This window comes from Halomonas sp. AOP5-B2-8 (assembly GCF_052376475.1).
Taxonomy (GTDB): Bacteria; Pseudomonadota; Gammaproteobacteria; order Pseudomonadales; family Halomonadaceae; genus Vreelandella; species Vreelandella casei.
In genome coordinates this window covers 168,617-283,959 of record NZ_JBQSVS010000005.1, presented here as the reverse complement: position 1 = coordinate 283,959, position 115,343 = coordinate 168,617, and the positions used below count along the sequence as shown (strand labels likewise).

At 52.5% G+C, this 115,343-nt stretch carries 106 protein-coding genes and 1 pseudogene (2 of these 107 running past the window's edge); 44 read left to right on the top strand and 63 right to left on the bottom strand.

Going from position 1 to position 115,343, the window contains the following annotated elements:
• Together ACT3RP_RS13940 and ACT3RP_RS13935 are read left to right on the top strand one after the other, a co-directional pair.
• On the top strand, positions 1-512 hold the 3' portion of the coding sequence (locus tag ACT3RP_RS13940; RefSeq protein WP_096279695.1) for an amino acid aminotransferase. The gene continues 679 nt to the left of window position 1, outside the view; 512 of the gene's 1,191 nt are visible here — the last part of the coding sequence; the start codon falls outside the window, past its left edge; it ends in the stop codon at positions 510-512.
• A 214-nt stretch (positions 513-726) separates the two neighbouring features.
• The gene (locus tag ACT3RP_RS13935; RefSeq protein WP_483394010.1) at positions 727-2,211 is read left to right on the top strand and encodes an NCS2 family permease; all 1,485 of its coding nucleotides are present in this window, start codon (positions 727-729) and stop codon (positions 2,209-2,211) included.
• Here ACT3RP_RS13935 and ACT3RP_RS13930 read toward each other — a convergent pair.
• From ACT3RP_RS13930 to ACT3RP_RS13920, 3 genes are all read right to left on the bottom strand, one after another.
• Positions 2,208-3,542 carry an MATE family efflux transporter gene (locus tag ACT3RP_RS13930; protein WP_096282349.1) on the bottom strand — a complete coding sequence of 445 codons (1,335 nt, stop codon included), beginning with the start codon at positions 3,540-3,542 and terminating at the stop codon, positions 2,208-2,210. The two genes, ACT3RP_RS13935 and ACT3RP_RS13930, sit on opposite strands and share 4 nt — an antisense overlap.
• A gap of 148 nt (positions 3,543-3,690) precedes the next feature.
• Positions 3,691-4,275, bottom strand: a complete 585-nt coding sequence (locus tag ACT3RP_RS13925; protein WP_483394036.1) for a YceI family protein — start codon at positions 4,273-4,275, stop codon at positions 3,691-3,693.
• A gap of 159 nt (positions 4,276-4,434) precedes the next feature.
• Positions 4,435-5,004, bottom strand: a complete 570-nt coding sequence (locus ACT3RP_RS13920) for a cytochrome b (RefSeq protein WP_096279691.1) — start codon at positions 5,002-5,004, stop codon at positions 4,435-4,437.
• A 378-nt stretch (positions 5,005-5,382) separates the two neighbouring features.
• On the opposite strand from ACT3RP_RS13920, the gene ACT3RP_RS13915 reads away from it, so the two are divergent.
• The gene (locus tag ACT3RP_RS13915; protein ID WP_096279689.1) at positions 5,383-5,661 is read left to right on the top strand and encodes a hypothetical protein; all 279 of its coding nucleotides are present in this window, start codon (positions 5,383-5,385) and stop codon (positions 5,659-5,661) included.
• Between the two features lie 138 nt (positions 5,662-5,799).
• Here the strand turns inward: ACT3RP_RS13915 and ACT3RP_RS13910 are convergent, their stop codons facing one another.
• The 16 genes from ACT3RP_RS13910 to leuC all read right to left on the bottom strand — a co-directional run bounded on the left by ACT3RP_RS13910 (position 5,800) and on the right by leuC (position 24,155).
• On the bottom strand, positions 5,800-7,005 hold the full coding sequence (locus ACT3RP_RS13910; RefSeq protein WP_096279687.1) for an O-succinylhomoserine sulfhydrylase: 1,206 nt from the start codon (positions 7,003-7,005) through the stop codon (positions 5,800-5,802).
• A 28-nt stretch (positions 7,006-7,033) separates the two neighbouring features.
• Entirely contained in the window at positions 7,034-8,554 is a 1,521-nt protein-coding gene (gene purF / locus ACT3RP_RS13905; RefSeq protein WP_096279685.1) for an amidophosphoribosyltransferase, read from the bottom strand.
• Positions 8,555-8,697: 143 nt separating this feature from the next.
• Positions 8,698-9,246 (bottom strand): CvpA family protein, encoded by a 549-nt coding sequence (locus ACT3RP_RS13900; protein WP_096279683.1) that lies wholly within the window; start codon positions 9,244-9,246, stop codon positions 8,698-8,700.
• A gap of 2 nt (positions 9,247-9,248) precedes the next feature.
• On the bottom strand, positions 9,249-9,923 hold the full coding sequence (locus ACT3RP_RS13895) for an SPOR domain-containing protein (protein ID WP_444672456.1): 675 nt from the start codon (positions 9,921-9,923) through the stop codon (positions 9,249-9,251).
• Positions 9,910-11,289 (bottom strand): bifunctional tetrahydrofolate synthase/dihydrofolate synthase, encoded by a 1,380-nt coding sequence (gene folC, locus ACT3RP_RS13890; RefSeq protein ID WP_483394009.1) that lies wholly within the window; start codon positions 11,287-11,289, stop codon positions 9,910-9,912. The genes ACT3RP_RS13895 and folC overlap by 14 nt, the downstream gene beginning before the upstream one ends.
• Positions 11,282-12,280, bottom strand: coding sequence for an acetyl-CoA carboxylase, carboxyltransferase subunit beta (accD, locus tag ACT3RP_RS13885; protein ID WP_096279677.1), 999 nt, complete (start codon positions 12,278-12,280; stop codon positions 11,282-11,284). Before accD ends, folC begins: the two co-directional genes overlap by 8 nt.
• A 94-nt stretch (positions 12,281-12,374) precedes the next feature.
• Positions 12,375-13,178, bottom strand: coding sequence for a tryptophan synthase subunit alpha (trpA, locus tag ACT3RP_RS13880; protein WP_096279675.1), 804 nt, complete (start codon positions 13,176-13,178; stop codon positions 12,375-12,377).
• 39 nt (positions 13,179-13,217) lie between these two features.
• The gene (trpB, locus tag ACT3RP_RS13875; RefSeq protein ID WP_483394008.1) at positions 13,218-14,471 is read right to left on the bottom strand and encodes a tryptophan synthase subunit beta; all 1,254 of its coding nucleotides are present in this window, start codon (positions 14,469-14,471) and stop codon (positions 13,218-13,220) included.
• 76 nt (positions 14,472-14,547) lie between these two features.
• Positions 14,548-15,186: a phosphoribosylanthranilate isomerase gene (locus tag ACT3RP_RS13870; RefSeq protein WP_441684306.1), complete on the bottom strand. Its 639-nt coding sequence runs from the start codon at positions 15,184-15,186 to the stop codon at positions 14,548-14,550.
• Positions 15,183-16,118 (bottom strand): tRNA pseudouridine(38-40) synthase TruA, encoded by a 936-nt coding sequence (gene truA, locus ACT3RP_RS13865; RefSeq protein ID WP_483394007.1) that lies wholly within the window; start codon positions 16,116-16,118, stop codon positions 15,183-15,185. Before truA ends, ACT3RP_RS13870 begins: the two co-directional genes overlap by 4 nt.
• A gap of 157 nt (positions 16,119-16,275) precedes the next feature.
• The gene (locus ACT3RP_RS13860) at positions 16,276-17,928 is read right to left on the bottom strand and encodes a glucan biosynthesis protein D (RefSeq protein WP_441684307.1); all 1,653 of its coding nucleotides are present in this window, start codon (positions 17,926-17,928) and stop codon (positions 16,276-16,278) included.
• A 135-nt stretch (positions 17,929-18,063) separates the two neighbouring features.
• Positions 18,064-19,440, bottom strand: coding sequence for a type IV pilus assembly protein FimV (locus ACT3RP_RS13855; RefSeq protein ID WP_483394006.1), 1,377 nt, complete (start codon positions 19,438-19,440; stop codon positions 18,064-18,066).
• 177 nt (positions 19,441-19,617) lie between these two features.
• Entirely contained in the window at positions 19,618-20,730 is a 1,113-nt protein-coding gene (asd, locus tag ACT3RP_RS13850; RefSeq protein WP_096279665.1) for an aspartate-semialdehyde dehydrogenase, read from the bottom strand.
• Positions 20,731-20,935: 205 nt separating this feature from the next.
• Positions 20,936-22,015, bottom strand: coding sequence for a 3-isopropylmalate dehydrogenase (gene leuB, locus ACT3RP_RS13845; protein WP_096279662.1), 1,080 nt, complete (start codon positions 22,013-22,015; stop codon positions 20,936-20,938).
• A 37-nt stretch (positions 22,016-22,052) separates the two neighbouring features.
• Positions 22,053-22,700, bottom strand: coding sequence for a 3-isopropylmalate dehydratase small subunit (leuD, locus tag ACT3RP_RS13840; RefSeq protein WP_483394005.1), 648 nt, complete (start codon positions 22,698-22,700; stop codon positions 22,053-22,055).
• 3 nt (positions 22,701-22,703) lie between these two features.
• The gene (gene leuC / locus ACT3RP_RS13835) at positions 22,704-24,155 is read right to left on the bottom strand and encodes a 3-isopropylmalate dehydratase large subunit (RefSeq protein WP_483394004.1); all 1,452 of its coding nucleotides are present in this window, start codon (positions 24,153-24,155) and stop codon (positions 22,704-22,706) included.
• Positions 24,156-24,310: 155 nt separating this feature from the next.
• Between leuC and ACT3RP_RS13830 the strand changes: the two genes are divergently transcribed.
• The 3 genes from ACT3RP_RS13830 (at position 24,311) to ACT3RP_RS13820 (ending at position 26,570) form a co-directional block, all read left to right on the top strand.
• Positions 24,311-25,225 (top strand): LysR family transcriptional regulator, encoded by a 915-nt coding sequence (locus ACT3RP_RS13830; RefSeq protein WP_483394003.1) that lies wholly within the window; start codon positions 24,311-24,313, stop codon positions 25,223-25,225.
• A 228-nt stretch (positions 25,226-25,453) separates the two neighbouring features.
• Positions 25,454-26,107 carry a glycosyltransferase family 2 protein gene (locus ACT3RP_RS13825; RefSeq protein ID WP_441684312.1) on the top strand — a complete coding sequence of 218 codons (654 nt, stop codon included), beginning with the start codon at positions 25,454-25,456 and terminating at the stop codon, positions 26,105-26,107.
• The gene (locus ACT3RP_RS13820; RefSeq protein WP_483394002.1) at positions 26,097-26,570 is read left to right on the top strand and encodes a hypothetical protein; all 474 of its coding nucleotides are present in this window, start codon (positions 26,097-26,099) and stop codon (positions 26,568-26,570) included. The genes ACT3RP_RS13825 and ACT3RP_RS13820 overlap by 11 nt, the downstream gene beginning before the upstream one ends.
• A 307-nt stretch (positions 26,571-26,877) precedes the next feature.
• Here ACT3RP_RS13820 and pdxR read toward each other — a convergent pair whose 3' ends face one another.
• Complete coding sequence (gene pdxR / locus ACT3RP_RS13815; protein WP_441684314.1) at positions 26,878-28,281, bottom strand: MocR-like pyridoxine biosynthesis transcription factor PdxR; 1,404 nt, start codon at positions 28,279-28,281, stop codon at positions 26,878-26,880.
• A gap of 197 nt (positions 28,282-28,478) precedes the next feature.
• Here pdxR and ACT3RP_RS13810 point away from each other — a divergent pair, with 197 nt between their 5' ends.
• The 4 genes from ACT3RP_RS13810 (at position 28,479) to rlmF (ending at position 31,572) form a co-directional block, all read left to right on the top strand.
• Positions 28,479-29,126, top strand: a complete 648-nt coding sequence (locus ACT3RP_RS13810) for an FMN-dependent NADH-azoreductase (RefSeq protein WP_441684315.1) — start codon at positions 28,479-28,481, stop codon at positions 29,124-29,126.
• Positions 29,101-29,580, top strand: a complete 480-nt coding sequence (locus ACT3RP_RS13805; RefSeq protein WP_441684316.1) for a carboxymuconolactone decarboxylase family protein — start codon at positions 29,101-29,103, stop codon at positions 29,578-29,580. Before ACT3RP_RS13810 ends, ACT3RP_RS13805 begins: the two co-directional genes overlap by 26 nt.
• A 620-nt stretch (positions 29,581-30,200) precedes the next feature.
• Complete coding sequence (locus ACT3RP_RS13800; RefSeq protein ID WP_483394001.1) at positions 30,201-30,539, top strand: hypothetical protein; 339 nt, start codon at positions 30,201-30,203, stop codon at positions 30,537-30,539.
• 88 nt (positions 30,540-30,627) lie between these two features.
• Positions 30,628-31,572, top strand: coding sequence for a 23S rRNA (adenine(1618)-N(6))-methyltransferase RlmF (rlmF, locus tag ACT3RP_RS13795; protein WP_483394000.1), 945 nt, complete (start codon positions 30,628-30,630; stop codon positions 31,570-31,572).
• Here the strand turns inward: rlmF and ACT3RP_RS13790 are convergent.
• The 5 genes from ACT3RP_RS13790 to ACT3RP_RS13770 all read right to left on the bottom strand — a co-directional run bounded on the left by ACT3RP_RS13790 (position 31,565) and on the right by ACT3RP_RS13770 (position 34,137).
• A complete protein-coding gene (locus tag ACT3RP_RS13790; RefSeq protein WP_483393999.1) occupies positions 31,565-31,789 on the bottom strand; it encodes a hypothetical protein in 225 nt (74 codons plus the stop codon). The two genes, rlmF and ACT3RP_RS13790, sit on opposite strands and share 8 nt — an antisense overlap.
• A 120-nt stretch (positions 31,790-31,909) precedes the next feature.
• Positions 31,910-32,314, bottom strand: a complete 405-nt coding sequence (locus tag ACT3RP_RS13785) for a GFA family protein (protein ID WP_483393998.1) — start codon at positions 32,312-32,314, stop codon at positions 31,910-31,912.
• Between the two features lie 348 nt (positions 32,315-32,662).
• The gene (locus ACT3RP_RS13780; protein ID WP_483393997.1) at positions 32,663-32,818 is read right to left on the bottom strand and encodes a tautomerase family protein; all 156 of its coding nucleotides are present in this window, start codon (positions 32,816-32,818) and stop codon (positions 32,663-32,665) included.
• Between the two features lie 123 nt (positions 32,819-32,941).
• The gene (locus ACT3RP_RS13775) at positions 32,942-33,418 is read right to left on the bottom strand and encodes a transposase (protein ID WP_483393996.1); all 477 of its coding nucleotides are present in this window, start codon (positions 33,416-33,418) and stop codon (positions 32,942-32,944) included.
• 161 nt (positions 33,419-33,579) lie between these two features.
• Positions 33,580-34,137 carry a TetR/AcrR family transcriptional regulator gene (locus tag ACT3RP_RS13770; protein WP_444672448.1) on the bottom strand — a complete coding sequence of 186 codons (558 nt, stop codon included), beginning with the start codon at positions 34,135-34,137 and terminating at the stop codon, positions 33,580-33,582.
• Between the two features lie 86 nt (positions 34,138-34,223).
• Here ACT3RP_RS13770 and ACT3RP_RS13765 point away from each other — a divergent pair, with 86 nt between their 5' ends.
• Complete coding sequence (locus ACT3RP_RS13765) at positions 34,224-34,967, top strand: SDR family NAD(P)-dependent oxidoreductase (protein WP_483393995.1); 744 nt, start codon at positions 34,224-34,226, stop codon at positions 34,965-34,967.
• Positions 34,968-35,144: 177 nt separating this feature from the next.
• Positions 35,145-35,909 carry an alpha/beta fold hydrolase gene (locus ACT3RP_RS13760; RefSeq protein ID WP_444672446.1) on the top strand — a complete coding sequence of 255 codons (765 nt, stop codon included), beginning with the start codon at positions 35,145-35,147 and terminating at the stop codon, positions 35,907-35,909.
• Positions 35,910-36,081: 172 nt separating this feature from the next.
• Here the strand turns inward: ACT3RP_RS13760 and ACT3RP_RS13755 are convergent, their stop codons facing one another.
• On the bottom strand, positions 36,082-36,231 hold the full coding sequence (locus tag ACT3RP_RS13755) for an RHS repeat-associated core domain-containing protein (protein WP_483393994.1): 150 nt from the start codon (positions 36,229-36,231) through the stop codon (positions 36,082-36,084).
• 36 nt (positions 36,232-36,267) lie between these two features.
• On the opposite strand from ACT3RP_RS13755, the pseudogene ACT3RP_RS13750 reads away from it, so the two are divergent.
• A pseudogene (locus ACT3RP_RS13750) lies at positions 36,268-37,344 on the top strand (IS3 family transposase).
• A gap of 281 nt (positions 37,345-37,625) precedes the next feature.
• On the opposite strand, the gene ACT3RP_RS13745 reads toward ACT3RP_RS13750, so the two are convergent.
• Entirely contained in the window at positions 37,626-38,342 is a 717-nt protein-coding gene (locus tag ACT3RP_RS13745; protein WP_442347393.1) for a DUF6882 domain-containing protein, read from the bottom strand.
• Between the two features lie 544 nt (positions 38,343-38,886).
• Positions 38,887-39,465 carry a DUF416 family protein gene (locus ACT3RP_RS13740; RefSeq protein WP_444625608.1) on the bottom strand — a complete coding sequence of 193 codons (579 nt, stop codon included), beginning with the start codon at positions 39,463-39,465 and terminating at the stop codon, positions 38,887-38,889.
• A gap of 218 nt (positions 39,466-39,683) precedes the next feature.
• On the opposite strand from ACT3RP_RS13740, the gene ACT3RP_RS13735 reads away from it, so the two are divergent.
• Positions 39,684-39,911: a phage integrase N-terminal SAM-like domain-containing protein gene (locus ACT3RP_RS13735; RefSeq protein ID WP_141393036.1), complete on the top strand. Its 228-nt coding sequence runs from the start codon at positions 39,684-39,686 to the stop codon at positions 39,909-39,911.
• A 534-nt stretch (positions 39,912-40,445) separates the two neighbouring features.
• Positions 40,446-41,762: a hypothetical protein gene (locus tag ACT3RP_RS13730; RefSeq protein WP_483393993.1), complete on the top strand. Its 1,317-nt coding sequence runs from the start codon at positions 40,446-40,448 to the stop codon at positions 41,760-41,762.
• An 86-nt stretch (positions 41,763-41,848) separates the two neighbouring features.
• Here ACT3RP_RS13730 and ACT3RP_RS13725 read toward each other — a convergent pair whose 3' ends face one another.
• The gene (locus ACT3RP_RS13725) at positions 41,849-42,370 is read right to left on the bottom strand and encodes a zinc ribbon-containing protein (RefSeq protein WP_235039528.1); all 522 of its coding nucleotides are present in this window, start codon (positions 42,368-42,370) and stop codon (positions 41,849-41,851) included.
• 161 nt (positions 42,371-42,531) lie between these two features.
• Between ACT3RP_RS13725 and leuS the strand changes: the two genes are divergently transcribed.
• From leuS to ACT3RP_RS13700, 5 genes are all read left to right on the top strand, one after another.
• Complete coding sequence (gene leuS, locus ACT3RP_RS13720; RefSeq protein WP_483393992.1) at positions 42,532-45,117, top strand: leucine--tRNA ligase; 2,586 nt, start codon at positions 42,532-42,534, stop codon at positions 45,115-45,117.
• Positions 45,114-45,608: an LPS-assembly lipoprotein LptE gene (locus tag ACT3RP_RS13715; RefSeq protein WP_096279634.1), complete on the top strand. Its 495-nt coding sequence runs from the start codon at positions 45,114-45,116 to the stop codon at positions 45,606-45,608. The genes leuS and ACT3RP_RS13715 overlap by 4 nt, the downstream gene beginning before the upstream one ends.
• A complete protein-coding gene (gene holA / locus ACT3RP_RS13710) occupies positions 45,605-46,672 on the top strand; it encodes a DNA polymerase III subunit delta (RefSeq protein WP_483393991.1) in 1,068 nt (355 codons plus the stop codon). The genes ACT3RP_RS13715 and holA overlap by 4 nt, the downstream gene beginning before the upstream one ends.
• Before the next feature lie 157 nt (positions 46,673-46,829).
• Positions 46,830-47,234: a PA2779 family protein gene (locus tag ACT3RP_RS13705; protein ID WP_441686036.1), complete on the top strand. Its 405-nt coding sequence runs from the start codon at positions 46,830-46,832 to the stop codon at positions 47,232-47,234.
• 10 nt (positions 47,235-47,244) lie between these two features.
• Positions 47,245-48,174 carry a PA2778 family cysteine peptidase gene (locus ACT3RP_RS13700; protein ID WP_483393990.1) on the top strand — a complete coding sequence of 310 codons (930 nt, stop codon included), beginning with the start codon at positions 47,245-47,247 and terminating at the stop codon, positions 48,172-48,174.
• A 179-nt stretch (positions 48,175-48,353) separates the two neighbouring features.
• On the opposite strand, the gene sthA is transcribed toward ACT3RP_RS13700, so the two are convergent.
• The 9 genes from sthA to ACT3RP_RS13655 all read right to left on the bottom strand — a co-directional run bounded on the left by sthA (position 48,354) and on the right by ACT3RP_RS13655 (position 58,186).
• Complete coding sequence (sthA, locus tag ACT3RP_RS13695; RefSeq protein WP_096279626.1) at positions 48,354-49,745, bottom strand: Si-specific NAD(P)(+) transhydrogenase; 1,392 nt, start codon at positions 49,743-49,745, stop codon at positions 48,354-48,356.
• Positions 49,746-49,837: 92 nt separating this feature from the next.
• A complete protein-coding gene (nqrM, locus tag ACT3RP_RS13690) occupies positions 49,838-50,092 on the bottom strand; it encodes a (Na+)-NQR maturation NqrM (protein ID WP_441673294.1) in 255 nt (84 codons plus the stop codon).
• Positions 50,093-50,398: 306 nt separating this feature from the next.
• A complete protein-coding gene (gene nqrF, locus ACT3RP_RS13685; protein ID WP_096279622.1) occupies positions 50,399-51,631 on the bottom strand; it encodes an NADH:ubiquinone reductase (Na(+)-transporting) subunit F in 1,233 nt (410 codons plus the stop codon).
• Between the two features lie 71 nt (positions 51,632-51,702).
• Positions 51,703-52,320 (bottom strand): NADH:ubiquinone reductase (Na(+)-transporting) subunit E, encoded by a 618-nt coding sequence (gene nqrE, locus ACT3RP_RS13680; protein WP_096279620.1) that lies wholly within the window; start codon positions 52,318-52,320, stop codon positions 51,703-51,705.
• Between the two features lies 1 nt (position 52,321).
• Positions 52,322-52,990, bottom strand: coding sequence for an NADH:ubiquinone reductase (Na(+)-transporting) subunit D (locus ACT3RP_RS13675; protein WP_483393989.1), 669 nt, complete (start codon positions 52,988-52,990; stop codon positions 52,322-52,324).
• 2 nt (positions 52,991-52,992) lie between these two features.
• Positions 52,993-53,814 carry a Na(+)-translocating NADH-quinone reductase subunit C gene (locus ACT3RP_RS13670; protein WP_096279616.1) on the bottom strand — a complete coding sequence of 274 codons (822 nt, stop codon included), beginning with the start codon at positions 53,812-53,814 and terminating at the stop codon, positions 52,993-52,995.
• The gene (locus ACT3RP_RS13665; protein ID WP_096279614.1) at positions 53,814-55,040 is read right to left on the bottom strand and encodes an NADH:ubiquinone reductase (Na(+)-transporting) subunit B; all 1,227 of its coding nucleotides are present in this window, start codon (positions 55,038-55,040) and stop codon (positions 53,814-53,816) included. The genes ACT3RP_RS13670 and ACT3RP_RS13665 overlap by 1 nt, the downstream gene beginning before the upstream one ends.
• Positions 55,040-56,419 (bottom strand): Na(+)-translocating NADH-quinone reductase subunit A, encoded by a 1,380-nt coding sequence (locus ACT3RP_RS13660; protein WP_441686030.1) that lies wholly within the window; start codon positions 56,417-56,419, stop codon positions 55,040-55,042. Before ACT3RP_RS13660 ends, ACT3RP_RS13665 begins: the two co-directional genes overlap by 1 nt.
• Before the next feature lie 312 nt (positions 56,420-56,731).
• Positions 56,732-58,186: a glyceraldehyde-3-phosphate dehydrogenase gene (locus ACT3RP_RS13655; RefSeq protein WP_096279610.1), complete on the bottom strand. Its 1,455-nt coding sequence runs from the start codon at positions 58,184-58,186 to the stop codon at positions 56,732-56,734.
• Between the two features lie 256 nt (positions 58,187-58,442).
• Between ACT3RP_RS13655 and mfd the strand changes: the two genes are divergently transcribed.
• Both mfd and ACT3RP_RS13645 read left to right on the top strand, forming a co-directional pair.
• Positions 58,443-61,892 (top strand): transcription-repair coupling factor, encoded by a 3,450-nt coding sequence (mfd, locus tag ACT3RP_RS13650; RefSeq protein WP_176483390.1) that lies wholly within the window; start codon positions 58,443-58,445, stop codon positions 61,890-61,892.
• A gap of 84 nt (positions 61,893-61,976) precedes the next feature.
• A complete protein-coding gene (locus ACT3RP_RS13645) occupies positions 61,977-63,092 on the top strand; it encodes a L,D-transpeptidase family protein (protein ID WP_096279606.1) in 1,116 nt (371 codons plus the stop codon).
• A 140-nt stretch (positions 63,093-63,232) separates the two neighbouring features.
• Here the strand turns inward: ACT3RP_RS13645 and ACT3RP_RS13640 are convergent, their stop codons facing one another.
• The 5 genes from ACT3RP_RS13640 to ACT3RP_RS13620 form a co-directional block, all read right to left on the bottom strand.
• Positions 63,233-63,496, bottom strand: a complete 264-nt coding sequence (locus ACT3RP_RS13640; RefSeq protein ID WP_096279604.1) for an Lpp/OprI family alanine-zipper lipoprotein — start codon at positions 63,494-63,496, stop codon at positions 63,233-63,235.
• Between the two features lie 214 nt (positions 63,497-63,710).
• Positions 63,711-64,340 carry a L,D-transpeptidase family protein gene (locus ACT3RP_RS13635; RefSeq protein WP_096279601.1) on the bottom strand — a complete coding sequence of 210 codons (630 nt, stop codon included), beginning with the start codon at positions 64,338-64,340 and terminating at the stop codon, positions 63,711-63,713.
• A 182-nt stretch (positions 64,341-64,522) separates the two neighbouring features.
• Positions 64,523-64,984 (bottom strand): DUF6586 family protein, encoded by a 462-nt coding sequence (locus tag ACT3RP_RS13630; protein WP_096279598.1) that lies wholly within the window; start codon positions 64,982-64,984, stop codon positions 64,523-64,525.
• Positions 64,981-67,608 (bottom strand): type I DNA topoisomerase, encoded by a 2,628-nt coding sequence (topA, locus tag ACT3RP_RS13625; RefSeq protein ID WP_444625619.1) that lies wholly within the window; start codon positions 67,606-67,608, stop codon positions 64,981-64,983. Before topA ends, ACT3RP_RS13630 begins: the two co-directional genes overlap by 4 nt.
• Before the next feature lie 291 nt (positions 67,609-67,899).
• On the bottom strand, positions 67,900-70,326 hold the full coding sequence (locus tag ACT3RP_RS13620) for a DUF3141 domain-containing protein (RefSeq protein ID WP_483393988.1): 2,427 nt from the start codon (positions 70,324-70,326) through the stop codon (positions 67,900-67,902).
• A 404-nt stretch (positions 70,327-70,730) separates the two neighbouring features.
• Here ACT3RP_RS13620 and lipA point away from each other — a divergent pair, with 404 nt between their 5' ends.
• Positions 70,731-71,789: a lipoyl synthase gene (lipA, locus tag ACT3RP_RS13615; RefSeq protein ID WP_483393987.1), complete on the top strand. Its 1,059-nt coding sequence runs from the start codon at positions 70,731-70,733 to the stop codon at positions 71,787-71,789.
• A gap of 118 nt (positions 71,790-71,907) precedes the next feature.
• On the opposite strand, the gene lipB is transcribed toward lipA, so the two are convergent.
• The 11 genes from lipB to ACT3RP_RS13560 form a co-directional block, all read right to left on the bottom strand.
• On the bottom strand, positions 71,908-72,573 hold the full coding sequence (gene lipB / locus ACT3RP_RS13610) for a lipoyl(octanoyl) transferase LipB (protein WP_096279589.1): 666 nt from the start codon (positions 72,571-72,573) through the stop codon (positions 71,908-71,910).
• A gap of 2 nt (positions 72,574-72,575) precedes the next feature.
• The gene (locus ACT3RP_RS13605; RefSeq protein WP_096279587.1) at positions 72,576-72,887 is read right to left on the bottom strand and encodes an HP0495 family protein; all 312 of its coding nucleotides are present in this window, start codon (positions 72,885-72,887) and stop codon (positions 72,576-72,578) included.
• 59 nt (positions 72,888-72,946) lie between these two features.
• Entirely contained in the window at positions 72,947-74,146 is a 1,200-nt protein-coding gene (locus tag ACT3RP_RS13600; protein ID WP_096279585.1) for a D-alanyl-D-alanine carboxypeptidase family protein, read from the bottom strand.
• Between the two features lie 85 nt (positions 74,147-74,231).
• Positions 74,232-75,254 carry a septal ring lytic transglycosylase RlpA family protein gene (locus ACT3RP_RS13595; protein WP_483393986.1) on the bottom strand — a complete coding sequence of 341 codons (1,023 nt, stop codon included), beginning with the start codon at positions 75,252-75,254 and terminating at the stop codon, positions 74,232-74,234.
• A gap of 32 nt (positions 75,255-75,286) precedes the next feature.
• Positions 75,287-76,336, bottom strand: a complete 1,050-nt coding sequence (gene mltB, locus ACT3RP_RS13590; protein ID WP_096279583.1) for a lytic murein transglycosylase B — start codon at positions 76,334-76,336, stop codon at positions 75,287-75,289.
• Positions 76,337-76,423: 87 nt separating this feature from the next.
• Positions 76,424-77,584 (bottom strand): rod shape-determining protein RodA, encoded by a 1,161-nt coding sequence (gene rodA, locus ACT3RP_RS13585; RefSeq protein ID WP_096279581.1) that lies wholly within the window; start codon positions 77,582-77,584, stop codon positions 76,424-76,426.
• 3 nt (positions 77,585-77,587) lie between these two features.
• Complete coding sequence (gene mrdA, locus ACT3RP_RS13580; protein ID WP_096279579.1) at positions 77,588-79,495, bottom strand: penicillin-binding protein 2; 1,908 nt, start codon at positions 79,493-79,495, stop codon at positions 77,588-77,590.
• A 71-nt stretch (positions 79,496-79,566) separates the two neighbouring features.
• Positions 79,567-80,034, bottom strand: a complete 468-nt coding sequence (rlmH, locus tag ACT3RP_RS13575) for a 23S rRNA (pseudouridine(1915)-N(3))-methyltransferase RlmH (RefSeq protein WP_096279577.1) — start codon at positions 80,032-80,034, stop codon at positions 79,567-79,569.
• Positions 80,031-80,417 carry a ribosome silencing factor gene (gene rsfS, locus ACT3RP_RS13570; protein ID WP_096279575.1) on the bottom strand — a complete coding sequence of 129 codons (387 nt, stop codon included), beginning with the start codon at positions 80,415-80,417 and terminating at the stop codon, positions 80,031-80,033. Before rsfS ends, rlmH begins: the two co-directional genes overlap by 4 nt.
• 85 nt (positions 80,418-80,502) lie before the next feature.
• Positions 80,503-81,156: a nicotinate-nucleotide adenylyltransferase gene (gene nadD / locus ACT3RP_RS13565; protein WP_444625621.1), complete on the bottom strand. Its 654-nt coding sequence runs from the start codon at positions 81,154-81,156 to the stop codon at positions 80,503-80,505.
• A gap of 25 nt (positions 81,157-81,181) precedes the next feature.
• Complete coding sequence (locus ACT3RP_RS13560) at positions 81,182-82,489, bottom strand: glutamate-5-semialdehyde dehydrogenase (protein ID WP_483393985.1); 1,308 nt, start codon at positions 82,487-82,489, stop codon at positions 81,182-81,184.
• A 273-nt stretch (positions 82,490-82,762) separates the two neighbouring features.
• Here ACT3RP_RS13560 and ACT3RP_RS13555 point away from each other — a divergent pair, with 273 nt between their 5' ends.
• The 3 genes from ACT3RP_RS13555 to ACT3RP_RS13545 are packed head-to-tail and all read left to right on the top strand — an operon-like array spanning position 82,763 to position 85,974.
• Positions 82,763-83,605: a hypothetical protein gene (locus ACT3RP_RS13555; RefSeq protein ID WP_483393984.1), complete on the top strand. Its 843-nt coding sequence runs from the start codon at positions 82,763-82,765 to the stop codon at positions 83,603-83,605.
• Positions 83,602-84,534 carry a diguanylate cyclase domain-containing protein gene (locus ACT3RP_RS13550; RefSeq protein WP_483393983.1) on the top strand — a complete coding sequence of 311 codons (933 nt, stop codon included), beginning with the start codon at positions 83,602-83,604 and terminating at the stop codon, positions 84,532-84,534. The genes ACT3RP_RS13555 and ACT3RP_RS13550 overlap by 4 nt, the downstream gene beginning before the upstream one ends.
• A gap of 42 nt (positions 84,535-84,576) precedes the next feature.
• Positions 84,577-85,974 (top strand): bifunctional DedA family/phosphatase PAP2 family protein, encoded by a 1,398-nt coding sequence (locus ACT3RP_RS13545; RefSeq protein ID WP_483393982.1) that lies wholly within the window; start codon positions 84,577-84,579, stop codon positions 85,972-85,974.
• A 14-nt stretch (positions 85,975-85,988) separates the two neighbouring features.
• Here the strand turns inward: ACT3RP_RS13545 and ACT3RP_RS13540 are convergent, their stop codons facing one another.
• Genes ACT3RP_RS13540 through mpl form a run of 3 tightly spaced genes read right to left on the bottom strand, consistent with a single transcriptional unit; the run spans position 85,989 to position 88,672 of the window.
• Complete coding sequence (locus ACT3RP_RS13540; RefSeq protein ID WP_176483389.1) at positions 85,989-86,612, bottom strand: LysE family translocator; 624 nt, start codon at positions 86,610-86,612, stop codon at positions 85,989-85,991.
• Positions 86,613-87,281: a flavin prenyltransferase UbiX gene (locus tag ACT3RP_RS13535; protein WP_096279563.1), complete on the bottom strand. Its 669-nt coding sequence runs from the start codon at positions 87,279-87,281 to the stop codon at positions 86,613-86,615.
• Positions 87,278-88,672, bottom strand: a complete 1,395-nt coding sequence (gene mpl / locus ACT3RP_RS13530) for a UDP-N-acetylmuramate:L-alanyl-gamma-D-glutamyl-meso-diaminopimelate ligase (RefSeq protein ID WP_441684788.1) — start codon at positions 88,670-88,672, stop codon at positions 87,278-87,280. Before mpl ends, ACT3RP_RS13535 begins: the two co-directional genes overlap by 4 nt.
• 269 nt (positions 88,673-88,941) lie before the next feature.
• On the opposite strand from mpl, the gene ACT3RP_RS13525 reads away from it, so the two are divergent.
• A complete protein-coding gene (locus tag ACT3RP_RS13525; RefSeq protein ID WP_096279559.1) occupies positions 88,942-89,328 on the top strand; it encodes a glutaredoxin family protein in 387 nt (128 codons plus the stop codon).
• 37 nt (positions 89,329-89,365) lie between these two features.
• On the opposite strand, the gene ACT3RP_RS13520 is transcribed toward ACT3RP_RS13525, so the two are convergent.
• Positions 89,366-89,884 carry a hypothetical protein gene (locus ACT3RP_RS13520; RefSeq protein WP_096279558.1) on the bottom strand — a complete coding sequence of 173 codons (519 nt, stop codon included), beginning with the start codon at positions 89,882-89,884 and terminating at the stop codon, positions 89,366-89,368.
• Between the two features lie 274 nt (positions 89,885-90,158).
• Between ACT3RP_RS13520 and ACT3RP_RS13515 the strand changes: the two genes are divergently transcribed.
• From ACT3RP_RS13515 to pepQ, 7 genes are all read left to right on the top strand, one after another.
• A complete protein-coding gene (locus ACT3RP_RS13515; RefSeq protein WP_096279557.1) occupies positions 90,159-91,739 on the top strand; it encodes an ABC transporter substrate-binding protein in 1,581 nt (526 codons plus the stop codon).
• A 189-nt stretch (positions 91,740-91,928) separates the two neighbouring features.
• On the top strand, positions 91,929-92,978 hold the full coding sequence (locus ACT3RP_RS13510) for an ABC transporter permease (protein WP_441684791.1): 1,050 nt from the start codon (positions 91,929-91,931) through the stop codon (positions 92,976-92,978).
• A complete protein-coding gene (locus ACT3RP_RS13505; protein ID WP_096279554.1) occupies positions 92,975-93,964 on the top strand; it encodes an ABC transporter permease in 990 nt (329 codons plus the stop codon). Before ACT3RP_RS13510 ends, ACT3RP_RS13505 begins: the two co-directional genes overlap by 4 nt.
• 7 nt (positions 93,965-93,971) lie before the next feature.
• The gene (locus ACT3RP_RS13500; protein ID WP_483393981.1) at positions 93,972-94,988 is read left to right on the top strand and encodes an ABC transporter ATP-binding protein; all 1,017 of its coding nucleotides are present in this window, start codon (positions 93,972-93,974) and stop codon (positions 94,986-94,988) included.
• 38 nt (positions 94,989-95,026) lie between these two features.
• Positions 95,027-96,064: an ABC transporter ATP-binding protein gene (locus ACT3RP_RS13495; protein ID WP_483394035.1), complete on the top strand. Its 1,038-nt coding sequence runs from the start codon at positions 95,027-95,029 to the stop codon at positions 96,062-96,064.
• A gap of 46 nt (positions 96,065-96,110) precedes the next feature.
• A complete protein-coding gene (locus ACT3RP_RS13490; RefSeq protein WP_441684793.1) occupies positions 96,111-97,022 on the top strand; it encodes a LysR family transcriptional regulator in 912 nt (303 codons plus the stop codon).
• Positions 97,023-97,068: 46 nt separating this feature from the next.
• Positions 97,069-98,367 carry a Xaa-Pro dipeptidase gene (gene pepQ, locus ACT3RP_RS13485; RefSeq protein WP_441684795.1) on the top strand — a complete coding sequence of 433 codons (1,299 nt, stop codon included), beginning with the start codon at positions 97,069-97,071 and terminating at the stop codon, positions 98,365-98,367.
• A gap of 183 nt (positions 98,368-98,550) precedes the next feature.
• Here the strand turns inward: pepQ and ACT3RP_RS13480 are convergent, their stop codons facing one another.
• From ACT3RP_RS13480 to ACT3RP_RS13470, 3 genes are all read right to left on the bottom strand, one after another.
• The gene (locus tag ACT3RP_RS13480; protein WP_176483388.1) at positions 98,551-99,162 is read right to left on the bottom strand and encodes an OmpW/AlkL family protein; all 612 of its coding nucleotides are present in this window, start codon (positions 99,160-99,162) and stop codon (positions 98,551-98,553) included.
• A gap of 448 nt (positions 99,163-99,610) precedes the next feature.
• The gene (locus ACT3RP_RS13475; RefSeq protein WP_483393980.1) at positions 99,611-100,675 is read right to left on the bottom strand and encodes a 2,3-butanediol dehydrogenase; all 1,065 of its coding nucleotides are present in this window, start codon (positions 100,673-100,675) and stop codon (positions 99,611-99,613) included.
• 13 nt (positions 100,676-100,688) lie between these two features.
• Positions 100,689-102,497: an NAD(P)-binding domain-containing protein gene (locus ACT3RP_RS13470; protein ID WP_444625630.1), complete on the bottom strand. Its 1,809-nt coding sequence runs from the start codon at positions 102,495-102,497 to the stop codon at positions 100,689-100,691.
• Positions 102,498-102,798: 301 nt separating this feature from the next.
• Here ACT3RP_RS13470 and ACT3RP_RS13465 point away from each other — a divergent pair, with 301 nt between their 5' ends.
• The 3 genes from ACT3RP_RS13465 to ACT3RP_RS13455 all read left to right on the top strand — a co-directional run bounded on the left by ACT3RP_RS13465 (position 102,799) and on the right by ACT3RP_RS13455 (position 106,947).
• Positions 102,799-104,781: a sigma-54-dependent Fis family transcriptional regulator gene (locus ACT3RP_RS13465; RefSeq protein ID WP_483393979.1), complete on the top strand. Its 1,983-nt coding sequence runs from the start codon at positions 102,799-102,801 to the stop codon at positions 104,779-104,781.
• 114 nt (positions 104,782-104,895) lie between these two features.
• Positions 104,896-105,750, top strand: coding sequence for an AAA family ATPase (locus tag ACT3RP_RS13460; RefSeq protein WP_483393978.1), 855 nt, complete (start codon positions 104,896-104,898; stop codon positions 105,748-105,750).
• Positions 105,751-105,753: 3 nt separating this feature from the next.
• Positions 105,754-106,947, top strand: a complete 1,194-nt coding sequence (locus ACT3RP_RS13455; RefSeq protein WP_444672433.1) for a vWA domain-containing protein — start codon at positions 105,754-105,756, stop codon at positions 106,945-106,947.
• Between the two features lie 25 nt (positions 106,948-106,972).
• Here the strand turns inward: ACT3RP_RS13455 and ACT3RP_RS13450 are convergent, their stop codons facing one another.
• On the bottom strand, positions 106,973-107,536 hold the full coding sequence (locus tag ACT3RP_RS13450) for a hypothetical protein (RefSeq protein WP_483393977.1): 564 nt from the start codon (positions 107,534-107,536) through the stop codon (positions 106,973-106,975).
• A 168-nt stretch (positions 107,537-107,704) separates the two neighbouring features.
• Between ACT3RP_RS13450 and ACT3RP_RS13445 the strand changes: the two genes are divergently transcribed.
• On the top strand, positions 107,705-108,103 hold the full coding sequence (locus ACT3RP_RS13445; RefSeq protein ID WP_483393976.1) for a RidA family protein: 399 nt from the start codon (positions 107,705-107,707) through the stop codon (positions 108,101-108,103).
• Here ACT3RP_RS13445 and ACT3RP_RS13440 read toward each other — a convergent pair.
• A complete protein-coding gene (locus tag ACT3RP_RS13440) occupies positions 108,063-109,529 on the bottom strand; it encodes a cobyric acid synthase (RefSeq protein ID WP_096279534.1) in 1,467 nt (488 codons plus the stop codon). The two genes, ACT3RP_RS13445 and ACT3RP_RS13440, sit on opposite strands and share 41 nt — an antisense overlap.
• Before the next feature lie 224 nt (positions 109,530-109,753).
• On the opposite strand from ACT3RP_RS13440, the gene ACT3RP_RS13435 reads away from it, so the two are divergent.
• The 6 genes from ACT3RP_RS13435 to ACT3RP_RS13410 all read left to right on the top strand — a co-directional run.
• Positions 109,754-110,791, top strand: coding sequence for a LacI family DNA-binding transcriptional regulator (locus ACT3RP_RS13435; protein WP_441684813.1), 1,038 nt, complete (start codon positions 109,754-109,756; stop codon positions 110,789-110,791).
• Entirely contained in the window at positions 110,788-111,819 is a 1,032-nt protein-coding gene (locus ACT3RP_RS13430; protein ID WP_441684815.1) for an ABC transporter substrate-binding protein, read from the top strand. Before ACT3RP_RS13435 ends, ACT3RP_RS13430 begins: the two co-directional genes overlap by 4 nt.
• 2 nt (positions 111,820-111,821) lie before the next feature.
• On the top strand, positions 111,822-112,718 hold the full coding sequence (locus ACT3RP_RS13425; protein WP_483393975.1) for an ABC transporter permease: 897 nt from the start codon (positions 111,822-111,824) through the stop codon (positions 112,716-112,718).
• Positions 112,715-113,503, top strand: a complete 789-nt coding sequence (locus ACT3RP_RS13420; protein WP_483393974.1) for an ABC transporter permease — start codon at positions 112,715-112,717, stop codon at positions 113,501-113,503. Before ACT3RP_RS13425 ends, ACT3RP_RS13420 begins: the two co-directional genes overlap by 4 nt.
• A 90-nt stretch (positions 113,504-113,593) precedes the next feature.
• A complete protein-coding gene (locus tag ACT3RP_RS13415; RefSeq protein ID WP_441684818.1) occupies positions 113,594-114,676 on the top strand; it encodes an ABC transporter ATP-binding protein in 1,083 nt (360 codons plus the stop codon).
• Positions 114,669-115,343, top strand: partial view of a phosphodiesterase gene (locus ACT3RP_RS13410; RefSeq protein WP_483393973.1) — the 5' portion only. 192 nt of this gene lie beyond the right edge of the window; only the first 675 of its 867 coding nucleotides appear in the window; the start codon lies at positions 114,669-114,671; its stop codon lies off the right edge, out of view. Before ACT3RP_RS13415 ends, ACT3RP_RS13410 begins: the two co-directional genes overlap by 8 nt.

The window sequence follows — 115,343 nt, the reverse complement described above, 5'->3', positions numbered from 1 at the left end:
TTCGCTTGCTGGCTGAAAATCTTGATGAAGTCATTATTACCAGTTCTTGCTCGAAAAACTTCGGCATTTACTGTGAGCGCACCGGCTGCTTGATCATGGTGGCTAAAGATAGCGAGCAGATGGGCAACATCCGCTCACAGGCGGCAATCGTTGCTCGGGAAAACTATTCCAACCCACCGGCTCACGGCGGCTCTATTGTCAGCGAAATTCTACATGACGCAGAGCTTACCGCGATGTGGCGTGAAGAGCTGACCGAAATGCGCGACCGCATCAATACCCTGCGCCGCGATTTTGTTGAAGCACTGAAGCCTTACGGGCTGGACCAGAAATATGCGTGCGTTGCTGAACAGCGCGGCATGTTCTCCTACACTGGCCTAACGCCGGAACAGGTCGATCGCCTACGCGATGAATTTGGCATTTACATGGTGCGTTCAGGCCGTGCCAACGTAGCGGGGTTTTCTAATGAGAACCTGCCCTACCTTGCCAAAGCTATTGCTGCCGTCAACGACTAGCATTACGTTTTGTAATGCGCTAAATGCTCAGGCAATGCCTGGGCATTTTTGTATCTTGGGATGCCATATCGACTTGTGTACAATTACGCGCTTGCCGCCAGAGCCTGGGGCGCCCGTGCGGCGCTCATTGCAACGCAACGCCTGACCGATTAGTCAATTCCTCGGCACACTCAGCGAAGCCTTGTAAACAATCATCACACTTTAGAGGCCTATCATGGCGGCTGCTAGCACCCACTATCCTTGGTATAAAAAAGAAGATACCGACGCGTTCTTCGCGCTGTTTCAAAACAATATTGCCAATTTCGTTATCATCGCCATTACGATGCTAGGCATGGGATTCCCCTCCTCCATTGTTTATGGACAGGTATTGCCTGGCGCCGCAGTCGCCGTGATGGTGGGAAATTTTTACTATGCCTGGAGTGCGACAAGGCTGGCGCATAAAGAAAACCGCGCTGATGTGACGGCGCTGTCTTACGGCATATCAACCCCCGTTATGTTCGTGTTTTTATTCGGTGTTTTACTGCCCGCTAAGCAGCTTACCGGCGATGCGGAAATGGCCTGGAAAGTCGCCGTGGCCGCCTGTTTTATCAGTGGTGGCATCGAAGCTGCCATTAGCATTATCGGCCGTTGGGTGCAGCATCACCTGCCTCGTGCCGCCATGCTTGGAGCCGTTGCGGGTGTCGCACTCACATTCATCGCCGGTGAAATGCTATTTAAGACGCTTGAAATGCCGATCATAGGCCTGCTGGTGTTAGCGATCATCATCGTCGGCCTAGTCGCGCGGGTCAGCATGCCTTTCAAGCTGCCCGCATCCCTGTTTGCGATTATCGTCGGCACGACCATGGCCTATTTAATTGGCGATGCGGACACAGAGCGTTTTAGCGATGCTTTCACTCACCTAGGGTTCTACCCATTATTGCCTAACTTGGCATGGTTTGAAGGGTTGGGGCTGTTGCTAACGAGCATGCTCGCCATACTAACGGTAGTGCTGCCCATCACGCTCTATAACGCTATTGAAACAATGAATAACGTAGAGGCAATGGAAGCGGCCGGCGACAAATATGATGTACGCGAGTGCCAGGCAGTGGACGGTGTAGGCACCATGATTGGAGCACTATTTGGCGGCGTGTTCCCGACCACGGTATACATTGCAACGGTGGGCGCCAAGTGGATGGGCGCAGGGCGAGGCTATAGCCTGCTCAATGGAGCCGTCTATGCGCTTGCAACTATGTTCGGATTAATCGCCGCTCTAGCAGCGATTATTCCCGTTTCTGTGGTCGCGCCTATTTTAGTCTTTGTGGGCATGTCGATGATTGCGACGGCGTTTCAGGCCAACGATACACGCTACTATCCTGCCGTTGCGTTAGCCATGCTGCCCTACTTCGCAAACTATGTGATGACACGCTTCAACCGTGGCGCTGGCGAAGTGGTTAGCGACATTTCCAGCGCCATTGTGGTCATGGGTCAAGGCGCTATGTTTATGGCAATCTTGCTGGGCGCCATGACGGTGTCAGTCATCGATCATCAGTTCAAACGCGCGGCAGCCTTTGCAGCTATTGCAGCAGGCTTTTCGTTTATCGGCTTAATGCATGCGCCTAAGCTCACCTTTAACGCCGCGCCCGAATTTGTAATGGGCTACTTAGCGATGGCGTTACTATTTTTATATTTCTCGTTTCAAGAGTCAGTTCGAAAACGCTAATTGACGAATCCCGCCTGCCGGTGTGGGCGGGATAAAATACGCGTTAGCACTCGCCAAGCCATTAAACCTGCCAGCAGATTTCCCACTGCCCCACCGGCCGCTAGCCCCCACCAGCCGAAGAGCTGAGACCCCACCCATAGGCAAGGTAGGTAGCAAACAAATAGTCGCGCACTGGACAAAAGCATCGCGCGCAACGGCCAACCCAGGGCATTACCGGCAGATACCACTAACATGCAGACGCCAAGAGCGGCATAGCTAGGCAGTAGGAAGCGGATCAACAGCGTCAGCTCACTTTGTACATCTGGATTGCCTGCTAACGCCATGGCCAGCCAAGGAGCGCCAAGCGCCAGCACCACGCCAAGGCCTAGCTGCCAAAACAGCGCCACTTTGATAGCTAATTTCATCAGTTGGTGTATTTGCCCCCAGTCGTTCGCTCCATAGCAGCGCCCTAGCCACGGTGGCAGTGACATTGTCATTGCCAAAATCACCATTAGCGAAAGCGTTTCCAAACGGCTCGCCAGCCCCCAGGCGGCTACTTCGCTTTCACCCAGGCCTGCAACCACAGAGATAGCCAACATGGCCGCTAAGGGTGGCATCAGTTGGCTGACCATGGCCGGAGCGGCGATCCCAGTAAACGGCCGCCATGACTGTTTTGTCTCTAGCCACAATCCTTCTGAGGATGCCCACTGGCGGCGGGCCAGTTTCAAACCTGTGATCGCCAGCCCTACCGAGAAAGCAATCGCGGTAGCCCAAGCAGCGCCTGGCAACCCCCAGCCCTGCCAATCACCTACACCAAAAATAAACAAAGGATCAAGAACCAGGTTGATAAGACTGCTGAGCACCATCATTTTACCCGGTAACCGAGTGTCTCCATGGGCGCGAAATACGCTATAGCTAAAATACAGCAGCGCACCTAACCATGTAGATAGCAGCTGAGGCCCCCAGTAGACACGGATATAGGATAGCGTCGTTTCATCCGCTCCCAGCAGTTGAAAAATAGGCACATGAAATAGCCACAAAATGATTGCCAATAAGCCAATTACTCCACCGCCGGCCATCAACACTAGGCTGCTTAGGCGCCTGGCACGCTCTTCTTCTCCAGAGCCCAGCGCCCGGGATATAAGCGCGGCAATAGCGATACCCATTCCTACCTGAATACCAATAATCAAAAATGACAGCGGAAAGGTAAACGACTGAGCTGCCAATGGCGCGGTTCCCAAACGAGCAATGAACGCGCTATCAACCAGTTGAAAACCCAATAGCGCCAGCACGCCAATGGCCATAGGCCACGTTTGGCGCCATAGGGTTGTGGCCAACTCTTTTTGATGCATAACGGCTACCAAGCAGTCTCTCCTTACTCTTACTACAGGGGTTAATATATACGAGGGTTAATACATACAGGCGTTAATACATCATTGACTTAACGTAAAACGCCACCGCCCTTTTAAGGGGCGATGGCGCAAGTACTACAGTACTTAATTACTGACGAATGCCTTCGAAAGTCACATAGAGCTCAACTTCATGCATCGCTTCAGGGAAATCGCTCATGTCGATGCCGTAATCGCTCAGCAACAACGTGGTGGTGCCTTCAAAGCCGGCGCGAGAATTGCCCCACGGGTCATCGCCTTCACCCAGTAGCGTCACCGGCATTTCGATTTCTTGAGTTTCACCATGCAGCGTTAGGTCACCCGTTAGCACGCCTTCGTCTTCACCCGTTGACTCAAACCCTGTCGAGGTGAAAGTAGCCGTCGGAAACTCGCTTGCGTTCAGAAAGTCGCCGCTCAAGATATGACGATCACGCTCAGCGTGATTGCTGTTCAAGCTATCAACCTGAACTTCGATTTCAGCAGAGGATGCATCAAGGTCTTCAGAATCGTAAGAAAACTGACCGTCAAATTTTTCAAAACTACCTAAAAGATAAGAAAAACCCAGGTGGCTAATTTTAAACTGCACAAACGCATGCTGACCTTCTGTATCAAGCTGGTAATCAGTAGCCTGCGCTTGGCTCAATGGCACCAGTGCGAGCGCGGCAATAGCAGATGCAAATGCGGTCTTTTTAAACATCATTGATAATTCCTCTCTTTATTGAAAAGTCACTACTTATTGGAAAGTCACTGCGTTGGCTCAAGGCCGTCGCGTGTTTACAAAAAACGTATATTATTTAGAGAACATAGCAACCGGCAGCGCTTTTTTCTGAGTGCCAGCAGCCCAAAATGTATCAAATCAGTTTACGCCGCGAGCGCTGCGCTGGGCGTGAACAGGATTCATCATACGCACCAGAGTCTTATTACGGTCAAACCAGTGGTGTTTTAGCGCGGCAAGCGTATGGCCCGCTGCTAAAAGCATCAGCGTTAGGGCGCTATACCAGTGCACGTCGCCTGCAAGGCTTGCCTGATTGGGAAAATTTTGCAGTAACGCAGGCACTTCAAACCAACCAAAGACGCTGACGCCGCGACCATTGGCGGTAGAAATTAAGTAGCCACTGACCATGACCAATAGCACAGCCGCATATAGCCCGATATGCCCTAAGTGGGCAGCAATCACTTCTAAGCGACGACCTTCTAGCCGGGGTGTGGGCTGGAATAAACGCCACACTAAGCGCCCTAAAGTGGCGAACAAGAGCAAAATACCAATTGAGCGGTGTATCCATGGGCCTTGATTATACCAAGAATCATAATAGCCCAACCCCGTCATCCACCAGCCTAGTGCAAATAAACCAATAATGGCCAAAGCACTTAACCAGTGAAGCAAAATACTTACAATACCCCAGCCGCGCTGCGTGTTACGCCACATTGGTTATTCCTCACTTTATTGACAACTGTCTACTGTGACGACTGGTGCCTACTGAAGGCTAATCATTTATCAGCAGTTAGCATACCCATTAGCGCTAGTGGAATCTGCTGAAAAAACCAGCAAAAACCATTCGTAAAAATCATTGATTAGCTCGCTAGCAATAGCTATCAGCAACACAGTGGCCACATTGACCTGGGTGGACATAAAGCTTAATCGTAAGAACCATGACTCAATTCATTCTAAAATATAGAATGATAAATGCAATTTAAATCAATTTTTATATTTTATTAGCAGGCTTACAATGGTAACATGTTCGAAAACGAACATGGCGAAATCGCCACCATTACATATTAAAGCACGCCAATGAGGTTAACTATCATGAACAAATTTACCGCAGCCGCCGCCATCGCTCTAACGCTTTTCTCTGGTGCCGCACTGGCAGAAAGAGGCTCGGATGAATTCAATGAAGTCGCTCACGCTACTTCCCAGGTTCAGCACCAAACAATTACCGAGCGCAACATGACGCCAAGCGATTTAACTGCCGTGAATGGCGGTGGTGCAAAAAATGCGGTTAGCCACCCAAAATCAACGGCTCAATATCAAGGTAATGGCGGAAAAGACATCGCCCTTACTGAATTGACGTCTAGAAATTCGTAATAGAGATCGCTGTCGGTTCTTATCCAAGCCGATATCCAGTGGCGCTTCGTAAATCATGCCAGTGCCGCTGGAAAACAAACAACCCCACTTCTGGTGGGGTTGAGTCGTTTCAAAACACTTAGGTAGGTCATCGGTCTTTTAGACTGTTTTGGCCATTAGTGCATCTAAACCGCGAGCTAAATCGCGCTGAATGTCCGCTTGGCTCTCAAGCCCAACCGCAACGCGAATGAGTCCCGGCGTAATTCCCGCTGAGGCTTTTTGAGCATCAGAAAGACGCCCATGTGTGGTCGTAGCTGGATGCGTAATAGTGGTTTTAACATCCCCTAAATTACCCGTAATAGAAAGCATTCGAGTCGCATCAATAACCTGCCAAGCGCCCTCTTGACCACCCTGCACTTCAAAACCTAGCACTGCGCCAAAGCCTTTTTGCTGCTGCTTGGCCAACGCATGCTGTGGATGTTCTTCCAAACCGCTGTAATACACCTTAGTCACCGCCGGGTGGGCGTGTAACCAGCGTGCAAGTATCAAGGCGTTTTCACAATGTGCCTTCATACGCAGTGACAAGGTTTCTAAACCTTTGGTAAAAATCCACGCATTGAAAGGACTCAAGCATGGGCCGCACGTACGCACTACGCCAAACACTTCTTCAAGCAACGTATGGCTACCTACCACGGCGCCGCCAATTGCGCGGCCTTGACCATCCAAGTACTTGGTTGCTGAGTGAATGACTAAATCCGCGCCAAGCGCCAGCGGCTGCTGAAGTGCCGGAGTAAGAAAGCAGTTATCAATCGCTAACAGCGCATCATGCTGCTTAGCTAACGCGGCTAGGGCCGAGATATCGGCGATCTCAGAAAGCGGATTAGACGGCGTTTCAGCAAACAATAACCGCGTCTTTGGCGTAATTGCAGCTTCCCAGGCAGAGAGATTGGAAAGCTCTACATAGCGTGTCTTGATACCTAGTTTTCCTAGGTATTTATCGAACAGACTCACCGTGGAACCAAACAGCGACCGAGAAGCAACAATTTCATCACCGGCAGAGAGTAGCGCCAGCGCGGTAGATAGAATCGCTGACATACCGGAGCTTGTCGCCACACAGCGCTCGCCACCTTCAAGTGCCGCTAGACGCCGTTCAAACGTATGCACCGTGGGGTTGGTGAAGCGCGAATAAACGTTACCAGGCTCTTGTCCACCGAATTTACGCGCGGCTTCCGCAGCACTTTCGTAGACAAAGCTGGACGTTGGAAAAATAGGCTCAGAGTGCTCCTGCTCAAAGGTGCGCTGATGACCTGCCCGGATCGCCAGCGTCTCCAATGACCACTCGTCCTGGTGATTATCGTCATGCATAGGGCTTACCTCTTAATCGTCCAGGTCATTAATCGTCCAGGTCATCGTCCTGATTGTGCATGCCGACCAGAGCATGATCACCCGCGCTCTGGTCTTTCGCGGAATCGTTGCGACTGGCTTCCAACGCCGCCAAATAGGCGTCGTCAATATCACCGGTTACGTAGTTACCGTCAAACACCGAGCAGTCGAAGGCCTCCATTTCAGGATTCACTTCGCGACAGGCCGCTTTTAGATCGTCTAGATTTTGATAGAAAATGCGATCAGCGCCAATCAGCTCACCGACTTCTTCTTCGGTCCGCCCGTGGGCAATGAGCTCAGAAGCGGCAGGCATATCAATCCCGTAAACATTAGGAAAACGTACCGGCGGTGCCGCCGAGGCAAAATAGACCTTACGTGCTCCCGCGTCGCGGGCCATTTGAATAATTTGCTTACAGGTAGTGCCGCGTACGATCGAATCATCGACAAGCAGTACATTCTTGCCGTTAAACTCAACGTCAATGGCATTGAGCTTTTGGCGAACCGACTTTTTACGCTGAACCTGCCCCGGCATAATGAAAGTGCGCCCAATATAGCGGTTTTTCATAAACCCTTCGCGGTAGGTCACTCCTAGGTGCTGCGCCATTTCAAGCGCGGAGGTTCGCGACGTGTCAGGGATAGGAATCACCACGTCGATATCGTGATCCGGCCACTCATTTAAAATACGGTCACCCAGTTTACGCCCCATCTGCATGCGGGTTCCGTAGACATAGGCACCGTCAAGCAGCGAATCTGGGCGCGCTAAATAGACATGTTCAAAGATACACGAGCGAAGCTGCGGGCGATCGGCACATACCTGAGTATGAATATTGCCTTCGATATCGACAAAAATGGCCTCACCAGGCGATAGATCACGTTCAAGTTCAAAACCACCTACATCTAGCGCTACGGATTCAGAGGCGATCATGACCGCTTGGCCGTTCTCTTCTTCACGTGTGCCAAACACAACCGGACGAATCCCGAAGGGATCGCGGAAAGCCACCATCCCAAAGCCGTTAATAATTGCCACCGCCGCGTAGCCACCTTTGCAACGACGATGAACTCTACGCACGGCATCAAAGATGTCTTCCGCTTCCAGATGCAGGCCCTGCTTACCCAGCTCATGGGCAAACACGTTGAGCAGTACTTCGGAATCAGAACTGGTGTTAATGTGGCGAAGATCCGTGGAAAATAGCTCTTGCTTCAACTGCTCTGAGTTGGTCAAGTTACCGTTATGCGCTAGGGCGATACCGTAGGGTGAGTTAACATAAAACGGCTGAGACTCCGCTTCACTCGAGGAGCCAGCAGTTGGGTAACGTACGTGTCCAATGCCCAGGTTACCTTTTAAACGAGCCATATGGCGGGTATGAAATACATCACGTACCAAACCATTACTCTTGCGCAGCAAGAAGCGTCCTTCGTTCCACGTCATCATGCCGGCAGCGTCTTGGCCACGATGCTGAAGTACGGTCAGGGCATCGTAGATTCCCTGATTTACCGCCTGCTTGCCCAGAAGGCCCACTATACCGCACATTCACGTTACCTCGCTTAATGCCATGGCTTCACCTAAGTCACTTACCTAGGCAAGCCCGTACGTTCGAAGAATCGACTTCAGTAACAGGTCAATCACCTGTCGGAATAACTTAACTACTTAGCGCTCGCGACGAGCTTAGACCTTCAAACGCCTTCGCGGGGGCGTAGGTCGGGTAAAGAAATATCGCGTAACGACGCTGGCGCTTCAGGCAATTCGCGGTCCCACTGATCTAATTGGCTAACCGCCCAGTCGCGCAGCTGGATAAAGGTCGGGCGCAGCTCAGCCTGTTGCCAGGCCTGCAACTCTGCAAGCGGAGTTAGCGTGATCAGTACCGTCGCGACCAGCAGGATAACCGCCCCGCGAGCCACGCCAAAAGCGGCGCCCGCGACGCGGTTTAACAAGCCCATGCCAACCCACTCAACCGCAGCATGCACCAAGCGAATAACAATGCCGCAAAGCAAAATAACCGCGAAGATCACTAACGCAAAGGCCAGAACCAAGCGCGCGTCAAAGCTTTCAATAAATCCGCTCATTAGCTCGGCAACCGGCTCGGCCAGCACTCTTGCCACCATCAGGGCCACAACCCAAGCGGCCAAGCCTAGCGCTTCACGAACAAATCCTCTTACAAAACCGGCCAGCATCGAAAGCGCTAGCACGGCCAGGAAAACGGCATCAATCCATGTTAATGCCATCGTTAATCTCTTACTCGCACAAGCAGCCCTTGGACATTAGCGCGCTCTTTAATCGATGTCATGGCAGCATCACCATCTTCCGATGTCGCATAAGGCCCCACAAACACGGTCGTCATGTTGTTATCCCGCTCACGCTGATAGACGGTAAAACCTTCGCCGGAAAGCTGCTCACCCAAGCGCCGGGCATTTGCCGCTTCTCCAAAGCTGCCAACTTGCACCGCCCACTGCCCTTGAGGGCTAGCGGATGGGCTGGATGAGCTCTGTGAAGCGGTATTGCTAGTACTATTACTACCACTGCCGGAATTACTGCCGCTGTTATTAGTAGCCATTAAATCAGCGATAGGGTCGTTATCGGACGTAGCCGCATCAGAGCCGCTGGCCGCAGGCCGCTGGGCTTGATCGGTCTGTGGCGTGCGAGGACTGACATCAATGGGTATATAGCCGTCACTATTCGCACTGCTAGGCGTTGACGATAATGAAGGCTCGTTAACGGTTGAAGGTCGCTCAGGCGCAGGCACATCGCGACGCTCTACTTCAGTCGGCTTTTCAATCACAAAGCTCGGCTGCGGGCGTTCTTCCCTGGGCGCGGGGTCACTCATTAGCCATGGCACAAAAATCGCCAGCAGCGCGAGTAAAATCACAATTCCGCTGATACGTTCCGTTTTACCGTATTTCATTTTCGTCTCCATCAAGCGACACTGCGCCTGTTGGCAGTGGCCTAGCTAACAAAGCCGCTACAGTAAAGAACGACCCGGTGGCCAAGACACGATCATTGAGCGTTAACACCTTCGCCAACCAATCAGCGCCTGCTTGCGGCGTGTCAGCGCAAAAGTGTACCCGCCCTCCCTGTGCAATTATTCGTTGAGACAACGCTTGGGCTTGGCAGCCACGCTCTCCCGTTAGGGTCACACACACCCAGTCAGTTATACGGGCCGACAATGCCTGTATGACACCGTCGATATCTTTATCATTCAACATGCCAATAAGGCCCCACTGCCGGCCATTGCCCGGCGGAAGCGGCAAGTAGTTAGCGATATATTCCGCAGCGTGAGGGTTATGCCCGACATCCAAGCACCACTGACCCACCCACTGCATGCGCCCTGCTAGAATGACGCTACTCAGCGCCTTTTGCACGCGACCTTGTTCAAGCGTGAGTCCAGTGAGTGCAAGTGCCTGCAGAGCCGTGGCGGCATTATCAATCGGCAGCCCGGAATCAGGCAATCGATCCAGCACGATGCCCGTCTCATCTGCTTGCTGGCCCTGCCAGCGCCACGTTTTAAGCCCACTGGCAAAGGCGTCATGCTGAAAATGTTGGCCTAATCGAAATACGGGAGCTCCCAGCGTGTGCGCGTATTCAGCAACGCTTTCGGGCAATGTTAAGCTACCAAGCACTGCAGGATGCCCGGCACGAAAGATACCGGCCTTTTCACGTCCAATCTGAGCTATGTCTGTACCTAGAAAATTAGCATGATCCTGGGCGATTGTGGTCACAACTGCCACATCCGCATCAATAATATTGATCGCATCAAGCCGGCCACCCAGCCCCACTTCCAGCACGGCGAGATCAAGCTCTGCACGGGCCAAACACCACAACCCACATAGCGTGCCCGCTTCAAAATACGTCAGGCTTATTTCAGGCTCTTGTAAGCGCGCACGTTCAACGTGCTCAAAACCCTCTATCAGCAGCTGATCATCGGACTCCTGGCCGGCGATTTTGACGCGTTCGTTATAGCGCAGTAAGTGGGGCGAGGTATAAGTACCCACCCGCTGACCGTGAGCACGGGCTACGCTATCGATCATGGCCAGGGTTGACCCCTTGCCATTCGTGCCTGCGACGGTAATAACGCAGGAGGCAATGGGACGAGAAAGCAGCCCCATACGATTAGCTACCTGCGACACCCGCTTCAGGCCCATATCAATGCCGACCGGATGCAGCGTTTCCAGATGCTGAAGCCACTGGTCTAAAGACCACCGTTTTAAAGACAGCTGCTCTAAAGACGGTCGCTCTGAAGCCAATGGCGACACAGCGTCAGAATCAGGCATTGCGCGAATGGTCGTCACTCTTAGCCGTATCGAGCTTAGTCAACGTTGCTTCTGCATCGTCCGCCAAAACAGCTTCCTCAACGATTGGCTCAGAAACATCCGCCTCATCGTCTACATCGAAAGTTACTGGCGCTGCATCGTGATGCGTTAGCTTACGCAAAACGCTGCCCACGCGTGCGCGCATCTCATGACGATGGACAATCATATCTACCGTACCGTGGTCGAGTAAAAACTCGCTGCGCTGGAAACCTTCCGGCAGCGTTTCGCGCACCGTCTGTTCGATAACGCGAGGCCCCGCAAAGCCAATCAGGGCATTGGGTTCAGCAATATTCAAATCACCCAGCATCGCGAGAGACGCCGAAACACCACCAAACACGGGGTCTGTCAGTACCGAGATATACGGCACGCCCGCCTGTTTAAGCCTTTCAAGCGCCGCCGATGTTTTTGCCATCTGCATCAGTGAAAAGAGCGCTTCCTGCATGCGCGCACCACCGGAGGCCGCAAAACATACCAGCGGAATATTCTCGTTAAGCGCTAACGTAGCAGCACGCACAAACTTCTCGCCGACTACCGCCCCCATCGAGCCACCCATAAAGGTAAACTCGAACGCGACGGCAATCACCGGCAGGCCGTCTAACTCACCGCGCATCGCCACCAGGGCATCTTTCTCACCGGTGTCTTTTTGCGCTGCGGTCAGGCGATCCTTGTACTTTTTAGAATCGCGAAACTTCAGCCGATCATTTGGCTCAAGATCGGCGGCAACCTCTTCGCGCCCGTCTTTATCCAAGAACCAGTCCAAGCGCTTGCGTGCCGTTAAGCGCAAATGGTGATCGCACTTGGGACAAACGCTATTGTGTTTCTCTAACTCAGGGAGATAGAGAACTGCTTCGCACTTGGGACATTTACGCCAGAGGCCGTCGGGCACGCTAGCGCGACGGTCTTTACGCTGGATACGACCCATTGAGGGAACGATCTTGTCTAACCAGCTCATATCAAAAAGGCTTCCGTTTTACGTCAACGCTTGGCAAAACCAAGCTTGATGAGTGTCATTAATTTATTAAGTATAGGCGATAAAGCGTTTTTCTTTAGGCATCCATCGCCGTGCGCATTTCTGCTAATACACTTTTCAACTGGCCCGCGATAGTTTCCGGGGCATCCAGGCTTTCAGCAATACGGTTAACCAAGGCGCTACCAACAATCACACCATCAGCCACTTTAGCCACTTCGGATGCGGTCGCGCCATCACGAATACCAAAGCCAACGCATAGTGGCAAATCGGTCATCCCCCGCAGCGGCGCCAAATGCTCAGCTACATCGTCTGCGTTCAGGGTGGCCGCGCCTGTCACGCCTTTCAGCGAAACATAGTACAAGTAGCCATTACCATGGGCGCATATTGTAGCGGCACGCTCGTTAGAAGTGGTAGGCGCAACGAGAAAAATCGCGGCTAAATCACGAGCCTTTAGCAACGGCCCAATTTCATCCGCTTCTTCAGGCGGCATATCGACAATCAGAACGCCGTCTACGCCAACATCAGCGGCTTGATCGGCAAAACTCTCATAGCCAATGCGCTCGATAGGATTTAAATAGCCCATCAGCACCACCGGCGTGGTGGTATCCGCTTGGCGAAACTCTTTGACCATCTGCATTAGATCAACCAGCCGCGTACCTTGCTTCAATGCACGTTCACAGGCTTTTTGAATCACAGGGCCGTCGGCCATAGGATCAGAAAATGGTACGCCAAGTTCAATAATATCGGCGCCCGCATCCACCAGTGCATGCATAAAGCCCACGGTATACTGCGGCGCTGGATCCCCGGCGGTAATGTAAGGGATTAGAGCCTTACGGCCCTGCTGTTTAAGTTCACTGAAACGCTGATCAATACGGTTCATGCTTACCCTTAAAAAAGCTGCGCTTAAAATGACTGATTCTTAAAACTCTATGCCATCAATCTTGGCCACCGTCATGATGTCTTTGTCGCCGCGACCGGAAAGATTAACGATAATATGCTGGTCAGGAAGCATGGTCGGTGCCAAAACTTTTGCATGGGCCAGCGCATGTGCCGACTCAAGGGCGGGCATAATACCTTCCATATGCGTTAGCTCGCGAAATGCTTCCAGCACCTCTTTATCATTGGCCGCCACGTAGCTAACGCGCCCGACGTCTTTCCATAGCGCGTGTTCAGGGCCTACTCCGGGATAATCAAGGCCCGCCGAAATAGAGTGGGTGTCGGACACCTGGCCTGCTTCATCGGACATTAAATAAGTACGGTTGCCGTGCAGGACGCCCCGTGGCGCGTTCGTCGTGAGGGGCGCCGCATGGCGACCAGTTTCAACGCCATCCCCACCGGCTTCAACGCCATACATAGCCACCGCGTCGTCTTCCACAAACGGGTAGAAAAGCCCCATAGCGTTAGAACCACCGCCAACACAGGCAATCAAGGCATCAGGTAGGCGGCCAATCTGCTCAAGGGACTGGCGGCGCGCCTCGCGCCCTACTACCGAATTGAAATCACGCACCAGCAGTGGATAAGGGTGCGGGCCGGCCACGGTACCGATGATATAGAAGGTGTTATCGACGTTAGTTACCCAGTCGCGCAGCGCTTCGTTCATAGCATCTTTAAGCGTGCGGGTGCCGGACTCTACCGGAATCACGCGGGCACCCAGCAGGCGCATGCGGTAAACGTTCAACTTCTGGCGCTCTACGTCTTCAGCGCCCATATAAACATCGCACTCAAGCCCTAAGCGAGCAGCCACGGTAGCAGAAGCAACACCATGCTGGCCGGCTCCCGTTTCGGCGATAATACGCGGCTTGCCAGTTTTCTTAGCCAGCAGCGCCTGGCCAATCGTATTATTGACCTTGTGAGCACCGGTGTGATTCAGGTCTTCCCGCTTCAACCAAATTTGCGCACCGCCCAGACTCTCCGACCAGCGCTTGGCATGATAAAGCGGTGAAGGACGGCCAACGTAATGAGCAAGGTCATAGTCAAATTCAGCTTGGAAGTCGGGGTCGTCACGTAAGCTTAAGTACGTTTTCTCCAACTCTTCCAACGCGAAGCTGAGGGTTTCAGACACAAACCGACCGCCGTAGGGGCCAAAATGACCACGGGCATCCGGCATTTGGGTTAGCTCGCTGAACTTCGTTTCAAGTACAGCTTTAGAAACACCAGTCGCAGAAACGGTCACAGAGATACCTCACAAGATCGCCAGAACAGGCAAACAATAAATGGATCAACGTAAAACGCAGCTCGATAAACATAGGCTAGCGTGTGTCGGCTAACGCCACGTGGCGAACAAAAGCAGCCATTTTGGCAGCATCCTTACAGCCGTAGGCGGCTTCAATACCCCCTGACACATCAACTGCATAGGGCATAACTTGACGCACAGCCTCGGCAATATTATCTGGCGTCAGCCCACCGGCGAGGATAACAGGTTTTGCAAGATTTGCGGGGATTCTCGACCAATCGAAGGTCTCTCCAGTACCGCCCGGCGCCCCTGGACGATAGGCATCTAAAAGCAGCGCCTGTGCCTGGTGGTAGCGTTCAGCCTGTTGCGCCAAGTCTATTTCATCACGCATACGTAATGCTTTTATCCACGCCACCCCATACTGCTGGCACGCTTCAGGCGTTTCGTCACCATGGAACTGAAGCAAATCAAGATGCGGCAAACACTGCTCAATCAACTCAGTAGACTGATCCACAAACAGCCCAACGCGGGTTACAAAAGCAGGAACGCGGGCAGACAGTTCGGCCAGTTGCTCAACACTCACACCGCGCTTACTTTTTGGCCACATGACGAAGCCTACTGCATCTACGCCGACCGCGACGGCGCTATCGATATCATCTGAACGGGTAAAACCGCAAAACTTGATGCGCGTGCGCGTTAATGGATCAGCACTCAAAACGACGTCTCCTGCTCAGAGCCAGCCGCACCGTTTAGCGAGCGGCTGCGGCGATAGGCAACACGTGGCGTATCCGGCAACTCCCGCTCGCCGGTCCACTCGCCGGTAAACGAAAGAAGATGCGGCCCCAACGGTTCTTTAGGCAAGTCAAACCGCTCATCATAAACGGAATCGACAAAATGCAGCCCGCAGGCTGGCGCGGTAACGTCGCCCTGACGGCGATTCTGCAGCGCTAACAGTTCGCCAATATAGGCCTCGCTCTTCGCACCACGCCCAACGCTAACCAGCGCGCCGGCAATGTTACGAATCATATGATGCAAAAATGCGTTGCCTTGAATATCGATCATCACAAGCTGGCCATAGCGATTTACATCAACAAAATGCATATGCCGCCAGGGCGTTTTAGACTGGCAGCCAGCGGCACGAAAGCTGGAAAAATCATGTTCGCCCACCAGCGACTGGGCGGCACGATGCATGGCGTCTGCATCTAGCGCGTCACGGCACCAGGTCACATTCGCCCGCTCTAGCACCGGACGGCTGACTTGATTTAGCAACACGTAGCGGTAACGACGGCCAAGCGCGCATAGCCGCGAGTGAAAGTCATCCCCCACAGGTTTTACCCAGCGCACGGCAATATCTCGAGGCAAATGGGTATTGACACCAAATATCCAGGCTTTTTCTGAACGCCCGACCGGCGGGTCAAAATGCACGACTTGACGCGTGGCATGCACCCCGGAGTCGGTGCGCCCGCTGGCGTGAATCTGGATCGGCTCATTGGCCACCTTGCTCAGCGCGACTTCTAACGACGCCTGAACGGAAGCTGCATGCTTTAGGCGCTGAAAACCGCAGTAATGGGTACCGTCGTATTCAATACCCATTGCCAAACGGCCAGTAAGCGGAATTTTCTCATCGAAGTGATAGGACAGCGTCATCAAGCCACGTCATTTTAAAGATTTTGAAGGTTCGCTATTATCCCGGCCTCGCGGCTTGAATGCCACCTCTTCAATTGTTCACTCTTCCTCAACCTGCCTGCGCAGCTTTTTAGCAGGGACTATTGTTGCCGTTCTGACGCTCGGGTGGAATTCAACCTCAGCGTGCTGGGACTCTCTCCGGGAACTGGCGGTCTTCCGGCATCGGCGGGAAGTACTGATAGACCCAGGTCTCACTGATGGTTACGCCCTCGGCGCTTAGCGTCAGGCGCATGTCGAGTGGGTCTAAAGCGTCGCTGGTGGGATACCAATCGAACTGAATACGGAAGCCCTCGAAGTCATCTACCCAAAAAATCTGAACATTCTTGACCTCGCCTTCGGGCACGTCGAGGTGGGTCTGAAGCCCGATCTCATTGTCGTGGAAGTGCTTAACATCACCACCGACAAAATCGATAGCGATGCGCTGAGCCCAGACGTCCGGAAAGTGCTCACCCGGCGCCCAGCCCTCGGGGAAACCACCGATACCGGTAAACGTCTTGCGGACTCGCGCTAGGTCGCTCTGCACTGGCGGAAGAGCACTCCAGTGAAGCTTGTAGGCGTAGTGCAGTGCCTGCCCCGCCTCTACCGCCGCTTCCGGCTTCCAGAAGGCCACGATGTTGTCCATGGTCTCACCAGAGGTGGGGATCTCAAGCAACTGAATTTCACCTCGCCCCCAGTCGCCCAGAGGCTCAACCCAGAGACTAGGACGGTTGTGATAGTTGCCCACGATATCTTCGTAGCTGTCGAACTCGTGGTCAGTTTGCAGCAAGCCAAAGCCCTTGGGGCTGTTGTCGCTGAACGAGTTGAACTGCAAACGTGGCGGGTTATTAAGGGGCCGGCAGATCCACTCGCCGTTGCCGCGCCAGATCGAGAGACGATCGGAGTCGTGGATCTGTGGGTGGAAGGTCAGGCACATGTCGCGCTGCTGGGTACCGCAGCTGAACATGCTGGTCATCGGCGACAGCCCGAGCTGGGCAATCGATTCTCGCGGAAAGAGATGCTTGTCGATCTCCATCACCACTCGGTTATCTTCACAATGGATGACGAAGCGGTAGGCGCCAGCTAGGCTCGGAGAGTCAAGCAGCGCATGGGCCACGAAGGTCGTGGCGCCGGCTTCCGGTGTTTCGAACCAGAAGCGAGTAAACGCCGGAAACTGCTCGTTGGCTTCATCGGTGTAGGTATTGACGGCAATACCGCGGGCGGAGATGCCGTACTGATAGGTGTCATCGACCGCGCGGAAGTAACTGGCGCCGAGGAAAGACACGATATCGCGCTCGGTCAGTGAAGGCTCCTTAAACACCCGAAAACCGGCAAAGCCAAGTTCGCCCTGCCCTTCGAGCTGCGAGACATCGACGTGAGCGCCCGAATAGTTGAACAGGTCGGGACGAAAGTGAATCTCTCTCGCCTGGCTGGTCTCAGGGTCCACCGAATACATCCGCACCGGCTGGTCGAATGCCATCCCCACGTGGAAGAACTGTACGTCAAGCGGACCATTCAACTGATCCCAGAGAGAGTGGTTGGGATCGTAGCCGATTTCGTTGTAGCGCTGTGGCGTGAGATTGCTCAGCGTCGGCGGCAACTGCTGGACAGTGCTCTGATAGGGTTTGACGGCGAGGTCGCGGGCATAATCCTGAAGCCAGTCGAAACTGAAGGCTTGAGAATCGCCATCCGCGATACGACTAGAGGCGCTGGCCGCGGCGAACAGAGGTGCCGAAGGCAAGCCATACCAGGCCGCTAGCGCCAACGCGCTCTTGAGCACACTTCTACGATCCATGAACACCTATCCTTTGTATGTAGACAGTCAATTCGCAGCATTTACGATCCGAGACCTCTTAGCTGCAAGCGAGATGCGAATTTCAGACGCCGTATTTCGACGGCAGTTCCCTACATCAAGCCTTGAGCGCCCTCGTCACCGGTTATCAACCGGCTTGAATGCCACCTCCTCAATTTCCCACGACGCCTCGACTGAGCCAGGGGCGCGATTAGCGCCAGTTGCACGATGCGTAGCAAGCTGTTCGTTAGGCGGATGATAATCAACCAGCCAGTGGTCGGGGTTTTCATCCCTTTCACCCTCTCCCAGTGGGCGTCTCTTGTGATCATCATCGACCTTCTTATCCGGCCCGGGCGTTAACGTGGGTGAAGCAGAGGGGTTTATCACGGCCTTCGCCATCGCTGCGTCGTCCCAGGTCTCATCTTGATGCTTACGCCGCCAGATCAATAACACAACCAGTAGAACGATGGCCGTTAGCCCAAGCGGCCACTGATAATCCGCGATGAAAGTGTTCGCACTCTGCCCCTCGCTCGTACTGGCAGCGGGTCGCGCAGGAGATTGCTCCGCAGCAACCGCTTGGCTAGAGAGCGCATCGCTGAGCGCCTCCGCCAGTGAGGCAATATCGCTGCGCAGCTCACTTAACTCGGTACGCATTAGTTCGCGCTCGTCACGCACCTGTTGAAGCGCCGCCTGGTTTGAGCGCAGCTGCTCGGCCAGCCCGCCGGGAAGTAAGGCCTCAGGCGGCTCAATGTCCTCTTCAATCGCCGCGGGCCGGTCTACTGTCAAAAAAGCATCAGCATTAGCAGCACCGCTGGAAAGATCAATCTCGCTTGTCTGCAGAGCTTGGGTAGAGTCTGCTGGGGCATTCGGCATGTCCACACTTGAGCGTGCCATTACGCGCTCTTCATTCGGCACGCGCAGCGTTTGGCCTGCTCGGATCTCGTTAGCATTCCCTGACGGAAAAACATTAGGATTAGCGTCAACAAGCGCTGCCATCATCTGCTGAACGCTAGCCTTTGCAGGCTTAGTTCGCTCGGCAACGCTCCATAGCGTGTCGCCACGATTGATATAAGCGCGCTGTTGGTCATCGTTAGGAAAATTATTTAAGGCCATGCGCTGGGCGTAATCATGCGGATCAAAGAGTAGCGTGACATCGCGGGTCTGCGACCCGCCTGGGTACTCCAGAGTGAGCAGCAGCTCAAGCCAAGGCTCCTGCATGGTCTGCTGTGAACTTAAATATACCTGGCGGCGGCCCTGTCGTTCCTTAACTTGGGCAGTCACGCTAGCGGCTGACGGCGTCCACTCAAGCCCTGCAGCAGCGAAATCGGTCTGATTGGCAACCCTAACGCTAATATCTTCCAACGGGTAATCACTGTTTCCAAGCAGCGATAGAGAAGCCTTCAACGGCTCATTTAAATAAGAACTGACGTTCGCGTACCCCAGCTCAACGGCAATGGCGAGAGGACTCACCAAGCTCAGTGAGACACACACAGCCCATGCGCGTATTGGTTTCATAAAGCTCCCTAGCGTATTACTTTATTTCTCCCACCGGCTAAACTTGGCGGCGTTACTTCCCTCCCCATAACTTAACTAAATATTGGCTTATTTCCCATTCGTGAGCGTTGTTGCCACGAAAAAAAACGGGAAGCTGCGAACAGCTTCCCGTTTAGACTGATGTACAACCGCCGTCAATTACTGCTCGCGTAAAATCTTAAGCATGCGCTTAAGCGGCTCTGCGGCGCCCCAAAGCAGTTGATCGCCAACGCTGAACGCAGACAGATACTCACCGCCCATTTGTAGCTTACGAAGGCGCCCTACCGGCACTTGCAGCGTGCCGGTAGCGGCAGCAGGCGTTAGCCCAGCGATGGTGGCGTCTTTATCATTAGGAATCAATTTGACCCATTCATTGTGCTTAGCAATGCGGTCTTCAATCTCATCTAGCGGCACATCATGCTTAAGCTTGATCGTGAACGCCTGACTATGGGAGCGCATCGCGCCAATACGCACACACAGGCCGTCAATGGGAATCGGGTTGTTGTCGAGGCCCAAAATCTTGTTGGTCTCAACGCTGCCCTTCCACTCCTCACGACTCTGGCCGTTATCCAACTTAGTGTCGATCCACGGCAACAGGCTGCCCGCTAGCGGTGCGCCAAAGTTATCGGTCGGAAAATCGCCGCTGCGCATAGCAGCCGTTACTTTACGGTCGATATCTAGAATCGCACTTGAGGTATTCTTCAGCTCATCGCCAACGCTTGAATGAAGCTGTCCCATTTGATTGAGCAACTCGCGCATGTGCTTAGCACCGGAGCCTGAAGCGGCCTGGTACGTCATGGACGTCATCCACTCGACCATATCGGCTTCAAACAAACCACCCAACCCCATAAGCATGAGGCTGACGGTGCAGTTACCGCCAACAAAGGTTTTAGCACCTTTGGCGAGCTGGTCATCGATCACCTTGCGGTTAACCGGATCCAGTACGATTGTTGCTTCGTCTTCCATGCGTAGCGTGCTAGCGGCATCAATCCAGTAGCCTTTCCAGCCAGCGCTACGTAGATCTTTATAGACAGGCTTGGTGTAATCACCACCCTGGCACGTCACAATGACATCCAGCGCTTTAAGCGCCTCGATATCAAAGGCATCTTTCAGCGAAGGTACCTCTACACCGATGTCGGGGCCGGGCTGGCCAACCTGGGAAGTGGTAAAGAAAACCGGCTCTATGCCGTTAAAATCACCATCTTCTTGCATGCGTTGCATCAGCACCGAGCCAACCATGCCGCGCCATCCCACGAAACCGACTTTCAACATATAAAGTCCTCCTGCAAAGAATGAGTCCTTGTATTATACACAAATCGTTAGGGTAATTTTGGAACCAGCAGGGAGGTTAAGGGGTGTCCCTGCGACAAGCCTTCGAGGGGGCGCTGTAAACCCGTCCCTGGGCGCTACATTTGCCATCCATGGCAAATGACCCCCTCTACGGCTTGTCCCAGGCGCCCTTAAGGCAGTCGCTACTTTACTGCTTGGCAAACGCGGCGAGTACCGCATCACCCATTGCCTCGGTGCCAATGGTTTGCATGCCGTCAGAAGCAATATCCGCAGTGCGCCAGCCATCATCCAGCACGCTGCCTACGGCGGCTTCTATGCGCTCTGCCATCGCGGTCTCATCGAGCGAATAGCGCAGCATCATGGCAACCGACAGCATCATCGCCAGCGGGTTAGCAATATTCTGCCCAGCGATATCTGGCGCGCTGCCGTGGCAAGGCTCAAACATGCCCTGCCCGCTCTCATTTAACGACGCCGAAGGGAGCATGCCGATAGAGCCAGTCAGCATCGCGGCGGCGTCAGAAAGAATATCGCCAAACATATTGCCGGTAACAACAACGTCAAACTGCTTAGGCGCGCGGACCAGTTGCATGGCTGCGTTGTCGACGTACATGTGCGAAAGCTCAACATCCGGATACTCCGGTGCCAGGCGCTCCATCACTTCGCGCCATAAAATCGTCACTTCCAGCACATTGGCTTTATCGACCGAGCACAGCTTCTTGCCACGCTTTTGGGCCATTTTAAATGCCACGCGACCGATACGCTCAATTTCGCTTTCAGAATAAATATAGGTATTAAAGCCCACGCGTTCGCCGTTGCGCACTTCAATGCCACGAGGCTGGCCAAAGTAAATACCGCCGGTGAGCTCGCGCACAATCATAATATCAAGCCCAGCTACCAGCTCAGGCTTCAGGCTAGAGGCGCTGGCTAGCTGCGGATAAAGCATGGCTGGGCGCAGGTTGCCGAACAAACCAAGGTTTTTACGCAGCCCCAGTAAGCCTTTTTCAGGACGCTTAGAGAGATCTTCAATTTTATCCCACTTAGGGCCGCCCACTGCGGCTAGCAGGATAGCGCTGGCCGCTTTGGCTTTAGCCAGCGTTTCCGCGGGGAGCGGGTCGCCGTGAACGTCGTAGGCAGAACCGCCCACTAAACCCTCTTCTACTTCAATATCCAAACCTGCTTCTTGGCACGCTTTTAATAGGCGCGCCGCCTGGGCAGCAATCTCGGGTCCAATACCATCTCCCGGTAACAACAAGACCTTATGTGTCATGCAGATTCCTTAACAATAAAATCGATAAACGTCAGGCTTAGGCGGTATCACGGAATAACCAGGGCCGCGCAGCCCTATGTTTTTGCTCAAAGGCGCGAATAGCATCTTCGTCTTTTAGCGTCAGGCCAATATCGTCCAATCCTTCCAACAGGCAGTGTTTGCGGAAATCATCCACTTCAAACGCTAGAACCTCGCCGCTGGGCGTAACGACACGCTGGTTTTCTAAATCTACATCCAACTGATAGCCTTCATTGGCTTCCAGCTCGGCAAACAGACGGTCTACCACATCTTCTTGGAAGGTGATCAGCAAAATGCCATTCTTGAACGAGTTGTTATAAAAGATATCGGCAAAGCTGGGCGCAATCACCACTTTAAAACCAAAATCTTCCAGCGCCCAAGGCGCATGCTCGCGAGAACTGCCGCAGCCGAAATTGCGCCGTGCCAGCAGCACTTCAGCGCCTTTAAAGCGTGGTTGATTCAGCACAAAATCAGGGTTCAGCGGGCGCTGCGAACAGTCCTGCCCTGGCTGCCCCTCATCGAGATAACGCAATTCATCAAACAGGTTAACGCCAAAGCCGGTGCGTTTAATCGATTTCAAAAATTGCTTTGGAATAATCAAATCGGTGTCGACGTTAGCGCGATCAAGCGGCGCGACCACACCTTCAAAACGGGTAAATTTTTTCATGGCTTAGGCCTCCTGAGCGTGAGTGGCGTCATTGGCTGGCAAGGTGCGCACGTCAACAAAATGACCCGCTATGGCCGCTGCAGCGGCCATAGCGGGGCTGACCAAGTGAGTGCGGCCACCGTAGCCCTGGCGGCCTTCAAAGTTGCGGTTAGACGTTGATGCACAGTGTTCCCCAGCACCCAACTTATCCGCATTCATGGCCAAACACATAGAGCAACCCGGTTCGCGCCACTCAAAACCGGCTTCAATAAAGATTTTATCCAAGCCTTCGGCTTCTGCCTGACGCTTTACCAAACCAGAGCCCGGCACGACCATAGCAAGCTTAATCGAGCTAGCCACTTTCTTGCCCTGGGCAACCTTGGCGGCCTCACGCAGATCTTCAATACGCGAGTTAGTGCAGGAACCAATAAAGATTTTATCCAGCTTGATATCGGTGATTTTCTGGTTGGCGTGCAGCCCCATGTACTCCAGCGCGCGAGTGTGGCTACGTCGAACGGTTTCATCTTGCGCGGCGAACGGGTCAGGCACCTGGCCAGAAATACCGGTGACCATCTCAGGGCTGGTGCCCCAGCTCACCTGGGGTTCAATCTCTTCAGCTTTCAGAGTAACGACTTTATCAAATGCGGCATCTTTATCGGACACCAACTGGCGCCAGTCAGACACGGCCGCTTCCCACTGCTCCGCGGTAGGGGCAAAGGGGCGCTGGCCAAGGTAATCAATCGTGGTATCGTCTACGGCAATCAAACCCACCCGGGCACCCGCTTCAATGGCCATATTACAAACGGTCATGCGGCCTTCCATAGAGAGCGAGGCAATGGCGCTGCCCGCAAACTCAATCGCATAGCCAGTACCGCCAGCGGTGCCGATTTGGCCGATAATCGCTAGCACAACGTCTTTAGCAGTAACGCCTAGACCTAGCTCGCCTTCGACGCGCACCTGCATATTCTTCATTTTTTGCGCCAGCAAGCACTGAGTTGCCATCACGTGCTCAACTTCCGACGTGCCGATACCGTGAGCCAATGCGCCAAAGGCACCATGAGTGGCAGTATGAGAGTCGCCGCACACCACGGTCATGCCCGGCAGTGTTGCACCCTGCTCAGGGCCCACTACGTGAACAATGCCTTGGCGTGGATCGTTAATCTTGAACTCTTCAATGCCATACTCAAGGCAGTTGTCGTCCAGGGTTTGCACCTGAATAAGCGACACAGGGTCTTTAATCCCACTATTACCCTCGGCACGTTCTTTCACCGTGGTTGGCACGTTGTGATCGGGCGTGGCTAGGTTGGCATCTAAACGCCATGGCTTGCGATTAGCTAAGCGCAGGCCTTCAAACGCTTGAGGCGAAGTCACTTCGTGAAGCAGCTGGCGATCGATATAAATCAACGCGGTGCCGTCATCGCGTTGTTTGACCAAGTGCTGGTTCCAGAGTTTGTCGTAAAGCGTTTGACCTGACATGTGGTTCTCCCGGGCTGCGCCCTTTTCTTGCTAGTTGGTCGTGCTAATGGGTCTTGCTGGCATCTCTGTGCCAGTGATGGTTAGAGTGTTACGCGGGCTGCGCATAAAAGCAATTCATGTTATTCATAGTTTAGATTCCAATCAGGAATACCAAAATGGATACTCAAAGCCTACAGGCTTTTCTGGCCGTGGCCGATACGCAAAGTTTCTCGCGCGCGGCCGAACAGCTCCACTTAACCCAACCGGCGGTGAGCAAGCGCATTGCGACGCTGGAATCCCAGGTGGGCACGCGTTTATTCGATCGCATAGGGCGGCGCATTGCATTGACCGAGGCCGGAAGCGTGCTGCTACCCCAAGCCCGAAGCATTCTATTTACCGTAGAAGATAGTCGCCGTGCGCTAGCCAATCTTTCAGGCCAGGTAGGTGGGCGTCTAACGCTTGCGACCAGCCATCACATCGGTTTGCACCGTTTACCGCCGCTACTCAAGCAGTACACTCAGCGCCATCCAGAGGTAGAGCTAGACCTGCACTTTCTTGACTCTGAACAGGCGTATCAAGGTGTTTTAGACGGCACCCTGGAAATGGCAGTGGTGACGCTGGCACCTCACCCCTATGTACAGCTGCACGTTGTCGAGCTATGGCGTGACCGGCTGTGTTTTGTTTGCGCGACGGACCACCCTCTTGCCAATCAGCCCCAGTCTCATCATAAATCGACAGGTCATAAAGGCCTTTCACTCGCGGCGCTGTGTGACTATAGCTGCGTGATGCCCGGGGCCAAGACATTTACCGGCTCGCTCATTGCTCAGCGGTTCCATGAAGCCGGCCTACAGCTACCGGTCAGTATGGCAACCAACTATTTAGAAACGCTTAAAATGATGTGCAGCGTTGGCTTAGGCTGGAGCCTGCTACCAGAGAAGATGATCGACAGTGAGCTCGTAGAACTCAATGTCGACACGGCGCCCATCTATCGCTCATTAGGCTATTTAGTACATACCAACCGCACGCCTTCTAACGCCGCTCGTCGCATGGTTGAACAGCTAGAGAAAATGAGTCAACAAAACAGGCATTAGATTTATCACCCTTTTTGCTGACAACAACCCTTCTCAAGTTCACGTTTTAGTCGTGCAATGACTTGAATGATACTCCTATACACTAAGCAGATACATTTGATTACAAAATGCTGCCACTGCCCTCCCGTGTAGGAATCTCATCATGCACAGTCGCCCTAACGCACTACCGATTTTCCTGCTCGCCTGTTTCACCGCTGAAGCGGCACAGGGGCAAGACACGACAATGTAATGGTATTCACTATTTCTGGCGTTATCTGTGCATTTCGGCGCAAAGCATTAGAAGAGATCGGCGGCTGGAATACGGACATGGTGACCGAAGATATCGATGTAAGCTGGCGGTTACAGCTGGCCGGTGGGCAGGTACGTTACGAGCCCAGAGCGATGTGCTGGGTGCTAATGCCGGAAACACTACGCGGCCTTTTCAAGCAGCGGCTGCGGTGGGCACAGGGTGGCGGCGAGGTCTTTCTACGCTACTTCCCACAGACAGTACGCTGGAAAAACCGTCGTTTCTGGCTGCTGATGCTGGAATATATTATCAGCGTGGTTTGGTGTTACTCGGTCATCACTCTGATGCTTGCTTGGCTGGTATCTCATCTCTTAATGCCGATGGAGTGGCCAGTTACGGCAAGAGTGCTTTCCTATTTTGGCAGCATCTTAATCGCCGTCAGCTTCATTCAATTTACCGTTAGCTTCTATATCGACAGCCGCTACGACAAACAGATATTCCGCTGCGTTTACTGGAGTATCTGGTACCCCTTCGCCTACTGGCTTATCAATATGGCGACCGTGGTCATTGCCTTCCCCAAAGCCATGATGCGGCAAAAAGGCAGGCTTGCCACTTGGAACAGCCCTGACCGCGGGGAGCAATTCAATGAGCAATAAACTAGTGCCCGTCATTATCGATAACCCCTGCCAGAAAGGCTGGGGCTATCGCGTTCGCGATACCATTATCACCCTTGCCACGCTGGCGTTATGGGTGCTCGTGGTCGTAAAAATGTACATGTTCTTCTTTGTGGAAGAGGAGATCCTGGGTAAGCTTTATGACTCGGTTATGATCAAGATGGTGCTCATCGGCTTTGTCGTCACCTTCCTCACCTTTCACTGTTGGGCGGTGTATAACCAGTTCCTGTATACCCGCCTATTAAAACGCCAGCTACGCCACATGCAGCCGACAATGCTTGAAACCGATAACAAATGGCAAAGCGAGATGGAAGGTCAAATTCAAAGAGGTCAAATTCAAAGAGGTCAAATTCAAAGAGGTCAAATTCAAAGAGGTCAAATTCAAAGAGGTCAAATTCAAAGAGGTCAAATTCACGAGCAGGTTAAAGCCGTCAAAACTAATTAAACTGCGAACTAGCAATCCTTCCAAGGGGTCCCATTAGGTCGCCAATAGATTTGAAATAGAAGCAATAATTAGCAAATGGTATAGAACCTGTGAAGAACAAACAGCGAGGCGCTAGCGCAACAGTAGCAAAATTTGGTCACAAAGCGTAAACCAAGCTACTCCGTCTTTACGCTGATCCATTTTCGCATTCGGCAACACATAAATAGGTTGTGAGACTCAGCATTAAACGCCGTAGTGGCAAATTTATGACTGGCACATTAACCCCCTATCTAACGCAGTCTAACCAGGGCTAATCGACTACGACAGGTTAATGGTGCGGGGGTTTGCCCAACAACGCCATCGTATCCACATACGGTAACTTTAGTGCATTGATAGCCTCATCTTCCGAGCGAATATTGGTGTAGCCGACGACCAGACCATAACGTTTTTTGTTTTGGGCATACCAAGCCGATAAGGGAAAAACTTGCAGGTTGTGTGCTTGCCAAATATCCGACAATTTCACATCCTCAGTGCCTTTTGTGAGATAAGCCACAACATGCATGCCACCATCAGTCAGCTCAACATTGAATATGCCAGGGTAAACTTTATGCAAAGCATTAACTACAATTAGTCGTCGTTGCTGGTATAACGCCCGCATTTTTTTCAAATGCTTGAAAAAATGCCCTTCTGCAATAAACATCGCCAGAATTTTCTGCGGAAGTAAAGGCAAACCAGTTGCAACAATTTCGCCTATTTCCAAGAAACTCAAAATCATGGACTTTGGAATAACGATGTAACTGATGCGTATAGAAGGCATCAGTGTCTTACTAAAGGTGCCGACATAGATAACACGATCCTGGCTATCTAAGCTTTTCAGCGCTGGCACCACTTTTCGTGTGTAGTGGAACTCACCATCGTAGTCATCTTCGATGACCCAAGCGCTATTGTGCTGCGCCCATTCTAGCAACTGATGCCTTCTTGCCAGTGATAACGTCACCGCCGTTGGACTATGATGTGAGGGCGTCGTGATGACAAACTTCGCATCACCATGAACTCGCACCAGATAATCAATATCCAGTCCATTATCATCAACAGGTACGTAATGCAGATTCAATACAATGCGTTTAAGCAACTTCTGACCAAAAAAATAACCGGGATCTTCAAAGACCACTTTGTCATTGTTTGTTGAAAGCGCCTGCAGAATAAGCGCAAGACTGCTTTTGTAGCCACTGGTGATAAAAACTTGTTCCGGAGCGCAATTCAGTCCGCGGGAAATCCTCACATAATTGACGATAGCCTCACGTAGCGGTCTGTGACCCATAACCGGAGGCACAGCCATATCTCTTAAGCTCATGCCGCGAACGACCTTGCCCGACAGCAAGAGCCATTTTTTATAAGGAAATTCGTCAAGCGATGGTATGCCCAACCGGAAATGCCCCTGATTATCTCGCAGATCTACAATCTTCTTAAGATCTTCATCCTGAAGCTGATTTACAACTTTTTGGGGATTTCCTGTATCAATCGATAAATCAGGGTTAACCACTGTTCCCCGTGACCCCTGGCTAACGAGATAGCCCTCACCCACAAGAATATCGTACGCCGCTTCCACCGTTTTCTTTGCCACACCTAGATCTTCGGCTAGCACACGAATAGAGGGCACCTTTTCGCCCGGCTTCAGGTTGCCAGAAAGAATCCCTTTTTTATAACGCTCATAGATGTCCTTGTATCCCACCCGGTGTCCTACCTTTTTATAGCAGTCCTGTACCTTCTTAATATGTCATTACTATCTAAAATAATCACACTCTTAGCAAGCAGTCATCATCTGGTGATGAATAGCAGGCTCCCTAGGCTTCACAAATACACTTATGCAATCAATTGACCAAACAGTATAAATCACAATTTCACATTGGGTAGCACAAGGAAAAAATCATGAAGCTGCTGCATATTAAAGTCAGTCAAAATATAAATGGCTCAACTTCGAGGAAGGCTTCCGATCATCTGTTATCTAAGTTGAAAGTAACGTATCCGCAGTTAGTTGAAACCGTGTTAGATCTGTCTATGGATCCCTTGCCTCACCTTGACGCTGTGACCATCAGCGCCTTTTCAACCGATCAAGAAGAACGATCAGAAGAGCAAAAGCAGGCAGTCCTCTTGTCAGATCGCCTTGTTGATATGCTGCTCGATACTGACGTGATTGTGATTTCCTCCCCTATGTGGAACCTGGGACTACCATCGGTATTGAAGGCCTGGTTTGACCATATAACTCGGGCAGGCCGCACGTTCGGCTTCACTGAGAAAGGCTCAAAAATAGGTTTAGTCATTGGCAAAAAAGTCTACACAGTCGTATCCAGTGGCTCGATTTTTTCCAGCGGACTTTATGTGAATGACGATTTGTTTACACCCTATATCAAAACCGCTCTGGCTTATGTCGGCATCACTGATGTGATTTTTTTCAGGGTGGATGGTACGCACGACCCGCTCAGCAGAGCGACAGCTTTACCCATTGCATTAAGCACTATCGATCAACTAAATCTGCAAAAGAGAGAGCATTATGAGCAACCGTGTAAATCACTTTAAATCTGTACCGGCACTTATAGAAGCACTAAGCAATGCCAATACGGCATCACATAAAACCAGCATTGATGTTAACATTAAAAGCCTGATTGACATCCGCGCCTCCCAGCTGAATGGCTGCGCTTTTTGTCTGGACATGCACATCAAGCAGGCCAAGATAAAAGGTGAAAGAGAGCTAAGGCTCTACCACATCGCGATCTGGAGAGAGTCTCCCCTGTTCACTGCCAAAGAAAAAGCAGCTCTGGAACTGACTGAAGCCCTAACCAAACTATCTGACCAAGGCATCAGTGATGAACTTTATCACTCAACACGGGAATACTTCTCCGAAGTAGAGATTTCTGAGCTGACCTTCGCCATCGGGCTTATCAATATCTGGAATAGAATGCAGATACTGTCGTTAATGGAGCCCGGTTCGCAAGACTCTGCCTTTGGTCTAACCAAATCAGGCTTAAAGTAATTCACTTTATCCTATCGCAGTTTTATTAACGGGCATGGCGCGCTGAGCATTACCGAATAGCATTATAAAAAAAGCCAGTCGAGCAGGCTGGCTTTATTTGATAAAAACAGAGCTTAAAAATTGACTGAGTTTTCTGATCGGCACCGTCGCTATTTCGGCAGCCTAGAAAAACTTACTTAACGCGGTTATTTTCTCAGCTCTTTCAGCGGCACTCTAAAACCCCATAAGCTGCTTTACCAGTGTTAGTGGCTATCCATAGATAATCTTTACGAACTGGCTGTAGCTGCGGCTATACGCACTTTTTATTTGAGCTAATAATTGCTGTTATTTTTTATGCTGGAATATATTACCGGTGTGGCTTGGACCTCCTCGCTCATCATCCTACTTCTTGCTCCCTTGCCTTCCGTAAAACCATCATTTGGCAAAAAGGTAGGCTTGTCCTGTATACCCGCCTATTAAAACGCCAGCTACGCCGCGAGCAGTCGCCAACGCTTGCGCTTGATAACGAGGCACAAGACTCACTAGAATGCAGTAAGCTGCATGAGCACGGAAAAATCTGAATTCCCAATCAACAAATGCTGATGACCCAATAATTTGATGGAAACGGGGGATGAAACGACATGAAGCGTACTCTTCTTAGTATCACCACTGCATGGGTGCTTTTTCCATTGGGCACCGCTTTCGCTCAATATGCCCCTGTCGATCCTATGCCGCTGGGGCAGTCCTCTACAAGCGTAATGGCCAATAAGCTTTCAGGAGATATTGCCAGCGGAACCACGGGATCTAATTCCGTGTCAAGCCGCTGCTTCGCGAACTCCGGCCCAGGACCCGAGCGCCGCGCCATGGAAGCAGAATATGAGCAACGGCTAGCAACAGAGGGTAAAGCCCAAGCGGACGCTTGGTTGGATCAACATGGCCGAGAGTATCGCGCAGGGCTGGTGGCGGAAAGAAAGTGTTAGTAGCGATGCGCCTAGCATAAGCAAGCGTTATCAAGTGCATTTACATATAATGTAAATCCATCGAACGCCAAGCCCCAGGCCTATTACTGTGACCACCCTGCATAGAAGTGAAAAAAGCCGAGCCAAGTCTGTTCGCAAAGGCCTGCACCCGAAGAATCTACATAACCAAGGCTATGACTTCCCAGCGCTCGTAGAAAGCCACCCTGCACTAGCCCCCCATGTGAAACCGAACGCTCATGGCGAGCTTTCTATCGATTTCGCAGACCCGTTGGCAGTTAAAACGCTCAACGCCGCGTTATTAAATCGCTACTACAACATTACCGATTGGGATATTCCAGAGGGCGCGCTTTGCCCTCCCATCCCAGGCAGGGCTGACTATATCCATTACATGGCCGACTTAATTGAGCTCGGGCTTGGACGTGAAAATCCCAGCATCAAGCTACTCGATATAGGAACGGGGGCGAATGGAATCTACCCGCTACTAGCCTGCCAAATTTACGGCTGGCAGTGTGTCGGTAGCGAGATTAGCGCTCAGTCACTTGAGAACGTCGCCACGATTATCGCCAACAACCCCACGCTCAAAGATCGCTTCACGCTGCGCACGCAGCACGATAAAAACCACATGTTTGAAGGGATCATTCAAGCTGGGGAGTTCTTTGACGTCAGCGTATGCAACCCACCCTTCCACGCCTCGCTTGATGAAGCACTGAAAGGCAGCCAGCTTAAACTCAACAACCTTGCGCGTAGTCGCGGTGAAAAAAAAGCAAAGACCAAATCTCCTACGCTGAATTTTGGCGGGATGGGGGCAGAGCTTTGGTGCAAGGGAGGCGAACAGCTGTTTCTTAAAAAGCTAATAAAAGAAAGCCAGGTGTATTCCACTCAATGCCAGTGGTTTAGCAGCCTGATTTCAAAAGCCGACAATGTGAAACCTGCCACGAAGTTGATGCGTAAGCTCGGTGCCGTTGATATACGGGAAATAGAGATGACGCAGGGAAATAAGATGACGAGGATATTGGCCTGGACATTCATCTGAAGCGTTTCTGAAGTGGCGTATGAGCATGCTGTGATTTTGCTGCTGAGGCTTCGCTGAAACTGACCTCGATCTCTTCGTTTGAATCAATTTTAGACAGCTTTTTGACCAACTCTCGAGTCGCGATCTTAACTGCTGAACGTGGATTAGTGATGCCTTCTTCCTGCATCCCCAATCGAACTTTCATCGTCTCGTAAAGCTCGCCAGCACTCGCCGCCATTTCAATCCTCTCGTGAACTCATAACCCTGTCATAAACGGCGCGGGCTTTTGAGCGTCCGGCGACCGAAGGGAGCGAATTTAATCGCCTTGTTAGGCAAGCACTCATAGACACATATGATTTTAATAATCTTTATATGGCGGAGCTTCTGGATACTGCGGGAGTTCATCGGCTATCTCTAGCCAAGACTGCTTAGATGATATCCAAAAGTGCATATCAGGATTAAAAAGTGACGAATCGTCAAGGCTGCCAGCCGTCAATCCAATAACTCCGGCGGAGGTACGCCGAGAAAATATGCTTGAACCACAACGCGAACAAGATCCTCGCTCTAGAGTTTCTGAGGAGTAAAATGTGCTAATTAGGCCTGTGATAGACACATCTTCAATCCGCATTAATACACGGGCGTTAAAAGCAGCCCCGATAGCTTTTTGACATTCCTTACAGTGGCACACTCTCTGATTTAATGGATCAGCAGTCGTTTCGTAACGAACAGCTTTACATATGCACCCGCCGCAAAATCTGGTCATTTAGTAAACCTTCTCCTCAAGTGGCCAACGCTAAATTAACAGGCCGGCTTTAGCCGGTCCCAACGAGCGCAGCGAGTGGCTTGAATGCCTGATTAGTCTTTCTCACAGCGGCTTGCCACGTATATAGCGATACTCTTGCGTATGCCCCTCGTAATCCCAGGCGTCCGCGTGGACCTCATGGATTACAATGTAACTCACAGGTGCCAACGGCCCAAATATGTTGGCAACCGCATCAAACACCTGTCGGATGTATCCAGACTTTTCGTTTTTAGCATTTGTGCCCTCAGTAACCTTGATGTCCAAGTAAAAAGTCACTAGCGACTGGCTGGCAAGACTCTTGCCCCCGATTTACCAGCTTTTAGCCGATGTGGCATTGACCTCGACAGAAGCAAGCTCGTGCTTCTTGCCAAGAGCGGTTGCAGTAATTTCAGTAAGGGCAGTTGCGACTTGATCTGACTGATCTTGCGATACATCGGCAGAGATATGGAAGCTTAGGTATGGCATAAGGAACCTCTCCAAGACTGACTAACGAGGCTGTAGAAAACCCCGAATTTGTCATTGGTGAAGCCAGTACCGGCGGTAACGACAGTGCCCTTTTGATAGCTATTTTCCGAAATACCTAGCTTCTTAAAGCGAGCATCGACCGTTTCCAGTACGGGTTGCAAGGCGTGGTATTCGCCAAAGGCCTGGGCTGTGCGTCTTTAGGAAACGATCCACTTTGTTCATAGCGGCATCTAGCGAGAGAATCGTCGTGGCGCGGCGGATATCCCGATCCAGATTGGCTTCCGTTTCGGCTTCATAATGCGCGTAGTGTTCCACTAAGTGATGCCGAATCAGACCTCTCCGTTTCTCACGTTTCTCGCCTAGCTCTTTGAACGTGCCAGACAACTCTTTAGAGGCATCAGATGACATCTTGCAGCCGTCAATGGCAAAGAGTTCGTTGCCCAACAAGCCTTGTTCATGGCACACCAACAGCACTTGCTCGAAAAGCGCTTCAATCTCGTCAGCATGGCGGCTGACAAAACTTGCCAGTGTGGTGAAGTGGGGAACGGTATCGCAGGAGAGCGCTTTGAAAATGATATTGGTCTCGCAGCACCATTGCAACCGTGTTTTTTGTGTTGAGTAATTTCAGAAAAATCAACTTGATCGATAAGAATTAAAAGCGTGCCGCTCTCTTCTAGTAGGTACTCCACTCCTCTTGAATGAAAGCTTTCCAAAACGTCTACTTTGCTGGAGCTTTAAAGAGTCGTCATCTAAATCTGCGCTCAATCTTTTACGCTTATGCCATTCAGGAACAAGCCTACAAGATGCCCAATACGCGATTTCGATGAACGGTCATTCTCGATTGCGATGGAAATCGCCGTTACCACGTAAATTAAATCCTCGTAAGTGACATCGCGGCGGATGGCACCTGCTTCTTGTCCACGCAGAAGCAGCCGATGCCCTTCTGCGGTGATCGCATTACATCCGGGCGTACCGCATTGGATAATGGTCCCAATCGAAGCAGCAAGGCTCTGGTAAATGCTCATGTTCATAGCAAGTTCTTCAAGATAAGCTCGTATCGCGTCACCTGGTGTGACATGAGGGTCGCGCGCATGGCTGGTCTGTGCAAGCGACAAGAAACGCTCATTGCTAGTCGCGGCCAAGAGTGCCTCACGCGTGGGAAAGCGACGATAAAGCGTACCTATACCAACGCCTGCGCGCTTGGCAACTTCCTCCAGCGGAACCCCCGCTCCTCTTTCTAAGAAAAGCTCCTCGGCGGCAAAAAGGATAAGTTCGCGGTTCTTCTGTGCGTCAGCCCGGAGGGCAGGTTTATTACTCAATTTTTTTCCTCTTTCGCTTGTTAAGTGGAGTCTACCTCCATATTATAAGTGGAGCAATTCTCCACTTATAGCAGAGGTACTAGAAAATGACGAAGCGCTTCGAAAACAAAGTTGTGGTGATAACGGGAGGCAGCGACGGCATCGGTCTCGCAACGGCGAAACTTTTTGCCATCGAAGGTGCACACGTTTACATCACAGGGCGTAGGCGAGAACTACTCGACGAAGCTGTGAAAGAGATCGGCCAAGGGGCGGTCGGCGTACAAGGTGACGTCACTAACTCTGCCGACGTCACTCGGCTTTACGAACGGATCCAACGCGATCACCAAAAGGTCGATGTCGTGTTCGCCAATGCGGGCATTTACGAGGTCATTCCACTCGATGCGATAGAGGATACGCATTTCGACTCGACCTTCAACGCCAATGTGAAAGGCATGGTGTTCACTGTGCAAAAAGCACTACCGCTGATGACAGCGGGAAGTGCTGTCGTGCTCAACGGCTCCATCGCTGGCAGCAAAGGCCTGCCAGGCCAGTCTCTTTACAACGCCAGCAAGGCAGCAGTGCGCTCTTTCGCTCGAAGCTGGACGAATGACCTTAAGGAGCGAGGCATCCGCGTGAACGTGGTTTCGCCTGGTGGAACAGAAACGCGCCTGATAAGGAGCTACCTTGATTCGCAACCGGAGGTCGAAAAGGCACTAAATAAAAGCGTTCCGCTTGGGCGGCTGGGGGAACCGAACGAGATAGCACGAGCAGTCCTCTTCCTGTCATCAAGCGAGAGCAGCTTTGTCGCTGGACATGAACTTTTTGTCGATGGCGGTGCAGCCGCAGTTTAGGCCCCGGGCAGGTCTCGTTCAGTTCTAAAGATATTGGAGTCAGATGAAGATTAGCTCTCAGAGTAATTGCAGTAATTTTCATTTGGCCCCCCACCCCCTCCTCTCCAATGTGGAGGAACCCTCCATATTGCAATGTCATACTCACACCGATTTCAACTCTCAACAGAGGTAGTCAACATGATCAATCTCCGCACTCTAACCTTGTCCGTAAGCGTCACGCTAGGCGCCATAATTGCGCTGCCGGGCATGGCTATCGCTGACGTACAGAACATCATTCTGGTTCACGGCGGAAACGTCGATGGCAGTACTTGGAGAGGGGTTTACGACCGGCTGACTGCCGAAGGCCTAAAGGTCACAGTTACTCAACTGCCAATGACATCCGTCGAGGATGACGTCGCGGCGGTCCAGAGAAGCCTGGACGTGCAGGACGGCCCGGTTCTGCTCGTGGGGCATTCTTATGGCGGCGTGGTTGTAACCGAAGCCGGCATCGACCCAGACGTCAAAGGTCTCGTCTATGTCACAGCGTTCCAGCCTGATATCGGGGAAAGCGGCGGCGACCTGCTAGCCTCAGTGGCCAGCGATTTCACGGCCGACAAGCTGACGGTCACCGACGATGGCTTTCTTTTGGTCAATGACGACGCGTTCCTCTCCTTGGCAGGTAACGGTCTTTCAGAAGAAGACGCACTCTTTTTGGCAAGGTCCCAAGCATGGGCCAACGCGGGGAATCTTGCTCACAAAGTTACTTCTGCGGCATGGCAGGATAAACCGAGCTGGATGACGGTCGCTACCGAGGACCTTCTCATCTCACCGGAGTTGCAGCGCCGTATGGCAGAGCGCGCCGGTTCGACAATAATTGAGATCAAGAACGGCCATATGCTGCCGATGACGAGCCCCGATGAGGTGGCCGAGGTGATCGCGCAGGCCGCCAAGGCGGTGAACTAGAACAGCCCTCCCGTGCGGACCGCGACAGCGGCCCGCACACTTCTCCCTTTACACAAGGTCATCGTTTTAGTAGGTATTTTTATCTGACCAAGCTTCAAACGCAGTAAATAAATCAGCTCCGCATCCCGTTACTGCCGTAACCGCGATGGCTGCTATTGTACGCCAATTATTCTTAGCAAGCTTTCCAAGCTTTTTGAAAAAAACATCTACTCGGATCGGTATAACTCATCGGGTTATTTAGCACATAACTGTACCGATTATAATTCTGGCTATTATGTGGATCAGCCTGAAGAAATTGAATCGCCCCAGGTTTCGTAGACACCTTCCGGCCTTATACTGACGGCATCTAGGAGGATCCATGAACCTTCCCCGTTACACTGAAGAATTAAAAATCGAAGCCATCAAACAGTGGTAGAACGCGACCATCGCGTTGCCGAGGTCTCTGAGCGGTTAGGCGTGCCAGGCCACACCTTGTACCAGTGGATCAAGCGCTACGATAAGCCGGTAGAACAACGGCATGAAGATGATGATCTCCAAGCTGAAAACCGTCGTTTGAAGGCTGCACTAAAACGCGTGTCAGAAGAGCGAGATATATTAACAAAGGCCACCGCGTACTTCGCCAGGGAGTCCGACTGAGGTACGCGTTTATTCAAAAGCATGCGAGCCAATATCCGATACGGCGTTTGTGCCGCATGATGGCTGTGCACCCTAGCGGCTACTACGCATGGTGCAAAAAAGCACTGTCTAATCGAGATCGGTGTGATCAGCATCTCTTGGGATTGATCAAGCATGCGTGACTTGAAAGCGGCGGTTTATATGTCTATCGCAAGGTATATCAGGACTTGCATGAGGCTGGTGAAGCCTGCAGTAAGCACCGAGTAGCCCGCCTGATGCGCAGGGAAGGTTTACGCTCTCAGACGGGCTATCGACGACGCCCTGGCTGCTATGGCGGTGGAAAACTGGCTGTTGTATCACTCAACTATTTAGACCGTCAGTTTGAAGTAGCAGCGCCAAATATTGCTTGGGTGACGGATATCACGTACATCTGAACGTACGAAGGCTGGCTTTACTTAGCGGTGGTTATCGACCTGTTTTCTCGTCAAGTGGTTGGCTGGTCGATGAAGTCTCCTATGACCACAGAATGAGTGCTGGATGCTTTGTTATCGGCAGTCTGGCGACGAACAGTGAGGGTGTGTTCGGATCTAGGAAGCCAGTTCAGCAGTGGAGACTGGCAAAGCTTTCTGAAAGCTTCTTTCAACTCCTCAAGCGAGAGCGAATCAAGCGACAGATTTATTCGACACACGAAGCGGCTAGACGTGACGTGTTCAATTACATTGAAATGTTCTACAACCCAAAGCGCCGACACGGGACAAGTGATAACTTATCACCGGTTGAGTATGAAAGGCGTTACTTTAAGAGCCTAACGGGTGTCTAAAATATCCGGGGCGATTCATTTTGAGCACCCTGGTTTTGCGGGGGGATTACCAAGCGCCGCCAAAGCTTTATGGAAGAATCGTGACCATCCACTGCCATCACTTTCAAGCAGCTCGATCATGGCCAACAAGTCATTGCGTGTCTTCTCGTACATGGCTTCCTTCGACAGCTAAGGCTCAGCTCAGCCGCAGGCTGGGCGAAGCTTGTTTTGTGTTAATTTGAGAGCGACAGCGAGCAACACAAAAGCAAGTGGAGCCCAGGCTGTCGCACTGCAGCTTTTTGTTATGCTTTGACCCAAAACTTCCAACCCTTTTTCTCTTTTGGCTGTTTATTTGATGAACTTAGTGTGCCTTTAATATTAGACAGTCGACCTTCAGAATCAAACTCAACACTTATATTACCCCTCTCGCAGTCAGCTGATATTAATGATTCACCCTCCATCACATTGTAACCTTGCGAAGAAAGAAATGACTTCGTCATTTGGCGATGATCAACATCAAATGTAGAAATAACTTGAGATATTGTGGTTATTGCTTTTTCCGGAGAAACTGGTGATATTACTTCTTGCGGGAGGCCTCTAACTAGAAAATATAAAGCTCCACCTTCATAAGGTCCGCGATAATAACAACTAGTTGAGTCAAGCCCTGATGCAACCATTGCTATGGAGTGGCCATCAGCAATACTCGTCGAATAGCTACGTTCTGTCAGCTCTGAAACTTCTAATTTATTACCTAATTCTTTTAATTCACGACAGCTTTTAAGCAACGCAGAAGGAAGATTACTTGCTTCGTTTGCCCAGGCCCAAAGCCATGACTCATCACCTTCTGATTCTGAGCCTAGCAATTGAATTGGAAACATTAAGTCATCACCGAAAGTAACCTGACCCTCTATAAGGTCTACTTCCCACCCTCTTTCTCCTAGTAAATCAGCGAAAGCAAGTTGTTTGGCAAATCCAACACCTACATGTTGAGAAAACAACATTCTAAATTCAGGGCTCAATTTATTATCCTCCTTGATGCATAAAAGGTATTACGTTGATGGCTTGAGGTGAGGCGCATTTTTCTTGGCTACGCTCGCCAGCCCTTTAATTTTCTTTGAAGTCCCCGTTGAAGATTCAACTTCAACGGAAGCCAGTGATTTCAAATCAATAGCTCCAAAATCGAAATTCGTACTATCAAGAAAAACTCGAAAAACTGACTTTCACTCAAGTACGGATTACTTAGACCTCAACTCTCCAACGGATAGCCAGCCCGCTCACCAATGGATTTAGTAATTCTAAATTTGTGATCCTTCCCATCACTGTTGACGAACCTCAAAGCATAGAGTGCTATTGGCCTACAGCCAGAATTTACGATCTTTACGTAAATTCCATCAACAATATTCGCGAAGCTTTCTTTATACGATCCTGATACATCAAATCTCGTTCGATCACGGAACATGAGGTAAAAAGCTATACAAAAACTAGCTACAGAAATGTAGATACTGATGATGGGAAAAGCCTCTTTCATAGTCATGACGGTCGATCAGTTGCTTCAACGTAACGCTATGCGACCTGGTTAAGTATTGGTTCGATATCTTGTCCATGGATGAGTTGCACGAGGTCCTTCGTTCCTTTGACAATATTGAATATACCTAATTGCCAATTAATTTCACTAACCATAGCTGGGTGATTTTCGATTTCAGACTCCGATGTACCGCCCTTACAATCCAGCTCGAGACACTCCTGAACATATAAATCGACTGTATCGTAACAGCTGCGCAGAACATAAATTAAAAAAGAAGGATCGTTATCTTTAATTTGGTCGAGCAAATATTCATGAGCAACACCTGCGTTTAGGGCGTATGAACCTAAAACCGTACCGAAGTCCTCAGTGTCAGGAATTACCTCACCGACTTGCTTTGATAACTTATTTGAATTGACTCTTTTACTACTGAACCAATCTATTGCTAACTCTCGACATTGTGTCAATAGCGATTCATTCCCCCAATCCTCAAATTCACTAAACTTTGAATAGAGCGGTGATAACCGAATACAGCAAATTAATATGATAGCCACCTTCTCCTTTTGGTTGAGTGCAGCGGCTTCAATTTCAATCTTTTTAATATAATTTTCGTAATTCATTGTTTCATTCTATTCGCATAACAGGTATTAGACGGCGCATCCCATGATTGGATGAACGCGCTAGCATGATTCCTTAGCAAAGGTAGCCTACTTGTTCCCATATAACCATATGATTTTAAATTAAATTAATAATAATTAGGCTGTATTTGCAGAGTTTGCGCGCTTTGCCAAACTCAATAATTTTGTATATCCATACAACATCATGGAGCAATGACCATATGGATATGCAAAACAAGCCACCGAAGCTGATGGATCGTGTCAAGGTAGTGATGCGGGTAAAGCGCTACAGTCCACGTACTGAAAAAAAACCTACTGTTATTGGATGCGCTACCTCATTCGCTATCATGGGGTGCGTCACCCCTGCCACTATGGGCCCTGCCGAAGTGCAGGCTTTTCTTGAACACCTTGCCGTTGAGCGATACGTAGCAGCATCAACAGAGAACTAAGCGCTTACCGCGCTTGTATTCATCTATCGCCATGTACTCGATAAGCCACTGGGCGATATTGGCATTTTTTTCCAAGCAAAACGCCCACATCGACTCCCCATTTGCTATTAAACCACTTATCTGGCTCGATGAATTTAATGGCTACTTTGATGTATGGCTGAGGACTGCGGCTCATCGAAACATGTCGTTTGCGCATCAGAGATATTGATACCGAATGCCATATCATCACCGTCAGGGCAGGAAACTTGTTTATCGGCTAGCAGTGGGTCGCATACCAGTCACTTTCGCCCGTGCGCTGGATCGCAGTATCTAAACGCGGGTATTTCCTCGGGTTGGCAATGGCTGTTTTCTGCAAGCCGCCCATGCTGTGATAATGCCGTTTTATAAAAGCGTTGCCTTTGAGGACAACAGCTTGCTGGTTGCATTGATCTGGCACCGCTGTGCGGTACTTTCGCAGGTGCCTCGCTCTTAGCTTACTGCTGGCCTTCTTCCGCAAATCCGATTAGCCTGCTAATTCATTACTAAGGGCTTGGCATGCAAGAGACCACTTCTCAGCAGCGTTTAGCGGGCGTGCTGATTTTGTTTGGATTAATCGCTCAGATTATCGGTTTTACGGGCTTATTACATACGGCGCACGCGGTGAGCTATTTGCTGTGGCTGGCAGTGGCGCTGCTTTGGCGAGATATTCCTAAACGCTCGCGCATTCAAGCCGGAGTATTGATGGGCTTGGGCCTATTAATGCTGTTAGTGGCGCGCGTTGTGTATGACGCCGAGGTGGACTGGCCTGCCATGCTACAAGGGAATGCCTTTGTGGCGGCCATGCTGGTAGGCGTTAGCTTTATTACTTTAGTGGGCAAACAGCAGGGGCGAAAAAAAGCGCCGGGTAAAAAGTTAACGGGCTACGGCGGCATTTTACGTACATGGCTGGGCGTGCATTTTCTGGGCACGATTTTGAACATGTCGACGATTATTATGGTGGGCGACCGGCTGGCACGTTCAGGCCCGCTTTCCATGCCCCAGTTTTTAGCCCTTAATCGCGGGCTTTCAAGTGCCGCCACGTGGTCACCCTTCTTTGCTTCTATGGGCATCGTGATCGCCCTAGCCCCAGAGATGCAGTACTCCTATGTGGCAATGTTTGGCTTGCCGCTAGCTTTGTTATCGGGGTTATTAACCACGCTTGAACTTGGCCGTCGGTTTGACCTGCGTGAGGTGTATGGCTTTTCCCTCGCGCCGAGCAGCCTGCTAATGCCGGGGATAATGGCGCTTCTGGTGATGGTGTTTCACTTTTGGCTCACACCTAGGCTATCCATTGTAGGCATTATTACCTTTTTAATCCCAATGGTGGCCTTGCTCTATAACTTGCGTGATGGGCCACGCTACACATTTCGCCGCATTCGCCAGCATACCACTACTCGCTTACCGGCAATGCGCGGAGAGATTTCGCTATTTTTAGCAGCCGGGCTTTTAACGCTAGGCCTGTCGACATTAGTCGCTTCAATAGCAGGCAACGATTGGACACTGTTTGCATCGTTTGGGGCTGCACAAGGCATGATCAGTTTTCTCGCGATTGTGCTAAGTGCGCTGGCGGGCCTTCACCCGATCATCGGGATTTCGGTACTGGCTTCTATGGTGAGTTTGCAAGGCAGCGAACATACCCTTTTTGCGTTTGCGGGGCTGTGCTCATGGGCAATAGGCACTAGCGTGGGGCCACTATCGGGTATCAATCTATCCTTGCAAGGTCGCTATGGCGTTAGTGGTTATCGCATGATGAAAAATAATTTATTTTATGCAGGCGTGATGAGCCTGCTTTCACTGGCTTCGATTGTCGGATTGAGCTACTTGGTGAATTAATCTTTGCCCTTGAGCCATACCAAGCTCAGCCTGGCAGCCCTATTAAGAGCTGCCAGGCCAAAGCCTTTACGTCAGATAGCGCCCGCTTAAGTTTCGATAATTTTATTAGGGAAGCGATAGAAATAACGATGGCCACACTCGTGGCAGGGCTCTAAACGCGCCACGGTGGGCAGCGTGACCTGGGCATCGCAATGTACGCAGGCCATTAAACCGGGCGCTGCCATTTCGCCTTCGCAGTAATCGGCACGGGCTGCTTCTAAATCATCCTCGAAGCGCTCACGGTCCACCACGCTGCGGTCGGCAACCGACAGCAGTGATTCAGCCACGCGGCGGGAAAGGCCGTCCAGGTCGATACCTAACCAGCTGGCCACCTGCTTACCGGTATCCGCCATGTAGTAGCGCATATCTTTCAAATCGCGCTCTACCCAGGCTCGCAGCAGGGCTAGCTCGTCTTTGGTGTACTCTTCAAGGTCTGATTCGAATTCAACTGCATCGTCCAAATCCTTCTGTAAATTTTGCCAAGTTAGCTCGTTTGCGCCTCCCTGCATCCGCTCTAACAGTCGTTCGTAGCCTTCGCGTAGGCGATTGTCATTCTGATGTTCACTCATGGTGCCTCTCCTTTTGTCGACGCATGCGGTTTCCTATCATCGGCTTACCGTTCAAGGATACACCTGCATAGGATACAATCAGCCTTACTTATCTGACAGATGTCATCTCACATTCACTTTGCGCCCCTTTTGGGCGAATACGCCAAGGCATGAATAAACCGATGGACGCACATTATAGCCCTCGTGAAATTGAACGCGACGCCCAGCAGTACTGGGACAAACATCAGTGCTTCAAAGCAGTAGAGGACGCGAATCGCGAGAAGTTTTACTGCCTTTCCATGTTCCCCTACCCCAGCGGTAAGCTGCACATGGGGCACGTGCGTAATTACACTATCGGCGACGTTGTATCGCGTTTCCACCGCATGCAGGGCAAAAATGTCATGCAGCCCATGGGCTGGGATGCGTTCGGTATGCCGGCGGAAAACGCCGCCATCCAAAACCAGGTCCCGCCGGCCGAGTGGACTTATCAAAACATCGACTACATGCGTAATCAGTTGAAGGCACTGGGCTTTGCCTACGATTGGAGCCGCGAATTCGCCACCTGCGATACCAGCTACTACCGCTGGGAGCAGTGGTTCTTCACCAAGTTAGTCGACAAAGGCTTAGTGTATAAAAAGATGTCAACGGTCAACTGGGACCCGGTTGACCAAACCGTGCTCGCTAATGAACAGGTCATTGACGGCCGTGGCTGGCGTTCCGGTGCGCTGGTAGAGCGTAAAGAGATCCCGCTGTGGTTCTTGAAGATTACTGATTACGCTGAAGAGTTGCTCACGGACCTCGATAAAGTCGAGTGGCCGGAGCAGGTTAAAACCATGCAGCGCAACTGGATTGGTAAATCTCGCGGCGTCGAGCTGACCTTTGATGTTAAAGACGCTGATGGCAACGCCAACGAGCCGCTAGCGGTCTACACCACTCGCCCAGATACGCTGTTAGGTGTGACTTACGTAGCGGTAGCCGCCGGCCACCCGCTGGCCAAACAGGCGGCTGAGCAGAACGCGGCGCTTGCGGCCTTCTGTGACGAGTGCGCCAAAGGCGGCACCTCAGAAGCCGAAATGGCCACGAAAGAGAAGCTGGGCATGGCGACCGGCCATTTGGCAATTCATCCGCTGACGGGCGATGAAGTGCCGGTGTTTGTCGCAAACTTCGTGTTAATGGAATTCGGTACCGGCGCGGTGATGGCGGTACCCGCCCACGACCAGCGCGACTGGGAGTTTGCGACTAAGTACGGCATTGAGATCAAAGCGGTGATTGCCGATGAAAATGGCCAAGCGCCTGATCTTTCCGAAAGCGCCTATACCGAACATGGCGCCCTGATCCATTCAGGCGAGTTTGATGGCCTTGAGTTTCAAGCAGCCTTCGACGCCATTGCCGCAAAACTTGCCGAGCTTGGCCGCGGCGAAGTAAAAACCAACTTCCGTCTACGTGATTGGGGCGTTGCCCGCCAGCGTTACTGGGGCGCCCCCATCCCGGTCAAATATGGTCCTGAAGGCCAAACGGTTCCGCTTACCGATGCTGAGCTGCCGGTCGCGCTGCCCATGGAAGTCACCGTTGACGCTTCTGGTTCGCCGCTGAAAAAAATGCCGGCGTTCTCTGATCTAGGCGACGGATGGACACGTGAAACCGACACCTTTGACACCTTTATGGAGTCATCCTGGTATTACGCGCGCTTCTGCTGTGCTGATAACACTGAGGCGATGCTGGATGACCGCGCCAATTACTGGCTGCCCGTTGATCTTTATATCGGCGGCATCGAACACGCCATTTTGCACCTGCTGTATGCCCGTTTCTTCCACAAGCTAATGCGTGATTTTGGCCTGGTGGATTCTGACGAGCCTTTCCAACAGCTGCTGACCCAAGGCATGGTCATTGCGGAAACGTTCTTCCGCATAAAAGATAACGGCGGTAAAGAGTGGTTTAACCCAGCGGATGTTGACGTTAAGCGCGATGAGAAAGGCCGCCCATTAAGCGCCATTCTCATGAGCGATGGACAGCCGGTAGAGATGGGTGGCATCGAGAAGATGTCCAAGTCGAAAAACAACGGCGTTGACCCGCAGTCGATGATCGACAAATTCGGTGCGGATACCGTGCGGCTATTCATGATGTTCGCCGCCCCGCCTGAGCAGTCGTTGGAGTGGTCTGATTCCGGCGTTGAAGGCGCCCATCGCTTCTTGAAGCGCCTATGGCGCCAGGTCAATGAGCATATAGCCGCCGGTACGCCGGGCTCGCTGAATATTGACGCGCTCAATGACGATCAGAAAACGCTGCGGCGCAAAACCCACGAGACCATCAAGAAAGCCAGCGATGACATTGGCCGACGCACCACGTTCAATACCGCGATTGCCGCCGTTATGGAGCTTTCCAACGCCATCAGCAAATTCGACGATACGTCTGAGCTGGGGTTAGCGGTAAGCCGCGAAGCCTTGGAAGCGGGCGTCTTGCTGCTAGCACCGATTACGCCACACTTGTGCCATAGCCTGTGGGAGACGCTGGGACATAGCGGCCCTGCTATTGAAGCAACGTGGCCGGTGGTTGATGAAGCGGCGCTTACCCGCGATAGTATTGAGCTCGTCGTGCAAGTCAACGGTAAGCTGCGCGCTCGCCTTGAAGTGCCCGCCAGTGCCGATAAGGCGTCTATCGAAACACTCGCCATGGAACACGAAAACGTCCAGCGTTATCTTGAAGGTAACACCGTGCGTAAAGTGATCGTGGTGCCCGGAAAATTGGTCAACATTGTGGTGAGCGGATGAACCGACGTACGTTTTTAACCACAAGCATCGCCGCCTCAGCGGCGGTGCTCTTAAGCGGCTGTGGCTTTCGGTTACGTGGTCGTGATTCATTGCCCACCCTGCCCACGCTAGCACTGGAAGGCGATAACAACAGCGCGGTTGCCCAGCAGCTAACAACTCGCCTGCGGCAACTAGGTACCCAGGTAGAACCTGGCGCCCCTTGGCGTGTAACGCTTGGCACGCCGTCGCTCGTTGACCGTCGTTTGGGTGGTGATGGCCGCGCAAGTCGCGAGCATGAACTCACCCTAAGCATATCGCTGTCCGTGCAAGAACGAGCCTCTAACGCTTACCACATTAATAACGCGACGCTATCCTCCAGCAGTCGTATTCGCGTTAATGATGATGACCTGCTCAATCGCGAATCGCTGTTTGCAGAGGCTGAGCAAACGCTGGCTCGCGAGCTGTCGCAGCGGATAATAGAACGCCTTGCCAACATTGAGGCCATGCAGTGAAAGTATTTGCCGACCAGCTACCCGCTGCTTTGGCAAAAAAACTGCCGCGCGTGGTCATTGTAGCCGGCGACGAGCCGCTACAGCACCGCGATGCCTGCGATGCGGTAAGAATGATAGCGCGGCAATCTGGTATCGAAGAGCGCGAAGTGCTGGACGTTGAAGCGAACTTTGCCTGGGGGCGCTTGATTGAAGTGGCCAGCAACCTATCGCTCTTTGCGACCAATAAGCTGCTGGAATTACGGGTAGGCAATCACAAGCTTGGGCAAGATGGTAGCAAAGCGCTGGCACAGTACGCCGAAACCTTGGATAACAGTGACGACGTACTGCTCATCAGCATGGGGAAGCTAGACGCCAAGCAGCAAAAAAGCGCCTGGTTTAAAGCATTAGGTAAGCAGGGCTTGTTTGTACCGGTATGGCCCGTCGATGCCTCGCGGTTGGGTTATTGGCTGCGCGATCGCGCCTCAAGGCACGGCTTGCAAATAGAGCTGGATGCGGCCCGCCTATTGGGCGAACGTACTGAGGGCAATTTGCTCGCCGCTGATCAAGAGCTGCAAAAACTGGCCTTGATTCATCCTCAGGGCACGCGCTTAAATGTAGAGAGCATTGCCCAAGGCGTCGAAGACAGCACTCGGTTCGATGTATTTAATTTAGCCGACGCCTGTTTGAAAGGTGAGCCCAGTCGCGCATCTCGCATTGTTAATGGATTAAAGAGTGAAGGCGTCGAAGCCCCGATTGTACTTTGGGCACTGAGTCGCGAGCTGCGAACGCTGCTTTCGCTGCATCAACATTTGGATCAAGGGCAAAGCTTTGAGCACGCCTGCAAAACCCAAAAGCCGATGATCTTTGACAAGCGACGCCCTGCTTACCAGAAAGCTATTGCCCGCCTGCCCATGAAGCGTCTTCACAAACTGCTGCTAATGGCCCAGCGGCTAGATCTGGCCGTAAAAGGCGCTGCGGCAGTCCCCCTATGGCCCGGGCTGCATGATTTGGCCATGACCATTGCCGGTGGGCGTGGGCTGCTTGCAGAAACAGCCTGGACCTATCGCGTTAATGCGCACGGTTAATCGGCAGCGTAAATACGATGATGAACACTAGCCACGTTAGTGCAAATAATGAGTACTTTTGCTCTTGGGCTTAAAAATTTGGCAAATTATTTCTATACTGTTGATTCAAGCGACAAAAAAGCTTGTACTCCCCCTGACTAGTCTAAGGAACAAGACGATGAAAACATTGCGTGCTTACCTCTCTACCCTGCTGATTGCAGCGCTCGTTATTACCAGCTTGCCCGTTGCTGCAGCACCTGTTACGCCTCACTCAATGGATCTAGTCTCTACCCAATCTGTTTTAGCAGGTGATCGTGCTGGCGCTGATCGCGAGCGTATCAATGAAGTGTTAGCCCGCGCAGACGTGCAGGATCAGCTACTAAAGCAGGGTGTTGACCTAGACGAAGTAGATGCGCGTGTTGCGGCGCTTAGCGATTCTGAAGCACAGCAGATGGCTGATCAGCTAGAACTAATGCCTGCGGGTGCCGGTGGCGGTGTTATCGGTGTACTGTTTGCGGTATTTATCATTCTGCTGATTACCGACATTCTCGGCCTGACAGACGTTTATCCGTTTACTCGTTGATAGGCAGCACATGACCAACACGTTTTTTTACGCCCGCTTTGCGGGCGTTTTTATGATCTTTCTGCTACTCAGCGCCTGTGCCCGTAATCCGGTATTGCTACAAAGCAGTTACAGCAACCTGCCGGCGCACGCCGAAATTGAAAGCGTGCCTTTTTACGCTCAAACGGAATTCCAATGTGGGCCTGCCACGCTGGCCATGGCGCTCAATTACCAAGACGTGGATGCAGAGGTTGATAAGCTCATTCCTCAGGTATTCTTACCCGGGCGGGATGGCAGCGTACAGCCCGAAATGCTGGCAACCGTTAGACGCTATGAGCAGTTGGCATATCCTATTCGTGGCACAATGGATGCGTTACTCGGCCACTTAGCGGCAGGCGATCCAGTAGTCGTAATGCAAAATTTATCTCTGCCGATTTACCCTATGTGGCACTACGCTATCGCGATTGGCTATGACCTCCCTAGCGAAACGCTTATTCTGCGCAGCGGCGAAATTGAACGTCATACCCTGTCCTTTAGCCGCTTTGACGCGACCTGGGCACGCACCCAGCGCTGGGGATTTGTGGTCGCAGAGCCAGGCTCCCTGCCTGCCGGCATTACCGCACGCAATGCGTTAGAAGCCATTAGTGCCTATGAAGAGACCCACGGGCCTCGGGCAGCACTTTCAAGCTGGCAAACGTTCGTAGAGCACCACCCTGCTAACGCAATAGGTCAGTTTGCGCTAGGCAACGCTCTTTACGCAAACCAGCAGCCCGACCAAGCGCTTCAGGCATTTGAGAAGGCAACCGACATTGACCCTGAGATGGGCGCGGCTTGGCTAAATAGCGGCCTATTACTTGTTCAACAAGGATCGACTGAATTAGCTAGAGACGCATTAACTCAGGCGGCTTCATTACCAGGTAGCTGGCAAAAAAAGGCCCAGCAGTTATTGGATAGTTACTGAGATTGGATAGTTACTGAGATTGGATAGTTACTGAGATTGGATAGTTACTGAGATTGGATAGTTACTGAGATTGGATAGTTACTGAGATTGGAGCGTTGCTAGAGTTGAGTAGTTGCTAAGGCATATCCATCAGGCTGCCTTCTCAAAGGAAAAGGCAGCCTGACTGGCTAGACAAAAACTTAGAAAACGCGATTTAAGCCATTCTGAGCCGCCACTCGATAAGCTTCAGCCATCGTCGGATAGTTGAAGGTCGTGTTAACGAAGTACTTCAGGGTATTGGCTTCGCCCTTCTGCTGCATAATCGCCTGGCCGATATGCAAAATTTCAGAAGCCTGATCGCCAAAGCAGTGGATACCGAGTATTTCCAGGGTGTCTTGGTGGAAAAGGATTTTAAGCATGCCCACGATATCGCCCGTAATCTGTGCCCTGGCGGTATCTTTAAAGAAAGCCTTGCCGACTTCATAGGGCACTTTAGCTTCCGTCAATTCGCGCTCATTGGCCCCGAATGAGCTGATTTCAGGAATAGTATAAATGCCTGTCGGCACATCGCTGACAAACCGATATTCTTTATCGAGCAGCTCATTACACGAGTTCAAGCCTTGATCGTAAGCGGCGCTGGCAAGACTTGGCCAACCTATTACATCGCCCGCCGCATAGACATGCGAAACCTCGGTACGATAATGTTCATCAACACTTAGCTGCCCCCGGCCATTCGCACTCAGGCCAATGTTCTCCAGGCCCAAGCTGTCCGTATTACCGGTACGACCGTTCGCCCATAGGAAAGCATCAGCGCGCAGTTTTTTACCTGACTTTAAATGCACTACTACACCAGACTCATCACCTTCCACGCTGGCGTATTCTTCGTTATGGCGAATCAAGACACCGTGCTTACGCAGATGATAAGACAGGGCATCGCTTATCTCATCGTCCAAGAACGACAGCAGGCTGTCCCGGTTATTAATGAGATCAACTTTGACGCCTAAGCCTGAAAATATCGACGCGTATTCACAGCCAATGACACCAGCCCCGAAAATCACTAGCGTACGCGGCGTGTGCGAGAGGCTTAAGATAGTATCAGAGCAATAAATGCGCGGATGACGGAAGTTAATATCCGCCGGACGATAGGGGCGTGAACCAGTGGCAATAACTATTTTCTTAGCGACTAGTTCTTCCATGCCTTCTTGGCGATCACGTACCACTAAGGTGTGTTCGTCTTTAAAACGCGCAACGCCATGGAACAGGTCAATACGGTTACGCGCGTAAAACGTGGTGCGCATCTCTACCTGTTTGTCGATGGTTCCGCGTGAGCGCTCCATCACTTTAGGAAAAGAGAACCAGCGCGGCTCACCAATATCGCGAAACATTCGGTTTGTGTTGAACGCCATGATCTGTTTGACCTGATGGCGCAATGCTTTAGAAGGGATCGTCCCCCAGTGAGTACAATTCCCCCCCACCTGGGCTTGTTTCTCAACAATCGCTACGCGCTTGCCATGCTTTGCAGCGTTGATGGCTGCGCTTTCCCCTGCAGGCCCCGTACCGATTACTACGACATCGTAATTATGAACCGCCATACTCTCTGCGTCTCCCTCTTCCCGTTATACTCGTCTCACGAAATAAGCGCTGCACGTTTTAAAAATACGCTTTTCGCCTAGTACATACCTGGCTATCGACGGGTCACATCGTAACCTAGATCAGCGCCGCGACTTTCGTCGCTGCGGCGGCGAATACTGCTTTGCTTGCGGTTCTCTTCTTCACAGACTTCGTCTTTACCGCCACAAATATCGCAGCCTTCTTTTAATCCAAGCTGATTCAAGCCGCCGCATGTGCCCGCTATGGGTTTACGGCCCATAAGCACACCCACTGCCATGGCGCACATGATCAGTGCCATAAAACCAAATGCCAGTAGCCAAATAGTCATATCAATCTCCCAACACTGCTTATTTTGATAGTGATGCCTTGCTTGCACCTAAACTGTCGCTTGCCAGTAGTCCTCTCTACAAGTAGCTCTCTCTACAGGTAACTGTCGACAGCTTACCTGCCAAGAAGTGCCTTACAAGCTTATTTTGTACACTCATTATACATCAGCGGATCAGAGGTTATAAGCGCCCGCCTATTGAGGGTAATCCATAAACAAACGGGGCCAGCCCAAAAGGCCAGCCCCGCTTATCACGTCTATATCTACTACGGCCTATCGAGGCTGTCGACTTACAATCTTGATGATTGATTAGCCGCCAAAGTCATCCAGTAAGATGTTTTCTGGCTCGACACCCATATCCAGCAGCAGCTTGATAACAGAGGCATTCATCATCGGCGGTCCACACATGTAGTACTCGCAATCTTCAGGCGCGGGATGATCCTTTAGATAGTTTTCGTACAGCACGTTATGGATGAAGCCTGTAGGGCCTTCCCAGTTATCTTCGTCTTGTGGATCAGAAAGCGCCAAGTGCCACTCAAAGTTAGGGAACTCTTCGGCTAACTGATCGTACTCTTCGTTATAGAACGTTTCACGCCAAGAGCGCGCACCGTACCAGAAGGTGATCTTGCGATCCGACTTCAAACGCTTTAGCTGGTCAAAGATATGGCTGCGCATTGGCGCCATACCTGCGCCACCACCGATAAAGATCATTTCAGCATCAGTATCGCGGGCGAAGAACTCACCAAATGGCCCCATGACAGTCACTTTGTCGCCTTCTTTTAAGTTGAAGACGAACGTAGACATCAAACCAGGCGCATGGCTAGTACCGGGAGGCGGCGTTGCAATACGAATATTGAACTTAAGGATACCCTTTTCATCAGGGTAGTTCGCCATCGAGTAAGCGCGAATAACTTCCTCGTTGCTCTTGTGGGAAACTTTGAACATGTCAAATTTTTCCCAGTCACCGCGGTATTCTTCCTCAATATCAAAATTAGAAAACTTGATGTCGTAAGGCGGTGCGACTAGCTGCACATAGCCACCTGCACGGAAGGCAACTTCCTCACCTTCAGGCAGTTTCAAGTTCAGTTCTTTGATAAAGGTGGCAACGTTGGGGTTAGCAACAACCTCACATTCCCATTTTTTAACGCCAAAGACTTCTTCAGGCACTTCTACTTTCATGTCCTGCTTCACAGGTACCTGACAAGATAGACGCCAGCCGTCTTTCTTCTCACGCATAGTGAAGTGCGATTCTTCGGTTGGCAGGATGGAGCCACCGCCCTCTTCTACACGGCACTTGCACTGCGCACAGGAACCGCCGCCACCGCAAGCTGAAGAGAGGAAAATACCGTTAGCAGCAAGCGTGTTTAGCAGCTTACCACCGGCTTGCGTACTCAACGTATGCTCAGGGTCGCCATTGACTTCAATGGTCACGTCCCCGCTACTAACTAGCTTACTGCGCGCTGCCAGAATGATCGCCGTTAAGCTAATAACGATGACCGTGAACATGACAACACCGAGCAAGATGACTGTTGTATCAACCATGTCGGTTTCCTATTGCTGAAGGTTTTGTATAACCCGGCGACGCGAGCATCGCCGAGAAAAACCGGCTCCGATTAAAGCTGAATGCCAGAGAAAGACATAAAGCCTAACGACATCAGACCCACGGTGATGAAAGTGATGCCCAGTCCTTGCAGCCCACCCGGCACATCGCTGTACTTCAACTTTTCACGAATACCCGCCAGAGCGGCAATCGCCAGCGCCCAGCCCGTGCCTGCGCCAAAACCATAGACCACTGATTCGCCAAAGTTGTAGTTGCGCTCAACCATGAACAGTACGCCACCTAAAATGGCGCAGTTAACGGTGATTAGCGGCAGGAATACACCTAACGCGTTGTAGAGCGAAGGCACGTACTTATCAAGGAACATCTCCATGATCTGTACTAGTGCAGCAATAACACCGATATAGGAAAGCAGCCCAAGGAACGAAAGATCAATATTTTCAGCACCGCTGATACCCGTCCACGTTAGTGCGCCTTCTTGCAGCAAGTAGGTGAACACCAAGTTGTTGATGGGTACCGTAACGGTCAATACAACGATAACGGCAATACCGAGACCAATCGCAGAAGAAACCTTTTTGGAAACAGCCAAGAAGGTACACATGCCCAAGAAGAAGGCCAGCGCCATGTTCTCAACAAACACCGAGGCAACAAAAAGACTCAGATAATGTTCCATATTACACGGCCTCCTTGGGCTGGGTGTTTTCCTTCATTTTGAACTCATTACTTTCTACTTGCTCTGGATTAACCGAACGCATAACCCAAATCAGCAGACCAATAATGAAGAACGCCGAAGGCGGTAACAGCAGCAAGCCGTTAGGAACGTACCAGCCGCCGTCTTGAACCGTCTGGAGGATGGTGAAGCCAAAGATGCTTCCAGCGCCCAGCAGCTCACGTACAAAACCGACAATCAGTAGTACAAAGCCGTAGCCTAAGCCGTTACCGATACCGTCTAAGAACGACAGACCTGGCGAGTTAGACATCGCAAAGCCTTCTGCACGGCCCATAACGATACAGTTGGTAATGATCAGGCCTACAAACACAGAAAGCTGTTTGGACATCTCATAAGCGTAGGCTTTGAGAATCTGATCTACCACGATAACCAATGATGCAATAATGGTCATCTGCACAATGATACGAATCGATGACGGAATGTGATTCCTGATCAACGAAACGAACAAGTTTGAGAACGCAGTCACAAAGATAACCGCCAGCGCCATTACCAGCGACACGCTCATGCTTGTCGTTACTGCCAGTGCTGAACAAATCCCCAAAATCTGCAGTGCGATGGGGTTGTCTCTAAAAATCGGCGCCGTTAAAACGCCTTTTGCATTTACGTCCGCCATGATTAAGCCCCCTCAACGTCTTCGAAGTCAGTATCGGTGCCTTCGGCATCTTCCGGCTCAGTACCGCTGCGGAATTTCGCCAAATACGGCCCGAATGCTTCCTCGCTTAACCAGAACCGCAGCATGTTTGTCACGCCATTACTGGTTAGCGTAGCGCCAGATAACGCGTCCACTTCATAGTCGTCGCTCGCGCCGCCCTTAGTAAGGTGAATTGCCGGTGAGAGGTCGCCCTCTTCATCGTAAATTTTCTTACCTTCCCACTGGGCCTGCCAACGTGGGTTGTTTACTTCCCCACCTAGGCCTGGCGTTTCGCTGTGCTCGTAGTAGGTGATACTAACGATCGTGTTGCCATCACCCTCTACCGCTAAGAAGCCCCGCATCAGTCCCCAAAGCCCTTGGCCACGAATAGGTAGCACAATTTGCTCTGGATCGTTTTCGTCACCAATCAGGTATACCGTCGCGTAGTTTTCTACCCGCGAAAGGCCTGCAATATCCTGATCGCCTGACAGCGTGCGGCCGGTAGCGGGATCCCGCGCAGCCTCAAAGCTATCAAACGTATCAGGATCAAACTCATCAGTGTATTCGCCGCTATCCAAATCGATAACGCGGGCGGTGATTTGCTCGCTAAAGGCCTCCTCAACGTCCATACCGGGCTCATAGAGCTTGGCAACGTTGAGGATATTGGTTTTACGGTCAAGTTCCTGATTGAGCTGCTGAGCGGGGCGCAATGCAACCGCCGCCGTCGAGACGATGACCGAGCACACAATACACAGTGCAAAGGCCACAATCAGGACTTTCTTGATGGAGTTATTACCTTGTGCCATTAGGCAGTCTCCTCGGCCGGTACACCGGTACGCTTAACGCGGCGCTTGATATTGGCCTGGACGAAGAAATGGTCAATCAGCGGTGCAAACAGGTTCGCGAACAGAATCGCAAGCATGATGCCTTCTGGGAAGGCCGGGTTCACAACACGAATCAAGACAGTCATCACACCAATCAGCGCACCAAATATAAGGCGGCCCTGGTTAGTCATCGAGGCTGACACCGGGTCAGTCGCCATGAACACCATACCGAAGGCAAACCCACCAATAACCAGATGCCAGTACCAAGGCATGGCGAACATGGCGTTGGTATCGGAGCCTATCAGGTTAAAGAGTGTACTGGTGGCCACCATGCCCAGGAATACACCCAGCATGATTCGCCAGGAGGCAATACGTGTCCACAGCAGAACCGCCGCCCCCATAAAGATGGCCAGCGTGGAAACCTCACCCACAGAGCCTGGGATAAAGCCAAGGAAGGCATCCCACCAGCTAAAGGTATTGGTCAACGCCGTCATGCCGTCCTGGAATGCTAAGGAAAGCGCAGTGGCTCCCGTATAGCCATCGGCTGCGACCCATACAGAGTCACCCGAGATTTGCGCCGGATAAGCGAAGTATAGGAATGCACGCGCCGTTAGTGCGGGGTTCAAGAAGTTCTTGCCCGTACCACCGAAGATTTCCTTGCCAATGACCACACCAAAGGTGATGCCTAAAGCAACTTGCCAAAGCGGGATAGTGGCGGGAAGAATCAGCGCAAACAGCACCGACGTCACGAAGAAACCTTCGTTCACCTCGTGGCCACGCTTAATCGCGAACAACACTTCCCAGAAACCGCCCACTGCAAACGTTACCAAATAGATAGGTAAGAAGTAGGTAGCACCAAGAACAAAGTTAGCCCATAAGCTGCTGGAATCATGACCCGACGCCAAGGTCATCATGATCGCTTCGCGCCAGCCACCCATTGACGCGTAACCCGCATCAATGGCGACGTTAGCTTGCCAGCCGGCATTCCACATACCAAATAGCATGGCAGGGAAAGTGCACAGCCAAACGGTGATCATCATACGCTTAAGATCAATACCATCGCGCACGTGGGCCGTCGTTTTAGCAACGCTAGGCGGTGAGTAGAAAATAGTATCTACCGCTTCAAATAACGGATAGAACTTTTCGTATTTTCCGCCCTTGTGGAAATGCGGCTCGATATTTTGGAGTGTCTGTTGAATACCCATCATCACGCCTCTTTCTCGATCATGGAGAGATTGTCACGCAGGATAGGGCCGTATTCGTATTTGCCAGGGCAAACGTACGTGCACAGCGCCAGATCCTCTTCGTCCAGCTCAAGACACCCAAGCTGCATGGCAGCTTCAATGTCACCCACGATCAGCGAACGCAAAAGTTGAGTAGGCATAATGTCTAGTGGCATCACTTTCTCGTAGACACCGATGGGCACCATCGCACGCTCAGAACCATTCGTTGACGTCGTCGGTGCATAGTTGCTCAGCCCTTTAATTTTGGAGATATAAATTCCCAAAACCGAGTGGCGATTAACACCGGGAGACATCCAACCCATGAATGTGCGCTTATTGCCTTCTTCTAGCAAGCTCACTTGGTTGCCAAAGCGGCCTAGATAGGTCAACTTGCCTTCTGCAGCAAAACCAGAAAAAACAGAGCCAGAAATGACGCGAGTGTCATCAGGCTTGATAACGTCGCCGTCCAGCAGCTCATCCGTATTAGCACCTAGGCGTGTACGAATAAGACGTGGATTCTCGGCACGCGGACCACCGATGGCAATAACACGGCTCACATCCAGCTTACCTTCTACAAACAGCTTGCCGAACGCAATCACGTCCTGATAGCCGATGTGCCACACTTTTTTATGCAGTGCGACCGGGGAAAGGTAATGAATGTGGGTCCCGACCAAGCCGGCAGGATGAGGTCCCCCAAAGCTTTCAATCTTCACACCGTCAATATCGCCGCCCGGAATAGAGGCATTTTCGCCTGTACCCTTTTCACCTGTACCCTTTTCACCTGTACATAGGAAAACGTTGCCCTCGGTAAGGCGCGCTAACACCTTGAGGCCGTCTTCAAATGCCTGCGGCTGCTCATTTATGATCAGCGCAGGGTCAGGGCTCAGCGGATGGGTATCCACGGCAGTCACAAAAATATCGACCGGCGTGCTGTCGATAGCTGGCGTACGCGAGAATGGACGCGTGCGTAGCGCTGTCCACAGCCCAGATTCCACCAGCTGATCAACTACGATCTGACGATCAAGCTGTGCGATGGCATTACGATCATGAGCTGCGAACTCAATCGCCTCCTCAGTCTCGTCAACTTTAATCACAACAGATAGCAAACGACGTTTTTCGCCACGGTTTATTGCAAGCACTTCACCGGCAGCAGGCGCTGTATAGCGCACGCCATCAATCTTCTTATCGGTGAAGAGCAATTGGCCTAGTTTGACCTTATCCCCTTCCTGAACTTCCATTGTTGGCTTCATGCCAACGTAGTCAGTACCCAGGATTGCCACGTGGCGCACAGGCCGCGCATCTTCAATACGCTGCTCGGGCGCTCCCGTGATGGGGAGATCCAGGCCTTTTTTGACTTCGATCATAGTCTCGCCCAGTTGTTGGATCGGATATACGAAGGTATGGGGTTCGAATGCTTCTTTTCTGCTCAGTGAATTCTTGTTTTCTGCTCAGATTGTTACCAGTCAGGCCCAAGCAGCACTTGAACCACCCCGAAAAATCCCTCTTATTATAAAGACAAGCGCGTCCAATGACCACATCCCTTATGACCTTCAAAAGTGCTATATACATACACAAGAAGGTGAATTGGGAGCAAAAAAAGGCGCCACCCAAAGGTAGCGCCCGCTAGTCCTGCTCGCATGAACGTCCAACGCACGGACTTTCCTACGACTAATTACTTAGCGTGGTAACTTTAAGAACTGCACATTAGACATCTGCTGCAAAATACGCACTACCTGACAGCTGTAGCCAAACTCATTGTCGTACCACACATAAACGACAGCATGATGACCGCTAGCAATCGTCGCCTTAGCATCAACAATGCCCGCATGGCGGTTGCCAACGAAATCAGATGACACCACTTCGGCGGAATCAACGAAGTCAATCTGCTTCTGATAAGCGGACTCAATTGACATCCGACGCAAGTAATCATTTAGCTCAACGGCATTGACTTCTTTATCCAGCGTCAGGTTTAGAATAGCCATGGAAACATTGGGGATGGGCACGCGAATGGCGTTGCCTGTCAGCCGGCCTTCTAACTCAGGCAATGCCTTCGCGGCAGCTTTAGCGGCTCCCGTTTCAGTCAATACCATGTTGAGCGCCGCGCTACGGCCACGACGATCGCCTTTATGGTAGTTATCGATCAGGTTCTGATCGTTAGTGTAGGCATGGACGGTTTCAACATGGCCATTCACAACGCCGTATTCGTCGTTGAGCACCTTCAATACCGGCACAATCGCATTGGTCGTGCATGACGCAGCAGAGACAATAAGATCGCTGTCACCAATCGACGCATGGTTAATACCATAAACAATATTCTTAATGTCGCCTTTGCCCGGTGCGGTTAGCAGAGCTTTAGCGGCACCTTTACATTTCAAATGCTGACCCAGGCCGTCTTCATCGCGCCAGATACCGGTATTATCAACAATCACAGCGTTGTCGATGTCGTACTCGGTGTAATCAATCTCACTAGGAGAATCGGCGTAAATAACTTGGATAACATTGCCATTAACCGTCAACGTGCGCGCCTGCGCATCGACGATAATCGTACCATCGAAAGGGCCATGAACAGAATCACGGCGCAGCAGGCTGGCGCGTTTTTCAAGATCTTTCGCCACGTCGCCACGGCCGCGCACCACGATGGCACGTAGGCGCAGAAGGTTACCGCCTCCGGCTTTCTCAACCATCACTCGCGCTAGCAAGCGGCCAATACGACCAAACCCGTAAAGCACTACATCTTGAGGCTCGCCCGTGCTTGCGCCCGACTGATAACCATCAATTATTTCGTGAAGCTCTTTACGTAGGAAAGCCTCAACGTCACCGCCACCTTGGCGCTTAAACATCACCGCCAGCTTACCGACATCTACATGCGCAGGCCCAAGGTTAAGCGCAATCATGCCTTTTAGGATTGGGTACGTATCGTCGACAAACAGCTCTGTCCCTTCCAGCTTGCGCACGAAGCGATGGTCTTTAAGAATGCGAATGACCGACCGCTTAATCAACGAACGTCCGAACATGGTGGCAACAACGTTATTTTGACGATAGAGCTGACCCACCATAGGGATCATCTGTTCCGCCAAAGCCTCGTTACCCTGCCATTCTTGAAAAACGTTTTCGAGAGCTTGCTGACTCACGTGCGGCCTCATTAATGTAGTGAAAAAGTGTAAAAACAATAAGTAAAAAACAATTTCCGTGCTGCATTATCCTAGCCAAGCGCCGCCGTCGCAATCAAAGGATGGTCGCACAACGTGTAGGCGTATTACAGAATCGTCGATTTGACTACAAGCTTGGCCAATGATTAGTAACTATCGATAAGCGACAGCGCTCTAACTGAAACGGGTGATCGTGTATGATCTGCTTTCCGTTTCAGCGCAAAACGATATCTTGATTATGCCGACTTTTTCTCTGCTCGAACCGCCCCAGCCCGAAGGGACTCGCGATACGCTCTACTGGACATCGCCGCCGGGCAGTGCGACTGCACTGGCACTCTCCCGCGTTGCAACCCACGCGCCTCTATTGGTCATCACGCCCAATACGGCCAGCGCGCAGCGCCTTGAGCAAGACCTGTATTTCTACAGCGACGTACCGGTGCTGCCCTTCCCCGACTGGGAAACGCTGCCCTACGACAGCTTTTCACCCCATCAAGACATTGTCTCGGCACGACTACGCACGCTTCGTCAGCTGCAAGATGGCGTGCGCGGCATTGTGCTGGTGCCAATCAATACGCTGATGCAGCGTCTGCCCCCGGTTGAATATATTGCCGGGCGAGTGATGACCTTAAAAACCGGCGAGCGGCTGGATCGTGAGACCTTTCGCGAATCATTATCGCGAGCGGGCTACCGTGCCGTAGAAACGGTTTACGAACCCGGCGAATATGCCATGCGCGGCGCGCTGATTGATCTGTTTGCCATGGGTATGGATGAACCAATCCGTATCGACTTGTTTGATGATGAAATCGATACGCTGCGCCACTTTGACCCAGGCAGCCAGCGCTCTACGGATAAACTTGAGTCACTCGAGCTATTACCCGCTCATGAGTACTCACTCAGCCGTAGTGCCATTGCCTGTTTCCGCGAAAAATTTGAAACACTGTTTGACGTCGACCCGCGCCAGTGCCCGCTGTATAACGATGCATTAAAAGGCATTCCATCACCGGGCCTTGAGCACTACCTACCGCTATTTTTTGAGCATACCGCCTCTTTATTCGATCACCTGACGAATGACACGCGAGTAGCTTTACTGCCCGGCGTTTTCCAAGCAGCCGAGCAGCATTGGCAGGCAATAGACGCCCGCTTTGTCAACTTAGGCGTGGACAATACGCGCCCGCTTCTGCCTCCGCACCGGGCATTTTTTCCCGTCAGTGACGTATTTTCGGCCATCAAATCGTATCCGCGCATTGAGCTGACCGAAGACAGCCAGCAACGCCATGCGCAGCTGCCTGACGCCACATCGCTTCCTACGCTGTCGATCAACTCGCGAGCGAAAAAGCCGTTAAGCGATCTGTCCGCGTTTTTAACCTCACACTCTAAAACACGCACGCTTTTTGTGGCGGAATCCCGCGGCCGGCGCGAGGCATTAGAAGAGATACTGGCACCGCTGAAGCTATCGCTGCCCCACACTGAGAGTTTCCATGCGTTTCTGGCTGGCAGCCAACAGTATGCGATTACCGAAGGGCTAGTCGACAGTGGCCTGTGGCTTAACAATCCCAGTTTGGCGGTGATCAGCGAAACCGAGTTATTTGGCGAAGTCGTACGTCAAAGTCGCCGTCGTGAAAAAGCCACCGATGACAATGAGCTAGCGGTACGTCATCTATCAGAGCTGCGTGAGGGCGCGCCGGTTGTTCACCAAGCCCATGGCGTGGGCCGCTACTTAGGCCTTGAGACATTAGAGGCAGGCGGGCAGGCAAATGAGTTTCTTGCGCTCTCCTATGCAGATGGCGCCAAGCTGTATGTGCCCGTCGATAGCCTACATATGATCTCCCGCTATAGCGGCGCCGACGACGAACTAGCGCCTCTGCATAAGCTGGGCTCAGATCAATGGGAAAAAGCGCGTCGCAAAGCCGCCGAGAAAATTCGTGATACCGCAGCCGAACTGCTGGACGTTTACGCACGCAGGGAAGCTCAGCAGGGCGTGGTCTACGAAGCCCCCGGGGAGGATTACCTACGTTTCTCAGCCAACTTCCCGTTTGAGGAGACGCCCGATCAGCATGCGGCCATTGAGGCGGTGATCAGCGACATGACGTCGCCACAGCCGATGGACCGCGTGGTGTGCGGCGACGTAGGCTTCGGCAAAACAGAAGTCGCCATGCGCGCGGCGTTTCTAGCCGTGCAGTCCGGCCGGCAAGTGGTCGTCCTGGTGCCGACCACTCTGCTCGCACGCCAACATTTTGAGAACTTCCGCGATCGCTTTGCCGATACTGCCGTCAATATTGGCCTGATTTCCCGCTTCACCAGTGCCAAAGAAGTCTCTCAGACGCTGGAAAGCATTAAAAACGGTCAAACCGATATTGTGATCGGCACTCACAAGCTGCTCTCGAAAAGTGTTGAGCTACCTAAAATGGGCCTGCTCATTATCGACGAGGAGCATCGCTTTGGGGTTGCCCAAAAAGAGAAGCTAAAAACGTTACGCGCTGAGATCGACATATTAACCCTGACCGCCACGCCTATTCCGCGTACGCTGAACATGGCCATGAGCGGCATCCGCGACCTATCGATCATCGCCACGCCGCCGGCCCGCCGTCTTTCGGTCAAAACCTTCGTGCAGCAGCATGACGACAGCGTGATAAAAGAAGCCCTGCTGCGTGAAATATTGCGTGGTGGCCAGGTCTATGTGCTGCATAACGAAGTTAAAACGATCGAAAACACCGCCGAAAAGATCCGCGAACTGATACCCGAAGCACGCGTTGGCGTTGCCCACGGCCAGCTACCTGAGCGCAGCCTGGAGCGCATCATGTCGGACTTCTACCATCGCCGATTTAACGTATTGGTCTGCTCCACCATTATTGAGACAGGCATTGATGTGCCTAGCGCAAACACCATCATCATTGAGCGTGCTGACAAATTTGGCCTGGCCCAACTACACCAACTGCGGGGACGAGTTGGCCGCAGCCACCATCAAGCCTATGCCTATCTTTTGACCCCTACACCAAAAGCCATGACGCGCGATGCGATAAAACGTCTTGAGGCCATCAGCGCTTCGGATGATTTAGGGGCGGGTTTTACGCTGGCTAGCCACGACATGGAAATTCGCGGAGCAGGTGAACTGCTAGGCGATGAGCAGAGCGGCCAAATGGAAACCATTGGCTACACGCTTTATATGGAAATGCTTGATCGAGCCGTGAAGGCGATTCGTGCCGGCAAAACCCCCAATATCGATGTTCCCTTCAATACCGGTGTCGAAATTAGCCTTAATCTGCCTGCCCTCATTCCCAGCGACTACATTCACGATGTGCAGCAGCGGCTAGTGATGTATAAGCGGATTGCCAATACGCAGAGCGATGGCGAGCTTAAAGAACTGCAGGTTGAGCTTATTGACCGCTTTGGCTTGCTGCCCGCGCCATTGAAAAACCTCATTCGGCAAACCAAGCTGCGCCATCGCGCTGAGCAGCTAGGCATCAGCCGAATAGAAGCCGGCGAAAGCCGTGGTCGAGTGCTATTTGAGAGCAGCACTCAGGTCGACCCCATGACGCTGGTGACACTTATTCAACGCTCACCAAAACACTACCGCCTGGATGGCGCAGACACCTTAAGATTTGAATTACCTATGGAAAGTGTTGATAAGCGTTTTCAGCAGCTAGAAAACTTACTCAGCACGCTTAATCAAAAAGTAGCGGCGGCGTGAACCTTGGGGCAAACTTGTCAGTAGCTATGCCCTACTGGTCACCAAAACGCGCATCAGCAGTAAATTAACATATTAGGAACGACTATGAACATTCGACATACTTTCAATCTCTGGGGCCCCACCAGCTTGGCTGTGCTGTTTGCAGCTAGCCTGGCTACCCCTGCTTTTGCGCAATCCGCTGACGAGCAGGTAGACAGCCAACAAGCGCAAGAAATCAACCTCGATGCCGTTGACAGCGCATCACAAGTTGCTAGCCGAGACGAGCTGCCCCGCGGCCACTTCCGCCTACCTGAAACCGGCGACATCGTCGGGGAACGCTATACGGTCGTCGTCGAAGACTCTAGCCAGACACTCCTTGATATTGCTCGACGTCACAATATTGGCTATGAAGAAATTCGTATGGCCAATCCTGGCGTAAGCCTATGGGTTCCTGGCGCAGGTACCGAGGTCGTTATTCCGGCTCAGTATATTTTGCCCCCAGCACCTCGTGAAGGCGTCGTAGTCAACCTATCTGAGTTGCGTCTTTACTATTACCCGGCCAACAATCCGGGCATCGTTGAAACCTACCCGATTAGCGTAGGTCGGGAAGAGTTTGCAACCCCGGTTGGTATCACTCGCACAACCGTTAAGGTAAAAGATCCTGCATGGGCACCGCCAGCTTCGATGCGCCGCGAAGCGGCTGAACGTGGCGATCCTGCGCCTTCAATTGTGCCCTCAGGCCCTGACAACCCGCTTGGCGAGCACGCCATCCTTCTGGCGATGCCTAGCTACTTAATTCATGGCACCAATAAGCCAGACGGCGTAGGCATGCGTGCTAGCCGTGGCTGTATTCGCATGTACCCTGAAGATATCGCCTCGCTGTATGAGCGCCTGCCTAGCGGCACTCAGGTCAACCTGATGGATGCACCCTTTAAAGCAGGCTGGGGAGCCGACGGCACACTGTTCGTGCAGTCCTTCCCTCAACTTGAAGAAAACGTGGGTGATTTCGAACCGATACGCAACGCAATTGATCGCGTTACGGCGCTAACTGAAGATCAAGTAGAGATCGACCCAGAGCAGATAGAGCGTGCCGTTGACGCACCAGACGGCCAATTTATTGCCCTCTTTGGCCCCGGAGCACCTGAAATAAAACCCGAGCCTGTCGAACTTATCGACGAAATTGAGCTCACAGCAGCACCTAGCAGCGAAGAAAAAGCTTGATGCGCTGATAGCGCAGCAACAAAAAACCCCGCCGAGGCGGGGTTTTTTTGTGTAGCTGTGTGCAAAGCTTCTTGCATTACAATCTACACATACAGCAACCGCTGAAAGAGTCTATTGACTCCCCAACAGTCCAGGCAGAATTACTTCTGCATGGAACGCTGGAACATACGGTTCATTTCTTCACGGTTCTGCTCAGACATCTGCAGAGCAGCCTGCGCATCGCGCTGGGCTTGGTTTGCAGTGTTCATAGCCTGTGAAGCCATGCTGCGTGCTTCTGCAGCGTCAGCTTGTGCAGACTCAGCAGTCATGCGAACTTCTTCCAGAGCGCTGGTAGAAGCACAACCAGCTAGGATTGCCAGAGAAGCGGCAGCAGCAGTCATTTTCAGAGTATTTTTCAGAGTCATAATGTTCTCCTTGAGTCGTCCTTGGGTACTACGTTAAGGGTATGACAAAGGTAAGGCTAAGCTCTTAGCTTAAATTTGTCTACCTGCGGTGCAGGTTCTTTTCAATGACTTGTGCTGTTAAGCACACAAGTCAAACGCTGTTTTATAATAGTCCACAGCGCTTGTCTATAGCCACTTATTTAAAAACCTCGAACTTCCTTACAACGGCGCTAGCTTAACGGATCACTACACGGGTGCCAACACCCACTAGCTCTGCGAGGCGATCAATTTGCTCGTTGGTAACGGCAACACACCCCTGAGTCCAGTTATAGCGCCCATGAATATCGGGATCCGCGCCACCCAACCCATGAATACCAATAGCGCCGCCAAGCGCCGTATTTTGGGATGGGTGACCGTAACGGCGGTAGTATTCGAAGTAGTCTTCATAATCCGTTTGGGAGTAAACCCCACTTTCCAATGCCATGCGTGCATGGGCCGGCGTTGGATAGTCAATGGCCATAAAAGTGCGCCACTGGCTTTCGTAATTAAAACGATTGATACGAAACTCGCCCAAAGGGGTCACACTATCGCCACGTACGCGCTGCGTTTTTGCCCCCGCCCGCCCTAACGATATCGGCGCAAAGCGCTCTAGTAAGGCATTGCCACGAAACACGCTTAGCGTAGACTCTTGATCATCTATCAACACCCATAGTTCGTTGCTGTGCCTAGGTACATGAGCACGCGTGAGCATCGCCTCAACGAGATCCGGGACGCCTGATGGACTAGGCGAATTCACAGCAGCGCTCGCAACGGCGGGAAAGCTCAGCGCCATAGCGAGAAAACGACGGCGATTGACAGGCATCATGGTAGCTCTCGAAACACGTTAGCCTGTGGTTGACCCACAAGGCTCATCTGGTGGCTGTTATACATTATTCCCACATTCGCCGTTAGTATTTTCGTCATACGCGCAATACAGCTAACGCGCAGTGAATAACCGCGCTCACCAAGGCATTACTGCAATGAGCGCTTTTCGTTATTTTAGTAGACCTACCATTCCAAGCTAGTTTCCCGCAGAGCGCCTATTTCTCGCTTTGCTGCCTGGAGATTATCCAATAGCTGCTTGCGTAAATTCACTGGGCTACCCACTGCAATCATCGCGGGATTGTGCGCCGTACGCCGTGCGGCCCCATCGTCACTGTGCAAGCGCTCAAGCTGGGCCACGAGCCAGTGTAACCAACTCTCAGGATGGGCTCTTAAATCGCGCAGGCGTTGCAGCTCTGCTAAATTCACACCATCTTCTGCTAGCAGAATACGCCAAGCATGTTCTGACAACCGTGCATGCTCAGTGACTTCACGCAACAGCGACTCTAAAGCCAGCTCAAAGAGCGCCAACGCGCCCTCCTCCTGGGCCATCTGTCTCGCCGTGGCATGTTCGTCATCCCCGGCTGATAACGTGGCTAGCAGCTCAGCCTGATAGAGCAATTGATTGGTTCGGGACTGCGCACTCACTTACGCTTATCCTCCACGTGCCATTTGCCGGCATCAAACGTGGCTTTCCAGCCAGTGGCCTTACCTTCCTCATCGGTCATCACAAACTGCTCTTTACTCTTGCGAGAGTATCGAATCTGAGCCGGGCGTCCATCAGGATCTTCACTAGGCGCCTTGAGAATAAAGTGATATTTCTCTGGCAGCTCATCAGCATGCGCTTTCAATTCTTTGACTAACGGCGGCCGCGTTTCACGATTTTTAGGAAACTTGCTGGCTGCTAAAAATAGACCGCTTGCCCCATCGCGCAGCACGTAATGGTCGTCAACCTTCTGACAGGCCAGCTCCGGCATCGGAATCGGATCCATTTTGGGCGGCGCCACTTCGCCACTTTTCAATAGCTTGCGCGTATTTTTGCACTCACCATTGGTACAGCCAAAATACTTACCAAACCGGCCTGATTTAAGCTGCATCTCAGAGCCGCATTTATCGCACTCAATCACCGGGCCATCGTAGCCTTTAATCTTGAATTTACCACTCTCGACTTCGTAGCCATCGCAGTCTGGGCTATTGCCACAGATATGCAGCTTGCGCGTCTCATCGATTAAATAGCTGTCCATGGCCGTGCCACACTTGTGGCAGCGATTCTTCGCCCGCAGCGCGTTGGTTTCAGCGTCTTCTCCCGCGTCTTCGGCAACGGCCTCCTCACCCGGAATAAGGTCGATAGTCGTTTTGCAGCGCTCTTTTGGCGGCAGGTTATAGCCGCTACAGCCCAAGAAAACGCCCGTAGAAGCCGTTCGAATCTGCATATGACGACCGCAGCTAGGGCAGTCTATGTCTGTCGGCACCGGCTGATTGGGCCGCATACCATCATCGCTCTCTGCTTTAGCAAGCTCTTCACGGAACTCACCGTAGAAGTCGTCTAGCAAACCCTGCCAGTTGCGCTCACCTTCGGCAACTTCATCCAAGCTATCTTCCATACGAGCGGTGAACGAGAAATCCATCAAATCCGGGAACGATTCTTTTAGCCGTTCGGTGACAATATCACCAAGTTTTTCAGCATAAAAACGCCGGTTTTCTAATTTCACATAGCCGCGATCTTGAATCGTCGAAATAATAGAGGCGTAGGTTGAAGGTCGACCAATGCCCTGTTTTTCAAGCTCTTTAACCAGGCTTGCTTCGGTATAGCGTGGTGCAGGCTTAGTAAAGTGCTGCAGCGGATCAAGCGCTTCCAGCGCCATGGGCGTCCCCTGCGGCAAGTCAGGCAGGGTCTGGTCCTCATTTTTACCGCCGGGCTTCATTACCCGCGTATAGCCATCAAATTTGAGCACGCGGCCTTTGGCACGCAGCTCATAGCCATCGACCTCAACGCTCAGCGTGCTTGAAAGATACTGCGCGGGGGTCATTTGACAAGCCACAAACTGGCGCCAAATCAATTCATAAAGACGCTCTGCGTCACGCTCCATGCCCGCTAAATCGGTTGCTTTGCGCTCAACGCTTGAAGGGCGAATAGCTTCGTGAGCTTCTTGGGCGCTTTCTTTGCTGCTATAGCGATTAGGCGCTTCCGGCAGGTAGCGCTCACCAAACTCTTCACTAATGTACTCACGCACGCTTTCCACGGCGTCTTTCGACAAATTGGTGGAATCAGTACGCATGTAGGTAATGTAGCCAGCTTCGTAGAGGCGCTGAGCCATGGTCATGGTTTTCTTAACCGAAAAGCCTAACCGCCCACTCGCCGCTTGCTGCAGCGTAGAGGTAATAAAGGGAGCCGTGGGCTTTGAACTGGTGGGCTTATCTTCACGCGAGGTAATCGCTAGTTTGGCTTTCCTAAGCTGCTCAATACGCGCCAGCGTATCTTTTTCAGAGGTAGGCCTAAACGCTTTGCCGTCTTGGCGCACCAATGCGAAGCGCACTAGCTCGCCCTCTGGTGAGGCTAAGTCAGCGTGAACATCCCAAAACTCTTCAGGAATAAACGCACGGATTTCGCGCTCACGCTCAACAATTAAGCGCACGGCTACCGACTGCACTCGACCAGCTGACAGCCCCCGTGCCACTTTCGCCCATAGCAGCGGCGAGAGCATAAAGCCCACCACTCGGTCGAGGAAGCGTCGCGCTTGCTGTGCCTCTACACGGGGTATGTTAAGCACGCCAGGTGCTTTGAACGCGTCCTGGATCGCGTTTTTGGTGATCTCGTTAAACACCACGCGCTTGTAGCGGTCGTTATCGCCCCCGATGGTCTCGCGCAGGTGCCATGCAATGGCTTCCCCCTCGCGATCCAAATCCGTTGCGAGATAGACAGCATCAGCTTTCTCAGCCAGCTTTTTCAGCTCGGCAACGACTTTTTCTTTTCCGGGCAGCACTTCGTAGTGAGCTTCCCAACCGTTATTAGGATCGATGCCCATACGCCGAATTAGCTGATCTTGGCTTTTGCGCTTTTTATGCTCAACTTTCTCTTCCGCCGACATTTTGCGTGTCGCTGCGGCCTGGCGAGCGCGCTCCTTAGGGTCGGAGGCTGCCTTACCTGAGCCGCTGGTCGGCAGGTCACGGATGTGACCCACGCTCGACTTCACGATGAAATCGTTGCCGAGATATTTGTTAATCGTCTTCGCTTTAGCTGGCGACTCGACGATGACCAGTGACTTGCCCATAGTGCTCCACTTTCCTAATGCACGGGCTGACTCTAGCGCGTGCTCTGAATTCGGTGCCGTATCGCCGGGAAACAGGCCATTAAAAAGATACGGATGAAAAAATGCGCCTACCCTACCCCAGCCCTTGGCTAAGCGCCAGTAGCAACTAAGTAGTGGTGTGAATCCTTAAATTTCAGATAAAGAGTAGCTAGACACTAGACTGCCCTCGGCTTTACGGCAACCCAAAAAGTGCTGAAACAAACAACGCGCCCCCACCAAATAGGCGAGGGCGCGTTGAGCTAAGCGACTGATTTAGCGTTTGGGCGGTGTCTTTTTACCCGCGCCATTCGCAGGCTTCGCAACTGATTTACTGGCTGCCTTTTTCTCGGCACTAGCTAATGGCTTAACCGATTGCAATTTAGCGGGTGCACGCTCAGCGGCACTTGGCTTTGGCGTGGTGGGCTCAGCCACAGCGGCTGGTTTAGCGGCAGACTTGGGCTTAGCAACCGTTTTAGCGGGCGCTTTTGCCGGGGCGGCGGCGGGCTTGGCTGGCCTTGCTTTATCAAATAGCATTTTAATCTGTGCGAAGCGCTCTGCTGCACGTTCTGAAAGCTCACCGCTGGCGGCGAAAACATGCTCAAGCTGCTTCACATGGCCGCTAATATCGGCATTACTCAGCCCGTTGAGCAGTCCAGGCAACACATTTAACGCTTGCTCACGATCAAGCTTCAATATGAAGAACTGCTCGCGTACCAAACGCTTAAACTCACTGAGCTTAATGCCGGGCTCAAGCTCAGATCGCGAGGCGCGCAAACGCTTAAAATTACGTTCATCGGTCGCGGGTGCGCCGCCGAGCACATAAATAAGCGAGCGCATGACCGCCTCATGGGCGCCACCTTGCGCAATTTTTTCACGAATCTCTTCCTGGCGCTGCTTAACAAAGCGACGGTGCTCAGGCTCTGCACCAGGACGGCGACGATGCACGTGGGCATCGCCATGAAGACCCACAGCCGCCTGCAAAAATGGCTGCCCATAGATATCCATGAACATTTTTTCGGTATTGGCGTCACGTAAATCGCGCATGCTGTTTAAGCTAGCCACAAGCTGATCTGAGCCCATGGTCTCAAGTGCTTTAAACACATTGTCTTGAGAGATACAGTGACGATTCTTGCGCACTGCCTCCGCCATTACCGGCAGTGGCACTGACAATGGATTACGGTCAGACAGTAGCTTATAACCTAAACGAATGGGATGCATGCGGCGCATCCAGCGCGCGGCTTCAGGCGTAATGGTCGCTTTTAGCCAAGGCTGAAGGAAAAGGCGATACATGCCCAGATTAATTTCGGAAACACGCGCAACCGTTGCAAAACGGCGGTCATCCTCAGGCTTATGCATCACGTCCCGATCAAGCTCTTCAAAATTACGGGGCGTAAACTCCAGCAAATAATCGCGCTCGATTAACGCCGGGTCGTGATGATCATCGGTATGCGTCACCGTGGTTTCATACAGCCCCGGTGGCATCACATCAATATAATCCATATTGGCGGTGAACTCGGTATGCTCTTTACGCGAGACGCTGCCCGATACAAAAATTCCTAAATGGCCAGTGGTGTCGTGCTGACAATAGACTATGGTTTGCTCATTAGCGATAAGATCATCTTCGTCTTCATAAAGATCACGAATCCAGCCCAATGCTTGAGGCGGCGGCGTTATATCATCGCCTTTTGAACAGAAAACGACGATCGGTGAGCGAACATTGCGCAGATCAATACGACGACCGTCTTGGGTCACTAACTGTGCGGTAGAAAGCCGGTTCCCGACAAACAAGTTATCGACGATGTATTGAATTTCTTCACCGCCAAGCACAACGTGGCCACCCCACCAGCGTTCAAAATCAAGGTAGCGACCCGCCTCGGTATCAATATTGTCGTAAAGGTGATATTGCTTTTTCCAGTGAGTGTTCGCTGGATTGAGGCGCTCAAAATTCTGTACCAGCCAGGCACCGTCAAACATGCCGTCGCCGATATCGCTCGTTAACGCAGTAATCCAACTGCCGCCCGACATTCCACCGGTATAACGCATGGGTGCCTTACCGTGCTCGCCAGCCCAGTAAGAAAGCGGCGCGCCGGCAATCAATATAGGCCCAAACACATCAGGCTCTAAGGCAGCCCCCATCATAAGCTGCCAACCCGCCTGGCAGTTGCCAACGACCATGGGTCTTTCGGTAGTTTCCGGATGCAATTCTATAACATGACGCAAGAAGGCGATTTCTGCCTCAACCACATCCTCAACGGTTTGGCCTGGCTCAGGGAAAGGCAGAAAACCTATAAAATAGCAGGGATGGCCAGCTTTCAGCGCGACGCCTAGCTCGCTATCAGGTTTAAAACCACCGATGCCTGGCCCATGCCCCGCGCGCGGATCTACAACGACAAAGGGCCGCTTTTGTAGATCAGTTTCAGTACCTTCATGGGGCAGTACGCGCAGTAGCTCATAGTTGGTTGGTCGCGGCAGCGTGCGCCCATCCATTAACACTTCGGTATCGAAACCCAACACATTGGGCTTAGTCTGCTCCATATGTTCAAGGTATTGATTGCCGCGTTCGCGCATGACATCTAAATACAAAACACTACGCTCAACGCTATCGCGCCAGTAATCAAAGGCCGCACGCCCAAAGCCAAACGGATCAAATAAAGGCGTAAGCGTGGAACTAGAAAGCAAAGGATTTGCCAGAAAATTCATAGGTCCCCCCATTGGGCAGATGCACAAGCATCAGACCCGAAAGCAATGATGCTGCAACGCAACATAGTTTAGGACACTAGCTGCATGACGTCGATCTTTAGCCAAAAATAAATGCCCTCGCTATTTTTAAGGCTATTTTCACATCTCTTTTTCATGACTATTAAGTGCCGCTCTTCAGTTCTTTCAACTGGGCATCTGGCCCTTAGCACGACAGCCCGTAGACCGATTCGGGTTGCCCTGGCAGTGGCGCCTATCGGTGTCTTGTTGACGGCGAGATATGTTACATTAGCGCCCATTAGGCTAAAGAATTATCCAGCGAGTTACGCATCAACTGGCAGGCTGAGTGAGAGGTGAGCGCCCCCTCCGTTACCATGCCTACCGCACAATAGAGAGGCTCTGTCCCTATGAGCAAGATTCCCTCGCAGCGCGTGTCTAGCGGTGAAAAATTCCGTAATGAACATGGCATGTCGGTAATTAAGGATGGCATGAAGCAGCGCAAAGAGCAGGCAGAAACCCCTACTCTTGAGCGCAAGCCAAAGTGGTTACGTGCTCAGATCCCGGGTGGCGAACGCTTTGAAGCGGTGAAGAAAAACGTCGCCACGCATCGACTTAGCACCGTATGTGCGGAATCACACTGTCCTAATATGGGCGAGTGCTGGAGCAACGGCACGGCAACTATCATGCTGATGGGCTCCGTCTGCACACGCGCATGCCGCTTCTGCGCAGTAGACACCGGCAACCCACAAGGATGGCTGGATCTTGAAGAGCCTGAAAACACGGCCAAGTCAGTCGAGCTGATGGGGCTGCGCTATATTGTACTGACCTCGGTAGATCGTGATGATCTAGACGATGGCGGTGCAACGCATTACGCCAACTGCGTAAGCGCCATTAAAGCGCGCACGCCGGACGTTGTCGTTGAGGCGTTAACACCTGACTTTGATGGCGAACTCACGGCGATTGAGCGCGTCGTTGATTCCGGGCTACAGGTATTTGCCCAAAACGTTGAAACCGTTGAGCGATTAACGGGGCGCGTACGTGACCGGCGTGCAGGCTATCGTAAAACTCTTGATGTGCTTGCTCATGCCAAGCGCTACCGTCCTGACATCATCACCAAAACCAGCATAATGCTGGGATTAGGTGAAACCGACGAAGAGATCTTACAAACGTTTGACGACCTGCGTGAAATAGGTGTCGACATTGTGACGCTTGGGCAATATCTGCGCCCAACCAAAAACCACTTGCCGGTAGAGCGCTGGGTAACACCAGAAGAATTTGATCGCTACCGTGAGATTGGTCTTGAAAAGGGCTTTATGGAAGTTCCATCAGGTCCGCTCGTGCGCTCAAGCTATCGCGCTGACCGCGTTTTTGAAAAGAATAACCTAGGCCTTGCCTCACCTGCAGCCATTCCCGGCCAGCATCAAGAACCCGATCCCAATCGTATTCCTACGTTCAATGTAGGCTAGGCATAAAAAAGCCGCTGTACTGAAAGCTAACCTCTAGGCTCCCGGTACAGCGGCAATTTATAGCATTGAGAAATCATGTATCTAGAACATAACGGTTCTAGACAAAAGCCCTAAAAAATTAGTGTGCTGGCAACGGCTCAACGAGCAATAAACGGCGCTTTAACTGAGCCGCTAACGCTTGCGCCAACTGATCGCCTACGCAGTGCTCATCAGGTAATGTCACAAAATCTGACAATTTCGCCATCGGCATGCCGGCATAACCACACGGATTAATGCGCAGAAAAGGCGATAAATCGCCATCCACGTTTAACGCCACCCCATGAAAACTGGCACCCCGTCTAATACGCAGCCCTAGCGAGGCGATTTTTTGCTCACCTGCCCCGCCAGCAACATAAACGCCAGGCGCGTCAGGTTTGGCATATGCATTAAGACCATAGCTGCTCAATACCTCAATCACCGCGCGCTCCAACGCGGTCACCAAATCACGCACACCGATCTTACCCCTGCGCACATCTAAAAGCGGATAAAGCACCACTTGGCCAGGGCCATGGTAGGTGACCTGACCGCCGCGATCAGTCTGCACAACTGGGATATCGCCGGGCATTAGCAAATGCTCCGGCTTACCTGCCTGGCCCTGAGTAAATACAGGGTCGTGCTCAACTAGCCAGAATTGATCAGGCGTATGCTCATCTCGGGTATCGGTCAGCGAGCGCATCGCCTCCCATATCGGAAGATACGGCTGGCGACCTAAACGATGTAGCTCAATCGGCGCCGAATCTTGCACGATTACACCACCATATGGACACGACCGGTAGCCTTTAGAGCATCAAACAATTGTTTTATTTGCTGCTCACCCGTTGCTCTAATCACCACACGCACTGACTGGAAACGCCCGTTTCGACTGTCAACCACCTGCATCGTGGTCGCATCGAAATCAGCAGCGTATTGCACAATGACTTGGCATACGCTGGCCGGAAAATCGTCCGCGGCGTCTCCTACGATTTTTAATGAATAATCACAGGGAAAGGTGATTTTAGGCGGCTCCAGCACTGCCGGCTGGCGCAAATCGCGGACTCCCTGAGGGACACCTTTTTTCATAGCAAACCTTTCATCGTCAATATACGTTTGGACTAATCAGCGAACATACCAACGTCAAACTAGTCGGTAAAGTTACTGATCAGACCGCTAAAGAAGCGCTGAACCTGATCAAACAGACGCTTGAACAGCCCACCCTCTTCAACATTTTCCAAAGCGACTAAACGACGCTCGCCCACGATTTCATCACCCAGGTGCACTTCTAGCGTACCCACCTCGTCGCCAATGGCAATCGGCGCTTTCAGGTCTGGATCAAGATTCAGGCGAGCGCGAAGTTCTTCATTACGATTGCGCGGCAGAGTCATGAAGACTTCTTCATCAACGCCGACTCGCAGTTCGTTAATATCACCACCCCAAACGCGCGGCGTAGCGAGAACAGCGCCACGCTCGTAAAGCTTCATCGTTTCAAAGAAGCGGAAGCCGTAGCTAAGCAGCTTTTGCGTTTCCTGAGCACGCGCTTCGTCAGAATTGGTGCCCATGACAACAGAAATCAAACGCATGTCGTCACGCTTTGCCGAAGATACCAAACAGAAACCCGCTTCGGTTGTCCAGCCAGTCTTAAGCCCATCTACCGAGGTGTCACGCCACAGCAAGCGATTGCGGTTGGGCTGATCAATGCCGCCAAAGGCGAAGGAGCGATGCGAGTAGATTTCATAATGGTCAGGATAATCATTGATGATATGGCGTGACAAGCGCGCCAGATCATGGGCGGTTGAGTAATGATTTTCAGCAGGCAAACCAGTAGCGTTCTGGAAGTTAGTGTCGTTCATGCCCAAACGCGTGGCGTGCTGATTCATCAGGTCTGCAAAAGGCGCTTCGCCACCGGCCAAATGCTCGGCCATGGCCACACTCGCATCGTTGCCTGAAACGATAATGATACCGTGGAGCAGGTTATCGACAGAAACTTGGTCGCCTACTTCAATAAACATTTTCGAGCCGCCGGTGCGCCAAGCGTTCTCGCTGACATTAACCATGTCGGTCAGATTGATGGTGCCTCGATTAAGCTCGCGCTCAACCAAGTAAGCGGTCATCAGCTTGGTCAGGCTGGCCGGGGGAAGGCGTTCATCCGAGTTATGCTCGGCCAATATGCGACCACTATTGGCATCCATGAGTATCCACGAACTTGCCGCTAACTGTGGTGCCGCCGGAATAATTGTTTGTGGCTGAGGAATTACCTGGGCAGCGGCAGGCAAAGTAACAGTTGCCATGGCAGCAAAAAGGCACAGCCGTGCAGAGCGGCCAATGGATGTAAACACGTTCATAACGTCAGTCTCACTTACTTGAAAGCTTACTTGGAAAAAAACAGCGGCGCGTCAGTCGCGCCGCCAGAAATAGATAGGCAGTGAATTATCGCACAACAAACACTTGAGGGAAGCCCGCTTGACGTAACGCTTCACGTGCTTGAGATTCTTGCGCCGGTGCAATAGGGCCCACCTGCACTCGATACATATCCGCGTCGTTCATTATACGCACTGAGTGCGGTTGTTCACCTTCCAACCGTTGCTGTAACTGCTGTGCACCTTCGGGACTACCCAAAGCGGCAATCTGTAGATACATAGCCCCACTGCTATCACCGGCTGTCGTAGGTGCCGATGGCTCTTGAACAACAGGCGCTTGAGCAACCGCTGTTTGAACAGGAGCAGCTGGCACGGGTGCAGCGGGCTGCTGCGTGGCAACGCTAGGCGACGGACGAGTCGCGGGCACCTGACTCACGGCACGTTCCGGGGTTGCCCCACCACGTTCAGCGACCCAACGTTCGGAATCAATAGCCTCCACTTTCACAGGCCCCGTACCGTTATCGAGAAAGCCTAGCCGAGCCGCTGCCGCGTAGGACAAATCGATTTCACGATCACTGTGGAACGGGCCGCGATCGTTAACCCTGACAATAATCGACTGGCCGCTATCGAGACTTGTTACGCGCGCATAGGTAGGCAATGGCAGTGAACGGTGAGCTGCCGACATTTTATACATGTCGTAAATTTCCCCGTTTGAGGTGGCATAGCCATGAAATTTTTCACCATACCACGACGCCGTACCGCGTCTTTCGTAGCCTGTCGCATCAGGCAATACGTGGTACGTTTTGCCCCACACTTCATAGGTCGAACGGTTACCACCTGCTGAGGGTTGCTCAATACGCGGCTCTGCATCCGGCACTTTGGCAACATCCGGCGGCTCAATCGGGTAAGCATCGCCCGTTAACGCGTAGCGCCCTCCAGCCGTATTGGCAGCCGTTGGCGCTGGGGCCGTAGCGGCAGCTTGATTGGCTGAGCTGGGCGTATCAGTACGCTGAACGTTGTTGCTCGCACAGCCGCCAACCAATGCCATTATGGCGAGTACACCGCCCGCTCTCAGAGGCACTGTAAGCTGCATTTTCGCTAATCGTAACGCTGATAAATGAGCATTCATTCCTCGTCCTCATATCGCTCAGCAATCGCTTCTGATAGCTCAGCCACGGCCATTGCATACAGGTGACTATGGTTGTAGCGGGTAATAGCATAAAAATTATACTCACCAAACCGATAGTGCGTTTCACCATCAGCAAACTCAAGTGCCAGCGGTATCACCGGCAAATCGCTGTCTAACGGCTCGTTAGGCTCAATGCCGTGCGCGGAGAGCTCAGCAACACTCACCGTAGGCGCTGAGGTTTGATTGAACGAAAGTTCATCCAATAGCTCGACGGGCAATACGTCAGGGCCACTGGCCAGGTGATAGATAGGCGCGTCCTGCTTCCAACCATGTACGGCGAAGTAATTAGCAACACTGCCAATAGCATCGACTGGATTCTCCCACAGGTCACGAATTCCATCGCCATCAAAATCGACGGCGTAGGCTTGATAACTCGTAGGAATAAACTGCGGGTAACCCATAGCCCCAGCGTAAGAGCCCTGTAACTCAGCGGGATCAACATGCTGCTCATACGCTATGCGTAAGAAAGCGGCCAGTTCACCACGAAAAAACGCACCTCTTGTGGGGTGATAAAACGCCAGCGTCGCAAGCGAATCTAGCACACGGTGCTGCCCCTTATGACGCCCGTAATACGTTTCAACACCGATAATGGCGGTGATAACTTCTGCGGGAACTCCGTAGGTGCTTTCGGCACGTGCTAAAGCATCAGCATGAGCGTTAATAAATTCAGCGCCTTCTTGAATACGCTGCTCGGTCATAAAAATATTGCGATACTCGTACCAACGCAGGCGACGCTCCGCCGCTCCTTCCATAGCATCTAGCACGCTTTGCGTGTAACTCGCCTGCCCCAGCGCTTCTTCCACCCACGCTTTTGGCAGGCCCTCTGCGACGAGTTCATCTACCAGCGCTTGACTATCCGTATTGTACTGCGGAGCAACCTGCTGTTGAGACGCCTGCGAAGGCTCGTCGGCTAGCGCCGCTGGCGTTACCCAGCACATCAGCGCTGCTAAAAAATAGCTGCTCGTCCTGCCGTGAATCCCGTTCATTTTTCTACTCCTGAACATTTCATTCCTGAGGCCTCCATTCCCGAGCAACGCGCGCGAACAGCACAAGTGGAGCCTTGCACATTATCTCTAACGCGACAGCAGCCGACGGTGGGCATGTATAGACATGAGAATACCGAAACCCGCTAACAAGGTCACGCTTGAGGTGCCACCATAACTCACCAGCGGTAGCGGCACGCCTACAACAGGCAGAATTCCGCTCACCATGCCCATGTTGACAAACACATAGATAAAAAACGTCAATATAATGCTGCCTGCGACCAAGCGACCAAAGGTATCCTGAGCAGAGCTTGCCATCCATAAACCGCGACTCACGATCAGCAGATACAAACACAGCAGCACCAGCATCCCCACCAACCCGAACTCTTCGCCTAATACGGCAATAATGAAATCCGTGTGCCGCTCGGGTAAAAACTCTAGCTGCGACTGAGTGCCTTGAAGCCAGCCTTTACCCCATATTCCACCACTGCCAATGGCCGTGGTCGATTGAATAATATTCCAACCCGAACCCAAGGGGTCGCTTTCAGGGTTTAAAAACGTTAGTACCCGTTGACGTTGATAATTATGCATATTCATCCACAGTACCGGAACGCCCGCGGCGCCCAGTACGGCAATAAATCCTATCAATCGCCACGACAAGCCTGCTAGCAGCACCACAATTAACGCCGCGCTGGCGACTAAAAGCGAGGTTCCCAGGTCTGGCTGAATCGCCGTTAACACTACCGGCACCCCAATAATCACACCACATACGATGATATCGCGCAGGCGCGGCGGTAGTTCACAGCGGCTAAGGTAGGCCGCCACCATTATAGGAGCCGCTAATTTCATCATCTCGGAGGGCTGAAAACGAATCACGCCGGGAATTTCCAACCACCGCTTGGCACCCATCCCCACATCGCCAACTAAATCAACCGCCAATAGCATTGCTACACCGATCCCGTAGCCAAGTGGCGCCCAGCGTAGAAAAGTCGACGGAGAGAACTGCGCAATAATCACCATCACCGTCAGCGCTAGGCAAAAACGCACGCCTTGAGCAATGACAGAGTCAAGAGACTGACCAGAGGCGCTATAAAGAACCACTAAACCACCGCCCATCAAGACGAGCAGTAGCCCCAGTAACCAAGGGTCAAGATGGATTCGCTCCCAAATACTTTTACGCCGTGAAATACCGCTATCCGGCGGACGGACGGGATGGCCACGCATTGATCGAGCTATAAAATGCCACGGCATGGCTTAGTTTCCCTCCACATTGGCATTATCATCCGCTAGCGCTTCGCGCACTTCTTCCACGTCAGGCGCTTCATCCTCTAGAAGCCAAGCATCGGTCATGGCCCGCGCCAGGTGGGCAGCATGCGTACTACCGCCACCGGCATTCTCAACAATAACGGAAACAGCGATTTGAGGGTCGTCTAACGGTGCAAACGCCACAAACAACGCGTGGTCACGCAGCCGCTCTGCTAGCTCATCCGCGTTATAGCGCTGGTCTTGACCTAGCGAAAACACTTGCGCAGTGCCTGACTTACCGCCCATACGATACTCAAGTCCAGCGCCGGTGCGGCGAGCGGTTCCTTCGCTACCGCTTAACACCTTTTCCATACCGCTGAAAACGCGATCCCACCAGCCATCGTTGGCCAACGTTATATCGTCCAAGGTGTCTGGGAGGTCTCGGGGAACAGGTGTATCGCCAATTTGGCGCGCTAGCCGTGGCCTAACCCAGTGGCCGCGGTTGGCCAGCGTCGCAGTGGCGCTAGCAAGCTGCAAAGGCGTCACCTGCCAATAACCCTGCCCGATGCCTACTGACAGGGTTTCACCCGGGTACCAGGGCTGGTTAAAGCGCCCACGCTTCCAATCCCGAGAAGGCATTAGAGCGCCACTTTCGCCCTGAACGTCGTACGCCACGCGCCGACCGAAACCAAAGTCACTCATGCGATCATGCAGGCTATCAATACCCAAGTCATGGGCCAAGGTATAGAAGTAAGTGTTATTAGATACCGCTAACGCTCGCTCTAAATCTACCCGCCCGTGCCCCCAACGCAGCCAGTTGCGGTAGCGGCGCGTATCGTTAGGCAATTGATAGTAGCCAGGGTCATTAATCGTGCTGTCGGGTGTAATCACGCCCTCGGAAAGCCCCGCCAGCGCTAAAAAAGGTTTAATTGTAGAGCCAGGTGGATAGTGGCCACGAATGGCGCGGTTAAACAAAGGCAGATCAAGATTTTCCTGCAGAGCGCGATAAGAAGCCACATCGATACCGGTGACAAACTGGTTACTATCAAACCCTGGTGTGGACACCATCGCCAGAATTTCGCCCGTTGCAGGCGCGATAGCGACGATGGAGCCGCGACGGCCATCAAGCAGCTCATACGCGAGCATTTGAAGCGATTTATCCAACGTTAAAGTCAGGTTTTCGCCTGGCACAGGGTCGGTTCGCCCCAGCTCTCTTAGTACTCGACCGCGGGCATTGGTTTCTACCTTGCGCAAGCCCGCCTGGCCGTGAAGCTCTTCTTCATAAAAGCGCTCGATGCCCGTTTTGCCAATAAAATGCGTGCCCGCATAGCGGCCCGCATCCAGGGTCTCCATTTCTTGGGCGTTTATACGTCCCACATAGCCCAATGCGTGGGCCATGACTTCAGCATCGGGATAAAAGCGCAGCGGCTGGGCCTCCACTTCTACACCCGGTAGTCGATGGCGATTAACCGCTAAACGCGCAATTTGCTCTTCACTAAGATCGCTGGTCAATAGCGCGGGCTGATAAGGTCGTTGACGCTGACGCGAGCGAACATTGAATGCCTCAATCTCTTCTTCAGGCAACTCGAGCAGGTCGACTAAAAGCGCCAGCGTTTCATCTAAATTATCGACCCGCTCACGCACCAACGTTAAGTTATAGGTCGGACGATTTTCTGCCAGCAGAACGCCATTACGGTCGTAAATCAAACCTCGGTTGGGCGGCAGTGGCTCCACGCGTACACGGTTATTTTCAGAGCGTGTGCTGTACAAATCATGTTGAACGATTTGTAAGTAGACCAATCGGCTCGTTAATAGGCAGGCAAGTAACAACACGGCTAAGATAGCGATCAGCGCCCTGACTCGAAAAATACGCAGCTCTTGCTCGGAGTTTTTAAGCGTGTTGGGGCGCTTGAGCATGGCAAAAATGACTCTCAAATCGAATAATGAGCGCCGCAAGTCGAGAACAGTGGTTGCCCACCATTCAATCTTTAGCGGTGATAGGGATGGCCCACTAGCAGTGTCCAAGCACGATATAGCTGCTCAGCCAGCATAATACGAACCAGAGGATGAGGTAGCGTTAAAGGGGAAAGCGACCAGGCTTTTTCCGCCATCGCCGAAAGCGAAGGCTCAAGCCCATCGGGCCCACCGACCAGCAGAACAATATCGCGCCCGGTCATACGCCAATCATCGGCTTCCTGGGCTAATTGCTCGGTGGTCCACGGCTTACCTTTCACTTCCAATGCAACAACGTACTCATCACCACGCAGCTTATCGCGAATCCGCTGTGCTTCTTGAGCACGCGCTTTTGCAATGTCGGCATTTTTGCCACGTTGCCCAAGCGCAATTTCTTCAATCTCGAGATTAAAATCTCGCGGCAGCCGTTTGCGGTAGGTCTCCACGCCCTCTTCTACCCAGGCAGGCATTTTGTTACCCACGGCTAACAGCCGAATTTTCATGACATACTGGCCCGCTCGCGGAAGCGTTCAAGCGATTCGTCAATAGCGTTAGAGTCGCTCGGCAAATCAGCCCAAAGACGCTCTAAATCATACAAAAGCCGCGCTTCAGGCATCATGACGTGCACTACAATGTCGCCTAGGTCGACAAGCACCCAGTCAGCATTATCGCCACCTTCAACACCCAGAGGACGCAGCCCGGCCGCTTTGGCTTTTTCAACCACGTTTTGGGCAATCGCGGCTACGTGCCGAGTAGATGTACCACTGGCAATCAGCATGAGGTCAGTGACCTCGGTTAATTTGGAAACATCCAAGTGCGTAATGTCACGTGCTTTTAGCTCTTCTAGCGCGTCAACCGCTAGGCTTTTCAATGTATCGATGTGCATGACTCCTAAAGACAACCTCGTTCGATAACCGGTCAATAAAGCCGGCCATTGTAACGGCTTCTTTGCTGACTGCCAGCGCTATATCTCACTGCTGATAAAGTCCGTGGTGCTTAATGGCCTGCTCAACGGGCTCTGGCATCAAATAACGCACGCTTTTGCCTTGATATAAACACTCGCGAATGCCCGTGGCGGAAATTGCCAACAATGAAGGCAGTTCAAGGAATAAATATCCCCCGCGGGGGCTCTGCATCAATTGTTCTACGCTATCGACTCCACGTTGCCCCACCAGTTCCGTTAATGATTCAGGCAACGCGTCACTGTAGCCAGGCCGCGCAATGACCACCAAGTGGGCCAGTGCAAATATGCGCTCAGGCTGATGCCACTGCGCAAGCCGCAGGAAGGCATCATAGCCAATGGCCATTACTAAGCGGGCATGCTCGCCATAATGGGCTCGCAGCTCGGCCAGCGTATCGACACTGTAGGAAGGCCCGCCGCGCTGCAGCTCACGGTCATCCGCGACAAGCCCTGGAGTGTCGCCGATACCCGCCTGTAACAGTGACAAGCGCTGCTGGGCAGATACCTGCGGGCGTCCGCGCAGCGGTGGCTGCTGCGCTGGAATCATATGCAATTGATCAAGCGCCAGCGCCTCGTGTAGCTCCACGGCACTACGCAAATGGCCCAGATGAACGGGGTCAAATGTGCCGCCAAGCATACCAACACGAGGTTCATGGCTGCTCATTTCACCCCCTTATTATTCCACCTAATCACTCGCGCACCTGCCCGTCACCAAACACCACGTACTTACGTGTTGTAAGCCCTTCTAACCCTACCGGGCCACGGGCATGAAGCTTATCGGTTGAAATACCAATCTCAGCGCCTAAGCCGTACTCAAAACCGTCGGCGAAACGCGTTGATGCATTGACGATCACTGAGCTGGAATCAACTTCAGCCATAAAGCGTCGTGCCAGCGAGTAATCTTGAGTGACAATCGCATCGGTATGATGGGAGCCGTAAAACTCTATGTGCGCAATGGCTTCCTCGATGCCATCAACGATTTTGATGGCCAGAATCGGAGCTAAATACTCCGCTGTCCAGTCGGCATCCGTGGCAGCAATGGCTTGGGGCAATAGCGCCAGCGTACGCTGGCAGCCACGCAGCTCAACGTCATGCTCGCCATAAGCGCGCGCTAGCTCAGGCAACAGCAGGTCTGCAATCGGCGCATCCACCAGCAGTGTTTCCATCGTGTTGCAGGTGCCATAACGATGTGTTTTGGCATTGACAGCAATCGCTAGTGCTTTAGCGGGATCCGCCGTTGTATCAATGTACACATGGCATACGCCGTCCAAATGTTTGATCACCGGCACGCGCGCCTCACGGGAGATACGCTCAATCAGTGATTTCCCGCCCCGTGGAATAATCACATCAACATACTCGGGCATACTGATCATTTCACCGACGGCCGCGCGATCAGTCGTGGCAACCACCTGCACGCTTCCAGCGGGCAGCCCTACATCCGCAAGCCCTGCTTGAATACAAGCGCTGATGGCAGCGTTGGATTCACTAGCCTCCGACCCGCCGCGTAAAATACAGGCATTACCCGACTTCAAGCACAGGCTTGCGGCTTCCAGCGTCACGTTTGGACGTGACTCATAAATAATACCGATAACGCCTAGCGGCACGCGCATTTTACCCACCTGAATACCGCTGGGTCGGAACTGCATATCGTCAATCTCGCCCACCGGATCAGGCAGCGCTGCCACATGATGAAGGCCTTCAATCATGCTACTAACCCGCACCTCGTCCAGCGCTAAACGATCTAGTAGCGCGCTCTCTAAACCGTTTTCACGACCGCGCTGTAAATCTGCTGCATTGGCGTCTAAAATGCGTGCGCGCGCAGCCTTTAAGCGATCGGCAATGGCGAATAAAGCACGATTTTTCAAGCCAGTATCCGCTCGCCGCAGCTCACTGGCAGCGTGCCGAGCCGCCTGCCCCAGTGCCTGCATGTAGGCGGGCACATCACCGCTAGAAAGGTGTTGAAGGGCCCCGCTTTGGAACGGTGTTGAAACGCTCATGCTGTCTCCGCGCGTCGTCGCGCATACTCGGTTATAGGTGCCCTAAGCACTGGCTAGGGTCGTCAACTAATATTGCTTCTTCAAGGCCGGCAAGCATGCTCGCGTTGCCGTTTTTCACGCTGATAAAGATGTTACGCCTTTTGGACGTTATGCTAAGGATGACTAAGGCGCTAATGTATACAGCGTACGTTTACCATCCTGCGCTCACCCATTTGCCTAAGCGCGCCAGATTATTCAGGACGATAGGTTACTCAGGACGAATAATAAGCCACCATGCAAAGCAAGTACAAAATCGGCCTATTACGAGCCAATCTATTCGCCGCTGCCGCCGCCTTAGCGTTTTGGGCACCCGCCCCGTCCAACGCTGCCAGCATAGTGCTTTGGCTTTCCGTCGGCTGGCTGTGTATCACTGCGCTAGTGCTCGACTTTAGCCACCGCCGCTCACGAGGGCTGCCATGGCAAATAGTACCCGGCGCACTATTGATGGGGTTAATAGCCACAGCACCAGAGCAGCGCAGCATTTTAATTTGGGCGTGGGCTGCCATGCTGATGTTACCGCAACGCAGATGGGGCACTGCCTTTACTCTAAGTGCTGCGCTGATTAGTACGGCAATGGTGGCACCTCAGTTGGACACCCCGACTCTCATACTCTTGTTAGCTAGCGTGATAATACTCAGTTTGATCGCCCTGTCGCGGGCACAGCAACTTATCGATATGAACGGGGCTATTCGCCAACGCTTACGCTTGATACCAGGTCTAAATCTATGGGCTGAGGAGCAGCTGCTTCGTGATATCCCTCGGGAGCAGCGGCGCTGTCAACGCGAGGGAACGCACGCCGAAATATTTATTCTGCATGTGAAACGCCACCAGCTTTGGCCCACTGCACATAAACTGTGCGACCTGACACACGCGTTCGAAAACGTCTATCGCATCAACAACACAACGTTGGTCACGATACTGCTTGCCCGCTCTGTGCAAGAGACAGCACACCGGCGCCGCATACTGCTAACCGCGCTGCCAGATGTTACAACGAGCGAACATTTTGGATTAACGGATATCGATGCCGCTACGCTAGCGAAAATGAGCAAGCAATCGATAGCGCGAGAGACAACATGACACAGCAGCGCATCCCAAGACGCTTAATGGCGCAAGCCTACGGGTCAAGCATTGTACTGATGGCAAGCTATGCGCTTTGGCTTTATGCGATGGGGGAATATCGTGATTTATTAATTCCTACCTTTACAACGCTGCTACTCATATCGGCACTTTTGATGCACATGGGGCAAAAGCTAGCGGCTTACCTACCCCGCATGATTTTACTCTGCAGTGTCTACGCCGTAGTACTTGGCGCATTTTACTATCAGCCGCAGGTGTCACCTATTTGGCTAGGCCTCCCTGTTATCGCTGCATTTTTGCTATTGCCACTGTCGGCTGCGATTACCATCAACATAATCGCAGGGCCGCTGTGGTGGCTATTGCCTGCCGTGGCTAATTCATCACCTTCGAATGTCGTGGGCTACGTCACAATAACGCTTCTTCTCGCCTTACCGCGCTGGGAGCATGCCCGTCGCCAAGCACTGCTACGCGCCACCGACCCAAACGACAGCGACTGTAACGCTTACCATATTGATACGTTTAAAGAGCGGCTGCATAGTGAATACCAGCGCGCAGAGATGCTTAATAAGCAGCTAGCCCTGTTAGTATTGCACCTTCCCCAGCTAGATATGGCCGAGGAGCAGTTTGGCCAGCGCGCCAAAACAGCACTGCTAGGCGCTCTGTGCAGTGAGGTTCACAGCCGCTGCCGCGACCATGATGTTCTGGGGCGTACGAGCAATGCTACTTTCTGGCTTGTGCTGCCAGATACCAGTGAAAGCGGTGCACTATTGGTCCGTGAACGCTTACAGCGGGCACTTTCTCGGTGTGTTTTGGTCGAAACAGGGCAACTTGAAGTACGTATTGCAGCCTGCATACCTGCTCGCGTAGAAAGTTTCGAACGTTATTTAAGCCGTTTAGAAGCACGCGGCGCGGCTATCGCGCACGCTTAGCCTCCGTTTACTTATTATTCAAACATTTAGCTGGAGAGGCTTGTGTCCTTCGCTGATACGCTACAGTCTTTAACGTTATCCCCACCGCTGTTACTTTGCCTAGTTCTCGTTATTGCACTTGTCGAGTCTCTAGCGCTAGTGGGCCTGCTAGTACCCGGCGTTATGTTAATAACCACGATGGCTTCATTAGCTGGCCATCAGGATATTGCCCTGGCATGGTTGATAGGCGCGGCCTTCATCGGCGCCGTTTTAGGCGATGGCATTAGCTTCTCACTGGGTTTTAAACATCGCGAGCAGGTGACTCAGCGCTGGCCACTGTCGCAGCACCCTGAATGGCTAGATCGGGGTACGCGCTTCTTTAAGCGCTATGGCGTTTCATCCGTTTTTATTGGCCGTTTTGTAGGCCCAGTGAGGCCCATCATTCCATTAGTGGCAGGCATGATGCGCATGCCGCCGCGCACTTTTGTGTTGGCCAACATAATCTCAGCAGCGCTTTGGGCGCCCGCCTATATACTGCCCGGCTATTTGCTTGGGCGCGCTTGGCAGCACCATCTAAATCTACCGCCCGGCTTAGAAGCAGGCTTAGTGATACTCGCGTTTATCATTATTGTATTGGCGGTTATTTTCTCTTGGGGCCGGCATCAGGCGTCGCGCCATGGTCGGCTTTATCGCATCATTGCCGGAAGTATTCGCCGCATCCCGCTATTACGACGTCCTTGGCTTGCAATGAGCCAAACGGGCGATGTCCCACTGGCGTCGTTGCTGCTGCTAGTGATCGCGTTAGGCAGCTTGTCTGGCTGGACATTGCTGGTTATAAATCATCACGGCCCGCTGGAAATGGATTTACTCGTTCAGCGCATGTTCGTATGGCTGCACAGCGATATCACCTACATAATCGCGAATGTTTTTGCTCGAATCGGCGACACCTACGGTATTATCGCGTTAACGCTGCCCTGGGCAATCTGGATGCTGGTGCGCAATAGGTGGGATGCTCTATTGCATTGGAGCGGCGCATTAGGCGGCGTAGCGATGCTCAACACACTGATTAAGGAGCTGTTTGCTCGTCCTCGCCCAGGCACCCCGGACTACTTAATGGGCTCGTTTTCTTATCCCAGCGCCCATACATCAACGGCCGTGGTTCTGTTGGGTCTGGCGGCAGCTTTTATTGCTGCCGAACTACCGCGACAACAACGTTTTTGGGCCTACTGGGTAGCCCTCTCTTTTGCGCTACCGATGGCACTATCGCGGTTGGTGGTGGGGGTGCATTGGTTTAGCGATCTTGTTGGCGGGGCATTATTAGGGCTGGTGGTATGTGCACTGACACTGCTTCATTGGCAGCAGCAGCCTCGAGCGTGTTTACGCCCCTGCCCATGGCTGCTGCTATGTATCGCATCTTTAGTACTTATTAGCGCCCGCGTAGGACTGCTGCCACCGGTTTAGCGACCAGGTATTAGCTAACCCAGCGCCAGCCACAGGGCCACGCCAATCATTAGCGTACCGGCTATGCGATTTAGCAAACGCACGTTGCCGCTTTTACCCAGCACGTTGCGCAACGTTTTGCCGCCAGTGGCATAGACCAGCATACTCGCAAACTCGATAGTCAAAATCACTGCAATCAGAAGACTGAGCTGGCCAAACAGAGGGCGACCACCGTCCAAGAATGGCGGCAGCAAAACCATAAAAAAGGCCCATCCTTTAGGATTGGCTACGGCCGTGACAAACCCTTGCGTTACCAATTGAAGGCGGCTGGCCGGTGGGCCGGCATCCAGCTCGCTAGGAATCGCCATACGCCCACGCGAGCGCCACATCATGATGCCTAAATAACCGAGATAGGCGCCCCCAACCCATTTAAACAGCACAAATAATTCAGGCTGACGCAGCATGAGCGCGGCAACGCCCGCACCGGCGGCGGCGGCGACTAAGCCCACGCCCGCCAGTTCCCCGATCATCATCCATAGCGTCCGCTTAACGCCCTGGGTCATCCCAAGCACCATGGCGAGCGTCATGCACATCCCTGGCGTTAGTGAAACAAAGAGAAACGTTGGCACAAAAACCGAAAGTGTCGCCCAAGACATCATCTATAAATCTTCCTGTGCAGAAGGAGGAGTCGCCGCACTACCAGCTTCGCCCCAGCGAGGGAGCAAAGTATGTTCAATGCCCAGCTGGTTAAGAATACGCGCTACGATAAAATCAATAAGATCATCAATGCTCTGAGGGCGATGATAAAATCCTGGCGCAGCAGGCAAAATGACCACCCCCAGGCGGCTCAACGCCAGCATGTGCTCAAGATGAATGGGCGACAGCGGGCTTTCGCGCGGCACCAGCACCAGCGTGCGCCGCTCTTTAATAGCGACATCCGCGGCCCGCTCAATCAAGTTATTACTGGCCCCTGTTGCGATAGCTGACAACGATCCAGTGGAGCACGGGCAAACGACCATGGCTGAGGGCGCGCCTGAACCGGATGCCACGGGTGCCATCCAGTCCTCACGCCCAAAGCAGCGTATTTGCCCAGCCTGCGCCCCACTGCGCTCACTGAGCGCCTCCACTAAACGCTGGGGCTGCGCGGGGAGTGAGAAAGGCGTTTCTGTTGCGATCACCATGTGGGCTGCTTTTGACACCATAACCCATACTTCATGACCGGCGGCGACCAATACATCAATCAGGCGTAAGCCATATTGCGCCCCCGAGGCGCCCGTCAGCGCCACCGTAATCGGCTTTTTGAACGATGTACCGCTTGTGTTTGTCACGCTTGGCTCTCCTTGGCGATTGTTAGCGCGGCAAGCAGGCGCTCATGAACGCCCTCAAAACCACCGTTGGACATGACCACAATACGATCTAGCGGTGACGCCTGACTAACCACGGCCTCTACTAGCGCCGTGATCTCGCTAAATAGTTGCCCACGGCCATCTTGCTCGGCGACAAGCTCCTCCATCGACCAGTCCAACCCGCTGGGTTGAAACCAAAACACAGCATCAGCATCAGCAACGCTTTCAAGCAAACGCTCGCGTAGCGCGCCTAAACGCATGGTATTTGAGCGTGGCTCAATAACCGCCAGCAAGCGGCCTTTGGTAGTGGCGGCGCGTAGCCCTTTGAGCGTGGCGGCAATGGCCGTGGGGTGATGGGCAAAATCATCAATCACCTGAATACCACTGATTTCACCACGCACTTCCTGGCGCCGCTTGGGCGTTTCAAACCGCGCCAATGCAGCGCAACCACGGGCTAAATCAACCCCGCACAGGTGCGCGGCTGCTAGCGCGGCAAGCGCATTACGCGCGTTATGCTCTCCCGTTAACGGCCACTCAACGACAGCATCTTCATCCTGGCCGTGCTCATCCGCGCAGTGGATGACCTGAAAGCGGCTGGCATCAGCACGTTCTAAGCGCAGCTGCCACTGGCTATTGTTTTGATTGCCAAAGCGCGCGACCGGCGTCCAGGCTCCCTGCTCCAGAACGCGGTCCAGGGCGGGCTGCTCATCAGCGACCAGCAAATGACCTTGGCTGGGCACGGTGCGAATCAAGTGATGGAACTGGCGCTCAATGGCGGCCAGGTCGGGAAAGATATCAGCATGGTCAAATTCAAGATTATTGAGAATCGCGATACGAGGGCGATAGTGAACAAACTTGGAGCGCTTATCGAAGAAGGCCGTGTCATATTCATCGGCCTCGACTATAAACGGCGCCTGTGGATCGCCTAGCCGTGCCGATACGCCAAAGTTGCGCGGCACGCCGCCAATCAAGAAGCCCGGTGCTAAACCGGCGCTTTCTAATAGCCACGCGACAACGCTAGCCGTCGTGGTTTTGCCATGGGTGCCGGCAACGGCAATAACGCGCCGCCCTGGCAGCACGTGCTCAGCCAACCATTGCGCACCCGAGGTATACGGCACGCCGCTATTAAGTAGCGCTTCGACCTCTGCATTACCGCGTGATAACGCATTACCTACGATGACAAGATCGGGAGCTGGCGATAAATGCTCTGCTGTATAACCCTCCATCAAGGTAATCCCAGCATCAGTCAACTGAGTACTCATGGGCGGATAAACATTCTTATCAGAGCCGCTAACTTCATGCCCCAGCTCGCGCGCCAGTAACGCTAGGCTGCCCATAAAGGTGCCGCAGATACCAATAATATGAAGGTGCATGCCTCTCGCCCCGTTAATCGCCAATAAATGATTTCAACTAGTTAACTGCCCATAAATGCATTACAAAATAAGCGCAAAAATAGCTAAATAGCCTAGCATGCTGGTGCAATTTGCTCATCACCTCATCGTTATAAACCGCGATTAACGCCCGTCAAAGCTCTTCAAGTGACAAATCCCTTCAGTTGTTGCAGGATGCGGCCACTCTTTATGCGTTTTATCGCCAATTCGTCGACCCACTTGTCATGCTGTTATCAGCCAAGGAGCCCTATATGCGCATTCTTATTCGCTACTTTTTCCGTGGTCTTCGCGCCGTACTCGCCCCCGTTATGATTGTGTCGGAAAAGCTCACTACACCGACGTCAATTGAGCGCACGCCTGAAGATCAGGCTCGCGTTGATCAAGCGTGCCAGGGCCTTACACTGTATCAATTTCGCACCTGCCCTTTTTGCATAAAGGTACGTAAAGAGATTGCACGCCTGGGATTGAATATTGAGTTACGCGATACTCAGCTTGACCCCGCCCACAAGCAGGCGCTCTTAGAAGGCGGCGGCAAAAGTAAAGTGCCGTGTTTAAAGATCGCTCATGACGATGGGCGTGAGGAATGGATGTACGAGTCAGATACTATTAATAGCTGGCTGCATCAGCAGTTCGGTTGAGCGACACAAGAAGGCCCGGCGCAGTTGGGCCTTAGATTTAAAACTCTATCTTCTGCGCCTCGATATCGAACGTCACGTCAATATCAATGCTTTCATTGGGATCCGGCGCATCACCTAGCTGAACTTGAAGCGCCAGCATCCCTTGGATGGTGCCCGCCACATGCACCGTTTGGCCATCACGCTCGTAGTGCGTCAGTGAAACCGTCACGTCACCGCCGTCAGAAGTATATAAAGGCGGGGACGTCGATGTGCCAATAAGCTGAAGAACGGCGGCACTCAACAACTGACCGTCACGCACAGTTAGGCTAATAGACAGCGCCTCTTGCGCATCCCAGCGCTCAGGGTCGATAAAACCGGTGATATCGATGTTAATGTCGTCACCAAATTCGACGAACGAGGCATTGGAGTCATCACCTTGGCTTAATACAAACCACTCTTGTGAATCGCCCTCAAGCATTCCTGTAATGTCCGGCGATTGCTGCAGCGATTGATCAGAGGCCACGCTACCGACGGGCAGCCACCCTGCTATTACGGCGATGCCAATTTGTTTCCACATGGTGAGTCCCTCTCTGATGTTTGCGCTATTTTACCTGCAATGCTTTTGCCGAGTCAGTAGGCGATTGTACGCCGTCCTTAGCGCTGTCATTTAGTAGACGAATGATGCCTGTCATTATTTCGATTGTATGAGGCTATGGGTATTCACTATGTTGTTAGCATAGCTTACGAGCTGACCGTGTCTGTTTTACTGGCGTTTTCTCAATTTAACGTATCGCTCGATACAAGAAAACATCCGTAAAATTAATAATAAACAATGAATAAAGGGAACGAATATGACGTTCAAGAAGACTCTGCTAGCGACTGTTATTGGTGCAGTGGTTGCCGGTACGACGCTGCTGCCGATGACGGCTAGCGCTGAAACGTTGCGCATTGGTTACTCCGCTGATCCTGAAACGCTTGATCCACACGAGCAGCTATCCGGCGGCATGCTGCGCCTATCGCATTTAACGTTTGACCCGCTAGTACGCTGGACAAAAGACTTTCAATTCGAGCCTCGCCTAGCCAGTGAGTGGGAACAGGTCGACGAAACCACCATGCGCATGACACTGCGTGAAGGCGTCACTTTCCACTCGGGTAACCCCTTCACTGCCAAAGACGTGGTTTGGACCATTGAGCGTTTAAAAGAAAGCCCTGACTACCGCGCCATTTTTGAGCCGGTAGCGAGCGTCGAAGCCATTGACGACTATACCGTTGAAATCGTGACTACTGAGCCTTACCCGCTGCTGCTTAACCTCGCCACCTATATATTCCCAATGGATAGCGAGTACTACAGCGGTGAAACTGACGATGGCAAAGACAAAGCTGAAATAGTTAAAGCCGGTAACTCCTTCGCTTCACGCAACGTTTCAGGCACTGGCCCCTTCGTTGTCACCGACCGCCGCCAGGGCGTACGGGTTGATTTCGAGCGCTTTGACGACTATTGGGACACCGAAAGCGAAGGCAACGTTTCAAGCATCGTGTTAACCCCTATTGCTGAAAATGCCTCACGCGTTGCTGCCCTGCTTTCAGGCGGTGTCGACTTCATTGATGCCGTACCGCCCAATGACTTAGATCGCGTGCGGGAAGCCAACGGCGTTGATTTAGTTGAGATTGACGGAACACGCATTATTGGCCTCCAAATGAACGAAGAGCGTGTGGAAGCCTTCCAGGACGCTCGCGTTCGTCAAGCCGTTGATTTAGCCATCAATCAGGAAGGTATTGCTGATCGTTTGATGCGCGGCTTCGCGACACCGGCTGGCCAGTTCTCACCGATGGGCTACTCAGGTCACAACTCGGATTTAGTGCCGCGCTATGACATTGAGCGTGCCAAAGAGCTAATGGCCGAAGCAGGCTATGAAGATGGCTTCAGCGTTGAGATGATCGCGCCCAACAACCGCTATGTGAACGATGCTCAAATCGCTCAAGCGGTATCCAACATGCTGGCGCAAATTAACATTAATGTTAACCTGCGCACCATGCCGCTTGCCCAGTATTGGCCGGAGTACGATACGCGCGAATCTGATATGGCGCTGCTTGGCTGGCACTCGGATACCGAAGACACCGCTAACTTCTTCCAGTACCTCTCCTTCTGCATTGATGATGAATCTGGCGCTGGCCAATATAACTACGGCAACTATTGCAACGAAGAAATCGATGCATTGGTCACCGCAGCTGATAGCGAAGTCGACCTAGAAAAACGCAACGAAATGCTCCGCGAAGCTGAAGCTATGCTGTATGAAGATGCCGGCTTCATCATGCTGCATTGGCAGAATCTGGCCTACGCCGCCGCAGAGGGTATCGACATTGAGCCAGTGGTCAACGCCATTGACTTCCCTTACCTAGGTGACCTGGTCATTAATCGCAGCGATGATTAATCAATCCATCGCGAGTTAGTGACACAGCGTTAAGCAAGTCACTGCAGCGTTAATTGCAAAAGAGTTAGCCGCAAGCATGCTTCGTTCCTTAAGCGTTTAAGGGGCGAAGCCTTTTAATTGGCGGTCAATAATTCTGCATAACGTGTCCCAACTCCCTTTGTTGAACCCATTATATAGGTGGCGTACGCCATGATTGCCTTTCTAATCAAGCGGCTGATGCACGCGATTTTGGTGATGTTCGTCATCAGCGTGCTGGCCTTCGCCATCCAGGACAACCTGGGTGACCCCGTACAGCAAATGGTGGGCCAGTCGGTACCTGAAAGCGAGCGAGAGGCTCTTCGCGAGCGCTTAGGCCTCAACGATTCCTTCGTAGTGCAGTATGTGCGGTTCGCCAAAAACGCGGTACAAGGCGATTTTGGCGACTCGTACTTTTATCGTGAACCTGCGCTGCAGGTCATTGGCCGCCACTTACCGGCCACGTTAGAGCTGGTGTTTGCAGCCACGCTGATTATCATGCTGTTCTCAGTGCCCATTGGCGTGTACAGCGCGATTAAGCCCCGCTCACCGATTTCACGCCTATTCATGGGCGTCTCTATTATCGGCATTTCGATACCGGTGTTCCTAACCGCGATCGTCCTTATTCAGATTTTTGCCATTGGCGTGACCGTCACCGTGTTTCCAGAAAGCACGGGCTGGGGCGCATGGCTCAACAGCTTCTTTTCTACTAAAGGCAACATGCCCTCCTTTGGCCGCGGCTATGATCTTGTCAATGTCGTAGGCAACTGGGATACCAACTTAGCCACCTGGAATGGCCTGCAGCATTTGGTATTACCCGCCGTTTCACTGGCCTCCATCATGCTGCCGTTGTTCATTCGTTTGATCCGCGCTGAAATGATGGAAGTACTCCAGTCAGAGTACGTCAAGTATGCGCGAGCTAAAGGCATTTCTATGCGCCGCGTCTACTTCGTCCATGCGCTGAAGAACACCATGCTGCCCGTTATTACCGTCGGCGGCGTGCAAATCGGCACCATGGTGGCTTATACCATTCTGACAGAGACCGTTTTCCAATGGCCGGGCATGGGTCTGATGTTTTTAGACGCTATCAATCGTGCCGATATTCCGCTGATTGTGACCTACCTGATGATTGTCGGCGTCATATTCGTGATCACCAACACCATCGTGGACTTGATTTACGGCTTCGTGAATCCCACTGTTAAACTGACAGGGAAGCCCGCATGACAATGACCACTAAATCATCACCGGCTAAATCATCACCGACTAAGTCATCACCGACTAAGTCCTCCCCCCCCGGCCGTTGGGAACGTCTACGCGATTCTTATTTATGGTACAGCTTTAAACGCGACCGCACTGCCCAGCTATGCCTAGCAGTGTTTATCTGCATGGTGGTTGCCGCCTTTGCTGCGCCCCTATTGGCGCCGACTGATCCTTATAACCTGGCTCAGATCGACATCATGGCTTCAGAAATGCCGCCCTTCTGGATTGACGGCGCAGACGACCGTTTTGCACTGGGCTCCGATGCCCAAGGGCGTGATCTATGGTCGATTGTGCTTTACGGCACACGCGTCTCTCTACTGATCGGCTTTGGCGCTGTGATTCTGCAAGCCCTGATTGGTATCACCTTTGGCTTGATGGCGGGCTACCTTGGCGGGCGAGTTGATACTCTTCTGATGCGCCTTGCCGACATTCAGCTATCGTTTTCAACCCTAATGGTCGCCATCGTGGTAGGTGCCGTAGTCAAAGCGACGATGGGAAGCGCTTTCTATAGCCAATATGCAGTGATGATGCTGATTCTAATTATCGGCCTAGCTGAGTGGCCACAGTATGCCCGCACCGTGCGCGCCTCTGTACTGGCTGAGAAAAACAAAGAGTATGTTGACGCCGCCCGCGTCATGGGTCTGCGCAGCAAGCGGATTATGTTTCGCCATGTGCTGCCCAATACCATGTCGCCTATCTTTGTTATCTCAACAGTGCAGATTGCCAACGCGATTATCTCTGAAGCGGCACTGTCGTTTTTGGGGCTGGGAATGCCGGAAACGCATCCATCGCTAGGATCACTAATCAAATCTGGCTTTGACTATATTCAATCGGGCTCCTGGTGGATCACCCTGATTCCGGGCCTGGTACTCGTTGTACTGGTGCTGTCGATCAATCTACTCGGCGATTGGCTGCGCGATGTCATGAACCCACGACTCTACAAAGGCTGAGGACACCATGGCACTACTTGAAGTCAACAACCTCGATGTCCGCTTCGCACTTCGCCAAGGTGAAGTACACGCCTTACGAGACATTAATTTTAGCCTTGAGCGCGGCGAGCGCTTGGGCATTGTCGGTGAATCTGGCGCGGGCAAGTCGGTCGCTGCGTTTTCGCTGCTCAACTTGATTGCTAAGCCGGGCTTTATTGCGGGCGGTACTATTAACTTTGACGGCCAAGTGCTTAATCGCATGTCTGAACGCGGCCTGCGCAAGGTCCGCGGCAACCGCATTTCGATGATTTTTCAAGACCCAATGATGACGCTCAATCCCGTGCTGGCTATTGGCGAGCAGATGATCGAGTGCTTGAAAGCCCACCGCCGCATTTCGTCCAAAGATGCCCGCGCGATTGCCCTCGACAAACTGCGTCAGGTGCAAATCCCCTCGCCGGAAACGCGTTTAGATCAGTACCCCCATGAGCTTTCAGGTGGCATGCGCCAGCGTATTATTATTGCGATTGCGCTGCTGCTTGATCCAGACATTATCATCGCCGATGAGCCGACCACGGCCCTTGATGTGACGATACAAGCTGAGATCATGGCCCTGCTGCTGGAACTCTGCGAACAGCATAACGTGGGGCTTATCCTGATCACCCACGACCTTGGCGTGGTCAGCCAGGTCACCCAGCGCATGCTGGTTATGTACGCTGGTCGAGTGATCGAGCAAGGGCCAACGCGGGAAATTATCAATGATCCGCAGCACCCGTATACGCAAGGCTTAATCAACGCCCTACCGCAGATGGCCACGCCCGGCGAAAGGCTCAATCAGATTCGTGGCAGCATGCCGTCGCTTTCTAACCTTCCCAGCGGCTGCGCGTTTCATCCGCGTTGCGATTTTATCAATCGCGTCGATGGCCAACCTCGCCCGGCCTGTACGCAGCAAGTGCCTGAATTTGTCGAATCAGGCAACTGTCGTGTTGCATGTCATATGGTGGCTGAAATGCTTGAAGACCGCCGCTTGAAGGAGGAAACCTCATGAGTTCACAGCCTGAGGCTATAGCGGATAATCCGACCACGATGCCTACCCCGCGTCAGAACGAACAGAGCGCTGATTCGCTGCTCCAGATCCGCAATCTCAAAAAGCGTTTTTCGCTCTCCGGCGATTTTCTAGAACAGCTGCGCTTTAAAGGCGGCAAGCTGGTTCGCCACCAAGAATATGTGCATGCCATCAACGGCGTTAATCTGGATATCAAGCGCGGCGAAGCGCTCTGTGTCGTGGGCGAGTCAGGCTGCGGAAAATCCACCGTCGCTCGGACGGTCATGGGGCTATTAACACCGTCAGAAGGTGAAATTTTCTACGACAGCCAGCGTATCGACAATCTAAGCTCGCGTCAGCTATTGCCATATCGCAAGCGCATGCAGATGATTTTCCAGAACCCCTACGCGTCGCTGAATCCGCGCATGACGATTCAGCAAACGCTGGAAGAACCGCTGCGCCTGCATCATCCTGACTGGAAGCGTCAACAGATTCTCGATAAGGTCGAGCAGGTGATGCGTTCAGTGGGCATTGATCCTGACTGGGGTAAACGCTTTGGGCACGAGTTCTCCGGAGGTCAGCGCCAGCGTATCGCGATTGCGCGCGCCTTGGCCGTTGACCCTGAGTTTATCGTTGCCGATGAGCCTATTTCCGCACTCGACGTTTCCATCCAGGCCCAGGTACTTAACCTGCTGATGGAAGCTCAGCAAGAGCGCAATCTCACCTATCTCTTCATTACCCACGACCTTGCGGTCGTCGAGCACTTTGGTACCCGTGTGGCGGTGATGTACCTAGGCACGGTCTGCGAGATTGCCACCACGGCGACGCTGTTTGAAAAGCCACGTCACCCCTACACCCAGGCGCTACTTTCAGCGATTCCACGCCTGAAAGATGATCGCCCACAGCATATTCGCCTAACAGGTGAAGTGCCCACCCCGGTGAACCTACCCAGCGGATGCGTATTTCATGGCCGCTGCCCGTATGTTAACGCGCGCTGTAAGCAAGAAATCCCCCTATTGCAAACCCAGGATGACGGAACGCGCGTAGCGTGCCACGCTGTTGAAGAGGGCCGCCTATGAAATGGGCGGCATACATCCAGCGAAGAAAGGCATGGAGAGGTAAAACATGGAAATTCGCTGGCTAGAAGATTTTATTGCCCTGGCCAGAACTCGGCACTTCTCACGCGCAGCAGATGATCAGCACGTTACGCAACCTACCTTTTCCCGTCGTATTAAATTACTTGAGGAGGAGATGGGCGTAACGCTGATTAACCGTCAAACGCTGCCGCTTTCGCTCACTCCCGCCGGGGACGAGTTTTTAACCCTGTGTGAGCAGGTAACCGAGCGCGTGCGGCTAACCCGTGCGCGTGTGCGCGAAATTAATGCCGGCCAGCAGCGGCGTATTATGGTCGCGGCACCGCAGAGCCTGCTGCCTCATTTTCTACCTGAATGGCTAACGTCTACGGGATGGCACGATCGCGTGCAGCCCTACCTGCGGGCAACTGGCTGGGTGGCCAGCGACTACTTTCAAGCCCTAGCACGTGCCGAGTGTGACCTTGCTATTTGCTACTGGCCGGCTGGGCGCTGCGATCTTGATATTGATACTAGCGCCTGTAACTACCGAGTCATTGGCCACGAAAGACTCATTCCAGTGACGGGGTTAAATGCCGATGGTGCCCCCTGTGCGCTGCTGCCAGGCTCTCGCGACCAGCCGGTGTCCTGGCTTGCTTACCCTAAGCGCGGGCTGCTTGGGTCTGCGGTTAAAGCACATTTGGCCAGGCTGCCACAAAGCACCCATTTAACCGTGCAGAGTGAAAACCTTTACGCAGCCGGCATAAAAGAGTTGGTGCTGCTGGGCTACGGCATGAGCTGGCTACCGGAGCGCAACGTAGCGTCTGAGCTTGCTCAAGGGACCCTAGTACGAGCAGGCGACAGCCGCTGGGATGTCCCTATGGAACTACGCCTATATCGACATCAAAGCCATCACCACGCTGAACTTGACGGGTTCTGGAGCGAGCTCGCACCGCCCCGCGCCTGATGATGATGTCTGTGAGAAAACTTACTTGAGAAAAGGCACTGCTGTTATGTCAACGACTCTATTTAAACTGCAGCGCGAACACTTAGTACATCTACAAAGTGCTTACGCGACACTACTAGCCGACCATCAATTGGATAGCCTAGCCATTTACAGCGGTCACGCTAGCGACCATTTTGCAGATGACCACGCTGCCTCGTTTCAAACCTACGGCCATTTTATGCACTGGGTGGGCCTAGCTGACGTTCAGCATAGCTGGCTGATTATTCAACCCGAAAAACGACCCCAGCTTTATCTTTATGCCCCGGCTGACTTTTGGCATCTGCCCACGCGCCTGCCTGAAGAGCCCTGGGTCGCCGAATTCGACATTCATTTATGTAGCGATAAAGTTGCCCCGTCACTGGCTGGCAAAGCTGCCATTATTGGTGATATTGAACGCCTCCCCGCTAGCACCCTGCAATCGTTAAACGCCGAATGCCAGCCAGCAACTATCGTCCATGCACTGGATGAACTGCGACTACTCAAAACGCCGTATGAAATTGCCTGTCTGCGCGAAGCAAATCGCTTAGCGATAGCGGGCCATCAAGCTGCGCAGGCCGCCTTTATTGGCGCCTCAGGTGAGCTGGATATTCAGCTCGCCTACTTAGCGGCAAGTCGTCAGCGTGAATCAAGCGTCCCTTACCAGAACATTATTGGTCTAAATCAACATGCCGGTGTTCTGCACTACCAGCATTACGATCTCAAAGCACCTAAACAACGCTATAGCTTATTGGTCGATGCAGGCAGACGCTTTCGTGGTTACTGCGCGGATATTACCCGTACATACGCCGGCCCCGATGCACCAGCGGCCTTTGGCGAGCTAGTCACGGCAATGCATGGCTTAAAAGATGAGTTGGTTAAAGGCGTAGCGCCCGGCGTTAGCTTTGTGGCGCTTCACGAGCAAATGCATCATCACTTAGCTGAAATACTCATTGCTCACGAGCTATTCCAAGGCACGGTCGAGCAAGCCGTTGCTAAAGGCGTCACGCGAGCATTCTGCCCTCACGGGCTAGGTCATTCGCTGGGTCTACAGGTGCACGATGTAGCCGGGTTGCGCCACCCCGACGGCACCCCCGCGCCAGCGCCGGAAAATCACCCGGCTCTGCGCTTAACCCGCACGCTCCGCCCTGGCATGGTAGTTACCATCGAGCCAGGCCTGTATTTTATCGACATGCTGCTTGAACCACTGCGTAACTCTTCACTGCCCATTAACTGGCCGCTGATAGACCAACTCTCGCCCTGTGGCGGTATTCGCATTGAGGATAATGTGGCGGTGACGGAAAGCGGTTTTGACAATCTAACGCCCTGAAAGCGTGTTGCCACCCTTTAGAACGTCTTGTTACTGTTTAGCAGGTCTTATCAATGTGTAGAATGCACATCGCCCGGCACAAGGCCGGGCGATGATTTACTAACACTTTATATGACACGTGGTGCCACATAGAGCCTAAGTCACATAAAGCTTATGTCTATATAAACTCAGGCTATATAGAACTTAGAAGCGGTAAGTCACACCGCCGCCAATAGTGACAGGCTCGATATCAATTTCGCCAACTTGACCAGCACCATTTGCGTTGATATCAGAACGTACGTCAGCATAGCTAACATAGCCGTTAAGCAGGATATTCTGAGTGATCGCAAGATCAACGCCTGCTTGGCCAATCACACCATAGCTTTCATCAACGTTGAAGCCGCTCGGCTCGCCAGAGAAGCGCGTGTAGTTAAGACCAGCACCTACATAAGGCTGAACGCGTGAATCTAAGCCACCCATCGGGTAGTAATTCACCAGCAGGTTAATAGGAAGACGGTCAATGCTACCAACGCCACCGGCAGATGCTGTATTAAGCTCGTGCTCAAATTTCTCAGAGCTGTTTAGCTCCAGGCCTACTTTATCGGTAAGGAGATAACCAGCACCGAAAGTAAAGCCGCTTTCGCTCTGCACATTAAGTGAATCACCCGCTACGTTACCATTACCTGAGCCTGTATTGGTCTTGGCAACGCCGCCACGAACAAATACGTCGCCAGCGTTATAAGCGAGAGCCGCTTGGCTTGCCAGTGCGAAGCTAGCAGTGATTACAGCGGCGGAAATCAGTTTCATATTGCTCATTAGATTTATCCTCTCTATGCAGCGCTAGTTCCCTTGCGCCTTGGTATTACGGTGCCGGTTATCCGGCTTTCCTGTATAGTATATAGTATACGAACAGTGTTTCCAAATTGCATGTAAAATTTTGTTATAAGAATTCCAAGTCTGATAGTTTTTTCCACGCATAAAAAAAGTCCCCCGAAGGGGACTAGGTGGAGCACGCCAGCTCACTCTGTGTATCGCTAGATTGTCTAGCGATGTAGATGATGAAGGGTGAGCAACACATTAATCGCCACATCACTCTGTTCAATCATCCTTTGCCATATATATAGCGATTCGCATGCCAAAAAAAATAAAAAACATATATTTCAAAATCTTAAATAATAAAAAGACATTGGCTGATGTTTGAAGCAAAAAAACCGCACCAGACCAAAGCATTAGTCGGGTGCGATGCATCATCGTAGCGCAGGCGCTAAGGGGTCACGATAATCTTCACCTGCGACTTATCGCTAAGCAGTGCCTCAAAACCCTCCTCGATGATATTCACCAGCGCAATGCGCTGAGTCACCATATCTTCTGCGCGGAAATAGCCGCGCTCCATCAGCGCAATAACGGCGGGGTAAACATGCCGATAGGCAATAATACCCTTCATGGTGCGCTCTTTGATGACCAAGTCGTTGGGATGAAAGCTAGCCTCCCCTTCCCAAATACTCACCACGACCGTCTCACCGCCTTCATGAGTGCTATGCAAAGCCTGATTCAAAACGGCAGGAATTCCCGTCACCTCAAACGCGACGTCAACACCGCCGCCACTTAATGCCTGAAGTTTGGCCACGGCATCTCCCTGCTGGGGATCAATGACCGTTGCACCTAACGACTCAGCTTTTGCCTTGCGTGAGGGGGCCACCTCAACAGCATAAACACGAGCAGCACCGGCAGCCTTTAGCGCTTCTATGGTCATGAGCCCAATCGGACCTGCGCCAAATACCGCCGCACTGTCGCCCGCTTTTAGGCAGCTCTGGCGCACCGCATGCAGCGCAACCGCCGCGGGCTCTATCAGCGCGCCTTGCTCGAAACTTAGGCCATCCGGCAGCTTATGCACCATGTGCTCGCCGACTACGGTGAACTCAGAGAAACCGCCACCGCCGCCGGATAGGCCGTGAAAGCCCAGCTCCGGCGTCAAATTGTAGCGCTCCATCAAGTAAGCCCCGTCTTTATGGGGGGAAAGAATCGGCTCAATGGCCACGCGATCGCCGACACTCACCCGCGATACCTTTTCACCGATTTCGACGACTTCACCGGAAAACTCATGGCCCATAATAATCGGCGCCTGCTCACCGCTAATAGGATGCGGCTCGCCCACGGGAATAAAAATCGGCCCTGCCGCATACTCGTGCAAATCGCTGCCGCAGATACCGCACGCAGCAACTTTAACCTTTACCTCGTGAGAATCACTGATAGCGGGTAGCGACACGTGCTCAACGCGTAGATCTTTTGCTGCGTACCAAACCGCTGCCTGCATGGTTGATTGCGTCATTTCTGGCTTCCCATTAAGACTTATGATGAATCGGCTGGAGCCCGTAAACAGGCGTTTCCAACCCCTCCATACGTGCTTTCAACTGCAGCGCCAAATAATGCGAGTAGTGTCGAGACTGGTGCAGGTTGCCGCCATGAAACCAAAGCGCTTCTTGCTGGGTGGGCTTCCACATATTGCGCAGCTCGCCTTCCCAAGGCCCGGGGTCTTTCGTGGTATCGGAGCCTAAGCCCCAACATTTGCCCACCTTGTCGGCCACTTCTTGAGAGATAAGCCGGGCCGCCCAGCCGTTCATCGAACCATACCCAGTGGCATAAACGATCAAATCAGCCGTAATCTCGCTACCATCGGTCAATGTGATAGAGCGTGGATTAATGCGTTCAATGCCCACGCCGCTACGTAGTTTGATATCACCATTGGCCACTAGGTCACAGGCGCCCACATCAATGTAGTAGCCAGAGCCGCGGCGCAAATATTTCAAAAAGAGCCCCGACTCATCGTCACCGAAATCGAGCATAAAGCCGGCATCTTCCAGTTTTTGGTAAAACGTGGCGTCACGCTTTTTAACGGCAGCAAAGGCCGGGCGATGAAAATCCGGCAGCACCTTATAAGGGATAGACGCGAAAATAAGATCCGCTTTATCGTGAGTAATGCCGTTAGCGACGGCCTCTTCTGAATAAAGCGGCCCTAGCACCTCTTCCATTAATGAGTCCGACTTTACGATATGGGTAGACGATCGCTGCAACATCGTCACATCAGCGTCGTGTTCCCATAGCGCGGCCGCAATATCGTGGGCCGAGTTATTAGCCCCAATAATGACGCACTTTTTACCCTTATAGGCATCCGGCCCCGAGTGCTGGCTAGAGTGCTGCTGCTCACCTTCAAAGCTTTCAGCACCTGGGAATGTCGGCACATTAGGCATGCCCGACATTCCGGTCGCCATCACGAGCTGCTTCGGCCGTAGCGTCACTTTTTCACCGTTGCGAGTCACATCCACGACCCACTCACCTGCCACTTCGTCAAAGTGTGCATTCTGGCACTCGGTAGAACTCCAATAGTTGAGTTCCATCACGTTGGTATACATTTCCAGCCAATCACCTACTTTGTCTTTAGGGGCAAAGATCGGCCAGCTATCGGGAAAGGGAATATAAGGAAGATGGTCATACCAGACAGGGTCGTGCAGACATAGCGACTTATAACGTTTACGCCAGGAATCGCCCGCGCGCTCGTTACGCTCGATAATAATAGTTGGGACACCCATCTGTTTGAGCCGTGCGCCTAAGCCAATGCCCCCCTGGCCACCGCCAATAATCACGCAGTACGGCTGCTGGGTGTAGCCTAATTCAGCTTCCTCGCGCTCCCGAGCTTCTAACCACGTTTCGCGGTTTTTATTGGCGCCGTGCTCAGCCCCTTTGGGGCGATGGTGGTTACGACGCTCAGGATAGTCATTAAGCGCCTGCATCGTGGTCAGCAGCGTCCAACACTTCCCCTGCTTAAGACGCAGGTAGCCTTTGCCGCTAGACACTGCTGTTTTAAAGGTAAACCACGCATCAAAAGTGTCACCACTGTCGGTCGCCTCGCCTTCTAGCTGCCAATCAGAAGGACATACGCTAGCCAACGTTGCAGAAAGCATAGCCTGAATATCGCTTTTGCCCTCGCAGGTTTTTAAATTCCATGTGAAGGCTAGAAAGTCACGCCAATAGCAGTCTTCACCGAACAGTGAAAGCGCGTGCTGTATATCGTTAGCCTGTAGCGCGTTATCAAAATCTCTCAGCCACGCATCGACGGCTGTTGTGGCAATTTTATGTGACGGGATCTGTGACATAGCGGGTACTCCATATACGCTTGTTATTGTTGAAAGGCCTTTTACCTACACAACTCTAAGCACCCGTCGTGCCAAACCGAACAAATAAAATATAAACAATTGAATAGTAAAGATTAATAATCGGCTATTGAAAAATTAAAGAGCATTTACGGCGGCGTACACCTGTCACACTGTTTACAGCTCGGCGTAACATCCGTTACAGGTGTAACACACGACTAACGGCGTAAGATGGCTGCGTTGACACCTGCGCTAGAGCGCATAGGCTGGACAGACAATAACGCGTCTTACGGTGCAAAACGCCATGCCAACTCAATCGCTATTGCCTGCACGATTACACTCTGTACAGCGCCAGCATATCGAGCATATATTCTTGCTCGGCGAAGGGGTGGACGTGCCTCAGCTACCGGCTCAGCCAACAATTCGACGCTCCTGGCTGCGCTGTTTGAATGAATACCAGCTTGACCCTACCCAGCCGCGCCCCGCAAGAGTTGTGACTCAGCAAACGCTTATCGAGCACCGGGAACCCGTTGATGAACTCCTACACGTTGCCAGGGCTGGCGTGGATCAGCTTTATCAGCAAATCTCCCAGTTGGGCTACGTCCTGCTACTCACCGACCATCGTGGTATTACTGTTGAGTTTCGCGGCGACCCCCATAAAGATAGGTTACTGCGCCAAGCGGGTCTTTACTTGGGCGCCGATTGGGACGAGCGATTTGCTGGCACCTGCGCCGTGGGCACCTGCCTTCATGACCGCCAAGCGATTATCTGCCACCGCCAGGAACACTTTGATGCCTCGCATATTTCGCTGACCTGCACCGCTGCACCTATCACTGATCCACAAGGTAACGTCATGGCCGTGCTGGATATCTCTGCTCTGCAATCACCTAGCCAACATGAAAGCCAAAACTTTAGCCTTTCGTTAGTAACTCTCTACGCCCGCATGATTGAAGATGCCTACTTTCTCCGGCGCTACCGCGACTGCCTAATGGTACGCCTGGATACCTCCCGGGAGTTTGTGCATGTGAACGGGCGTGGCCTGATCGCCATTGAAGAAAATGGCCAGGTAATAGCGGCCAACGCCGTCGGCCGTGAACTCATCGCCTGCCATCAGCACCGGTGGCCACCTTGGTCAGCGCGCCACACGCCTATATTGGATGAACTATTTGAATGCGAAATCGCCGACGTGCTGAGCATCAATAGCGGCTCAGATGATCAGCTGCGTGCCTTTCGCGCCAGGGCCGACAACACGATTTACTTTATTAGCCTGCTGGAACCTCGCCGCACTCGATCGACGCATGCACAGCAACCGCCCGCATCATCGCTACCGGAGCCACTGGCTCGCCTGGGTGCCGATGACCCCGCCATGCGGAAAATACAAAAACTGGCTGAGAGGCTGCGCAATGAAGTCAGTGTTAATGTCCTTATTAGTGGCGACACTGGGACAGGTAAAGAAGTTGTTGCTCGCGCGCTGCACGACAGCGGCCACCGCTCCAGCAAGCCCTTTGTAGCGGTCAACTGCGCCGCTATTCCTGAAGCACTGATCGAAAGTGAGCTATTTGGCTATCATCCAGGAGCATTTACCGGAGGGCGCTCGCAAGGCATGCGCGGGCTCATTCCCCAAGCTGACGGAGGCACCCTGTTTCTTGACGAAATAGGCGATATGCCACTGGCACTGCAAACGCGTCTGCTGCGCGTACTCGCAGAACGGGAAGTCATGCCGCTAGGTGCGAACACGCCGGTGAAGGTTGATATTAGGGTAATTACCGCGACCCATCGCAATATAGAAGAGATGATTCAACGCGGAGAATTCCGTGAAGATCTCTACTACCGCCTGAACGGTGCGCAGCTGCGCCTGCCCTCACTAAACGAGCGCGCCGACAAGCTGTACGTGATTCGTCGCGTGTTTGCAGACGTAATCAAAGAACGGGCCGCCAGCGAGTCACCACGCCTAAGAGCAGATGCTATTAGCGCTCTGCTGGCTTACGCATGGCCAGGTAATATTCGGCAGCTAAAAAATGCGCTGGCCTTCGCACTGGCCACCTCGGAAAACGATGAAATCACCGTCGCTGATTTACCGGAGCAATGCCTTAGCGAACGCATTACGCGCAAGGCTAATGACTTATCTTCCGACAGTTGCTCAGATCCAGGGCAGCCGCTACTAGATCTACTTAAAAAGCACCACTGGAACATTAGCGCCGTGGCTCGCGCGCTAGGCGTTTCACGGCCAACGATATATCGGCAAATGCAGCGCCAAGGGATTGTGCCGCCAAACTGGCTGCATTGATAAAAGCCAGGAGAACATAAAAGACACCTCACTCTGAATGGCCTTGGGGTTTGCCCTCACGTACACTTGTTTGAATATTTCCCAACACGTTTTCGACAAGCCGAGGCCCTTCTCATGGCGTTTGAATCCACTTCGACCTATATCGCAACCGACGCGCTTAAGCAGGCGGTCAATGCTGCTGTTGTGTTGGAACGCCCGCTTTTAATCAAAGGCGAGCCGGGTACCGGTAAAACGCTGCTGGCCGAAGAGCTGGCCGAGTCGCTGGGCACCAAGCTGATCACTTGGCACATTAAGTCCAGCACCAAAGCAGCCCAGGGTTTGTATGAGTACGATGCGGTGAGCCGCTTGCGCGATTCCCAGTTAGGTGTGGAAGGCGTAGAGAACGTTGCCAACTACATCAAGCCCGGCAAACTATGGGATGCCTTCACGGCGAATGAGCGCGTTGTGCTGCTGATCGACGAAATCGACAAGGCGGATATCGAATTCCCCAACGACCTGCTTCAAGAGCTGGATCGTATGGAGTTTCACGTTTATGAAACCGGTGAAACTATCCGCGCCGAGCAGCGCCCGATTATCATCATTACGTCAAATAACGAAAAAGAGCTGCCAGATGCTTTCTTACGCCGCTGCTTTTTCCACTACATTGACTTCCCCGACCGAGAGACCATGCAGGCGATTGTCGATGTTCACTTTCCAGACATCGCTCCTCGAATGGTCAGTGAGGCGTTAGAAGTATTCTTCGATTTGCGCAATGCCCCTGGCTTGAAGAAAAAACCGTCAACCTCTGAGCTGGTGGATTGGCTAAAACTGCTCATGGCGGATGAGCTTGCTCAGGAAGCGCTGTATAACCGCGACCCGGCCAAAGCACTGCCGCCCGTGGCCGGTGCGCTGGTTAAAAATGAACAGGACACTCATCTGCTTGAGCGCTTAGCCTTTATGATGCGTCGCCAAAAAGGCGCGGGCCGCTAAGCCATGTTTATTGGTCTCTTTGAAACCCTCAAACGTGCGGGCGTTCCAGTGTCGCTACGTGAGCTGCTGGACCTTAACACGGTAGTAGAACGCGGCGTTGTATTTGCTGATATCAACGTATTCTATCAAGTAGCGCGCACCGTTATGGTTAAAGACGAGCGCCACTTTGACCGCTTTGATCGTGCGTTCGGCGCATGGTTTAAAGGCCTGGAAGATATGGATGCCGCCATTGAGGCATTGATTCCTGATGATTGGCTAAGGCGCGAATTTGAGAAGCAATTAACCGACGAAGAGAAAGCCAATATCGAATCCCTCGGCGGCCTTGAAGCGCTTATTGAAACGTTCAAAAAGCGCCTGGAGGAGCAAAAAGAGCGTCATGCAGGGGGGAATAAATGGATAGGCACCGGTGGCACCAGCCCGTTTGGTGCCTATGGCTATAATCCGGAAGGTATCCGGATTGGCCAGGAAGGCTCGCGCCATCGCCGCGCCATTAAAGTATGGGATGAGCGCCGCTTTCGTGACTACGATGACTCCCTTGAACTCGGCACACGTAATATCAAGATGGCACTACGCCGTCTGCGCAAGTTTGCCCGCCAAGGCGCGCTTGAAGAGTTCGACGTTGACAACACTATACGCGCCACCGCACGCGATGCCGGGCTACTTAACGTGCAGATGCGCCCAGAGCGCCACAACACGGTAAAAGTGCTGCTGTTTTTAGACGTTGGCGGTTCAATGGACGACCACATTCGCGTTTGCGAAGAACTGTTTTCAGCGGCGCGCTCCGAGTTCAAGCATCTGGAGCACTACTACTTTCATAACTGCTTGTACGAAGGGGTGTGGCGGCGTAACGCCCAGCACTCGTCTCGCCGCAACAATGAACGAATTCCGACGATGGACGTGCTGCACACTTACGGCGCTGATTATCAGGTCGTTGTAGTGGGCGACGCTGCCATGTCACCTTATGAGATCACTCATCGCGGCGGCAGCGTTGAGCATTTTAACGACGAACCGGGCGGCGTTTGGCTTCAACGTTTATGCGCCACCTTTCCACGCTTGGCGTGGCTCAATCCAATGCCGCCACGCGCCTGGGAAAGCACCTACTCCACTCAGCTTATTCGCGAGCTTATCAACGACCGAATGTACCCGATGACCATGGAAGGCTTGGAAACGGCCATGCGCGAACTGGCGAAGAAGTAAATCTGCCCAACGTGACGAGTCGTCATTAAAGCGTCGCGGGAAAGTCATTCAAGCCGCTCAAGAACGCCTGTTTGGCTGCCTCGAAAGCCTTTGGGTCATGTTTAAAACGACGCAAAATAAGCGCTTCGTCGAACCCTAAAGTGGGTGCCAACTCGCGAACATTTTGCGCCGGGTGACGCGCCCCCAAGCCAATACGTTTGCCATCCACTCCGCCGAACCAGCGCTTGATACCACTCTCGCGGTAAAACGCTTCTTGTTCGCCAGTATCTACCTCAACACGCAGCGGCGCTTTTAAGCTAAGTTCACTAATCAAGCGCTGCTTGGCATCTAATTGGCCCAGCGTGCAGGCGTGGGTAACCGTCATCCCCTCACCCTCTTCATCTAATACCAGCAGCGCCAGCGCCTGCGGTTTTCCTTTTGCATCAACGGCAGCAAATAAGCGTGCGGCCTGCTGAGCAAATAAAACGGCGCGAGTGCCGGCAAACACGACGAGCGGCGTTAAACCAGCTTCTTGGCCGTAAACTTCAGCGCATAGCCGCGCTAAACAGGCATCGCGCTGGGCCTCTTCTTTAACGTGTATGACCTTCATTTATCCCCCAATGCCGACAGAAAAGCCGCAAGCCTAGAGTAAACACCGCTATTTTGACAGTGCATAATGCCTCCCCTTGTTCTATTCATAATGACTGATACTGAACACTAGCACTATTGCCCTGTCGTAGAGGATGTATGTGCGATCAGCAACTTAGAAGGAATTAGCATGCCGACCTATACCAACGATCCGACACTGCCCACACCGAGCTTTCCCGGTAGCCACATGGTAATCGACGACCACTATGTGTTCCTTTCAGGGCTAACCGTCGCAGATTTATCTAATGGCCACGCGGCGCGGGGCGACGTAAAAGAAGAAACACGCCTAGTGATGCGGGCCATCTCTCGCATGCTTGAAATGGAAGGCGGCAGTTTTGCTGATGTAGTGCGCGTAGATATCCACCTCACTGACCTGCACACGCTTCAAGAACTAGACGGTGTGTATGCCGAGCACTTCGATCCCGGCCGCTATCCTGCCCGCACTTGCACTGAATCGGCAAACATCTGTGGTGGGTGCAGTGTTGAGATCACCGTGATGGCGAAACGCCAGCATCAATCAGCGCAATAACTTGCTCTATATCAATGCTCGCCTCTAGCATGTCGGCCAAGCGATTAAGCTCATGCTCACGGTGAGCTTGATAATCACTTGGTTCAACATGGGTAAGGCCCAGTTTTGTTAGCAACGCTTGGCAAGCATCGGGGTGATCAAATAACCCATGCAGGTAAGTGCCCATTATTTGGCCATCGTCACTAACGGCCCCTTCAGGCTTACCCTGTATATGAAAAAGCGGCGAGTTAAGCGCTAAGCCCTGGCTGACGCCGTTATGAATTTCATACCCCTCGACAAGGGCAGGTTGATCTGACAGCAAGCCACTAACGTTGCGCAGCTGCTTGCCCGCTACCATTTGCGTTGTGAGGGGCAACAGCCCTAGCCCGGCCACTTTTCCTGGTTGCCCCTCCAAGCCATCAGGGTCGTCCACCCACTCGCCCAGCATTTGAAAGCCACCGCAAATACCCAACACTGCCCCACCGTAACGAAGATGGCGCTGAAGCGCCTTATCCCACCCTTGACGTTTTAACCACGCAAGATCGCTGGCAGTGCTTTTACTACCGGGCAAAATGATCGCATCGGCAGCGGGAATTGGCTGATCAGGCCCAATAAAACGCAGCGAAACCTGGGGGTGTAAGCGCAGCGGATCAAAGTCGGTATGATTGCTGATGCGTGGAAGCGCGGGGACAATAATATTGATCACAGCGCTGCGCTTTTCTGCTTGAACGACACCAATGCTGTCTTCGGAGTCCAGCACCAGCCCCTGAAGATAAGGGAGTGTTCCCAGTACCGGCTTTTGTGTGCGTTTTTCCAACCACTCAAGGCCGGGATTTAATAACGCGATATCGCCACGGAATCGATTAATAATAAAGCCTTTTGTGCGCATCTGCTCACTCTCACTAAGCAGCGCCAGCGTGCCTACTAACTGAGCAAATACGCCGCCACGATCAATATCGCCCACCAGCAGTACGGGGCAATTTGCCGCTTCGGCAAAGCCCATATTGGCGATATCACCCTCGCGTAAATTGATTTCTGCCGGGCTACCGGCGCCCTCGGCAATAATCACATCAAAGCGGTTTTCCAGCGCCTGCCAAGCGGCCATCACGCTCTCTTTCGCGGTGCGCTTATAGGCGTGGTAATCCAATGCATCCATATGGCCATGCACCTTGCCGCGCAAAATCACCTGAGCGCCGCGGTCTGTTTCAGGCTTTAGCAGCACGGGGTTCATATCGCTGTGCGGCGCCAAATAGCATGCCTGCGCCTGTAGGGCTGTAGAGCGACCTATCTCACCACCATCTTCAGTCACGGCACTGTTAAGTGCCATGTTCTGAGGCTTAAACGGCGCGACCGAGATGCCACGCCGAGCCAGAGCGCGACATAGCGCAGCCACCACCGTGCTTTTACCGGCATCAGAGGTCGTGCCTTGAATCATTAGTGTGGCCATAAGAAAGCCTTGCCCAGGTTAACTAACGCGAGACTTTAGCGGGAGGTGCACCGCTTCGCAACGTAGCCAAATAAAACAGACCGCGTTATCAGTGCAACAAAACCACGCTGTCACATGAATAACGCCAAAAATACTTTTTACCGCCATCAGTTCGTCACATGCGCTAGTTAGGCTGACACCCAACAAATGAGATCGATCTCATTACGCAAGCGAAAGGTGTTGGCATGGCAGATTTACTCAGTGTGGCAAAGCGAGCGGGGGTTTCTCGCGCTACCGCTGCGCGGGCCTTTTCAAGCCCCGACTTAGTGCGCCCCGCAACCCGCGAAAAAATATTCAATGCAGCCCAAGAGTTGGCATTCAGGCCCAACAAAGTCGCGCAGCAGTTGCGCTCGCAAGCCACACAAATGATTGGCGTGATGGTGCCCAGCCTCGACAACCCCGTCTTTGCTGAGCAGCTGCAAGCCATGGAAGTGGCGGCCCGCGACTCAGGGTACTCCTTAATCGTTACCACCAGCGAGTACTCGCCCAGCCGTGAAGGCAACATTGTTGAAGAGATGCTGCGCCAGCGCGTAGACGGCTTAGTGCTCACCGTCGCCGATGCTAGTAACAGTGACGTACTGGATAAGCTGCGTATGGAAAACATTCCTTGCCTGCTGGTCTACAACCCACCTGGGACTAGCGGCTTTGCCTCAATTGGCGTCGATAACCTTGCCGCTGGTGCTGATGCTACTCGCCACTTAATCGCCCTGGGGCATGAGCGCATCGGCATGATCGCCGGCCCATTGCTGCAATCAGACCGTGCTCAACAGCGTTACGAAGGTTATTGCCAAGCAATGAAGAGTGCCGGTTTCTTGCCTCATCAGCTTGTCGAAATGGCTCGTCATACCCAAGCCGACCTCGCCAGCCTCAAGCCAGCGCTACAAGGTTTTCAATCTTTTAGCGCTGTTATTTGTACCAATGATCTGCTTGCTATCAGCCTAATCGGAGAGCTGCAACGTGCAGGCTTTGCCGTGCCCGACGACCTTTCGGTGATGGGGTTTGATGGCATCGCTTTAGGTCAGTACCTCTATCCATCGCTATGCACTATCGAACAACCGCGTGCCGATATAGGACGCACGGCGGTTCACACCTTATTAGCCATGATTCGGGGAGAAAGCTGCACGACGGCTCCCCTGCCCCACGCATTGCGTAAGGGCGAAAGTACCGGAATACCGGCATCACGCAAGTCCAACACAGGCACCACTCAGAGGAGCACGTTATGAACCTTAAGCGCAGGCATATGAAGCGTATCTATCAAGCATTACTGACCACCGCGGCTATCGCTACATCAGCGGCAGCGATGGCTGAACCTGGCGATAACGCGATTTGCTACAACTGCCCACCTGAATGGGCTGACTGGGGCACACAGCTGCGCTTGATCGAACAGGAAACCGGCATTCACGTACCGCAAGACAATAAAAACTCCGGCCAGTCCTTAGCCCAGCTGGTCGCCGAAGCAGGTAGTCCAGTGGCCGATGTTGTCTACTATGGCGTCACCTTTGGTATCCAAGCCATGGCGGAGGGCGTGGTCACGCCCTACCAGCCCGAACACTGGGAAGAGATCCCTGAAGGGCTTAAAGATCCCGAGGGCAACTGGTTCGCCATTCATTCCGGCACCCTCGGTTTTATGGTCAACGTTGATGCGCTAGATGGCGCGTCAGTGCCCACCTCTTGGGAAGATCTGCTTAAACCCGAATACCGTGGCATGGTGGGCTATCTTGATCCTGCAAGCGCCTTTGTAGGCTACGTGGGCGCTGTGGCGGTCAACTTAGCGATGGGTGGCGACCTTAATGATTTCACACCCGCCATCAACTACTTCAATGAGCTGGCCGATAACGCCCCCATTGTGCCCAAGCAAACTAGCTATGCACGCGTGCTTTCCGGTGAGATTCCTATTCTGCTTGATTATGACTTCAACGCTTATCGCGCTCGCCACAATGACGGCGCCAACGTAGAGTTTGTCATTCCCCAAGAAGGCAGCGTGGTTGTGCCTTATGTCATGAGCCTAGTGAAGGATGGCCCTAACCCCGAAAATGGTCAGCAAGTGCTTGATTTCGTGCTTTCTGACCAGGGACAGGCTGTCTGGGCCGATGCGTATCTACGCCCGGTGCGTGAGAGCGCTATCTCAGCAAAAGCACGTGAGGTTTTTCTGCCTGATAGCGACTACGCCCGCGCCGCAACCGTTGACTACTCTGCAATGGCGGCTGCTCAGCGCAGCTTCTCTGAGCGGTATTTGTCGGAGGTTCGTTAACCATGAAAGCAGCATCCAAGCAGCCCTTGGGGGCTGCTTCTTTTTCAACTCGATGGATCGTTTTAACAGTCCCCGTGCGGCATAAAAGCCTCGTGGCCGTACTGGCCTTAATGCCTGCGCTCATTGTGTTCTGCGCTTTTTGGCTACTGCCTTTTTCACGCTTGATATTGATGGGCGCCGAAGCAGACCGAAGTAGCGGCGTAAGCGCTTATCTGACTATTCTCACCCATCGCCAGTACTTAATCAGCATAGTGACAACCGTTGGTATCTCACTCGTTGTCTCACTAACGGCGGTCGCTATTGCTGGCTTTGTGCGCTTTTTTCTAGCCCGTCAGCATTTTTGGGGTAAGGCCGTGCTGGTCGCTATTTTGACCTTCCCCCTTGCCTTTCCAGGCGTCGTGGTCGGCTTTTTAGTCATCATGTTAGGAGGGCGCCAGGGGGCGCTGGCACAGTCAAGCCTATGGCTTTTCGGCGAACGTTGGGTGTTCGCCTACTCATTAGCCGGGCTATTCATTGGCTATCTCTACTTCTCCATTCCTCGCGTCATTACCACGGTGATGGCTGCTTGTGACAACTTGGATCAAAGCCTTGAAGAGGCTGCCCGCTCGTTAGGAGCCAATACCTGGCAGGTAACAAAAGATGTGATTGTGCCAGGCATTGCGCCAGCGCTGCTCTCAACCGGCGCGATCTGCTTTGCTACCAGCATGGGCGCCTTTGGTACTGCTTTTACGCTGGGGACGCGGCTTAACATTTTGCCCCTCAATATTTACGGCGAATTCACCAACTACGCCAACTTCGCGATGGCGGCCGCCCTTTCCGTGGTGCTGGGCGCTATTACCTGGATAGCGTTAAGCATCGCCCGCCGATTAGCAGGCGGAAATCTAGGAGCTTCCGCATGAAATCGCGCCTACGTTTCACACTGCAGCTGAGCTTCACGCTGATCGTATGTTTATTCATGATTGTGCCTGTAGCGATGTCGGTGCTAGCAGGGCTGACCGAGAATTATTTTGTTGGCTTACAGAGCGGCTTGACGCTGCGCTGGGTAAATGAGGTTTGGGAGCTTTATTCAGATACGATTTGGCTGTCTATTAAGTTGGCGCTCGCCTGTTTGCTGATCACTACCCTTATTGGCGTGCCCGCTGCTTATGGCCTGCTACGTAGCCGGCGCCGGTGGGCCAATGCGATTGAAGAATTGCTCCTACTTCCCGTTGCCGTACCCGGATTGGCGACTGCCCTAGCGCTGCTGCTCGCCTATGGTAGCTATCGTGAATTTAGAGGCAGCTGGCTGTTTATTCTGATTGGTCATGTCCTTTTCACACTGCCTTTTATGGTGCGCGCAGTACTTTCCGTGATGCAGACGGCAAAGCTTTCCCAGCTTGAAGAGGCGGCCGCAAGCTTAGGTGCAAGCTTCAGGCAACGCTTTTTCTCAGTAGTCATCCCTAACTGTATGAGCGGCATTTTGGCAGGCGCGCTAATGGTGATCACACTGTCCATTGGCGAATTCAACATTACCTGGATGCTCCACACTCCGCTGACTAAAACGCTGCCGGTTGGCTTAGCCGATAGCTACGCGTCTATGCGCCTGGAAATCGGCTCAGCCTACACGCTGATATTTTTGGTGATGGTGGTGCCATTGCTGGTGGCTATCCAATGGGCCGGGCGATTAACCGAGCAATGCCGTTAAGACTCACGCCGTTAAGACTCACGCCGTTAAGACCTCTAAGATTCAGCTCCACATTCAAAGACACCTGATTGCTTTATATGAGAGTTCGCTATGAGTTCATCTGTCAGTATTACCCTAACCCACTGTAGCCGCACGTTCGCTGGCGGCCACATGGCCTTACAGCCACTTGACCTAAAGGTGAATGCGGGTGAAACGCTGGTACTGCTAGGGCCTTCTGGCTGCGGAAAAACAACCACGCTGCGCATTATTAGCGGCCTTGAAAGCCCAGATAAAGGCGGACACGTACAGTTTGGCCAGCGTGATGTCACTACTTTGCCCATTGAAAAGCGCGACGTCGGGATGGTCTTTCAAAACTATGCGCTATTTCCCAATATGAGCGTTGCCGACAACATTGCTTACGGCCTGAAATTACAGCGTCTATCGCGTTTCGAGATCACCCAACGGCGCGACGAAGCTATGCGCATGGTCGACTTACAAGGCTTTGGCGAGCGAAGAATCGATGCGTTATCCGGCGGCCAGAAACAGCGTGTCGCACTCGCCCGCGCCATTGCGGTGCGTCCCAAGGTGCTGCTATTTGATGAGCCTTTGGCCGCATTGGATGCAAAACTACGTGATCGCTTACGCATTGAAATTGGTCAATTACTGCGTGAGCTAGGTACCACAGCGGTATACGTTACCCACGATCAAGATGAAGCGATGGCGTTAGGTGATCGCATTGCGGTGATGCAAACAGGGCGCATCGCCCAGCTGGGCACGCCGCAAGAAATCTATCACCAGCCGGCCAATGCTTTTGTGGCCGACTTTATCGGCGCGGTTAACTGTTTAAGCGTCATTGCAACAAAACCGGATGGCCGATTAGCGGTACATGGTGGTGAGCTGTCCGCGCCTCATTTACTGGGGGCTACAGAGATTTACTGCCGACCAGAAGATATTCAAGTGGTACCGCTTAATCAAGCCGATATTAAGGGGCAGGTGGTACAAAGCGTTTTTTTAGGCCAGACACAGCGCCTGCTCGTGGATACCGGGGGAACAGTGCCGCTTCAAATAGAGGCACCTTCGCGCCAGCGTTGGCCAAACGGCACAGCGATCGGCCTAGCGTTGCCTTGTAACGTGCTATTTCATCCCGATAAGCCGACTACGAAGATTAACACCAAGGAAATGGCGAATGGCTGATCAAGCTTTTAGGGTTGAGCAATGCTCCACTTCTCAGCAATGTCTTATCGCGCAAATTAGTGATCCACATATCAAGGCAGGCGGTAAGCTCTCTTATCGTCAAGTCGATACTGCCAATGCATTGCGCGAGGCGATTACTACGCTCAATCAGCTAATACCTCGGCCCGACTTGGTACTGATCAGCGGTGACTTGGTCGATTTTGGCCACCCAGAAGAGTACGCCACGTTTAAGCACATTCTGTCTGACTTAACGCTGCCGGTGTATTTGATTCCCGGCAATCACGATGATCGCCAAAGCTTGCGCGCAGCCTTCCCAGAACATCGCTATCTGTTTCAGCACCGCGACTTTCTTCATTGGGTCATTGACGATTACCCGGTACGCCTCGTGGGGCTAGATTCATCGGTACCCGGAAAACCGTACGGGGAGTTAAGCAATGCCAGCTTAGAGTGGCTTGATAAAATTCTAACGGAGCAACCCGAAAAACCTACCCTGGTCATGGTGCATCACCATCCGTTTGTCAGTGGCATTGATCATATGGACCAACAGCCGCTTAAGCACGCGAGCGCGTTAGAAAACGTCATTGGCAAACATGCACAAGTAGAACGCGTGCTTTGCGGCCACCTTCATCGGAGCATACAGGCTCGCTTTGGAAATACCTTAGCCATT

Excerpts from the sequence above, each read along its gene's own strand:
- ACT3RP_RS13670 (WP_096279616.1), bottom strand. The coding sequence starts at position 53,814 with ATGGCACAAGGTAATAACTCCATCAAGAAAGTCCTGATTGTGGCCTTT.
- leuB (WP_096279662.1), bottom strand. The coding sequence starts at position 22,015 with ATGACACATAAGGTCTTGTTGTTACCGGGAGATGGTATTGGACCCGAG.
- nadD (WP_444625621.1), bottom strand. The coding sequence starts at position 81,156 with ATGAGCAGCCATGAACCTCGTGTTGGTATGCTTGGCGGCACATTTGAC.
- ACT3RP_RS13665 (WP_096279614.1), bottom strand. The coding sequence starts at position 55,040 with ATGATGGGTATTCAACAGACACTCCAAAATATCGAGCCGCATTTCCAC.
- ACT3RP_RS13660 (WP_441686030.1), bottom strand. The coding sequence starts at position 56,419 with ATGATCGAAGTCAAAAAAGGCCTGGATCTCCCCATCACGGGAGCGCCC.
- truA (WP_483394007.1), bottom strand. The coding sequence starts at position 16,118 with ATGACGCTGTCCTATCACTTCGATGAGAAAATTCCGCTTACTGGCCGT.
- sthA (WP_096279626.1), bottom strand. The coding sequence starts at position 49,745 with ATGGCGGTTCATAATTACGATGTCGTAGTAATCGGTACGGGGCCTGCA.
- trpA (WP_096279675.1), bottom strand. The coding sequence starts at position 13,178 with ATGAACCGTATTGATCAGCGTTTCAGTGAACTTAAACAGCAGGGCCGT.
- purF (WP_096279685.1), bottom strand. The coding sequence starts at position 8,554 with ATGTGCGGTATAGTGGGCCTTCTGGGCAAGCAGGCGGTAAATCAGGGA.
- ACT3RP_RS13765 (WP_483393995.1), top strand. The coding sequence starts at position 34,224 with ATGACGAAGCGCTTCGAAAACAAAGTTGTGGTGATAACGGGAGGCAGC.
- rlmH (WP_096279577.1), bottom strand. The coding sequence starts at position 80,034 with ATGAAAATTCGGCTGTTAGCCGTGGGTAACAAAATGCCTGCCTGGGTA.
- ACT3RP_RS13820 (WP_483394002.1), top strand. The coding sequence starts at position 26,097 with ATGAGCAATAAACTAGTGCCCGTCATTATCGATAACCCCTGCCAGAAA.
- ACT3RP_RS13825 (WP_441684312.1), top strand. The coding sequence starts at position 25,454 with ATGGTATTCACTATTTCTGGCGTTATCTGTGCATTTCGGCGCAAAGCA.
- ACT3RP_RS13895 (WP_444672456.1), bottom strand. The coding sequence starts at position 9,923 with ATGAAATACGGTAAAACGGAACGTATCAGCGGAATTGTGATTTTACTC.
- ACT3RP_RS13915 (WP_096279689.1), top strand. The coding sequence starts at position 5,383 with ATGAACAAATTTACCGCAGCCGCCGCCATCGCTCTAACGCTTTTCTCT.
- ACT3RP_RS13430 (WP_441684815.1), top strand. The coding sequence starts at position 110,788 with ATGAACCTTAAGCGCAGGCATATGAAGCGTATCTATCAAGCATTACTG.
- nqrE (WP_096279620.1), bottom strand. The coding sequence starts at position 52,320 with ATGGAACATTATCTGAGTCTTTTTGTTGCCTCGGTGTTTGTTGAGAAC.
- topA (WP_444625619.1), bottom strand. The coding sequence starts at position 67,608 with ATGGGCAAGTCACTGGTCATCGTCGAGTCGCCAGCTAAAGCGAAGACG.
- ACT3RP_RS13440 (WP_096279534.1), bottom strand. The coding sequence starts at position 109,529 with ATGGCCACACTAATGATTCAAGGCACGACCTCTGATGCCGGTAAAAGC.
- ACT3RP_RS13470 (WP_444625630.1), bottom strand. The coding sequence starts at position 102,497 with ATGTCACAGATCCCGTCACATAAAATTGCCACAACAGCCGTCGATGCG.
- ACT3RP_RS13790 (WP_483393999.1), bottom strand. The coding sequence starts at position 31,789 with ATGGCGGCGAGTGCTGGCGAGCTTTACGAGACGATGAAAGTTCGATTG.
- lipA (WP_483393987.1), top strand. The coding sequence starts at position 70,731 with ATGAGCAAGATTCCCTCGCAGCGCGTGTCTAGCGGTGAAAAATTCCGT.
- mrdA (WP_096279579.1), bottom strand. The coding sequence starts at position 79,495 with ATGCTCAAGCGCCCCAACACGCTTAAAAACTCCGAGCAAGAGCTGCGT.
- ACT3RP_RS13480 (WP_176483388.1), bottom strand. The coding sequence starts at position 99,162 with ATGAGCAATATGAAACTGATTTCCGCCGCTGTAATCACTGCTAGCTTC.
- ACT3RP_RS13810 (WP_441684315.1), top strand. The coding sequence starts at position 28,479 with ATGAAGCTGCTGCATATTAAAGTCAGTCAAAATATAAATGGCTCAACT.
- ACT3RP_RS13425 (WP_483393975.1), top strand. The coding sequence starts at position 111,822 with ATGAAAGCAGCATCCAAGCAGCCCTTGGGGGCTGCTTCTTTTTCAACT.
- ACT3RP_RS13605 (WP_096279587.1), bottom strand. The coding sequence starts at position 72,887 with ATGAAAAAAGGTGTCCCTCAGGGAGTCCGCGATTTGCGCCAGCCGGCA.
- mfd (WP_176483390.1), top strand. The coding sequence starts at position 58,443 with ATGCCGACTTTTTCTCTGCTCGAACCGCCCCAGCCCGAAGGGACTCGC.
- ACT3RP_RS13675 (WP_483393989.1), bottom strand. The coding sequence starts at position 52,990 with ATGGCGGACGTAAATGCAAAAGGCGTTTTAACGGCGCCGATTTTTAGA.
- ACT3RP_RS13760 (WP_444672446.1), top strand. The coding sequence starts at position 35,145 with ATGATCAATCTCCGCACTCTAACCTTGTCCGTAAGCGTCACGCTAGGC.
- ACT3RP_RS13520 (WP_096279558.1), bottom strand. The coding sequence starts at position 89,884 with ATGTGGAAACAAATTGGCATCGCCGTAATAGCAGGGTGGCTGCCCGTC.
- ACT3RP_RS13700 (WP_483393990.1), top strand. The coding sequence starts at position 47,245 with ATGACCAACACGTTTTTTTACGCCCGCTTTGCGGGCGTTTTTATGATC.
- ACT3RP_RS13460 (WP_483393978.1), top strand. The coding sequence starts at position 104,896 with ATGGCGTTTGAATCCACTTCGACCTATATCGCAACCGACGCGCTTAAG.
- ACT3RP_RS13910 (WP_096279687.1), bottom strand. The coding sequence starts at position 7,005 with ATGCATGACGATAATCACCAGGACGAGTGGTCATTGGAGACGCTGGCG.
- ACT3RP_RS13935 (WP_483394010.1), top strand. The coding sequence starts at position 727 with ATGGCGGCTGCTAGCACCCACTATCCTTGGTATAAAAAAGAAGATACC.
- leuC (WP_483394004.1), bottom strand. The coding sequence starts at position 24,155 with ATGTCAGGTCAAACGCTTTACGACAAACTCTGGAACCAGCACTTGGTC.
- mltB (WP_096279583.1), bottom strand. The coding sequence starts at position 76,336 with ATGAACGGGATTCACGGCAGGACGAGCAGCTATTTTTTAGCAGCGCTG.
- ACT3RP_RS13525 (WP_096279559.1), top strand. The coding sequence starts at position 88,942 with ATGCGCATTCTTATTCGCTACTTTTTCCGTGGTCTTCGCGCCGTACTC.
- ACT3RP_RS13860 (WP_441684307.1), bottom strand. The coding sequence starts at position 17,928 with ATGGATCGTAGAAGTGTGCTCAAGAGCGCGTTGGCGCTAGCGGCCTGG.
- ACT3RP_RS13445 (WP_483393976.1), top strand. The coding sequence starts at position 107,705 with ATGCCGACCTATACCAACGATCCGACACTGCCCACACCGAGCTTTCCC.
- ACT3RP_RS13855 (WP_483394006.1), bottom strand. The coding sequence starts at position 19,440 with ATGAAACCAATACGCGCATGGGCTGTGTGTGTCTCACTGAGCTTGGTG.
- ACT3RP_RS13830 (WP_483394003.1), top strand. The coding sequence starts at position 24,311 with ATGGATACTCAAAGCCTACAGGCTTTTCTGGCCGTGGCCGATACGCAA.
- rsfS (WP_096279575.1), bottom strand. The coding sequence starts at position 80,417 with ATGCACATCGATACATTGAAAAGCCTAGCGGTTGACGCGCTAGAAGAG.
- pepQ (WP_441684795.1), top strand. The coding sequence starts at position 97,069 with ATGTCAACGACTCTATTTAAACTGCAGCGCGAACACTTAGTACATCTA.
- ACT3RP_RS13900 (WP_096279683.1), bottom strand. The coding sequence starts at position 9,246 with ATGGCATTAACATGGATTGATGCCGTTTTCCTGGCCGTGCTAGCGCTT.
- ACT3RP_RS13495 (WP_483394035.1), top strand. The coding sequence starts at position 95,027 with ATGCCTACCCCGCGTCAGAACGAACAGAGCGCTGATTCGCTGCTCCAG.
- ACT3RP_RS13805 (WP_441684316.1), top strand. The coding sequence starts at position 29,101 with ATGAGCAACCGTGTAAATCACTTTAAATCTGTACCGGCACTTATAGAA.
- ACT3RP_RS13925 (WP_483394036.1), bottom strand. The coding sequence starts at position 4,275 with ATGTTTAAAAAGACCGCATTTGCATCTGCTATTGCCGCGCTCGCACTG.
- ACT3RP_RS13725 (WP_235039528.1), bottom strand. The coding sequence starts at position 42,370 with ATGAGTGAACATCAGAATGACAATCGCCTACGCGAAGGCTACGAACGA.
- ACT3RP_RS13800 (WP_483394001.1), top strand. The coding sequence starts at position 30,201 with ATGAAGCGTACTCTTCTTAGTATCACCACTGCATGGGTGCTTTTTCCA.
- ACT3RP_RS13715 (WP_096279634.1), top strand. The coding sequence starts at position 45,114 with ATGAACCGACGTACGTTTTTAACCACAAGCATCGCCGCCTCAGCGGCG.
- leuD (WP_483394005.1), bottom strand. The coding sequence starts at position 22,700 with ATGAAAAAATTTACCCGTTTTGAAGGTGTGGTCGCGCCGCTTGATCGC.
- ACT3RP_RS13540 (WP_176483389.1), bottom strand. The coding sequence starts at position 86,612 with ATGATGTCTTGGGCGACACTTTCGGTTTTTGTGCCAACGTTTCTCTTT.
- ACT3RP_RS13415 (WP_441684818.1), top strand. The coding sequence starts at position 113,594 with ATGAGTTCATCTGTCAGTATTACCCTAACCCACTGTAGCCGCACGTTC.
- ACT3RP_RS13705 (WP_441686036.1), top strand. The coding sequence starts at position 46,830 with ATGAAAACATTGCGTGCTTACCTCTCTACCCTGCTGATTGCAGCGCTC.
- ACT3RP_RS13780 (WP_483393997.1), bottom strand. The coding sequence starts at position 32,818 with ATGCCATACCTAAGCTTCCATATCTCTGCCGATGTATCGCAAGATCAG.
- ACT3RP_RS13595 (WP_483393986.1), bottom strand. The coding sequence starts at position 75,254 with ATGCAGCTTACAGTGCCTCTGAGAGCGGGCGGTGTACTCGCCATAATG.
- ACT3RP_RS13510 (WP_441684791.1), top strand. The coding sequence starts at position 91,929 with ATGATTGCCTTTCTAATCAAGCGGCTGATGCACGCGATTTTGGTGATG.
- ACT3RP_RS13600 (WP_096279585.1), bottom strand. The coding sequence starts at position 74,146 with ATGAACGTGTTTACATCCATTGGCCGCTCTGCACGGCTGTGCCTTTTT.
- ACT3RP_RS13555 (WP_483393984.1), top strand. The coding sequence starts at position 82,763 with ATGCAAAGCAAGTACAAAATCGGCCTATTACGAGCCAATCTATTCGCC.
- ACT3RP_RS13735 (WP_141393036.1), top strand. The coding sequence starts at position 39,684 with ATGGATATGCAAAACAAGCCACCGAAGCTGATGGATCGTGTCAAGGTA.
- ACT3RP_RS13930 (WP_096282349.1), bottom strand. The coding sequence starts at position 3,542 with ATGCATCAAAAAGAGTTGGCCACAACCCTATGGCGCCAAACGTGGCCT.
- ACT3RP_RS13740 (WP_444625608.1), bottom strand. The coding sequence starts at position 39,465 with ATGAATTACGAAAATTATATTAAAAAGATTGAAATTGAAGCCGCTGCA.
- mpl (WP_441684788.1), bottom strand. The coding sequence starts at position 88,672 with ATGCACCTTCATATTATTGGTATCTGCGGCACCTTTATGGGCAGCCTA.
- accD (WP_096279677.1), bottom strand. The coding sequence starts at position 12,280 with ATGAGCTGGTTAGACAAGATCGTTCCCTCAATGGGTCGTATCCAGCGT.
- ACT3RP_RS13730 (WP_483393993.1), top strand. The coding sequence starts at position 40,446 with ATGCAAGAGACCACTTCTCAGCAGCGTTTAGCGGGCGTGCTGATTTTG.
- rodA (WP_096279581.1), bottom strand. The coding sequence starts at position 77,584 with ATGCCGTGGCATTTTATAGCTCGATCAATGCGTGGCCATCCCGTCCGT.
- leuS (WP_483393992.1), top strand. The coding sequence starts at position 42,532 with ATGGACGCACATTATAGCCCTCGTGAAATTGAACGCGACGCCCAGCAG.
- ACT3RP_RS13785 (WP_483393998.1), bottom strand. The coding sequence starts at position 32,314 with ATGACCAGATTTTGCGGCGGGTGCATATGTAAAGCTGTTCGTTACGAA.
- ACT3RP_RS13515 (WP_096279557.1), top strand. The coding sequence starts at position 90,159 with ATGACGTTCAAGAAGACTCTGCTAGCGACTGTTATTGGTGCAGTGGTT.
- nqrF (WP_096279622.1), bottom strand. The coding sequence starts at position 51,631 with ATGGTTGATACAACAGTCATCTTGCTCGGTGTTGTCATGTTCACGGTC.
- ACT3RP_RS13490 (WP_441684793.1), top strand. The coding sequence starts at position 96,111 with ATGGAAATTCGCTGGCTAGAAGATTTTATTGCCCTGGCCAGAACTCGG.
- nqrM (WP_441673294.1), bottom strand. The coding sequence starts at position 50,092 with ATGACTATTTGGCTACTGGCATTTGGTTTTATGGCACTGATCATGTGC.
- ACT3RP_RS13560 (WP_483393985.1), bottom strand. The coding sequence starts at position 82,489 with ATGAGCGTTTCAACACCGTTCCAAAGCGGGGCCCTTCAACACCTTTCT.
- ACT3RP_RS13645 (WP_096279606.1), top strand. The coding sequence starts at position 61,977 with ATGAACATTCGACATACTTTCAATCTCTGGGGCCCCACCAGCTTGGCT.
- ACT3RP_RS13450 (WP_483393977.1), bottom strand. The coding sequence starts at position 107,536 with ATGAAGGTCATACACGTTAAAGAAGAGGCCCAGCGCGATGCCTGTTTA.
- ACT3RP_RS13620 (WP_483393988.1), bottom strand. The coding sequence starts at position 70,326 with ATGAATTTTCTGGCAAATCCTTTGCTTTCTAGTTCCACGCTTACGCCT.
- ACT3RP_RS13505 (WP_096279554.1), top strand. The coding sequence starts at position 92,975 with ATGACAATGACCACTAAATCATCACCGGCTAAATCATCACCGACTAAG.
- ACT3RP_RS13420 (WP_483393974.1), top strand. The coding sequence starts at position 112,715 with ATGAAATCGCGCCTACGTTTCACACTGCAGCTGAGCTTCACGCTGATC.
- ACT3RP_RS13635 (WP_096279601.1), bottom strand. The coding sequence starts at position 64,340 with ATGATGCCTGTCAATCGCCGTCGTTTTCTCGCTATGGCGCTGAGCTTT.
- ACT3RP_RS13455 (WP_444672433.1), top strand. The coding sequence starts at position 105,754 with ATGTTTATTGGTCTCTTTGAAACCCTCAAACGTGCGGGCGTTCCAGTG.
- ACT3RP_RS13435 (WP_441684813.1), top strand. The coding sequence starts at position 109,754 with ATGGCAGATTTACTCAGTGTGGCAAAGCGAGCGGGGGTTTCTCGCGCT.
- asd (WP_096279665.1), bottom strand. The coding sequence starts at position 20,730 with ATGTTGAAAGTCGGTTTCGTGGGATGGCGCGGCATGGTTGGCTCGGTG.
- ACT3RP_RS13640 (WP_096279604.1), bottom strand. The coding sequence starts at position 63,496 with ATGACTCTGAAAAATACTCTGAAAATGACTGCTGCTGCCGCTTCTCTG.
- ACT3RP_RS13550 (WP_483393983.1), top strand. The coding sequence starts at position 83,602 with ATGACACAGCAGCGCATCCCAAGACGCTTAATGGCGCAAGCCTACGGG.
- ACT3RP_RS13465 (WP_483393979.1), top strand. The coding sequence starts at position 102,799 with ATGCCAACTCAATCGCTATTGCCTGCACGATTACACTCTGTACAGCGC.
- ACT3RP_RS13475 (WP_483393980.1), bottom strand. The coding sequence starts at position 100,675 with ATGACGCAATCAACCATGCAGGCAGCGGTTTGGTACGCAGCAAAAGAT.
- folC (WP_483394009.1), bottom strand. The coding sequence starts at position 11,289 with ATGCCTGATTCTGACGCTGTGTCGCCATTGGCTTCAGAGCGACCGTCT.
- ACT3RP_RS13500 (WP_483393981.1), top strand. The coding sequence starts at position 93,972 with ATGGCACTACTTGAAGTCAACAACCTCGATGTCCGCTTCGCACTTCGC.
- ACT3RP_RS13920 (WP_096279691.1), bottom strand. The coding sequence starts at position 5,004 with ATGTGGCGTAACACGCAGCGCGGCTGGGGTATTGTAAGTATTTTGCTT.